Annotated in this window: 114 protein-coding genes and 3 pseudogenes (1 of these 117 running past the window's edge); 55 read left to right on the top strand and 62 right to left on the bottom strand. The window is 63.8% G+C overall.

The annotated features are described in order from the left end of the window. Position 1, bottom strand: a 1-nt sliver of a protein-coding gene (locus JQC81_RS06585; protein ID WP_203271015.1) for a cupin domain-containing protein. 380 nt of this gene lie to the left of the window's left edge; only 1 of the gene's 381 nt is visible here; its start codon straddles the left edge of the window (only 1 of its three bases is visible, at position 1); the stop codon falls past the left edge of the window. Between the two features lie 35 nt (positions 2-36). After that, positions 37-798, bottom strand: a complete 762-nt coding sequence (locus tag JQC81_RS06580) for a Crp/Fnr family transcriptional regulator (protein WP_203271014.1) — start codon at positions 796-798, stop codon at positions 37-39. 219 nt (positions 799-1,017) lie between these two features. Here JQC81_RS06580 and JQC81_RS06575 point away from each other — a divergent pair, with 219 nt between their 5' ends. Next, positions 1,018-1,737, top strand: coding sequence for a Crp/Fnr family transcriptional regulator (locus JQC81_RS06575; RefSeq protein ID WP_203271013.1), 720 nt, complete (start codon positions 1,018-1,020; stop codon positions 1,735-1,737). Positions 1,738-1,885: 148 nt separating this feature from the next. Here JQC81_RS06575 and JQC81_RS32980 read toward each other — a convergent pair whose 3' ends face one another. Next, complete coding sequence (locus JQC81_RS32980) at positions 1,886-2,314, bottom strand: NepR family anti-sigma factor (RefSeq protein WP_246520271.1); 429 nt, start codon at positions 2,312-2,314, stop codon at positions 1,886-1,888. Here JQC81_RS32980 and JQC81_RS06565 point away from each other — a divergent pair. Further along, on the top strand, positions 2,313-3,029 hold the full coding sequence (locus tag JQC81_RS06565) for a Crp/Fnr family transcriptional regulator (protein WP_203271012.1): 717 nt from the start codon (positions 2,313-2,315) through the stop codon (positions 3,027-3,029). The two genes, JQC81_RS32980 and JQC81_RS06565, sit on opposite strands and share 2 nt — an antisense overlap. Positions 3,030-3,337: 308 nt before the next feature. Here the strand turns inward: JQC81_RS06565 and JQC81_RS06560 are convergent, their stop codons facing one another. Together JQC81_RS06560 and JQC81_RS06555 are read right to left on the bottom strand one after the other, a co-directional pair. After that, positions 3,338-3,583: a hypothetical protein gene (locus tag JQC81_RS06560; protein WP_203271011.1), complete on the bottom strand. Its 246-nt coding sequence runs from the start codon at positions 3,581-3,583 to the stop codon at positions 3,338-3,340. Next, positions 3,580-4,326 (bottom strand): Crp/Fnr family transcriptional regulator, encoded by a 747-nt coding sequence (locus JQC81_RS06555; protein ID WP_312887482.1) that lies wholly within the window; start codon positions 4,324-4,326, stop codon positions 3,580-3,582. The genes JQC81_RS06560 and JQC81_RS06555 overlap by 4 nt, the downstream gene beginning before the upstream one ends. Positions 4,327-4,604: 278 nt before the next feature. Between JQC81_RS06555 and JQC81_RS06550 the strand changes: the two genes are divergently transcribed. Together JQC81_RS06550 and JQC81_RS06545 are read left to right on the top strand one after the other, a co-directional pair. After that, positions 4,605-4,904 (top strand): hypothetical protein, encoded by a 300-nt coding sequence (locus JQC81_RS06550; RefSeq protein ID WP_246520270.1) that lies wholly within the window; start codon positions 4,605-4,607, stop codon positions 4,902-4,904. 36 nt (positions 4,905-4,940) lie between these two features. Then, a complete protein-coding gene (locus JQC81_RS06545; protein ID WP_203271010.1) occupies positions 4,941-5,150 on the top strand; it encodes a hypothetical protein in 210 nt (69 codons plus the stop codon). Between the two features lie 15 nt (positions 5,151-5,165). On the opposite strand, the gene JQC81_RS06540 is transcribed toward JQC81_RS06545, so the two are convergent. Then, entirely contained in the window at positions 5,166-5,354 is a 189-nt protein-coding gene (locus tag JQC81_RS06540; RefSeq protein WP_203271009.1) for a hypothetical protein, read from the bottom strand. Between the two features lie 506 nt (positions 5,355-5,860). On the opposite strand from JQC81_RS06540, the gene JQC81_RS06535 reads away from it, so the two are divergent. Both JQC81_RS06535 and JQC81_RS06530 read left to right on the top strand, forming a co-directional pair. Further along, positions 5,861-7,039, top strand: coding sequence for a GAF domain-containing sensor histidine kinase (locus tag JQC81_RS06535; protein WP_203271008.1), 1,179 nt, complete (start codon positions 5,861-5,863; stop codon positions 7,037-7,039). 100 nt (positions 7,040-7,139) lie between these two features. Then, the gene (locus JQC81_RS06530) at positions 7,140-8,936 is read left to right on the top strand and encodes a sensor histidine kinase (protein ID WP_203271007.1); all 1,797 of its coding nucleotides are present in this window, start codon (positions 7,140-7,142) and stop codon (positions 8,934-8,936) included. A gap of 183 nt (positions 8,937-9,119) precedes the next feature. Here the strand turns inward: JQC81_RS06530 and JQC81_RS06525 are convergent, their stop codons facing one another. The 3 genes and pseudogenes from JQC81_RS06525 to JQC81_RS06515 form a co-directional block, all read right to left on the bottom strand. Next, complete coding sequence (locus JQC81_RS06525; protein ID WP_203271006.1) at positions 9,120-9,545, bottom strand: MAPEG family protein; 426 nt, start codon at positions 9,543-9,545, stop codon at positions 9,120-9,122. Positions 9,546-9,821: 276 nt separating this feature from the next. After that, positions 9,822-10,007 (bottom strand): annotated as a pseudogene (locus tag JQC81_RS34270) (UvrD-helicase domain-containing protein); the annotation flags it as partial. Between the two features lie 413 nt (positions 10,008-10,420). Further along, positions 10,421-10,786 carry a hypothetical protein gene (locus JQC81_RS06515; RefSeq protein WP_203271005.1) on the bottom strand — a complete coding sequence of 122 codons (366 nt, stop codon included), beginning with the start codon at positions 10,784-10,786 and terminating at the stop codon, positions 10,421-10,423. Positions 10,787-11,540: 754 nt separating this feature from the next. Between JQC81_RS06515 and JQC81_RS06510 the strand changes: the two genes are divergently transcribed. The 10 genes and pseudogenes from JQC81_RS06510 (at position 11,541) to JQC81_RS06470 (ending at position 25,189) form a co-directional block, all read left to right on the top strand. Next, on the top strand, positions 11,541-12,506 hold the full coding sequence (locus tag JQC81_RS06510; RefSeq protein WP_203271004.1) for a hypothetical protein: 966 nt from the start codon (positions 11,541-11,543) through the stop codon (positions 12,504-12,506). 6 nt (positions 12,507-12,512) lie between these two features. Further along, on the top strand, positions 12,513-14,684 hold the full coding sequence (locus tag JQC81_RS06505) for a TnsB C-terminal domain-containing protein (RefSeq protein ID WP_203271003.1): 2,172 nt from the start codon (positions 12,513-12,515) through the stop codon (positions 14,682-14,684). Between the two features lie 22 nt (positions 14,685-14,706). Further along, positions 14,707-15,786: a TniB family NTP-binding protein gene (locus JQC81_RS06500; RefSeq protein WP_203271002.1), complete on the top strand. Its 1,080-nt coding sequence runs from the start codon at positions 14,707-14,709 to the stop codon at positions 15,784-15,786. Between the two features lie 13 nt (positions 15,787-15,799). Further along, positions 15,800-16,177 (top strand): annotated as a pseudogene (locus tag JQC81_RS34265) (TniQ family protein); the annotation flags it as partial. Between the two features lie 300 nt (positions 16,178-16,477). Beyond that, the gene (locus JQC81_RS32975) at positions 16,478-17,647 is read left to right on the top strand and encodes a hypothetical protein (protein WP_246520269.1); all 1,170 of its coding nucleotides are present in this window, start codon (positions 16,478-16,480) and stop codon (positions 17,645-17,647) included. Positions 17,648-17,767: 120 nt separating this feature from the next. Continuing rightward, positions 17,768-18,901, top strand: coding sequence for a TniQ family protein (locus tag JQC81_RS34260; RefSeq protein WP_376772375.1), 1,134 nt, complete (start codon positions 17,768-17,770; stop codon positions 18,899-18,901). Positions 18,902-19,985: 1,084 nt separating this feature from the next. Continuing rightward, positions 19,986-21,986 carry a BCCT family transporter gene (locus JQC81_RS06485; protein ID WP_203270999.1) on the top strand — a complete coding sequence of 667 codons (2,001 nt, stop codon included), beginning with the start codon at positions 19,986-19,988 and terminating at the stop codon, positions 21,984-21,986. Positions 21,987-22,129: 143 nt separating this feature from the next. Beyond that, on the top strand, positions 22,130-22,747 hold the full coding sequence (locus tag JQC81_RS06480; RefSeq protein ID WP_203270998.1) for a hypothetical protein: 618 nt from the start codon (positions 22,130-22,132) through the stop codon (positions 22,745-22,747). Positions 22,748-22,950: 203 nt separating this feature from the next. After that, positions 22,951-24,636 (top strand): sensor domain-containing diguanylate cyclase, encoded by a 1,686-nt coding sequence (locus tag JQC81_RS06475; RefSeq protein WP_203270997.1) that lies wholly within the window; start codon positions 22,951-22,953, stop codon positions 24,634-24,636. Positions 24,637-24,721: 85 nt separating this feature from the next. After that, positions 24,722-25,189 carry a hypothetical protein gene (locus JQC81_RS06470; RefSeq protein ID WP_203270996.1) on the top strand — a complete coding sequence of 156 codons (468 nt, stop codon included), beginning with the start codon at positions 24,722-24,724 and terminating at the stop codon, positions 25,187-25,189. On the opposite strand, the gene JQC81_RS33775 is transcribed toward JQC81_RS06470, so the two are convergent. The 5 genes and pseudogenes from JQC81_RS33775 to JQC81_RS06450 form a co-directional block, all read right to left on the bottom strand. Then, positions 25,186-25,542: a VOC family protein gene (locus tag JQC81_RS33775; protein ID WP_281400232.1), complete on the bottom strand. Its 357-nt coding sequence runs from the start codon at positions 25,540-25,542 to the stop codon at positions 25,186-25,188. The genes JQC81_RS06470 and JQC81_RS33775 overlap by 4 nt on opposite strands. Before the next feature lie 88 nt (positions 25,543-25,630). After that, a pseudogene (locus JQC81_RS33770) lies at positions 25,631-25,792 on the bottom strand (hypothetical protein); the annotation flags it as partial. Continuing rightward, on the bottom strand, positions 25,725-26,144 hold the full coding sequence (locus tag JQC81_RS06460) for a DoxX family protein (protein WP_246520268.1): 420 nt from the start codon (positions 26,142-26,144) through the stop codon (positions 25,725-25,727). The pseudogene JQC81_RS33770 and the gene JQC81_RS06460, both read right to left, overlap by 68 nt. A 44-nt stretch (positions 26,145-26,188) precedes the next feature. Continuing rightward, the gene (locus JQC81_RS06455) at positions 26,189-26,611 is read right to left on the bottom strand and encodes a YciI family protein (RefSeq protein WP_203270995.1); all 423 of its coding nucleotides are present in this window, start codon (positions 26,609-26,611) and stop codon (positions 26,189-26,191) included. 67 nt (positions 26,612-26,678) lie between these two features. Further along, positions 26,679-27,110, bottom strand: a complete 432-nt coding sequence (locus JQC81_RS06450) for a VOC family protein (RefSeq protein ID WP_203270994.1) — start codon at positions 27,108-27,110, stop codon at positions 26,679-26,681. A 61-nt stretch (positions 27,111-27,171) separates the two neighbouring features. On the opposite strand from JQC81_RS06450, the gene JQC81_RS06445 reads away from it, so the two are divergent. Next, positions 27,172-27,873 carry a winged helix-turn-helix transcriptional regulator gene (locus tag JQC81_RS06445; RefSeq protein WP_203270993.1) on the top strand — a complete coding sequence of 234 codons (702 nt, stop codon included), beginning with the start codon at positions 27,172-27,174 and terminating at the stop codon, positions 27,871-27,873. Here the strand turns inward: JQC81_RS06445 and JQC81_RS06440 are convergent. After that, positions 27,870-28,610, bottom strand: a complete 741-nt coding sequence (locus JQC81_RS06440; protein ID WP_203270992.1) for a dienelactone hydrolase family protein — start codon at positions 28,608-28,610, stop codon at positions 27,870-27,872. The two genes, JQC81_RS06445 and JQC81_RS06440, sit on opposite strands and share 4 nt — an antisense overlap. A gap of 122 nt (positions 28,611-28,732) precedes the next feature. On the opposite strand from JQC81_RS06440, the gene JQC81_RS06435 reads away from it, so the two are divergent. Then, entirely contained in the window at positions 28,733-29,821 is a 1,089-nt protein-coding gene (locus JQC81_RS06435; protein WP_203270991.1) for a patatin-like phospholipase family protein, read from the top strand. 4 nt (positions 29,822-29,825) lie between these two features. Here JQC81_RS06435 and JQC81_RS06430 read toward each other — a convergent pair whose 3' ends face one another. Next, positions 29,826-30,005, bottom strand: a complete 180-nt coding sequence (locus JQC81_RS06430; RefSeq protein ID WP_203270990.1) for a hypothetical protein — start codon at positions 30,003-30,005, stop codon at positions 29,826-29,828. 78 nt (positions 30,006-30,083) lie between these two features. Then, positions 30,084-30,356 carry an HNH endonuclease gene (locus JQC81_RS06425; RefSeq protein WP_203270989.1) on the bottom strand — a complete coding sequence of 91 codons (273 nt, stop codon included), beginning with the start codon at positions 30,354-30,356 and terminating at the stop codon, positions 30,084-30,086. Positions 30,357-30,445: 89 nt separating this feature from the next. On the opposite strand from JQC81_RS06425, the gene JQC81_RS06420 reads away from it, so the two are divergent. Continuing rightward, positions 30,446-30,994, top strand: coding sequence for a BON domain-containing protein (locus JQC81_RS06420; RefSeq protein WP_203270988.1), 549 nt, complete (start codon positions 30,446-30,448; stop codon positions 30,992-30,994). A gap of 42 nt (positions 30,995-31,036) precedes the next feature. Here the strand turns inward: JQC81_RS06420 and JQC81_RS06415 are convergent, their stop codons facing one another. Both JQC81_RS06415 and JQC81_RS06410 read right to left on the bottom strand, forming a co-directional pair. Continuing rightward, positions 31,037-31,702 carry an HAD family hydrolase gene (locus tag JQC81_RS06415; RefSeq protein WP_203270987.1) on the bottom strand — a complete coding sequence of 222 codons (666 nt, stop codon included), beginning with the start codon at positions 31,700-31,702 and terminating at the stop codon, positions 31,037-31,039. A 26-nt stretch (positions 31,703-31,728) separates the two neighbouring features. Beyond that, positions 31,729-31,983, bottom strand: coding sequence for an SWEET family sugar transporter (locus tag JQC81_RS06410; RefSeq protein WP_376772374.1), 255 nt, complete (start codon positions 31,981-31,983; stop codon positions 31,729-31,731). A 143-nt stretch (positions 31,984-32,126) separates the two neighbouring features. On the opposite strand from JQC81_RS06410, the gene JQC81_RS06405 reads away from it, so the two are divergent. Further along, positions 32,127-32,813 (top strand): alpha/beta hydrolase, encoded by a 687-nt coding sequence (locus tag JQC81_RS06405; RefSeq protein ID WP_203270986.1) that lies wholly within the window; start codon positions 32,127-32,129, stop codon positions 32,811-32,813. Beyond that, entirely contained in the window at positions 32,806-33,645 is an 840-nt protein-coding gene (locus tag JQC81_RS06400; RefSeq protein ID WP_203270985.1) for a Clp1/GlmU family protein, read from the top strand. The genes JQC81_RS06405 and JQC81_RS06400 overlap by 8 nt, the downstream gene beginning before the upstream one ends. Here the strand turns inward: JQC81_RS06400 and JQC81_RS06395 are convergent. Continuing rightward, positions 33,627-33,833, bottom strand: a complete 207-nt coding sequence (locus tag JQC81_RS06395) for a hypothetical protein (RefSeq protein WP_203270984.1) — start codon at positions 33,831-33,833, stop codon at positions 33,627-33,629. The genes JQC81_RS06400 and JQC81_RS06395 overlap by 19 nt on opposite strands. Before the next feature lie 177 nt (positions 33,834-34,010). On the opposite strand from JQC81_RS06395, the gene JQC81_RS06390 reads away from it, so the two are divergent. After that, the gene (locus JQC81_RS06390; protein WP_203270983.1) at positions 34,011-34,829 is read left to right on the top strand and encodes a MipA/OmpV family protein; all 819 of its coding nucleotides are present in this window, start codon (positions 34,011-34,013) and stop codon (positions 34,827-34,829) included. Between the two features lie 75 nt (positions 34,830-34,904). Here JQC81_RS06390 and JQC81_RS06385 read toward each other — a convergent pair whose 3' ends face one another. The 8 genes from JQC81_RS06385 to JQC81_RS06350 all read right to left on the bottom strand — a co-directional run bounded on the left by JQC81_RS06385 (position 34,905) and on the right by JQC81_RS06350 (position 44,986). Continuing rightward, the gene (locus JQC81_RS06385; RefSeq protein WP_203270982.1) at positions 34,905-35,294 is read right to left on the bottom strand and encodes a 6-carboxytetrahydropterin synthase; all 390 of its coding nucleotides are present in this window, start codon (positions 35,292-35,294) and stop codon (positions 34,905-34,907) included. A gap of 162 nt (positions 35,295-35,456) precedes the next feature. Next, entirely contained in the window at positions 35,457-36,083 is a 627-nt protein-coding gene (gene catB, locus JQC81_RS06380; protein ID WP_203270981.1) for a type B chloramphenicol O-acetyltransferase, read from the bottom strand. Positions 36,084-36,141: 58 nt separating this feature from the next. After that, on the bottom strand, positions 36,142-38,073 hold the full coding sequence (locus JQC81_RS06375; protein WP_203270980.1) for a putative bifunctional diguanylate cyclase/phosphodiesterase: 1,932 nt from the start codon (positions 38,071-38,073) through the stop codon (positions 36,142-36,144). 30 nt (positions 38,074-38,103) lie between these two features. Further along, positions 38,104-38,622: a putative pterin-binding protein gene (locus JQC81_RS06370; protein ID WP_203270979.1), complete on the bottom strand. Its 519-nt coding sequence runs from the start codon at positions 38,620-38,622 to the stop codon at positions 38,104-38,106. Between the two features lie 273 nt (positions 38,623-38,895). Further along, a complete protein-coding gene (locus tag JQC81_RS06365; protein ID WP_203270978.1) occupies positions 38,896-39,834 on the bottom strand; it encodes a ring-cleaving dioxygenase in 939 nt (312 codons plus the stop codon). A 144-nt stretch (positions 39,835-39,978) separates the two neighbouring features. Further along, the gene (locus JQC81_RS06360) at positions 39,979-41,415 is read right to left on the bottom strand and encodes a M20 family metallopeptidase (RefSeq protein WP_203270977.1); all 1,437 of its coding nucleotides are present in this window, start codon (positions 41,413-41,415) and stop codon (positions 39,979-39,981) included. A 73-nt stretch (positions 41,416-41,488) separates the two neighbouring features. Further along, positions 41,489-43,342 (bottom strand): ABC transporter ATP-binding protein, encoded by a 1,854-nt coding sequence (locus JQC81_RS06355; protein ID WP_203270976.1) that lies wholly within the window; start codon positions 43,340-43,342, stop codon positions 41,489-41,491. Between the two features lie 99 nt (positions 43,343-43,441). Then, positions 43,442-44,986: a helicase HerA domain-containing protein gene (locus JQC81_RS06350; RefSeq protein WP_203270975.1), complete on the bottom strand. Its 1,545-nt coding sequence runs from the start codon at positions 44,984-44,986 to the stop codon at positions 43,442-43,444. Positions 44,987-45,176: 190 nt separating this feature from the next. Here JQC81_RS06350 and JQC81_RS06345 point away from each other — a divergent pair, with 190 nt between their 5' ends. Beyond that, entirely contained in the window at positions 45,177-45,389 is a 213-nt protein-coding gene (locus JQC81_RS06345) for a hypothetical protein (RefSeq protein ID WP_203270974.1), read from the top strand. Here JQC81_RS06345 and JQC81_RS06340 read toward each other — a convergent pair whose 3' ends face one another. After that, on the bottom strand, positions 45,390-46,901 hold the full coding sequence (locus JQC81_RS06340) for an MDR family MFS transporter (protein WP_376772373.1): 1,512 nt from the start codon (positions 46,899-46,901) through the stop codon (positions 45,390-45,392). A 189-nt stretch (positions 46,902-47,090) separates the two neighbouring features. Between JQC81_RS06340 and JQC81_RS06335 the strand changes: the two genes are divergently transcribed. After that, entirely contained in the window at positions 47,091-48,284 is a 1,194-nt protein-coding gene (locus tag JQC81_RS06335) for a winged helix-turn-helix domain-containing protein (RefSeq protein WP_203270972.1), read from the top strand. A 44-nt stretch (positions 48,285-48,328) separates the two neighbouring features. On the opposite strand, the gene JQC81_RS06330 is transcribed toward JQC81_RS06335, so the two are convergent. Then, entirely contained in the window at positions 48,329-49,066 is a 738-nt protein-coding gene (locus JQC81_RS06330) for a spondin domain-containing protein (RefSeq protein WP_203270971.1), read from the bottom strand. A gap of 214 nt (positions 49,067-49,280) precedes the next feature. On the opposite strand from JQC81_RS06330, the gene JQC81_RS06325 reads away from it, so the two are divergent. The 5 genes from JQC81_RS06325 (at position 49,281) to JQC81_RS06305 (ending at position 52,475) form a co-directional block, all read left to right on the top strand. Beyond that, positions 49,281-49,826 (top strand): sigma-70 family RNA polymerase sigma factor, encoded by a 546-nt coding sequence (locus JQC81_RS06325; protein WP_203270970.1) that lies wholly within the window; start codon positions 49,281-49,283, stop codon positions 49,824-49,826. Then, on the top strand, positions 49,823-50,464 hold the full coding sequence (locus tag JQC81_RS06320) for an NrsF family protein (RefSeq protein ID WP_203270969.1): 642 nt from the start codon (positions 49,823-49,825) through the stop codon (positions 50,462-50,464). Before JQC81_RS06325 ends, JQC81_RS06320 begins: the two co-directional genes overlap by 4 nt. A gap of 45 nt (positions 50,465-50,509) precedes the next feature. Then, a complete protein-coding gene (locus JQC81_RS06315; protein WP_203270968.1) occupies positions 50,510-51,262 on the top strand; it encodes a phosphatase PAP2 family protein in 753 nt (250 codons plus the stop codon). After that, entirely contained in the window at positions 51,259-51,810 is a 552-nt protein-coding gene (locus tag JQC81_RS06310; protein ID WP_203270967.1) for a regulatory protein RecX, read from the top strand. Before JQC81_RS06315 ends, JQC81_RS06310 begins: the two co-directional genes overlap by 4 nt. A gap of 80 nt (positions 51,811-51,890) precedes the next feature. After that, positions 51,891-52,475 (top strand): DUF2239 family protein, encoded by a 585-nt coding sequence (locus JQC81_RS06305; protein ID WP_203270966.1) that lies wholly within the window; start codon positions 51,891-51,893, stop codon positions 52,473-52,475. A gap of 25 nt (positions 52,476-52,500) precedes the next feature. Here the strand turns inward: JQC81_RS06305 and JQC81_RS06300 are convergent, their stop codons facing one another. Next, positions 52,501-53,037 carry a GNAT family N-acetyltransferase gene (locus JQC81_RS06300; RefSeq protein ID WP_203270965.1) on the bottom strand — a complete coding sequence of 179 codons (537 nt, stop codon included), beginning with the start codon at positions 53,035-53,037 and terminating at the stop codon, positions 52,501-52,503. A 150-nt stretch (positions 53,038-53,187) separates the two neighbouring features. On the opposite strand from JQC81_RS06300, the gene JQC81_RS06295 reads away from it, so the two are divergent. After that, positions 53,188-53,610: an OsmC family protein gene (locus JQC81_RS06295; RefSeq protein WP_199051573.1), complete on the top strand. Its 423-nt coding sequence runs from the start codon at positions 53,188-53,190 to the stop codon at positions 53,608-53,610. A 119-nt stretch (positions 53,611-53,729) separates the two neighbouring features. Here the strand turns inward: JQC81_RS06295 and JQC81_RS06290 are convergent, their stop codons facing one another. Genes JQC81_RS06290 through JQC81_RS06280 form a run of 3 tightly spaced genes read right to left on the bottom strand, consistent with a single transcriptional unit; the run spans position 53,730 to position 56,610 of the window. Beyond that, on the bottom strand, positions 53,730-54,713 hold the full coding sequence (locus JQC81_RS06290; RefSeq protein WP_203270964.1) for a TRAP transporter substrate-binding protein: 984 nt from the start codon (positions 54,711-54,713) through the stop codon (positions 53,730-53,732). 31 nt (positions 54,714-54,744) lie between these two features. Then, positions 54,745-56,061, bottom strand: coding sequence for a TRAP transporter large permease (locus JQC81_RS06285; protein WP_203270963.1), 1,317 nt, complete (start codon positions 56,059-56,061; stop codon positions 54,745-54,747). A 3-nt stretch (positions 56,062-56,064) separates the two neighbouring features. Beyond that, the gene (locus tag JQC81_RS06280; protein ID WP_203270962.1) at positions 56,065-56,610 is read right to left on the bottom strand and encodes a TRAP transporter small permease; all 546 of its coding nucleotides are present in this window, start codon (positions 56,608-56,610) and stop codon (positions 56,065-56,067) included. A gap of 338 nt (positions 56,611-56,948) precedes the next feature. On the opposite strand from JQC81_RS06280, the gene JQC81_RS06275 reads away from it, so the two are divergent. From JQC81_RS06275 to JQC81_RS06265, 3 genes are all read left to right on the top strand, one after another. After that, a complete protein-coding gene (locus tag JQC81_RS06275; RefSeq protein WP_203270961.1) occupies positions 56,949-58,163 on the top strand; it encodes a putative DNA modification/repair radical SAM protein in 1,215 nt (404 codons plus the stop codon). A 166-nt stretch (positions 58,164-58,329) separates the two neighbouring features. Then, a complete protein-coding gene (locus tag JQC81_RS06270) occupies positions 58,330-59,769 on the top strand; it encodes a UdgX family uracil-DNA binding protein (protein ID WP_203270960.1) in 1,440 nt (479 codons plus the stop codon). 133 nt (positions 59,770-59,902) lie between these two features. Then, the gene (locus tag JQC81_RS06265; protein ID WP_312887481.1) at positions 59,903-60,163 is read left to right on the top strand and encodes a DUF4242 domain-containing protein; all 261 of its coding nucleotides are present in this window, start codon (positions 59,903-59,905) and stop codon (positions 60,161-60,163) included. A gap of 35 nt (positions 60,164-60,198) precedes the next feature. On the opposite strand, the gene JQC81_RS06260 is transcribed toward JQC81_RS06265, so the two are convergent. Then, entirely contained in the window at positions 60,199-61,512 is a 1,314-nt protein-coding gene (locus JQC81_RS06260) for a cation:proton antiporter (protein WP_203270958.1), read from the bottom strand. Positions 61,513-61,659: 147 nt separating this feature from the next. Here JQC81_RS06260 and JQC81_RS06255 point away from each other — a divergent pair, with 147 nt between their 5' ends. After that, positions 61,660-63,777 carry a transglycosylase domain-containing protein gene (locus JQC81_RS06255; RefSeq protein WP_312887485.1) on the top strand — a complete coding sequence of 706 codons (2,118 nt, stop codon included), beginning with the start codon at positions 61,660-61,662 and terminating at the stop codon, positions 63,775-63,777. A gap of 257 nt (positions 63,778-64,034) precedes the next feature. After that, positions 64,035-64,382: a DUF1330 domain-containing protein gene (locus JQC81_RS06250; protein WP_203270956.1), complete on the top strand. Its 348-nt coding sequence runs from the start codon at positions 64,035-64,037 to the stop codon at positions 64,380-64,382. On the opposite strand, the gene JQC81_RS06245 is transcribed toward JQC81_RS06250, so the two are convergent. From JQC81_RS06245 to JQC81_RS06235, 3 genes are all read right to left on the bottom strand, one after another. Further along, entirely contained in the window at positions 64,367-65,566 is a 1,200-nt protein-coding gene (locus JQC81_RS06245) for a multidrug effflux MFS transporter (RefSeq protein WP_203270955.1), read from the bottom strand. The two genes, JQC81_RS06250 and JQC81_RS06245, sit on opposite strands and share 16 nt — an antisense overlap. A 282-nt stretch (positions 65,567-65,848) precedes the next feature. Continuing rightward, positions 65,849-66,592 carry a M48 family metallopeptidase gene (locus JQC81_RS06240; RefSeq protein WP_203270954.1) on the bottom strand — a complete coding sequence of 248 codons (744 nt, stop codon included), beginning with the start codon at positions 66,590-66,592 and terminating at the stop codon, positions 65,849-65,851. A 76-nt stretch (positions 66,593-66,668) separates the two neighbouring features. Next, positions 66,669-67,931, bottom strand: a complete 1,263-nt coding sequence (locus JQC81_RS06235) for a polyhydroxyalkanoate depolymerase (RefSeq protein WP_203270953.1) — start codon at positions 67,929-67,931, stop codon at positions 66,669-66,671. Between the two features lie 250 nt (positions 67,932-68,181). On the opposite strand from JQC81_RS06235, the gene JQC81_RS06230 reads away from it, so the two are divergent. Together JQC81_RS06230 and JQC81_RS06225 are read left to right on the top strand one after the other, a co-directional pair. After that, positions 68,182-69,537, top strand: coding sequence for an ActS/PrrB/RegB family redox-sensitive histidine kinase (locus JQC81_RS06230; protein WP_203270952.1), 1,356 nt, complete (start codon positions 68,182-68,184; stop codon positions 69,535-69,537). Positions 69,538-69,618: 81 nt separating this feature from the next. Then, positions 69,619-70,176: an ActR/PrrA/RegA family redox response regulator transcription factor gene (locus JQC81_RS06225; protein ID WP_152568916.1), complete on the top strand. Its 558-nt coding sequence runs from the start codon at positions 69,619-69,621 to the stop codon at positions 70,174-70,176. 164 nt (positions 70,177-70,340) lie between these two features. Here the strand turns inward: JQC81_RS06225 and JQC81_RS06220 are convergent, their stop codons facing one another. Next, positions 70,341-70,838 (bottom strand): MmcB family DNA repair protein, encoded by a 498-nt coding sequence (locus JQC81_RS06220; RefSeq protein ID WP_203270951.1) that lies wholly within the window; start codon positions 70,836-70,838, stop codon positions 70,341-70,343. 195 nt (positions 70,839-71,033) lie between these two features. On the opposite strand from JQC81_RS06220, the gene JQC81_RS06215 reads away from it, so the two are divergent. Then, on the top strand, positions 71,034-71,660 hold the full coding sequence (locus tag JQC81_RS06215; protein WP_203270950.1) for a gamma-glutamylcyclotransferase: 627 nt from the start codon (positions 71,034-71,036) through the stop codon (positions 71,658-71,660). A 10-nt stretch (positions 71,661-71,670) separates the two neighbouring features. Here the strand turns inward: JQC81_RS06215 and JQC81_RS06210 are convergent, their stop codons facing one another. After that, positions 71,671-72,573, bottom strand: coding sequence for a DMT family transporter (locus JQC81_RS06210; protein WP_203270949.1), 903 nt, complete (start codon positions 72,571-72,573; stop codon positions 71,671-71,673). A 181-nt stretch (positions 72,574-72,754) separates the two neighbouring features. Between JQC81_RS06210 and JQC81_RS06205 the strand changes: the two genes are divergently transcribed. Continuing rightward, the gene (locus tag JQC81_RS06205; protein WP_203270948.1) at positions 72,755-73,747 is read left to right on the top strand and encodes a mechanosensitive ion channel family protein; all 993 of its coding nucleotides are present in this window, start codon (positions 72,755-72,757) and stop codon (positions 73,745-73,747) included. On the opposite strand, the gene JQC81_RS06200 is transcribed toward JQC81_RS06205, so the two are convergent. Both JQC81_RS06200 and JQC81_RS06195 read right to left on the bottom strand, forming a co-directional pair. After that, entirely contained in the window at positions 73,748-74,563 is an 816-nt protein-coding gene (locus tag JQC81_RS06200; RefSeq protein WP_203270947.1) for a potassium channel family protein, read from the bottom strand. Between the two features lie 60 nt (positions 74,564-74,623). Continuing rightward, positions 74,624-75,190 (bottom strand): tetratricopeptide repeat protein, encoded by a 567-nt coding sequence (locus JQC81_RS06195; protein ID WP_203270946.1) that lies wholly within the window; start codon positions 75,188-75,190, stop codon positions 74,624-74,626. Positions 75,191-75,477: 287 nt separating this feature from the next. Between JQC81_RS06195 and JQC81_RS06190 the strand changes: the two genes are divergently transcribed. The 5 genes from JQC81_RS06190 to JQC81_RS06170 all read left to right on the top strand — a co-directional run bounded on the left by JQC81_RS06190 (position 75,478) and on the right by JQC81_RS06170 (position 82,028). Beyond that, positions 75,478-78,024: an ABC transporter ATP-binding protein gene (locus JQC81_RS06190; RefSeq protein WP_203270945.1), complete on the top strand. Its 2,547-nt coding sequence runs from the start codon at positions 75,478-75,480 to the stop codon at positions 78,022-78,024. Positions 78,025-78,124: 100 nt separating this feature from the next. Continuing rightward, positions 78,125-79,030, top strand: coding sequence for an MBL fold metallo-hydrolase (locus JQC81_RS06185; protein WP_203270944.1), 906 nt, complete (start codon positions 78,125-78,127; stop codon positions 79,028-79,030). Between the two features lie 13 nt (positions 79,031-79,043). Next, positions 79,044-80,051, top strand: coding sequence for an NAD-dependent epimerase/dehydratase family protein (locus tag JQC81_RS06180; RefSeq protein WP_203270943.1), 1,008 nt, complete (start codon positions 79,044-79,046; stop codon positions 80,049-80,051). Position 80,052: 1 nt separating this feature from the next. Further along, positions 80,053-81,090 (top strand): MraY family glycosyltransferase, encoded by a 1,038-nt coding sequence (locus JQC81_RS06175; RefSeq protein ID WP_203270942.1) that lies wholly within the window; start codon positions 80,053-80,055, stop codon positions 81,088-81,090. Continuing rightward, on the top strand, positions 81,087-82,028 hold the full coding sequence (locus JQC81_RS06170) for an NAD-dependent epimerase/dehydratase family protein (RefSeq protein WP_203270941.1): 942 nt from the start codon (positions 81,087-81,089) through the stop codon (positions 82,026-82,028). Before JQC81_RS06175 ends, JQC81_RS06170 begins: the two co-directional genes overlap by 4 nt. Here JQC81_RS06170 and JQC81_RS06165 read toward each other — a convergent pair. The 3 genes from JQC81_RS06165 to JQC81_RS06155 all read right to left on the bottom strand — a co-directional run bounded on the left by JQC81_RS06165 (position 81,961) and on the right by JQC81_RS06155 (position 85,802). Then, complete coding sequence (locus JQC81_RS06165) at positions 81,961-83,925, bottom strand: polysaccharide biosynthesis protein (protein ID WP_203270940.1); 1,965 nt, start codon at positions 83,923-83,925, stop codon at positions 81,961-81,963. The genes JQC81_RS06170 and JQC81_RS06165 overlap by 68 nt on opposite strands. A gap of 93 nt (positions 83,926-84,018) precedes the next feature. After that, entirely contained in the window at positions 84,019-84,801 is a 783-nt protein-coding gene (locus JQC81_RS06160) for an ABC transporter ATP-binding protein (protein ID WP_203270939.1), read from the bottom strand. Continuing rightward, positions 84,798-85,802, bottom strand: coding sequence for a FecCD family ABC transporter permease (locus JQC81_RS06155; RefSeq protein ID WP_203270938.1), 1,005 nt, complete (start codon positions 85,800-85,802; stop codon positions 84,798-84,800). Before JQC81_RS06155 ends, JQC81_RS06160 begins: the two co-directional genes overlap by 4 nt. Positions 85,803-86,740: 938 nt before the next feature. On the opposite strand from JQC81_RS06155, the gene JQC81_RS06150 reads away from it, so the two are divergent. From JQC81_RS06150 to JQC81_RS06135, 4 genes are all read left to right on the top strand, one after another. Next, positions 86,741-87,895, top strand: coding sequence for an aminotransferase (locus JQC81_RS06150; RefSeq protein ID WP_203270937.1), 1,155 nt, complete (start codon positions 86,741-86,743; stop codon positions 87,893-87,895). A gap of 27 nt (positions 87,896-87,922) precedes the next feature. Then, a complete protein-coding gene (locus tag JQC81_RS06145) occupies positions 87,923-88,474 on the top strand; it encodes a hypothetical protein (protein WP_203270936.1) in 552 nt (183 codons plus the stop codon). 77 nt (positions 88,475-88,551) lie between these two features. Then, positions 88,552-89,637, top strand: a complete 1,086-nt coding sequence (locus JQC81_RS06140) for a polyamine ABC transporter substrate-binding protein (protein ID WP_203270935.1) — start codon at positions 88,552-88,554, stop codon at positions 89,635-89,637. 92 nt (positions 89,638-89,729) lie between these two features. Next, positions 89,730-90,452, top strand: a complete 723-nt coding sequence (locus JQC81_RS06135) for an SIMPL domain-containing protein (protein ID WP_203270934.1) — start codon at positions 89,730-89,732, stop codon at positions 90,450-90,452. Between the two features lie 18 nt (positions 90,453-90,470). Here JQC81_RS06135 and JQC81_RS06130 read toward each other — a convergent pair whose 3' ends face one another. The 10 genes from JQC81_RS06130 to JQC81_RS06085 form a co-directional block, all read right to left on the bottom strand. Next, on the bottom strand, positions 90,471-92,462 hold the full coding sequence (locus JQC81_RS06130) for a methyl-accepting chemotaxis protein (RefSeq protein ID WP_203270933.1): 1,992 nt from the start codon (positions 92,460-92,462) through the stop codon (positions 90,471-90,473). Positions 92,463-92,555: 93 nt separating this feature from the next. Then, positions 92,556-93,014, bottom strand: coding sequence for a PTS IIA-like nitrogen regulatory protein PtsN (gene ptsN / locus JQC81_RS06125; protein ID WP_203270932.1), 459 nt, complete (start codon positions 93,012-93,014; stop codon positions 92,556-92,558). Between the two features lie 83 nt (positions 93,015-93,097). Beyond that, positions 93,098-93,670 (bottom strand): ribosome hibernation-promoting factor, HPF/YfiA family, encoded by a 573-nt coding sequence (gene hpf, locus JQC81_RS06120; protein ID WP_203270931.1) that lies wholly within the window; start codon positions 93,668-93,670, stop codon positions 93,098-93,100. Positions 93,671-93,796: 126 nt separating this feature from the next. Next, entirely contained in the window at positions 93,797-95,218 is a 1,422-nt protein-coding gene (rpoN, locus tag JQC81_RS06115) for an RNA polymerase factor sigma-54 (protein ID WP_203270930.1), read from the bottom strand. Positions 95,219-95,300: 82 nt separating this feature from the next. Further along, positions 95,301-96,146: an LPS export ABC transporter ATP-binding protein gene (gene lptB / locus JQC81_RS06110; protein ID WP_376772372.1), complete on the bottom strand. Its 846-nt coding sequence runs from the start codon at positions 96,144-96,146 to the stop codon at positions 95,301-95,303. Positions 96,147-96,197: 51 nt separating this feature from the next. Further along, on the bottom strand, positions 96,198-96,845 hold the full coding sequence (locus tag JQC81_RS06105) for an LptA/OstA family protein (RefSeq protein ID WP_246520266.1): 648 nt from the start codon (positions 96,843-96,845) through the stop codon (positions 96,198-96,200). Next, positions 96,842-97,594: an LPS export ABC transporter periplasmic protein LptC gene (gene lptC / locus JQC81_RS06100; protein ID WP_203270929.1), complete on the bottom strand. Its 753-nt coding sequence runs from the start codon at positions 97,592-97,594 to the stop codon at positions 96,842-96,844. The genes JQC81_RS06105 and lptC overlap by 4 nt, the downstream gene beginning before the upstream one ends. A 102-nt stretch (positions 97,595-97,696) precedes the next feature. Continuing rightward, positions 97,697-98,311 carry a ribonuclease D gene (locus tag JQC81_RS06095; protein WP_203270928.1) on the bottom strand — a complete coding sequence of 205 codons (615 nt, stop codon included), beginning with the start codon at positions 98,309-98,311 and terminating at the stop codon, positions 97,697-97,699. A gap of 113 nt (positions 98,312-98,424) precedes the next feature. Next, positions 98,425-98,853 (bottom strand): hypothetical protein, encoded by a 429-nt coding sequence (locus JQC81_RS06090; protein WP_203270927.1) that lies wholly within the window; start codon positions 98,851-98,853, stop codon positions 98,425-98,427. A 106-nt stretch (positions 98,854-98,959) separates the two neighbouring features. Then, positions 98,960-99,349 carry a response regulator gene (locus JQC81_RS06085; RefSeq protein ID WP_203270926.1) on the bottom strand — a complete coding sequence of 130 codons (390 nt, stop codon included), beginning with the start codon at positions 99,347-99,349 and terminating at the stop codon, positions 98,960-98,962. A 366-nt stretch (positions 99,350-99,715) separates the two neighbouring features. Here JQC81_RS06085 and JQC81_RS06080 point away from each other — a divergent pair, with 366 nt between their 5' ends. Then, positions 99,716-100,267 (top strand): sigma-70 family RNA polymerase sigma factor, encoded by a 552-nt coding sequence (locus JQC81_RS06080; RefSeq protein ID WP_203270925.1) that lies wholly within the window; start codon positions 99,716-99,718, stop codon positions 100,265-100,267. A gap of 63 nt (positions 100,268-100,330) precedes the next feature. On the opposite strand, the gene JQC81_RS06075 is transcribed toward JQC81_RS06080, so the two are convergent. Continuing rightward, positions 100,331-100,819 (bottom strand): Hsp20 family protein, encoded by a 489-nt coding sequence (locus JQC81_RS06075; protein ID WP_203270924.1) that lies wholly within the window; start codon positions 100,817-100,819, stop codon positions 100,331-100,333. A gap of 219 nt (positions 100,820-101,038) precedes the next feature. Between JQC81_RS06075 and JQC81_RS06070 the strand changes: the two genes are divergently transcribed. Further along, positions 101,039-101,200 (top strand): hypothetical protein, encoded by a 162-nt coding sequence (locus JQC81_RS06070; RefSeq protein ID WP_203270923.1) that lies wholly within the window; start codon positions 101,039-101,041, stop codon positions 101,198-101,200. On the opposite strand, the gene JQC81_RS06065 is transcribed toward JQC81_RS06070, so the two are convergent. From JQC81_RS06065 to JQC81_RS06045, 5 genes are all read right to left on the bottom strand, one after another. Next, entirely contained in the window at positions 101,197-102,102 is a 906-nt protein-coding gene (locus tag JQC81_RS06065; RefSeq protein WP_203270922.1) for a YihY/virulence factor BrkB family protein, read from the bottom strand. The genes JQC81_RS06070 and JQC81_RS06065 overlap by 4 nt on opposite strands. Positions 102,103-102,223: 121 nt before the next feature. Continuing rightward, a complete protein-coding gene (locus JQC81_RS06060; protein ID WP_203270921.1) occupies positions 102,224-102,979 on the bottom strand; it encodes a HugZ family pyridoxamine 5'-phosphate oxidase in 756 nt (251 codons plus the stop codon). Positions 102,980-103,005: 26 nt separating this feature from the next. Beyond that, complete coding sequence (gene hutX, locus JQC81_RS06055; protein WP_203270920.1) at positions 103,006-103,515, bottom strand: heme utilization cystosolic carrier protein HutX; 510 nt, start codon at positions 103,513-103,515, stop codon at positions 103,006-103,008. Positions 103,516-103,519: 4 nt separating this feature from the next. Next, on the bottom strand, positions 103,520-103,858 hold the full coding sequence (hmuQ, locus tag JQC81_RS06050; protein ID WP_203270919.1) for a heme-degrading protein HmuQ: 339 nt from the start codon (positions 103,856-103,858) through the stop codon (positions 103,520-103,522). 64 nt (positions 103,859-103,922) lie between these two features. Next, positions 103,923-106,196, bottom strand: a complete 2,274-nt coding sequence (locus tag JQC81_RS06045) for a TonB-dependent hemoglobin/transferrin/lactoferrin family receptor (RefSeq protein ID WP_203270918.1) — start codon at positions 106,194-106,196, stop codon at positions 103,923-103,925. Between the two features lie 309 nt (positions 106,197-106,505). Here JQC81_RS06045 and hemP point away from each other — a divergent pair, with 309 nt between their 5' ends. The 5 genes from hemP (at position 106,506) to JQC81_RS06020 (ending at position 109,584) form a co-directional block, all read left to right on the top strand. Then, a complete protein-coding gene (gene hemP, locus JQC81_RS32970; RefSeq protein WP_312887480.1) occupies positions 106,506-106,610 on the top strand; it encodes a hemin uptake protein HemP in 105 nt (34 codons plus the stop codon). A 13-nt stretch (positions 106,611-106,623) separates the two neighbouring features. Then, positions 106,624-107,478: a heme/hemin ABC transporter substrate-binding protein gene (locus JQC81_RS06035; RefSeq protein ID WP_203270917.1), complete on the top strand. Its 855-nt coding sequence runs from the start codon at positions 106,624-106,626 to the stop codon at positions 107,476-107,478. Beyond that, on the top strand, positions 107,475-108,557 hold the full coding sequence (locus JQC81_RS06030) for a FecCD family ABC transporter permease (RefSeq protein WP_203270916.1): 1,083 nt from the start codon (positions 107,475-107,477) through the stop codon (positions 108,555-108,557). The genes JQC81_RS06035 and JQC81_RS06030 overlap by 4 nt, the downstream gene beginning before the upstream one ends. Continuing rightward, positions 108,554-109,342, top strand: coding sequence for a heme ABC transporter ATP-binding protein (locus tag JQC81_RS06025; RefSeq protein ID WP_203270915.1), 789 nt, complete (start codon positions 108,554-108,556; stop codon positions 109,340-109,342). The genes JQC81_RS06030 and JQC81_RS06025 overlap by 4 nt, the downstream gene beginning before the upstream one ends. A gap of 83 nt (positions 109,343-109,425) precedes the next feature. Beyond that, on the top strand, positions 109,426-109,584 hold the full coding sequence (locus tag JQC81_RS06020; RefSeq protein ID WP_203270914.1) for a hypothetical protein: 159 nt from the start codon (positions 109,426-109,428) through the stop codon (positions 109,582-109,584). Positions 109,585-109,907: 323 nt separating this feature from the next. Here JQC81_RS06020 and JQC81_RS06015 read toward each other — a convergent pair. Further along, on the bottom strand, positions 109,908-110,447 hold a 540-nt coding region (locus JQC81_RS06015; RefSeq protein ID WP_281400231.1), incomplete at its 5' end, for an NAD(P)-dependent oxidoreductase.

The raw sequence follows: 110,447 nt of genomic DNA, 5'->3' as shown, positions 1-110,447 counted from the left end.
TCTGCCCTGATCTCACGCAGTCGGCACGGCAGACCGTCAGACCAGATCGCCTGCACGAGCAGCGACACCGTCCCGCTGGTCATGAGCCCGGTCGAGATGGAGGTAGTTCGGGTTGTAGCCTGCAATCTCCTTCAGGCGCTCGGGATCGAGGATCGTCAGGGTCTTGCTCTTGAGGCTGATCAGGTTCTCGTCCCTGAGCTTGTTGAGCATGCGGTTGACGTGCATGGGCGTGAGCCCCGTCGCATCGGCCAGGTCAACCTGGGTGAGTGGGAACTCCAGGGTCTCGCCCTTGGCCCTTTCCACTATTCGGTAGCGCACCAGCATCTCGTAGAGGAGATGCGCGATCTGCTCGTAGGCGTCCCGCCGGCCGTGGTTGACCACCCACTCGCGCAACACCGCCAGGTCGGTGAGCGTGCCCCACCAGAGCGCTTGGGCAATCCGGCCCCGGCCGCTGAGCAGATCCTTCATCTGGTCGCCCGAGATCAAGGCTACATTCGTGGGCATCATCGCCACAACCGAATGATCCATCTCCTTGAGGATGAAGATCTCCGCGTCGCACAGGTCGCCCGGCACCAGGAATGCCATGATCTGGCGCCCACCGTCCGGCAGAAGTTTGTAGCGGGAGGCAAAGCCCGACAGCACGACGTGGCAGTCGGGCGAGTGATCGCCTTCCCTGAGAATGTCCTCGCCGGGTGCGTATTGCCGCTGCCGCTCCGAGATCAGCCTGTCGAGCATCTTCCGCTCCTCCTCGGAGAAGCGGGTGAACTGCTCCATCTTCATGGTCCAGGGGTTCGCCACGATGTGCCTCTCACAATGCCGCACGGGAAGGCTGGCCTTGGACCAATGCGTCAGGCGAGGTTTCGGTCCGCTTTCTTGGTCGAATTCGTACAGAACCGATCCATGTTGTTGGCGGCGCCTCTGTTCGGCCTCATACCGGGTCGCATCACCGGCACAGTTTCCTCTGGGCACCGGTGACTGGGAGACCCTGTGTGCTCTTGCCCCAAATGGGAAAGAGCCATGACCATCGCCCAAGCCAATGTTCGCAATCGACTGCTCAAGGCCATGACACCGGGCGACTATGCGCGTCTGAAGTCGCATCTTGAGCCGGTCACCTTGAGCGTGAAGCAGGTGCTGGTCGAGGCAAACGAGCCCATTGAGTACGTCCACTTCCTGGAAGCAGGGCTGGCATCCGTAGTGGCGATCAGCCCGGACAACGAGCGCCTGGAGGTCGGGCACATTGGTCGCGAAGGAATGACAGGCGAGCCCATCCTCCTCACGGTTGATCACACTCCTCACCAGACCTTCATTCAGGTGGCTGGATCAGGCTTGCGGATGCGGGCCGAGGACCTCTCTGTCGCCCTGGAGGTCAGCCCCTCGCTCAAGGCTATCTTGCTGCACTGGGTGCAGGTGTTGATGATCCAGACCGCCCAATCAGCCCTGGCAAATGGCCGCTTCCCCATCCAGGAGCGCCTCGCACGATGGCTGCTCATGTGCCATGACCGCCTAGATGGCGACGACCTGCCCCTCACGCACGAGTTCCTCTCCCTGATGCTGGGGGTCAGGCGTTCAGGAGTGACGGAGGCCCTTCATGTTCTGGAGGGTGTGAAGATCGTCAAAACTAGCCGTGGCCGCATTCATATCCTTAACCGGGAGAAGCTCGAAGAAGTCGCAGGCGACTGCTATGGCCTCCCGGAGGCTGAATACGCGAGGCTTATTGGGTTGCCGTTGAAGAACTAGGCGGGATGGCTTTGCTGTGCTTCAGTGCGGACGCGCATTGACGGTCCCCGGCACGGGAGCGCCGGCCGTCAACAGAAGTCATCCATGAAATGCGATAGGTATGCTCCGGACGCTAGCGGCGCCCGCTCCCGGTGGGGAGGGTTGACCCTCATTCCCCCTTCGGGTGGCCCTGATCCAGTCGAGCGATGAGATCAAGGAACCGCTCCGGAAGCGGTTCCTGCACGAGATCATTATACATTGTTCGCAGATTGGAAGCGATGTGGCGCTGGGCCGTAGGACCGAGTACCGGGCTGGTCTCTTCACCGGGTCGGACGAACGGAAAGGGCTCCAAAGGGGGGCCGCGATCTTCAGTAATCGACATACGCTGCCCCATCATCAGCCGCTCTGCACCAACACCCAACGTCAGAGCTGAGCCGAAGTTGCGCAGGAAATGTACGGTACCGCACATTTGCCGCACGCCGCCTGCCGCCGACCTCCTCGCTTGAACTGGGGCAATCAGCCGGTATATCCGCTCCTGCTGGTCATCCTGGCAGCCCAACCCATAACTGTTATCTCGTTCTGATCTCTTCGCCGCCATGTCTGACCCGACCCAGTCCTCTGTTCGCAATCGGCTGCTGGCGAAGCTGTGTCCCGAGGACTTTAACCTTCTCAAGCCGCATCTTGAGCTTGTGCCCCTCAACCGAGGCGATGTGCTGATCACGCCCAACCAGCCGATTGAGTACGTCTACTTCCTCGAGGCAGGCATCACGTCAATCATCGCGAACACCGCAAGCGGACGGCGCATTGAGATCGGCCTCACCGGACGGGATGGTCTGGCGGGCACCCCTGTTCTTCTCGGGGTCGACAGCACCCCGCACGAGACGTTCATGCAGATCGGAGGGTCAGGCCTGAGGATCGAGACGGAGCGCCTGCGGCAGGCGCTCCGGCAGAGTTCCTCGCTGCATTCCCTGCTGCTTCGGTATGTTCAGGCCTTTACCATTCAGACGTCGCACACGGCTTTGTCCAACGGCAGCCACAGGATCGAGGAGCGTCTCGCCCGCTGGCTTCTGATGTGCCACGACCGCGTGGATGGGGATGACCTGGCCCTCACGCACGAGTTCATCGCGCTGATGCTGGGAGTGCGCCGGGCCAGTGTGACGGAGGCGCTCAAAATCCTCGAAGAGCGGGAGATCATCCAAACCAATCGGGGCAATATCGTCGTTCTGGATCGCCTTCGTTTGGAGGAAACAGCCGGGGACAGCTATGGCGTGCCAGAGGCGGAATATGAACGTCTGATCGGTTCGTTCCGCTAGGCTAGCCCAGGAGCGTCAAGCCTTAGCCTGTCCGTTGCCTGACCCGAGCGGCGGTACCCTCGTAGGTGGCTGAGCATAAGGGTGTTGGCACCAGGAAGCCGGAGCTTGGGTTCAAAAACCCTGACGGACAAGGTCATGTCAGTCGCTCTCCTCTTCCTGCGCGTGGTCCGCTAAGCTGAGGAGTATTGGCAACCGTCCTTCGCAGGAGCCCGTTCTGAGCGCAGCTTTTATCTGTAAGCTCGTCCTATACCCGTCAACGACTTACGGCAAAATTTCGCGGAAGGCCGTTTATGGAACTGCCAAGCCGCCTAGCGCCGTCTGGCAAGGTGCTGGGCGATTGCTTCTTTGGCGGCATCCAGATCAGGGTATGTGGGCTGGCCCAGGCCTTCCAGCACACCGAACTTGGCCTCCAGGTACCAATGCCCGGACAGGCCATCATACTGGTCCGAGAGATGGGTCAGCACCGCTAGCAGCCGCTGCTCCTCATCGAGGACCAGCATACCTTCCTCGTCAAAACCTGTCGCCACGCGGATGGGCTGAAGGGTGAGGCTCATGCGGCGGCCTGATCGCTCTTGAGATGAAGGTAGGTCGGATCGAACTCGCCCACCTGCTTCAGCCTATCCCAGTCGGGAATGGTCAGCCGTGTCCCTTGGGTCACGATCAGGCCCTCGGCCCGCATCTGCTGGAGCACCCGGTTGACGTGAACCGTCGTGAAGCCGAGCGCATCGGCGAACTCGCTCTGGGTGATTGGCAGGTCGCAGGCATGGTCCTCGACTAGGCCCACCGCTTTGAGGCGCACCAGCAGCTCGCACAGCACATGGGCCATGCGGCTCACGCCTTCCCGTCGGCCGACATTGGTCACCCACTCGCGGAAGATGGCCGCCTCGATCAGGGTCTCGCGCCAGAAGGCACTCGTGATCCGGGGATAGCGGTTGCAGAGGTCGCGTAGGTCGTCATGGGTGATGAACCCGACCCGGCACTGGCTGATGGTGGCCACGCTGTTGTCGAGCACCTTCAGGTGCAGGCTCTGGAGGTCGGGAATGTCACCGGGAATGTTGAAGGAGACGATCTGGCGCTTGCCGCCTGCCGTGATCTTGTAGACGCAGGTAAAGCCGCTAAGAAGCAGGCAGGACCGGGAGGGACGATCCCCCTCACGCACGATGTCCTGGTCGGCCTTGATGACCTGCACCTGCATCGGCAGCTTTTCAAGCGCCTGCCGCTCCTCGTCGGTCAGATCGAAGATGCTTTCCAGCTTAAGGATGAGCGGATTGTAGTCAGGATGAAAAGGTGCGGACACGATGGCGCTCCCTCGGTTGCAGGCGGGAGCACGTCGTATCTCTCAGGTATCAGCGCCCAAGATCAGTTGCTGACAATGAGCACACCATGGCACACAAGCGAATACCTGTCATTGATGTATGTTAATCTCTAAGATTAACATCATCGGCGAGACGCACAATTTTAGGATTCATTTGAGCTTTTTCATCAAAATACTTGTTTGACAGCTAGATAAAGCTATGTAAAGGGGCTGCAAGTAAGTTGCTTTATCAGAACGAATTTTTCAGGGTGTCCGGCCACTTGGCACTGACCTTTCGCCCCAACATGAAGGCGAAGGCTATGCCCCTCGACATCTCGTTTCAGCCTATCCGCGTACTCATCGACGGCCATGACACTGACGGCAGACTCGTCCTCGCCGACAACCAGCTTGCGGCCGTGTTCGTCCGCCTCGACGGCACGCACCATGACCCTGAGCACATAGGGTGGTGGTACCTGGAAGCCGGGTTCGGCAAGTGCAACAGCCAGAAGGCACCCTTGTTCAGGACGCCCGAAGAAGCCGGAGCCTGGGTTGAGCAAACCCTGATGCGCAAAGCCGCGTAACGCGTGCCTGGTAGACGAGTAGATCCATCAGAAGTCATGAGCGAACCTGTGTCCCATTCCAGCAAGGCAGCCGACTATCGTCGGCAGGCCCGAGAAATCCGCAACCTTGCCGTACAGATTTCCCTTATGGACGTACGCCATGAACTTCTCGAGACCGCCCGACGCCTGGAGGCGTTTGCAGCGGATGACGAGCACCAAGAGGCCGCTTCCGAGCCTCTCGCGCGCGACAAAAAACCCACCACTTAATTTCCGATAAGCCCCTTATGGAACAGGGCCAATCACGAGTTCCGGTGCGCTCCAGTCATAAGGGTAGATGCGTTGCGCCTTCAGCAACTGCCGAGATTGGAGAATTGCCTCCTGGCTGTTTTTGACCTGCTGGTGCGACTTGGAAGAAGATTGGCTGACGCGTCGGGTGATGGCGGCAACGGTCTGAAATAGCTGTTCACTCATCCGACAGCTTATAGCCGCTCTGGAGGAGCCCCGCCTTCACATGGGTCATGTTTTAGGACGATTTGGCGGCTCTCACGCGCGCACAAACGCCGTGCGAAGTTCCGATAAGCCCATTTATGGATCCGGATAGAGTTCCGTTTGAGAGTATTCGGAAGACGATTTCCTGGATGCGCACTTTGCACCGGCAGACATCCAGTCTAACCCGCCCTGACGGGAGCCTCGGCCAGTCGGTGATTACTTGCAGGTACATTCAAGCGATGCACCGTCCTGGTGAGGGAATTCAAGCCTAATGACATTCGGCTCTCGGCCCGCGCATGCTCAAGCCACGGGACGGTCCGCTGCGGGTCAACCTGAGCCATTGAGCCCTCGCCTACAATGGTCGGCTCACGCTGAGAACGCGGAACTTCGGCTAAGGTCCATCGGGTGCCAGTTCCAGGCCTTTCTGGGTTCGTGACACGACGGCTCAGGCTGGTTAAGGTACCTTGAGACCAGGGGACCATTCAGACGTGCCGACCGACTTTGAGGCGGATCTTGCCTCCATCGACCGCATCCAAGCCGTGCCGACCATTCTGGAAGTTGTCTGCCGCACCACCGGCATGGACTTTGCGGCTGTCGCCCGGGTGACAGAGGACCGCTGGATTGCCTGTGCGGTGCGCGACGACATCCAGTTCGGCCTCCGTCCCGGCGGCGAACTGAAGGTCGAGACCACGATCTGCCACGAGATCCGGCAGTCGGGAAAAGAGGTCGTCATCGACTATGTGTCCGAGGATGAGGCCTACTGCCAGCATCACACCCCGGCGATGTACGGGTTCCAGAGTTACATCTCGATGCCGATTGTCCTTAGCGACGGCTCCTTCTGGGGCACCCTCTGCGCCATCGACCCGCGCCCGGCACGGCTGAACAACCCTGAGACCATCGGCATGTTCAAGCTGTTTGCCGAGCTGATCGGCTTTCACCTGAGTGCCAGCGAACGATTGGCTACCAGCGAAGCGAACCTTCTGGACGAGCGCAAGACCTCTGAGCTGCGCGAGCAGTTCATCGCGGTGCTGGGCCATGACCTGCGCAACCCGCTCGCATCCATCGATGCCGGCGCCAGAATGCTGCTGAAGGAGCCGCTTACCGCGAAAGGCACCACCCTTGTCGGTCTGATCCAGAGCAGCGTCGGGCGCATGGCCGAGCTGATCGACAACGTGCTCGATTTTGCCCATGGCCGCCTGGGCAGCGGCCTGACCTTGGAGCGCGATGCGCACGTGCCCCTGGGAGAGGTGCTGGAGCAGGTTGTCGACGAGTTGCGCACGGCCTGGCCCGAGCGGCGGATCGAGACGCAATTGGCCGTGACGAAGACCGTGAGCTGTGACCGGGCCCGTGTTGCGCAATTGCTCTCGAACCTGGTGGCGAATGCCCTCACCCATGGCGCGAGCGAAGAGCCGATCCTGGTCCGTGCCGCAACCCTGGACGGGAGCTTCGAGCTTTCTGTCGCGAACAAGGGCGAGCCGATCCCGCCATCCACCTTGGAGCGCCTGTTCCAGCCGTTCTTTCGGGTGGCGGCTCGCCCGAGCCAGCAGGGGCTGGGGCTATACATCGCCTGCGAGATTGCCAAAGCCCATGGGGGCTCACTGGATGTGACCTCTGACCACGAAGAAACGCTCTTTATCTTCCGGATGCCGCTCGCCCAAGCATTCTGAGAAATTAGTCAACTCTACGGCGTGTTGGCCAGCCTCCGTGCACTCGCCACTATCGCAGAGCCCTGGGATGCCCTAGGTTGTGGTTCGCTAACAAAAGGGAATGCGGATGATTGCGGGCCACAGGCTGTCGCTGAGGCTGGTGTTCGCAGTCACCATTGCGGCCATCGCGCTTCTGGCCACGGCTTTCGTTACAGTCCTGGCGAGCCGGGAGACCAGCGAACGCCTGCGCCGCGACATCGGGGCCGACCTGGCGGAACTCGCTACCCACATGGCCGACAAGCTCGACCGGGGCATGTTCGAGCGCTGGCGCGACATCCAGGTTGCCGCCTCCCTCGATACCATGCGGAACCCGACCGGCATGGACGCAAAGAGCGTTGTGATCGAGCGCCTGCGCTCGACCTATCCTGAATATGCGGCTGTCGCCTTCATGAGCCCTGACGGGCAGGTCAAAGCGGCCACGGTCCCGCAGATGGTGGGCGCCAACATCGCCCAGCGCGACTTCTTTGTGGAAGGCAGCAAGGCTCCGTTCGTGGGCGACGTGCACGACGCTATCCTGCTGGCCAAGATCCTCGGCAACGATCCCGCCGACCCGCCGCGCTTCGTCGACCTTGCTGCACCGGTGCGCGCCGCCGACGGATCGCTCATAGGCGTCATCGGCGCCCATCTGTATTGGACCTGGGCTCAGGAACTGGAACAGGCGCTTCGGAGCGCCGCACGGGAACGCTACCCGGGCATCGAGGTCCTGGTCCTAGCCCGCGATGGCACGGTGCTGCTCGGCCCCAGGGATCTGCTCAAGACCTCACTCCAAACCGCTGGGGCAAAGAGTGCCGCGGGCGGGGCCCGCGGATCGAACGTCGAGACTTGGCCTGACGGACGCGAGTACCTGAGCGGCTTCACCAGGACGACGGGGCACCGGGACTACCCGGGATTGGGCTGGACCGTTCTTGTCCGGCAGGATGCCAACACCGCATTTGCACCCGTCAGTGCAATCCAGCGCAGGATCGCCGGATGGGGTGCGCTCGTGGCGCTTTTCATCGGTGTTCTCGCCTGGTTTGCTGCGGAGTTGGTCGCTCGCCCTCTGCGGGTCCTCGCCGGTTCGGCGCAAGCGCTCGGGCGGGGAGAACCGATCCGGGTGCCGCAGCGTGCCCCAAGTGAGGTCGGGCAAGTGGCCGACGCCATGGCGGCAGCATCGCGGAAGCTTGCCGAGAAGGACCGGCGACAGACCCTTCTGATCAACGAATTGAACCACCGGGTGAAGAACACACTGGCCACCGTGCAGACGATGGCGCGGCTGACGTCGCGGTCAGCACCGGATCATGAGGCGTACAAGGAGAGCCTTGAGGCCCGGATCCTCGCGCTGTCGAAGACCCACAACCTGCTCACCGAGGCAGCCTGGGAGACGGTGTCCCTGCGGGACGTTATGCGGGCCGAGCTGGAGCCTTACGATGACGGTTCAGGCAGTCGGGTTGTGCTGGACGGCCCACCGGTGCCGTTGGCGCCTCGGGTGGCGGTTGCGCTCGGGATGGCCGCGCACGAGCTGACGACGAATGCCGCCAAGCACGGCAGCCTCTCCGTACCGGAAGGCAGGGTTCGCGTATGCTGGGAGGTGACCACAAGCAGGGACGGCACCCATCTGCACCTGAGCTGGAAGGAGACAGGTGGCCCTACTGTGAGGCAACCGTCCCGCATGGGCTTCGGCTCGCGCCTGCTCCAGCAGGGAATTGCCCGCGATCTGGATGGTGAGACCCATCTCGACTTTGCCGTTGAAGGCTTGGGATGTCGGATGCTGGTGTCGCTCCACGAGCTTCAGGCGGTCTCAACCCCTGCTGATGTGGATCACCCGAAACCATCCACGCCGATTTACGCGAGTGCCGCCTCGGGTACCAGGATAGGATGAGGAAAGTCTGCTCAGGGTCAAAGTGTAACGTTGAGCAGGCTAAATGAACGTCCGCTCGTCGTGCCTTTGCAGAAGTTCGGCGTACTTCCGGAAGGTGCCAAGTATCGACGGTGCAGGACGTCGACGGATCGCCTGGGTCCGATCAAGCTGACCAACCACATCCGCGATGCTCGGAGGCCGCCTTTATCCTGCTGCCGAGACTGCAACGGATGCGGCCATTGCTAGCATGCAGATCGCCTGCACGAAGAAGAACGCGAACCGAACCGAGGCGGCGAGATCGGAGGGCGCAAAAGCGAGATGGACCGTCGTCTGACAGATGCGTGCGACCAGAATGGCTCCGGCAAGCAAGTCCAGGGGGCGGCTGTCCGCACCGGCCGCGGTGGCGCAGAGGACAATGGCGGCAAAGACTGGCAGGTTCTCGACGCAGTTCATGTGAGCCCTCATGGCGCGCTGGTACCAATCACTCCCTTGGGGCTGGTCAGCCTGCCATTCGGAAATCCTCACCCGTCCTGTGAGAATTCTCGACCATCGATAGACACCGACCGTTCCGAAGAGCACAAGCAGTGTCCAGACAGCAAAGCCGAGAAGCGCCCATTGCGGGACCGTCATTGAAGCCCTCCTCACTCATGTAGGCCGTGTCGTACGTCTTGGCGGATGTGCCTCCTGGCCGCCATCCGCGCAAGCAGAACCCCGGGGCTGCGGTGGAGCGTTCCCGTCGCCGCTTCGCACAAGGCAGTTATGGGGAGCTTGTCGAAGTTTATCGATTTTCGATAAACTGGGATAAACTCCTTATAAACTGCCCCGTGCAAGCCTTGCATGCGGGAACGGACTCACCGCCGGCGCATGGTGATCACCGACAACGTCACCGAGCAGAGCGCGATGAGCCTACGGCGTTTGTGCAGACGCGAAGTCTTGGCTAGAGAGCCGTGCGCGTAGTTCGTCCCGGGCCGCGCGGGTGAACGTCACGACCAGGAAGCGGCCTTTTCCATCAGCATGGCGGTAAAGCTCCGCGCATCTCCACAGGAGTGATTGGGTCTTTCCGCTCCCAGCGGGAGCCAGAAGGCGAAAATTCCCGCTTGGTGCCTGGCAGAATTACTGCTGATATTCGTCGAGCTGCTGCTGAGAAACCGCTATGGCCGTCGAGTTCTGTTCGATGTCTCCCATGATCACCCCGCTGGCAGATCACCATAGGCATACGTGACACGCATTGGCGGCATTGTTCTCCTGGAACAGTCGTGTCGGTGGCGTAGAGCTCCACTGGGTGGCTGAAGCACCGTCAAGGCTTCGCAACCATCCCACTCTGATCAACTGAGGCGATCGCGCCGGCCACCTGACAGCGGCAGAGCCCGGAACGAGTTCTTCGGTATTGAGGCTCTCAAGGCCGGTCATGATCTCTTCCTGGATGGAGGCCCAGTCGTTGTTGGCCCTCCCAGATCTAGCCATGGCAACGGCTCTGGGAAGCCAGGGGGGTTCTGACGCTCGTATCAGGCTGCGGCCCTTGCAACCTTGATCTCCTCCTCAATGACACTGGTGGCCTCGGACCATGCGGCAATTTCCCAACGGGCGAAGACGTTGCCTGCCGTGTTCGAGCTGCACTCGGGATGTGAGGCAAGCCGGACCAAGTTCCAGACGGCAAGTTCCGCGATCTGGATCATGGACTTCTCGGAGGTCCACTCATCGATGTTGGTCCAAACCTTCAGCATAGCGCCGTACTTAAGGGCCGCATCCGTGCTGCCGGATAGGGCGGAAACTGGATGGGCCAGAACATCCGCCGAAAATCGGTCGACGCGCTGGCGGGCTTCTTCTTTCCTACGGGCGACGAGGGCGGCGAAGGCTTCGTTGATCTGCATGGTTAAAGCTCCTTGGTTTAGACAGTCGTTCCCCGAACCAGCCCTCATGGATGGCTCGACGCTCGTGCGATGCATCTCCTGGCAATCACGAGTAATTCAGCATATCACTATAATATTAAAATGGTGCTACTGTCGCTGAAGGCCCGATTAGAAAGATCACCCCCGAGTACATTCCCATGTTAAAACGACAACCTCAAATTATTGGTGCCATTTGTAGTTTTATCAACTATATTTTTAGATGGTATTACAATATAACTATTCTCGATGGTCCTTTTATACTTACATCCGCGATGTCAGAGTAGTGGAGGTAAATACAACCTCTGCTCCTGTCCCTGCCTTGCCTTACTCCCGTACGGTCGTTCATGACATCGGCCTAGGATCTCTGGCCTGGAAGCCATGTCTGCCCACGAGCCATCCGAAACCATGTCAGGATTAGCGCCCTTCGAATCCTTGTTGGGAGCCACATTGACGACATCCCCCAGTACATTGCGACCAATTCTTTAGAGATCAACGAGGAAGGATTCGATCCTAAGGGGCAAGTCCACAGTATTAACTGAATCCTTCCGATTTATTGTAGAGTAGAAATCACCGAAGGATTCGTTCACTACTATTTTGATTGGCGATTCCTAAACATTTCATTCTGATCATACTACGTACTTTGGTATTATACTCACTTAATGCAATTGACATTTCTATCAAAGCGTTAAATTTATGTCTCGGCCGGGGTGCGTTCAGGCGCACCTCTCGGTCAAATATGAGCTACCTTGAAGGCCACATCTGGTCTTCAGCATCTACAGAGCTTTCGGAGCAGAGTACCGGGAACCTATTTCCAGAGATTGCTTGGAGGAAAATCCTCATGAGTGCACCGGACGTCGACTTCTTCGATACAGACGACTTAGGCGGCTGGATGCAAAGCCTGATCCAGCAGCGTCCTCCGGCCCCAGCGCCCACAGTATTTAAGGGGAATAAAAGAGAGCGCTTCTGGCCAGCGCCCGAGACTCCGGCTCCGCAACCAGGCGTCAAGATCATTTCACGCCATCCAGCCCTATACGAACCATTCCTAGACTATCCCGAAATGAAGATTGGGCGCTCACCACGAGGATGTCAGCGCGGACGTCAGAGCCGATTTCCGAGCATAAAAAGCAAGAGGGTCATGAGGGCAGCGTCGAGTCTGGAGTTTGACAATATGTTGGACTGCGAGCTCGACCCAGCTAGACACGGATTTGTCGAGCAACCGATTTGGCTGAGATACATCTTGGACGGCAAGGTTCAGCGACATCGACCGGACGCTTTTGTCATCTGGGAAGGGTACCCTGAGTTCCAAGAGGTAAAGTTCGAAATTGAAGCAAGCGAGCGGGAGAACGAACTCCGTTGGGAGGCCATTGCCTCCGCACTCAACGGCTTAGGTTTTGGCTACCGGGTTCGAACAGAAAACCAAGTTAGGTGCCTGCCTCGTTACGACACCGTCTGGCAGGTGTACGAGGACCGGATGACGCCTCTCCCTAACCGTGCGGCCTTGATCGCCCTTACCGAAAAGCTATCCAGGACCAAGCCTGTCACTCTAGGGATGATCGTCGCAGACCTGGGCGTGTCAACCGACCAGATTCACGCCCTGATCCGTCGAGGGTTCCTCGCAATCAATCTCAATCTACCACTTGGAACCAACATACCCGTTTCCCTCGGCTGGACGAATCTTGACGGCCTGACCCTACTTGGATGACCGAGCATGGAATCGTTCGCCTTTGAGGAAGGTGTGCGCATCCTTCTCGATAAGAAGCGCTACCGTCTACTTAACGAAATCGCTATCGAAGGCATCCCGCATTGGCAGATGGTTCCGGTAAATGCAGTCTCGCTTCATGGGCCGACTCGCGGGGCCGTCATTGAGCGCCAACGCACCTCTGATCTCGAGACATGGTTTGCAAACGGAACTGTCGAATTTGACCTAGAGCGCGATGAGGACACTCCTGAACAGACCGCGAAGCGAACCAAAAGGCGGTCGACGTTACTTTCTGACAAGCCCGATCATGTAAGAAAGCGAATTGAGTTTCGCAGAGATATCATCCGGGAAGTCGAAAGGAGACTTCCTCCTGGTCTCAAGACATCGAGAATGGTCGTCAATGGAGAGAAGACCAAGGAGACTATCCTAGCACGAACGCTTATGGAACTTGGGAAGGAGCTCGGCCAGAAACACTACGGTCAAGATAAGGAGGTCAGCACAGCAACTTATTATCGCTGGAAAGGCAAACTTGATGTAGCGAACGACGTGCGCGATCTCGAGGGGGACTTCGACAAGCGCGGGTATCGCCGGGTAGTATTCAAGAAAGTCAAGGCCATCATTCGAAAAGTGATGATGGAAAAGCTGGAGGCGGCCCGCGAGAAGTCCAAAGGCGACAAGCCAACCGTGACCATGACTGACATCATGATCGAGAGCCTGACTCGGCTGGATGCTCTCAAGGTCAGCGAGCCAGAATTAGCAGAGTATATAAAGCTGCCCTGTAAATCCACCTTTTATAATATCCTCGACGACATTCCAGCCTACCTTGCAAGTCTCGCTTTGAGAGGGCGAACCAAGACGCAGAAGGATTTTCGCGGTCCTCGCGGGCATGAGGAGCCTGCGGCATGCTTGAGCGATGTTCAATACGATGAAACGCTGTTGGACGTTTACAGCTTCGATGACCTGCTGGGGATCCCTCTTGGGCGTCCCTGGTTGGCTTGGCTGGTCGACGTGTACTCCAAGGCGATCATTGGCTTCTACTGCGGCTTCGAACCTCCTGGTGATCTGGTTTTCACAAGCGTTTTCCGTCATGCGTCGCTTCCGAAATCCTACGTCCGACAAGCGTATCCTGACATTGCAAGCGATTATATTATGGGTGGCCTCCCACGCTTCGTAACGTTCGACAATGAGTTGGCAGCTCACGGGCGAACGATCGAGCGCTTAATGAATGATCTCGACATTGCCTATGATTTCACTCCGCCCCGGATGCCTTGGGTAAAGGGGGTCGTTGAAAATACGTTTCGGGTGCTGAATCAGACTCTTCTGCGCGAAATGCCAGGCTTCGTATTGTCGAAGGAGATCGACCCCTGCGACTATAACCCCGCCGAGAACGGATGCATCGGATTTTCGCATCTTCTTTGGATCATACATAAGTGGATTGTAGAGGTTTACAATACTGGCGCGTTGCCTCGCCTTAACATGAGCCCGAACCAGCGCTGGATCGAAGGCACTCGGATAATCAAGCCGCGATTCCCGAGGGTCGGGACCGATTTGGATTTCCTCTGTGGTATTGACAGGGAAGGATCTCTCCTGGACTCGCGCGGAGTCCTCTACGCAAACCTCCGCTACTATAGTGATGGCGTGGACATTCTACGACGCAATCAGGGTGCTAGCCTCAAGGTTCGTGTGCGAGTCAATCCCCTCAACATCGGTAAAGTGCACGTCTATGACTCCAAGAGTGAGACTTGGATACCTTGCTACGCACTTGACCAGAAATATGCTTCTGGCCTCGATTTGCACCGCCACATACTCTACACCCGCCATGCCGAAAGAATTTCCGGCAGCACTGATCTTGAAGCGCGCCTCAGGGCAAAGATGGCACTTCATGACTTGATCAAGCAAGCTGTTCCCCAAGCGATGGGCATGCGCACCAACACCTTAATCGCCCGTGCCGCCGGGATAGGCACACATACCATCTTCAACCTCCTCAATCCGGAGGGGCATTTCGGAGCTCTCAATCCGCATTTTGCAGTCGGAACCCCTCCGTTGATAGACGCATCGAACGATCATGAGGCTCCATTGATTCAACACGAGATCCCCAGCAGCTCTGCCGTGGTGCCCATTCAAAGACGTCTCACACCTCCCCGCTTCACGGCGACGCGCTCACTTCGTCCCAGAGACTGAATCAAACCAGGGAGAAAGCTTGATGGCGACGAAAACTCCACCTTCTGAAGAAATCATAGGTGAACTTGACAGCATCTTCGTTGAACATCCAGCCTTCCAGGATGTCGTAGATGATGTCATCGCGACCATCGGCCTCCACGGTAAACTACGGGAGGCTCCAAACCTTTTCATTACCGGACCGTCTGGCATCGGAAAGACAACACTCGTCGAAAAAGTTGCAGAGAGCTTTCCGCGGGTAGTCAATGGCCGCCAAGTAAATCTTCTCTCTGGAATTGAGGCAGAATGTGACTCCGTTCCTCTGCTATGCGTCGACATGCCCTCGCAGCCAACTGCCAACTCCTTAGCCCGCGTGCTGCTGGAGCATCTTGGTGACGGGTTTTGGCGTCGGGGAGGCCGTGACGACCTCAATACACGACTGGTACTATATACGCGGGCGTGTGGTGTCAGAGGTATTATAATTGATGAGGCACAACGCGCCGTCGATCGGGATGGGGTAGTCCGGCGTGAAGACTTGGCCGAATGGTTAAAGGAAATTCATAGTCAGATCAATGTCTCATTCATCCTGCTTGGGATGGGACGTGTCCGTCACTTGTTTGATCACGATGACCAGATCGACAGGCGTTGGGACGAGGAGATTCAGATGCCGCCTTACCTGTGGGGCGAGGATCCAAAGGAGGATACTGACCCAGTTCCCGAGAGCCGCCTATTCTTCATTGCCCTCCTGGTTGCATTCAAGGAGCAGTCACCTCTCCCGTATGCACCTGAGATCGACGTCTTGAATGAAGACGAAGCCAAGAAATTTTACTATGCATCCAGGGGCGTTGTTGGCCTTCTTAAAAAGCTGCTCTTAAGAGCGATGTGGATCGCAACGAGGGATGGAGATGAAATTGTAAGTGCTGATCTCCTCAGACGAGCCTTCGATAAGGCATTTCGCAAGGAGAAGCTGCATGAAAAATTGATCAACCCGTGGGGTCTTGAATGGGATGGACGTATGCCGCCTCCGGTACGCGACCATACGCTCCTCAATCAGCCGAAGCGTAAGGGAAAAAAGAAAAAGTCCGAACGTCGCGCCGAGCTAACGACTGCATTGACCAAGGCATAACGGCGGATGAGTCATGCGACTGCCTGTTCGATTGAAACCAGACGCCGAGAGCAGTTTGCTCGGCTATGCCCTTGCCTTGACCGAGGCAAACGGGTTGAATGATCTGCGATGGCTCCTGACCGCGGCAGGGCTACCGAGATGCTTTGCTACCAAGGAATGCGACTTGGGTCCATTGGCTGCTGCCGTAGACCATTTGGCGAAGGTAGAAGATCTCGAGTTGATGTCAGCTTGGCCTGTGGCGACACGATCAAACATGGTTCATTTCGGTAGGCAAGAGATCGCTGCGTCAGGGCTCGACATGGTCCACGCCAAGGTTTGTGTGTCCTGCTTGCGCGAGGGAAAGTTCTGCAAGCGCATTTGGGATCTACGCTGTTACCTTGCCTGCTATGAACATAGCGAGGTCCTGACCGACATATGCCACGACTGCGGCAGCCGACTGTCATGGTTTCGGCGATCCTCTAAAATCTGCCGCTGTGGAAAGGAGATTGCAAGCTCGAACCTATCCGTCCCTCACGAGGTATTGAATGTAGCACACGCCCTGGAAAAATTTGCCGGTTCTACATTGGGCCCGTTCGATGGCATCGCTCCGGTAGTAAGTCTCGATGCCGCTGTCCGTCTTCTTTGGTTCGCTGGCACACACGCTCCAGGCTTGGCGAATTGGCGCTCCATATTCATAGCCAAGCCACCGCTCATGACGGCGTTGGATGTGGTGCAGAGAGGAGCGCCAGTTTTACTTGACTGGCCGCACGGGCTCCGAGATTGGTTGAAGGAACATCGTCGACCAAGCATAGGCGGGTTGGCGGCGACTTTCGGGCCCCTCATCGAACGGATGAGGGTCGCATTCGATCACCCAGGTCTTGAACGGATATTGGATGGGGTCCGAGCTATCTTGGCCAATGATGTAAGTGGATTGCCGGTCAAACACTGGTCGTTCTTCTATGCCGATCCGCCCCTGAGACAAAGATATGTTACTGCTGCCGTGGCAGCCCGCCAGCTTGGTGTTACGAATGCATCGATTGGTAAAATGATTTTGGATGGACGCCTCTCGGGAATAAGCCAAACGATAGTCACGCGCCACGTTCGGCTCATTGACTACCAGCATCTAGGTAAGGTTCTGGATCAGCGTGCAAGCAGCTTCGGATCGACTGAGGCCGGCCGATGGCTCGGTATCTCAGCATTCCAGGTCGAGACCTTCCGAAGGATCGGATTGCTGACGGCGGCCCGTTACGTTGGGAAGAGAAGGCACGAGTATCGTTTCCATATCGATGACCTCGACGCGTTCAGGAGGCGGCTCGAAGACGCGGCTATATCTACGCACTCAAACGTTGATCACATACCACTGGCAAACGTTCCAGAACTGCGCCGGGTCCGTCTCGCGGATCTTGTAACTGCGGTCTTTCAGGGCACTCTCAAACTGGCTGTAGATGCCTCATCCGATGGTTCATCGCCAGTTTTTCGGCGTTTATTGATTTCTAAGGATGCAATATTCGGGACTCGGTTTAGGTCGGAGGGCGCCGCATTGAGCGTAGCGGCTGCGGCCAAGCAATTGTCGGTCTCAATACGTATGATACCGCTTCTCATTGAATACGGATGCTTGGAGAGAATCGAGACGTACAATCAATCCAGCGATTCCAAGTGCAGTATCTCCGCTGTTTCTGTAACTGGTTTCCATAGCCGGTTCACTCTTTCGAGTCGGTTGGCACGCGAGTTCGGAACGAGCACGCGGGTCATCTGTGAAAGATTGAAGGTTGCTGGTGTTGAACCTTTAATACATTCGAACACCGCAAACGGGATTTCAGCCGTGTGGAAGTTGTCGGAACTCGATGCAATTGATTTCGGTAAGGGGCAGGAGATCTCTTAATAAGGTCGTGAGTACAAAGTCCTTAGGGATTGCTCATCCCTGGTCTAATTCGGTCAAGATCGATTGATTGAGGTTAGACCTACTTTCGACTGAGGTGCTGAAAGCTAGTCGAGGGTAAAGATGTCTGTTCAAAGAACATCAACGAGTGCGAAGACACGAGGCTACCTTCGGGATCATCCCGGTTCTTATCAATCGTACCGAATGCCTATCCGAACTCCACCAATCAGAGGTGAGGGGATATGGGGCTGGGCACTACGTATGGCCGAGCTGAATGGCCATCCAGATCCAAGCTGGATTCTCACGCAGGCTGGCATTCTGGGGAGGAGACACGTCGCACGCCGGGATGTGATGCACAGGCTCGCCGAGATGGTTGGGCGAAGTCCTGAGGATTTCGCGGAGCTGATTCCCCTCAAGCGTGGTACGGGATATTCTAGGAGCGTCGTACCGGGCCTGGAACTACCGCCTTGGATGGTAGCGTCTAAACACTTCAGTGTATGCCCACGCTGTCTAGCCGAGCGGCGAGTGGTGCCTGCAATCTGGGATCTCGGGTTTTGGACATGTTGTCCTTGGCACAATTGCCGCCTCGCAATATCTTGTCCAGCCTGTGGGGCTTTGATCACGTGGCGACGACCGGGAATTAATCGTTGTTCGGACCCACATTGTGATGGTTTGCTCTCGAATGCCAATCCGGAACCTGCACCTCAAGCCGAGATCGAAGTGATCTTACTGCTGGCGGAGAAATTGGCCTTCTCTGATCTTCCGCGACGTTCAACGCTTTGGCATGCGTTTGGACACTTAGATGCGACCGACATAATCCGCTTGATTGCGGGGATCGGCCTGCCTTTAACGTCGCTAGGAGGACACCGAAGGCAACGTATAACTCGTCCTGAGGATGTGATGAAAGCAACTTCGGACGTACTCATGGATTGGCCGCATCATTTTCATTTGCTGTTGGGGGAGTTTGCAAGCGATGCAGCGGGCAGACGCAGCCTCCGGCATCGGTTCGCGGGTTTCTACTATAGGCTGCTGGGGCAAGGGTCCCGTAGTTCGCTCCTGCCTTCTGCGGCTCGGTCGGTATTAATCGATGAACTTGTCGCTCATTTGGACGAGACAGCATCTTTGCAGCAACCGGCTGGTAGAAATAGCACGGGCCAATGGATCAACCGTCACCACGCGGCGCGCAAGCTTGGCATTAACGAAAACACGATCTTGCGAATGGTTAGATTGGCTGCTCGTGGGATCGTTCGTAACTGACGGCGAGATCACTCACCTCTTTGTTTGGCAAGACAGAAGTGGAGAGTCCGCGCCTAACATTATTTCGATGCACCAGAAATCCAACCAAGAACCGGATGCAACCATGTGTGACGGTGCCGACCAATTGTGTGGAGTGAGCTTTGACCATGTGAAGGCGCCAGTGCGTACGGGACTGTAAGTTCATCAGCCGACCACATGAGCATCACGTTCTATGTCGCTCGCGTCGGGGCAATTGATGGGATGGTGGCCACGCGCAAGCGGAAGTGAGACCGAATGCGGATTTCGTCGGCTTCTTCTGTGCTTCACGTTACTAAAAGTTTGGGTATCGAAGGCCTTCTGAAAAGTGTCCTTGATGGACATGTCAAAGTAGCATCCGTCACAGCGAGCGAGTTTGAATGTTACAAGTCGATACTATGCCGTGATGCAGTTGCAGAGCTCGCCCATGAGCCACGTGCTTCTCGGAAACAAAAATTGTGTTTCCGGCAGATGGCAGAAATAGCTTCTCATTCTGGCGAACGTAGCATGCTGAAAGTGTTCAACGATGATCATGGGGGTCACATTGTGATTTTCAATGTGAGAATTCATTTCTCATGTATCTATGGAAAGTCGTTCATAATTCTCACTAATTAATGGACAATTTTCTCGTTTTCCATGGAAATGCGCTGCTAAGTAATTGAAAATTCCGGGTTTGGTTTCGCTTTATTTCGTGGGCTGCGCACCTTCCTGTCTCCGGGGACAGAAGTCTGATCCTCCGGTCCCACAGCCTGCGGCTGCGAGAGGCGGCGCAGGGGCTGGGTTTCCCGTTGGGCCACGTATTCATGCGAGGTCACGCCCTCACCGAGTGGAGGCGTGACCTTTTCGCGTTCGTGGAGCGCTTCCCCTAGGCCGAGTCGCACGGCTTTCCCTTCCTGGCGATGTTCCAGGTCAAGCCGTCCTTACCGCCCGGCATGGAGCCTCATTGAGAAGGAACTCTTCCTCCCTCGCCGCTTTCTATCCTGAATCGGGAACGTGGGCGTTCCAGTAGCGGACGCTCACTGCTCCAGTACAGGCTGCGGCTGGCGACGGAGCATCCAAGGGATGCCGCATGTTCAAACGCTTCATCATCAACCCGCCGGTCTTCTTCGGCGCCGTCGCCGTCATCGGCATTTTCCTCGCGATCGGGGTTGTTCTCCCGGATCGGGCCGGCGAGGTCTTCAAGTCCCTGCAAGAGGCCATTCTCAACAGCTTCGGCTGGCTTTATCTCCTCGCCGTCGGCATCTTCCTTGTGACCGTGCTGCTCCTCTGCCTGGGCCGATACGGCCGGTTGAAACTCGGACCGGACGAGTCCACGCCCGATTTCAGGTTCACCTCCTGGATCGCCATGCTGTTCGCCGCCGGCATGGGCATCGGCCTGATGTTCTATGCGGTAGGCGAGCCGATGACTCACTTCATGGCTCCTCCGACGGCCGAGCCGCGCTCCATCGCGGCGATGCGCGAAGCGATGTCGGTCACCTTCTTTCACTGGGGCATTCATGCCTGGGCCATCTATGCCGTGGTCGGTCTGTCGCTGGCGTATTTCGGCTATCGCTATAACCTGCCGCTCACCATCCGTTCCGGTCTCTACCCGCTCCTCAAGGAGCGCATCGACGGTCCTATCGGTCATGCGGTCGACATCTTCGCCATTGTGGGAACGATCTTCGGCATCGCCACCTCGCTCGGTGTAGGGGTTTCCCAGATCAATGCCGGCCTCAACTATCTTCTGGGCATCCCTATGGGGATTGAAATTCAGCTGCCCCTGATTGCGGTCATCATTGCCCTCGCCACAGTTTCCGTCGTCACCGGTTTGGACAAGGGCGTGCGCATCCTGTCGGAAACCAATCTGATTGTCGCCATCCTGCTGATGATCTTCGTCCTGCTGGTGGGGCCGACGGCGCTGCTCTTTCGCGACTTCGTGCAGAATCTGGGCCTTTATCTCGACTCGCTCGTGCTGCGGACCTTCAACATCTATGCCTATCAGCCGACGCCATGGATCGATGCCTGGACGCTCTTCTACTGGGCCTGGTGGATTTCCTGGTCGCCGTTTGTCGGCATGTTCATCGCCCGCATCTCGCGCGGCCGCACGGTGCGCGAGTTCGTGACCGCCGTGCTGTTCATTCCGGCGGGCTTCACCTTCTTCTGGATGACCGTTTTCGGCAACACCGCGATCTTCGTGGATACCGGCGCGGCAGCTGGTGCGCTCGGTGCTGCCATCGCCAACGACGTCTCGGTCGGCCTCTTCAAGTTTTTCGAGTACTTGCCGTTTTCGGGCCTCACCTCCACCCTGGCCGTACTCCTGGTCACCATCTTCTTCATCACGTCAGCGGATTCCGGATCGCTGGTGATCGACGCCATCGCCGCAGGCGGCGAGACCCAGACCACGACCGGCCAGCGCATCTTCTGGTGCGTCCTCGAAGGTGTCGTAGCGGCCAGCCTGCTCCTTGCCGGCGGCCTTGGCGCGCTGCAATCGGCGACCGTGGCCAGCGCCCTGCCCTTCACCCTCGTCATGCTGGCGCTTGTCTGGTCCCTGCTGGTCGGCATGCGCGCGGACCTCGCCCAGCAGCAGGCTCACGCCACCAGATCGTATATTCCCACGGCCCATCCCGCCGCCGGCCTCACGTGGCAGCGCCGTCTCGCACTCATCCTTCATGCCCCGACCGAAGCCGAAGTGGGAGAGTTCATCACCACTCAGGTGCGTCCGGCACTCGAGCAGGTTGCGGGAGAGTTGAGCTCACGCGGACGCACCTCCCATGTCGTCGAGGAAGATGGCGGTGCCATCGCCCTGCGCTCGCCGGCCGATGGCGTCCGCGATTTCGTCTATGGCGTCAGCCGCAGCGCCCAGCCCGTGGCCACCTTCTCTCCGCTCGCCGGCAAACCTGACTACCGCTACGAGGCCCGCACCTACTTCTCCAGCGGCGGGCGCGGCTACGACATCATGGGCATGAACCGCGACCAGATCATCGCGGACGTCCTGGTCCAGTTCGAGCGTTATCTGCTGCTCGTCCAATCGCCAGCCACGCAACTCGTCCACGGCGCTCCGGAACATGAGCTTGATCCTCCTTCGCCGTGACAGGCACTTTTGTCGGCGCCTCCGAGAAAATGGAAAGGTGATGATGACGCAGATGAAGCTTCGTTCCCGAGCGCGCTGTACCGGAATGCGATCAGGGAAAATCATGACATGCGTCCGGGTAGGCTGACGGCAAGCAGGCAACCATGTGGAACTGGATTGCGAGCAACCATCAAGTCATCGGCGCGATGGCGAATATCGCCATGCTGTTTGTCTGGATCGCGTATCTGCAGGTGTTTGTCAGCAGCTATCGCCGGCAGAAGAGGTCGAAGATCCTGATCAACCGCGGGGCGGGGTCAGGGCTTGAGGCCCGGTGCCTGATCAGCAACATGAGCGCCGAGGCAATCTACATCGAGAGTCTCATCGTGAGTGTTGAGACGACCGACGGGCATTGGAGTTATCCGGTGACCGAGCTGCTGGAAGGCCGCTCGGACCTGGAGCTTGCGACCCGGCAGGGGCCTCTGCAGACGGGACAGCTCATCGACATAGGGTCGTTCCAAAGCCTTATCCAGCCTGTGCTTCGGAGAGGAATGGGGCTGGATGGCACTGTTGCCCCAAGCGACCTGGACAATCTCGTCGCCTTCGAGATCAAGGTGATCGCGGTGCACGGCTCCGAGGATCTTCTGAGCGGGGCCGTCCGCCGGTTCGACGTGATCAGACAGCAGAACCGGCTGCTCCTGAAGGGACATGCGGTCGCGACACATCAGATCCGATCCCGCCGCGAACGGAAGAGGCTCGAGGACGAGGTTAAGGCGGATCTGTAACACCCCCGGCTTGCGCCCGCACAGCTCACGGGCCGGGCACGAAAGGCGGTCGGATCGTGGGGCTACCGCTTGATTTTCAAAGCGAAATGCCGTTGCGGAAGGAATCCCTTAACCGATCTGTCGGAAATATGTCGTGACAAGGCAAGACAGGGTAAGGCTCGACGCCTATGATTGATCTTCGGCGGACAGCCGCGATGCTGGCCATGCGCCATCGATCGCTCCGGCAGCAGGTGACCCTGCTGGTCGGCCTCCTGTGCTTCGCGCTCGTCTGCATCGTTGCCGTGGGTGCGGCCTATATCGCCCAAAGCCGGGTTCGCGCCATCGTCATGGCCCATGAGGCGCAGCAGGCTGCCGTGATCGCGACCATCCTGGACCGCGGCATGTTCGAGCGTTACCGAGAGGCCCGCAATCTCGCCGCGATGCCGGCCTTGAAGTCCATCTGGACCGGAGAGCCCGCGGGCATCCGTCAGACGCTTGAGCGGATCCAGGCCTCCTACCCGGACTATGCCTGGATCGGATATGCCACGCCCGACGGGACGGTGCGCGCGGCAACGCAGGGCATGCTAGAAGGCCAGTCCGTGCAGGCACGGCCCTGGTTTCAGGACGGGCTGAAGGGCCCTGCCGTCGGTGACGTGCACGAGGCGAAGCTCCTGGCCAAGCTCCTCGGCCCGGCGCCGAACAATGAGCCTTTCCGTTTCGTCGATGTGGCCGCTCCAGTGCGCGACGAGGCCGGTCGCGTCATAGGCGTGGTTGGCGTTCATCTGAGCTGGACATGGGCCGACGAGACACGCCAGTCCATCCTCGGCAGCCGGTTCAATGCCGGCGGGAGATCACTCTGGATCCTGTCCGCCGACGGAACGATGCTCCTGGGGCCTCAGATCGGCAGCAAGCCCTTCCTGGACGAGCAGGTGCTGGCCATGCGTCAGGCGAAAGCCGGCGCCTTCGAGGATGAAGCGGGCTCAGAGCCCATGCTCACAGGCTTTGCCGCCGCCGAAGGCTACCGGGACTATCCAGGGCTCGGCTGGATCGTCGTCTCGCGCCAGCCGGACAGCATCGCGTTTGCGGCGACACGAGGCATCGTCTGGATGATCATGGGGCTGGGCTGCGCCATCGCGGTCATCGGGCTGATCTGTGCACTCTACATTGCAAAAGGCGTGGTTCGCCCCCTGCAGACCATCATTGCAGCCGCCAACCGCATCGGCCGCGACCCGGCCATCACCCAGCTGCCACGCGTCACCGGATCGCTGGAGATCGTGCAACTCTCCTCGGCCCTTCGCTCGCTCCTACGCAGAGCCGGCGCTGCGGAGCAGCAGGTGATCGCAACCTCGTCCCAGCATGCCAAGGATGTTTCCACGCTGCGCCATCTGGCTGAGACGGATGCGCTGTCCGGGCTGCTCAACCGCCGCGGCTTCAGCCTTCTCGCCGACGACGCGTTCGGTCTCTACCGGCGCTACGAGCGCTCTCTCGCCGTGCTGATCCTCGATATCGACCTGTTCAAGACCATCAACGACACCTATGGCCATGCTGCCGGAGATGCGGTGATCCGGTCGGTGGGAGCGGCTTTGACCAAGGCCTTGCGCACCTCCGACAAGGTGGCGCGGTTCGGCGGCGAGGAATTCGTGGTTCTCGTGCACGAGGTCGATGCAGCCGGAATCATCACCGTCGCCCAGAACCTGCGCCGGGCTGTCGAGGCGCTCACCATCGAGCATCAGGACCATCGGATCGCGGTGACGGTCAGCGTCGGAGGCGCCATGGCCCACCGCAGCGACGAGGACGTGCAGGAGGTGATCGAGAGGGCGGATTCAGCGCTCTACCGGGCCAAAGCGGCAGGCCGCAACCGGGTAGTCATCGACGGGATGCAGATCCAGCTCGCCACCGCGGTGGCCTGAGGAGCCTTTGACACGGCTCAATGACACCCCTGAAGGCCTCCTCTAATCCTGACCATCAATCAGGCAACGATCGGGGAAGCGGGACATGAGCAAGAACAATGAGCACCACCTGAAGCAGATCCTCTATCGCGAGGCTTTCGAGCGGCGCGGACCCAATGCCCAGGATGCCGTCGCCGAAGCAGATGCCAGAGCCTCGATGGTGCTGGACCCCGTGGCGAAGTGGCTGAACGTCCGCGGGCGGATCGAGCATCGTCTCGACACCCTCAGGAAACGGCTCGCACCAATTCATGTTGATGTGAGGATCGCGCAAGCCAAGCCGCATGCCTACACGCCGCACGAATACCCCTCGATCGGGCATTTGAGGCTCGTGATCTTCGAGAACGACATGCCCACGACGAAGAGCCTCGAATTCGACGTGTCTGAAAATGGCATCGCCCATCTCTACACCTATCTCGCGACGGGAACGCGGCGCGCTGATCTGGATCTGGACGAGTTCGACGACGAGTGCATCGAAGCAGTGCTGCTCGATTTCGTCGATTGGGCGACACGTTAGCTTCGTTCGCCGGATAGCGCTTTCAGGTCCCGGCGTAGGCTTTCTCCAGAAGGCTGGCATCGAGCTTTATCATCTGCAGCATCGCCTCGGTGACGGCGAACCTTCGCGGCGTCCTTGTCCTTTATCATGACGCCGAGCGCCGCCGGCACGATCTGCCAGGAGACGCCGTAGCGATCCGTGATCCAGCCGCATTGCACCGGCGTGCCGCCGTCCAGCAGAGCATTCCAGAGCCGGTCGACCTCCGCCTGATCGTTGCAGCTCACGAACAGCGACATGGCCGGCGTGAACTGGAGATTCGGGCCGCCGTTCAGAGCCATGTAGCCCTCGCCCGCCAGCGTGAACTCCACCAGCATCGTGTCCCCCGGTTGTCCGCCAGGGGCTCGACGGTGTAGGGCAGCACGGCATCGTGCGAGAATCCGGCAGCAGCGAGACGTAGAACCGTGCCGCCTCCTCGGCCTTTCCATCGAACCACAGGGAAGGGGCGATCTTGAACACCGAAAGATCCTTCCGCGTGATGTCGAGAGTCGCTTGGACGTCAGCGCAGCAGCGCCCGGATGCGCGGATCGCGCAACCAGAGCCCGACCCACAGGGCGACGCCCACATAGACGCCGAACAGGATGTGGCTGAACAGAGGACTGCCGACCCGCACATGGGCGGCAACGGCGCCGCCGAGATAGGCGGTGAGCAGGACCGCTCCGAGGAATGCGGTGCGCGGATAGGCATAGAGAAGGGTGGAGGCGATGAGCACGAGGCCGAGAGCGCGCCAGGTGACGGGATCCGCCGGCCAGCCAAGTGGGATCACGGTATCGATCACCACCTGAAGCGGCACCAGTTTGATGGCACCATCGAACAGGAGGAAGAGAACGATGAGGCCGCTCAAGACTCGTCCGGTCCAGACAAGTCCGCTGCTCGTGGGAGCGGCCTCTGCCGTTGCTGTGTTTAGCATCGTGGTCATTCGTTCCTTCCCTTCCCCTTTATTCGGCAGCAGCCGACGGAATGTCAGCGGCTCGCCAGCTTTTCGCTTGTCCGGTCGAACCGTTCGGAGACCTCGGGCGTCATGACCTCTCCAAAATCCGCCATTTCATAGAACGGGCGGATTTCGATCTCGCTTGGACCGGGCATGGGATTGGGGCAGCGCTTCACCCACTCCACCGCCTCGGCCATGTCCTTGACCTCCCAGAGCCAGTAGCCGGCAACCAGCTCATTGGTCTGAGCGAAGGGCCCGTCGATGACGGTGCGGTTCGGGCCGTCGAAGGCCACGCGCTTGCCATGAGACGAAGGCTTCAGCCCATCGCCGGCCCGCATGATGCCGGCATTGACCAACTCCTCGTTGAACTTGCCCATGGCCTCAAGGAGCTCGGCCGAGGGCATGATGCCCGCCTCGCTGTCCTTCGTCGCCTTCACCAGAACCATTACGCGCATCGTTTTCTCTCCTGGATTCCACGCAGATCCGATTGATCGGCCTGCTTTTGCCATGCTCGGTGGACCATCACGCCGGTGCCATCTCGCCCATGGCTTCCTTGGCCGCCTCAAGGTCCATCCACATCACTTCCCAGATATGACCGTCGAGGTCCTCGAAGCTGCGGCCGTACATGAAGCCGTAATCCTGCTTCGGGCCGACATCGACCGTGCCGCCGGCTGCTTCGGCTCTGGCGAGCGTCGCATCGACATCGTCGCGGCTGTCGGCGGACATGCAGATCAGCACCTCGGTGGTCTTCTTGGCATCAGCAATCGCTTTGGGCGTGAACTGGCGGAATTTGTCGTGTGTCAGGAGCATCACGTGGATGGTCTCGGAGAACACCATGCAGGCGGCGGTGTGGTCGGTGAACTGCTCGTTGTTGACGGCCCCGAGTGCCGCATAGAACGCCATCGACCGGGGCAGGTCGCTGACAGGCAGGTTCACGAAGATCAGCTTGGACATTGGGTCTCTCCCTCTGGCGTGGTTTTGACATTGATTCCACGTTCAGTTATAAATAGCAACTATGAAGTTAGAAAAAATAACTCAAAAGCCAGACACCCGCTCCAAGCGCCATTACGAGGATGCCTGCGCTGCGGCTCACGGCCTCGACCTCGTCGGCGAGCGCTGGGCTTTGCTGGTGATGCGCGAGCTCATGATGGGTCCGAAGCGCTTCGGCGACCTGCGCGAGAGCCTGCCAGGGATCAGCGCCAATGTGCTGACCCAGCGGCTCGAAGGCCTGGAGGCCGCCGGCGTTCTCGTGCGGCGCAAGCTGCCGCCGCCCGCTTCCGCCCAGGTCTACGAACTGACGGAATGGGGCTATGAGAGCGAGCCGATCTTCCAAGCCCTCGGCCGCTGGGCCGCGCGCTCGCCCCTGCACGATCCGACCCTGCCGTTCAGCACGGCGTCCTTCCTCCTGTCGTTGCGGACGATGCTCGATTCCGAGCGTGCGAAAGGCCTGGAGGCGCGAGTGGGTTTCCGCCTCGGCGAGGAGACGTTTCTCGCGCATCTGACGGAAGGCCGGATCGAGATCGGCCGCAGCCCGGTCGACAGCGCCGACCTGATCTTCACCGGCACGCCGCCGGTTCTCGCAGGTGCGATCTATGGCGGGCAGCCGCTGGAGGCGCTTGAGAAGGCAGGGGCCCTGCAGGTCGAGGGCGACCGCGCTCTTGCTCGGCGTTTCGTCAGCCTGTTTCCCCTGCCGCCGAAGGCCGCAAAGCCGGCCTAGCGCAGTGTCTCGTCGAACAGCGTGAGCAGGCGTTTCCAATGGCGCTCAGCGCCGCGCTCGTCATAAACCTTGTTGTCGGAAACCGCCCAGCCATGGGCCATGCCCACATAGTTCTCGATCACATGGTCGATCTCGGCCCGGCGCAGGGCCTCGGCCAGGCGCGCCGACTGCTCGGGCGGGAAGCTCTCGTCGACGCCGGCGCTGCCCACATAGACCCGGCCCTTGATCGTCGCCACATGGAGGTGCGGACTGTCGGGCGCATCGTTGGCCAGACGCCCGCCGTGGAAGCTGGCAGCCGCGGCGATGCGCTCCGGATAGGCCGCCGCCGCGGTGATGGCGCGGCTGCCGCCCATGCAATAGCCGACAACACCGATCCGGCCCGTCGCTCCCGCTCGGGTCAGCGTCTCCAGAAACGCCGCGCTGTCGCGCCGGGTCATGTCCTGGGTGGTGTCGCCGATCATGGCGCGCAACCGGGTGCGGGTGGGCTCCTCGCTGAAAGCCGTCCTGGCATCGAAGGGGCCGTAATCGCCGTAGCGATAGAAGAGGTCGGGCAGAAGCACGACGTAGCCCTCGCCTGCAAGGCGCTCGGCCATGGCATCGAGCGCGGGGCGGGGTCCGAAAGCATCCATGTAGAGGATCACACCAGGGGCCTCCGACGCTGGCGGTCGGCCCGACTGAAACAGGCCAGCCTTGGCGGTCCCGTCCTGGGTCCTGATCGCGATGTCCTGCTTGACCATGTCCGTCTCCCCTCATGCCTGCCCCGGAACCGCTGCCGCCTGCGTGCGTTCCCTGCCCTCTCCTATGACCGCATGGGAGCGCTAATTCAAATCCGGCAGGCTTTTCTTACCAAGGCAATCATATGACTGCGTCGTCGAAGCTGGGTCGGGACCAGCCGCTCGTTCTCGTGCTCGGCGGCGGCAACGCGCTGGGCTCCTATCTCGCGGGCGCCTACGAGCAGCTGCAGAAGCAGGAGATCGAGCCGCAATGGATCGTCGGCGGCTCCATCGGCGCGGTCACGGGAGCCATCATCGCCGGCAACGCGCCCGAGGATCGCCTGCCGCGGCTCAAGGCGTTCTGGGACGAGGCGATGATCAGCACGCCGGGCCTGCTCGGGCGCGGCACGAAGATCCGGCACACCTATAATGAGCTGCACACGATCACGGCGCTCCTGTTCGGCCGGCCCGGCCTGTTCGGGCACCGCTTTCCCGGCATGCTGTCCATGCTGCCATGGATGCCGAGCGACGTTTCGCTCTATGACCACAGCCCACTTCGGCAGACGCTGGAACGGCTTGTTGATTTCGACCGGCTGAACCGGGCCGACATTCGCCTGACGGTCGGCTGCGTCGATCTCGAAACCGGCGAGGATGTTCTCTTCGACAACACCCGCGACACGCTTGCCCCCGAGCACTTCCTGGCGAGCTCCGCCATCACGCCGATCTTCCCGCCGGTGGAAATCGACGGGCGTCTGCTCTGCGATCCGGGCTACACCAACAACCTGCCCCTCGAGGTGCCTTTCGCCGAGCCGCTGCAAGAGGATTTCACCTGCATCGCCGTCGAGCTGTTCAGCCTGCACGCCGCACGTCCCGCTTCGCTCGACTCGGCTGCGGAACGGGCCAACGACTTGATCTTTGCGAGCCCCACGCGACGGACCCTGAAGGGGCTCGAGCGCGAATATGCCCTTCGCGAACAGCTGGAACCCGATGGCCCCCTGGCCACCCTGCTGCACATGGCCTATTTCGCCGGAAGCGACGAGCGGGCAGGCAAGACCTTCGACTATTCGCCGTCCTCAGTCCGCGACCGCTGGGCGGCCGGGCAACGCGATATGAACAAGAGCCTCGCGCTTCTGAATTCCGCTCCCGCTGAGCGGCACCGCTTGCGCTATCTTGCTCTGAGTCCCAAGCAGGAAGCGGCTTCGGCAGAAGCCGGCGCCGGAGCGGGCCGCGGCTGAACGCTCAAGGCCCGCCGGCGAGCGATCCCACCACCGCCATGGTGAGTTCGTCGAGATTGACCTGGCCTTCGATGGTGATCGTCTCGGCCTCGCCCGTCCTGACGCGCAGGCCCTGCTCGCCGGCCTCGGACTGGCGCTTCAGTTCCGCGATGATGGCCTCGCGCACCTGATCCTCGATGTTCATCGCTGTCTCCGTTCGAAGAATGCACCCGGCTGTCGAACGTCGGCGCGAGCAGCCCTGTTCCACATCCGCCGCCGGTGCTCAGGCTGTGGGCTTGCCCGCCTTGGATGCCCTGAATGCTTCGGCCTCCATGGTGCCGCGCTCGTTGTTGCAGGCGGAACAGGCCAGAACCAAGTTGTCACGGGTGAGCGGGCCGCCGAAGGATCGCGGATGGACATGGTCCAGGGTCGCGAGATCTGGAGCGCGCTTCACCCCCGGACCGGGACGGCGCGCCGGGACTCCGCAATAGACGCAGCGCCCTCCGTCGCGGGCATAGACATCCTCGAAGAGCTTGATGCGTTGCGCGGCTTTCATGGGGCTGGGGCTCTTCGCTGCGGTGGGATCGTCGTGTGGAACCACGGGCAAGCCGGGTGGTTGCTCCTGCAATCACAGGAGCATACGCCATGGTAGACACCCGCCGCAGGAACCGGAACCCCTTCGACGATGACAACGGCTACGGTGACGTGCCCCAAGGCGCCGTGGGCTTTCGCGGCGAGGGTCGGGAATATCCCGGAGGCTACGGCAGCGACGCCGACCCGTTTTCCGGCGGGGTGGTCGACGACGGGCGGGGCGGCCCGCCGGACGACGAAGGCTTCGACCCGGGCTACAGCCGGCCCCGCTCCGGTTACGGCGCCTTCGGCGACCGCGACCCGAACGATGCCGATGTCCGCTCCGGTCGGGATGAGGGCCGGCCCAGTGCAGGCCAGCATCGGGGCCGTGGTCCCAAGGGCTACCGGCGATCGGACGAGCGCATCCATGAGGATGTGTGCGAGCGACTGACGGAGGATCCTTTGATCGATGCCTCGAACATCGAAGTCGTCGTCAAGGAGGGCGAGATCACCCTCAACGGCACCGTCACGAGCCGCGGGCTCAAGCGCCGCGCCGAGGATCTGGCGGAACTGGCTTCAGGCGTCTCGCACGTCCAAAACAATCTTCGCGTGCAGGGCGTCTGAACCTGGGGCAGCCCTGCTTCGGACAGGGCTGCCTTTCGTATGTCACGACGCGAGAGGTGAGCTGTCGTAGTGGCGCAGCAGATCCTCGACGTCGCGATAGACCGCGATGCAGCCGGCGTCCTTCAGGGCCTGCTCGGTGAAGCCGCCGGACAGGACCCCGATGGATTTCATCTGCGCCTTGCGGGCTGCTTCCGCATCATAGGGCGTATCGCCGATCACCACCGCTTCGTCCGACGTCAGCGGCGCAAGCTTCCCGAGAGCCGCCTCGAAGATGTCTGGGAATGGCTTCGAGCGCTCCGCATCGTCCGACGATGTGGCCGAGTCGATGAGGTCCGCGATGCCTGCGATCTCCTTGTACTGCTCGACCTCGTCCGCGTTGCCGGAGGACGCCAGCACCGCTTTCTGCCCTGCCGCGCGGATGCGCTCGAAGAGATCGCGCACAGCGGGAAAGGCGCGCGCCCGGTGCAGGTAATCGCGCTTGAAGAGATCGGACCGAAAATCCTTAATGGCGTCGCCCTGCGTCTCGATCACCTCAGGGGGCAGAAGCCCGTGCAGGATCTGGTCGCCGCCCTTGCCGATCTGCGAGCGCATATCCCGAAAGGCGATCTCGAATCCGAAATGCTGGAGGGCCTTCACCCAGGCGTCCGCATGGAGATCCACGGTATCGATGAGGGTGCCATCGACGTCGAATACAACGGCTTTGATCATGTGCTGAGGATCTCCGTGTCCGGGCGCTACCCGTGCCTGAGCTTGAAAAAGAGGATAATGCCCGCGAGCATGAGCGTGACGCCGTTCGCCGCGATGATGGGAATTTCACCTTTCAGGAATCCATAGGTCAGCCACAGGGCAAGACCGGTGACCAGCACCAGGAACATCTTGAGCGAAATGTCCTTCGTCGAGCGCGTGCGCCAGACCCTGACCACCTGCGGGATATAGGCCGAGGTGGTGCAGATCGCGGCCGCGTAGCCGGTGTAGTCCATGAGGGACATCGAGAGGCGCCTTTGCGTTGAGAGGCCACTAACGTCATGCCTCCCGCGATGTTCCTGCGCCATTCCGGCATGGCTCGCGTGGTGGAGGAACAGCGGGGCACGTTCCGGCGTTGGCGCGCAACCTGAAACGAGGTGCGATCTTCATGGCCGGCAGCGCAGATCACGGATCGGGACGAATCGGGTCGCGCCCTGAGCAGATTGCAGCGCCTCCCTCTGTAGCGCCCGGCCACCATCCCCTGGGCCTGGATGGCCAGCGCGATGGCGCCTTCCTGGTGCCAGGCGGACTCGATCCGGCAAAGCCCGCTCCGCTGATCGTGGCGCTTCATGGCGCCGGCGGCATCGCCACGCATATCCTCGACCTCGTGGCCACGCAGGCGGAGCGGCATGGCGTTATCGTTCTGGCGCCGGAGTCGCGCGGCCCCACTTGGGATGTGATCAGGGGCGGTTACGGCCCCGACGTTGCTTTCATCGACCGGGCGTTGACGAAGGTGTTCGGGCTTCATCCCGTCGACCCCGCGCGCATCGCGGTGTCCGGGTTCTCGGATGGCGCCTCCTATGCCTTGTCGCTCGGCGTCATCAACGGCGATCTGTTCGATCATATCCTCGCCTTCTCACCGGGCTTCCTGGTGCCGACAACGACGGCCGATACGCCGCGGATCTTCATCTCTCACGGCGTCCACGACGAGGTGCTGCCCATCGACCCCTGCAGCCGCAGGATCGTCCCGGCACTTCGCCGGGCCGGCTACGACGTGGACTACCATGAGTTCGACGGCGGCCATGTGGTTCCGCCCGACATGGTCGAGCGTGGGGTGGCGCGCTTTCTTGGCTGACACTCACCTGCACATTCCGCCCGAATGGGCTGCTGCGGCAGAGCATGTGCGCCGCCACGAGGTCCACCGGATCGTCGTGCTCGGCGCCCGGGACACGGGCAAGAGCACGCTCTGCCGCTTCCTCACGATGATATCGGTGCAGTCCGGCCGAAGCACGGCCCTGCTCGATACGGATGTCGGCCAGAAAGCCATCGGCCCGCCGGCCTGCGTCACCATGAGCGATGCACAGGGCCTGTTCCTGGCCTTCGTCGGCACCACCAATCCCGCTCTCGGCTGGCAGAACCTCATCCGGGGCACGCGCCGCCTGATGGAACGGACTAACGCGGATCTCCTGGTCGTCAACACCAGCGGGCTGCTGGCGGGACCGGGCCTACGCCTCAAGGCGGCGAAGATCGATGAAGTGCAGCCCGACGTGCTGATCGCCCTCGGGGAAGATCCGGCTCTCGCGGCCATTGCCGACGGGAGGGCGTCGCTGCCGGTGCTCCGCCTGCCGTCCTCACCCATGGCCCGGCGCAAGACCGATGGGGAGCGCCGCGCCGTGCGGCGGGAGGCATTCCGACATTATTTTGCGGGCGCCGCCATCCATCGTCTTGCACCCGGATTGGTCGAGGGGATGGGCGCGGGTGCGCCCCTTCCGGTCGATCTCCTGGTGGGATTGGCTGACCCTGACGGCAATGACATCGGCATGGGCCTGATGAAGAACGCCGCGGCCGCTACGATCGAGGTGCTGTCGCCGGTTGCCGCAGGAAGCATTGCCCGGATCGTTCCAGGCTTGCTGCGCCTGGACGACAATTTCACTGAGAGATGCGCTCCTCACGGCACCTCTGGCTGAGGCGTCGGATGAAGCACCGGCTTGTCCGGCTCCGGCGGCTGCTCCGGCAGGGAAGACGGAACGCCGGGCGGCATGGATGGCGCAGGCGTGTCGGGGGGCATCGGTATGGCCGGAATAGGCTCGGTCGGAGGCGGCTTGGGATAGAACTCGTCCGGCTGCGGACGGCTGCTGGCGCGGTGCGGGGACAAGACACTCTCCCTGGATCTGTCCGTGACAACCGTTCAGCTCTGACAAAGGTTCTCCTGCAGCCCTGCTTCAAATCGGCATGACCGGTCAGACTTACGAAACCATAGGCAAGCTCTCGGCTTGACCTTACGTCCGTTTGGGGTCACGACGACAGGGTGGAACCACGAGCCGGAAGAATCATGCGCGCAGCCCGATCCCTTGCCTTCCTCGCCTTCCTCGTCAGCGGGTGGACCCTGGCCCAGGCGGCCGACCCCGTGTTCTCGCCCGAGCCCATCCAGAGCGCCTCGGGCTGGATCGTCACCGTGAAGGGCAACCTGCGGGCAGGGCCGTCCTATCCCGGCTCCGACGATTTCAGCTTTATCGGCTATCCCTCGCTCAGCTTCCGCCGCGCGGGGACGGTGGAGCGCTTCAGCGCTCCCGACGACGGCCTGAGCTTCTCGTTCCTGGACGAATCCGTGTTCCGCGTCGGCGTGGTCGGCCGCTTCGTGGGCGGGCGCTACTACGAGGACAACCGGGAGCTCGTCGGCCTCGACAAGATCGACTGGGCGGTGGAGCCCGGCGTGTTCGTGGAATACTGGCCCCTGGAGTTTCTGCGCGCCCGCGCCGAGATCCGGCGCGGCTTTGGCGGGCATGAGGGCTTCGTGGCTGATTTCGGTCTCGACGCGGTGCATCGCTTCGGCGCCGTCACCTTGTCGCTGGGCCCGAGGCTGTCCCTTGGCGACAGCGAATTCACCCGCACCTATTTCGGCGTGACCCCCGAGGAGGCGGCGCTCAACGGTCAGGTGACGGCTTATCGTCCCTCCGGCGGCATCACGTCCGTGGGCGCCACGGGCGCCGTCAGCTATGACTGGTCGCCGCAATGGTCGACCACCGCCTTCGTCACCTACAAGCATCTCGTGAGCGACGCGGCCGACAGCCCCATCGTCGAGCGCTTCGGCTCCGAGCACCAGGTCGGCCTGGGGCTCACCGTGTCCTATTCCTTCGGCTACACGCCCTGACGGGAGCCGCATCTCCAAAACGCGAAGAGCCGCCTCACAGGGCGGCTCTTTTCGTTTCAGGATTGTGACGGACCCTCAGGCTGCGAGGCTCTTGCCCGCGGCAGCATCCTCGCCGCGATAGATGCAGCCTTCCTGCGAGCCGGACATGCCGCGCTTGAGCTCCACTTCCTCGAGGCCGGGGAAGCGTTCCTTCACCAGCTTCCAGACGTATTTGGTGACGTTCTCGAGCGAGGCCACGCCGATGGCCGGGTTGAGGTCGAGATTGCCGTGATCGAGGCCCGACCCATGCTCGCCCTTGATCTCCTTGATGTAGTTCTCGACGTCATAGAGGTTGACCGGCCAGCCATAGACCTCGTCGACGGGCCCGCCGAAGGTGAGCTTGACGATGAAGGTATGCCCATGCAGCCCGGAATAGGGAGCCACCGAGTGAGCGGCATCGAACGTGAACTCGCAATAGGTCTTCATTGCCCCTGCTCCCAAACAATCGTCAAAATCGCCCTGCCGGCTGACGCTTCGGCAGGTGATCCTGGGTAACATAGGTGGCAGGGATCGGCAAAGAGCGTGGAGGTATTTTCTCTTAGGGCCACACCGCGATGCGGCATTTCGCGCTGCATCCCATCTTGGGCTTTATCTCTCACGCCAGAAGCGGTGGAGCCCTGCGATGTCCGAGCCGCACATGAGCGGCATCGCTTCCCTGATGCGCTCGAGCGGCCAGTCCCACCAGGCCATCTCCAGCAGCATGGCGATCTCCTCCTCGGAGAAGCGCTTGCGGACAGGGCGCGCGGGATTGCCGGCCACGATGGTGTAGGGCTCCACGTCGCGGGTCACGACGGCTCGGCTCGCGACCACGGCCCCATGGCCGATCCGGACCCCCGGCATGATCATCGCTTCCGTGCCGATCCAGACATCGTTGCCCACCACCGTATCGCCTGCGGGCAGGAAAGGATCCTGCGGCTCGCCGAAGGCACCATCCTTGTTCATGTAGAAGAACGGAAAGGTCGAGATCCAATCCCGGCGATGGCCCTGATTGCCATGCATCATGAATGTCGCGCCGGTGGCGATGGAGCAGAAGCTGCCGATGATGAGCTTGTCGGCCTCGGGCTCGTCGGGCAGCAGGTAGCGCGCGCAGTCGTCGAAGGAATGCCCATGATAGTATCCGGAGTAGTAGCTGTACCGCCCGACGACGATGTGCGGGTTGGTGACCTGCTCCGACAACGGTATGCCCTGCAGGGCGCTCTCGAAGATGGTTTTCATGAGGCTCTTCTCAACAGAAGGGTGCAGGCAACGCGTAGATCGATCGATGTGTTGACCCTCAGGCCACGCGGGCCTTCTGCCTGAGGTCTGCCAGCGTGTGCACCAGGTCCCGTGCCGGCCTCGGACGGCCGAAATAATAGCCTTGCGCATCGGTGCATCCCGCTGCTTGAATCTGGCGCAGATGCTCCTCCGTCTCCACACCTTCAGCCACAGTCGGCATGCCGAGGCTGCTGCCCAGATTGGCCACGGATTGCACGATGGCGAGACAATCCGACCGCTGGGACATTTCACGCACGAAGGACTGGTCGATCTTGATCTTGTCGAACGGGAAGCTGCGCAGGTAGCTCAGCGACGAATACCCGGTGCCGAAATCGTCCATGGCGATGCGCACGCCGAGACGGCGCAGATCGTGCAGCATCGAAACGGTCGCCTCGTTGTCCTGCAGAAGCACCGATTCGGTGATCTCCAGCTCCAGCCGGCTCGGGGCGAGACCCGATGCAGCCAGGGCCCGGCTGACGCTCTGCACCAATCCCCGGCTGCGGAACTGCACGGGCGAGAGGTTGACGGCCACATGGATGTTGCGAGGCCATCTTGCCGCTTCCCTGCAGGCCTGCTCGAGGATCCAATCGCCCAGGGACACGATGAGGCCCGTGTCCTCGATGACCGGGATGAACTCGGCGGGCGGAACAAGTCCGCGCTCCGGATGATGCCAGCGCAGGAGAGCCTCGTAGCCGCCGATCTCATTGTCGTTGATGTTGATCTGCGGCTGGTAGAACAGTTCGAACTCACCGTTGGTCGCGGCCTTGCGCAGATCGACTTCGAGCGCCCGGCGCGCCTGCAGCTGAACGTCCATGTGCGTTTCGAAGAAGCGGAACGTGCCCCGTCCATCGGCCTTGGCGTGGTAGAGGGCCATGTCGGCATGCTTCAGGATCTGGCTCGGGGTGACGTGTCCCTGAGGCAGCGCAATGCCGATGCTGGTGCCGATAAAGATTTCCTGGCCGTTCACGGTAAAAGGCGCTCGCATCGCCTCGACGATTTTCGACGCAAGGGCAGCGCTTTCGCTGGGCTTGCGGATTCCGGTCTGGAGGATTGCGAACTCGTCGCCGCCGAACCGGGAAATCAGGTTACGAACCTGTCCCTCGCTCGCGGGAATGCAGTTCCGGAGACGCTCGGCCACAGCCTTGAGCAACTCGTCGCCCGTCTCGTGACCGAAGGAATCGTTGACGTCCTTGAAGTGGTCGAGATCAAGATAGGACACGGCGATCGTGCGGCCGTTCGGCTTGGGGCCGGCCAGCGCATGCTCCAGCTGGTTGCGGAGCACGACGCGATTGGGCAGGCCTGTCAAGGCATCCTGATGCGCCAGGACGTGCAGCTCCTGGTGAGCCCGCCCCAGCAGCCGATTGTGCCTGTCGAGAAGGACGATGAGTGCAATCCCGATCAGAACGAGGCTGGCCGCGATGCCGGAGAAGAGCCAATGCAGGCGGATCAGCTCCTGCTGATCCTTCTGGACGGTTTCAGACCCGTAGATGAGCACGGTCGATGCGATCTGGGCCAGAGCGCCGTCGAACGGCTTCAAGCGGTCGATCACCTTCTGGACATTGCCCGGCTGCTCCAGGTTCTGGATGAGCGGATCCATGTCCTCGAGCGCCAGCTCGAGCCGCCGCAGCATGGCCTGATGATCCGGATCCCGCTGGAGCAGGGCATGGAAATCGCCCTCGTTCAGCTGCTTCACACGGCCGGCGAGAATGTCGTAGCGAAGCGCCACCTCATCCTTGTCGACGCCGCTTCCCGGTCGCTCGAATTCAGACAGCCGGTGCTCCAGCCGGATGAACTCGGACGAGGCCTGACTGGCCTCCCAGGCCGGATTGTAGACAGCGATCTGCCGCAGCGCACCCTGGCGCTGGACGACCAGCACCGAGATGTAGATGGCGGCGATCAGGAACCCACCGATCACGAGGGCGATCACCGTTTTGAATGTGCGCAGCGACAATGGGAGGCCTCCGCCCCTGACTGGCCTCGGCTAGCGGACGTCGATCTTGGCAACCTGCCAAGCCGAACGTGCGTAATAGGTCTGGCTCTTCAGGTCCGGGTTGCTGTCATAAGGGTAGATCACGAACAGAGGACCCTTGTCGCGAACGGACATGTATTCGCCGTTGCGCTTGATGGCGAGGATCACATTGAACTTCGCAAAGTCTTCTATCGGAATTTCGGTGGTATAGTCGTTCAGCGCAACCACGATGACCCGCTGACCGGAAGCACCAACCTGCTTCATCAGCTTGTCGAGCGGAACGCCCTCGAACTTTACCCTCCCCTCATGCCAGGGCGTCGTGGTCTCGACCGTCACCAGGCCCATGGATTCCAGCATTTTCCGATCGAACTGCGCCGTGTTGTCCTTATTGGTCTCGGAGATCTTGCCCGAGATGGTCAGGATAGGCCTCTCGGTCGGCGTGGCCAGCGAAGCCGCGTATGCGGCGCCCACGAAAGCGGTCAGCGCAAGCAGCGCTCCCACCAAGCCGGTCTTCACCTTGGCGCGAAACATGGGGAACCCCTACACAAAAAGTAATGAAGCACATGAAACCGATTAACTTAAGCAAAGTCTTACACAACTCTGCAATGGAAGCAAAAAAACAAATACAACAATGTTACGATTGATGAATTCTTACTTCCGGAGGTCCGACCTTCTACACGGATCCGCGGCCAATCGCTTGAGGCGCAATGCCGCAAAAGGCGATGTCCTCCGGCAAAAAAGTAAGCCGCCCTGTGATAGGCAGGGCGGCTCGCGGCAGTCGATGGATCCGACGTGATTCAGTCTCTAGAGCGGCTTGAGCCCCGCCTCGATCTCGGCCCGGCGCGGCTCCAGGAACGGCGGCAGGGCGAGGCGCTCGCCGAGCTTGTCCATGGGCTCGTCGGTGGCAAAGCCCGGACCGTCGGTGGCGATCTCGAACAGGATGCCGTTCGGCTCGCGGAAATAGAGGCTCTGGAAGTAATAGCGGTCGACCGGACCGCTCGACGGCGCCCTCAAGGATTGCAGGCGCTCCCAGCATTCCTGGTAGGTTTGCTCGTCGGGCGTGCGGAAGGCCACGTGGTGCACGCCGCCCGCCCCCGGACGGGCAGGCGCGAGGCCCGGCTCAACAGCCACATGCAGTTCCGCGGCAGGGCCGCCCAGGCCCATCTCGAACACGTGCACCGGCGTGTCGCCGACGCGATACTCCCGGACTGCCCGCATATCCATGGCCTCGGTCAGGACGCGGGCCGTGCGCTCCAGCTTCGGCACGCTGATCCGGATCGGACCGAGGCCCCGGATCTGGTGCTCGGCCGGCACGGGGCTGCGCTCCCACGGATGGGCCTCGCCCTGCCCGCCATCGTCGACGAGGCTCAGGCGCTGGCCTTCGAAATCCTCGAAGTCGAGGGTGAGCCGGCCGTCACGCTCGACGATCTCGTCGCTGCGCACATTGAGGCTGCCGAAGCGGTCCTTCCACCATGAAAGAGCCCTCTCGCCGTTCACCCGCAGGGCCGTCTGCGCGATGCTGTGGGTGCCGCGCCGCTCGCGGTCTACCGGCCAGTCGAAGAAGGTGATGTCCGTGCCGGGCGACGCCTTCGCGTCCGCGTAGAACAGGTGATAGGCGCTCACATCGTCCTGGTTGACCGTTTTCTTCACGAGCCGCAGGCCGAGGATCTGGGTGTAGAAGGCGTGATTGCCGCGCGCATCCGCCGTGACGGCGGTGAGATGATGAATTCCGGTCAGCTTCATGGCGCTCTCCATTCTTGAGAGGCGTAAATAAGCCCGCATTCCCGCCGCGGCGAGTCCTCGGACAGCCAAGCCGACTTTGCTTGAATGCAAAGCGCCCCAGCGTCGAGCAGGGGCGTCTGCAAACAAATCAGACGCCTCTGACGTTCAGGCCGCCTTTGCGCGCAGATCGTCCGGCGTGACATCATCCGGGATCGGGCAGCGATAGGCGCGGCCGCCGGTGCGCTCGCGCAGCTCCGCCTTGGCGCGGGCGACGAGGTCGGGGTTGCGCAGGCAATCGGCGGCGGTGGCCGCCATGGCTTTCGCAGCGAGCACCATGCCCTTGTGCGCGGCGGGCAGGTTGCCCTGCGTGACGAGCTGCCAGGTGTGAAACGGCGTGCCGATGGCAAAGCACGCGGTGTGGCACTGCACGGTCGGCACGATCCAGCTCACATCGCCCACATCGGTGGTGCCCATCATCACCTCCTCGCGGGCCGGCATGGCAAGCACGCCGTCGTGCAGCACTTTTGTTTTCAGGGACATGTCATACGGCTTCACGCTCGCAAGGATCTCCTCCTCCGTCAGCGCCGACTTCTGGAGCTTTTCCGCAAAGGCGACATCGGACTCATCGAAAGCCGGCGGGCCGAGACGGCGCATGTTCTCGTACATGGCCTCCTGCAGCGCCTTGTTGGGCACGACGTTGGAGGTCGCGTCCGTGATCTGCACCGACACGCTGGTCTCGGTCATCAGCGCCGCGCCCTCGGCGATCTTCTTCACGCGCTCGAACAGTCGTTCCGCATCGGGCAGGTGCGGCGAGCGCACGAGGTAGAGCGATTCTGCGTAAGCCTGCACCACGTTGGGGGCGTCGCCGCCGGTGTTCGTGATGGCGTAATGCACGCGTGCATCGGAGGGCATGTGCTCGCGCATGTAGTTCACGCCCACATTCATGAGCTCCACCGCATCGAGCGCCGAGCGGCCCACATGCGGCGCGGCGGCCGCATGCGCCGCCCGGCCCCGGAAGCGAAAGTAAGCCTGGATGCAGGCAAGCGACGAGGTGGTCGAGACCTCGTTGATCACGTTCGGGTGCCAGCAGAAGGCGGCATCGAGATCGTCGAACAGGCCGGCGCGGGCCATGAAGGTCTTGCCGGATCCGCTCTCCTCGGCCGGGCAGCCGTAATAGCGCACGGTGCCGGCAATGCCCTCAGCCTCCAGCGCATCTTTCAGCGCGACGGCGGCGAGCGCGGATCCTGCTCCGAGCAGGTTATGGCCGCAGCCATGGCCCGGCGCGCCCGTCACCGTCGGCTTGTGCTCGGCAAGGCCGGAGACCTGCGCCAGATCCGGAAGGGCGTCGAACTCGCCGAGGATCCCGACCACGGGACCGCCCGAGCCCCATTCGGCCACGAAGGCGGTGGCCATGCCGCCTACATGCGGCGTGATGCGAAAACCCTCGCGCTCCAGCATGGCGATCTGCTCCGCCACCGAGCGATGCTCTTCGAAGGCGAGCTCGGGCGTGGCCCAGATGCGGTCGCTCAAGGCACAGTAATCCTCAGCCTTGGCGTCGACGTAGCGGGCGATGACATCAAGGCTCAGGCGGTCGTTATGCATGGTGAATCAAAACTCAGGATCGTGGGAATGGCGCGACCATAGTCCATGATCGCGCCGTGATGAAAGAGGCGGCCTAGACCGTCTCGCCCTTGCTCTCCCGGCGCGGCGCGAGAAACCCGCCGGACTGGCGCGACCAGAGGCCGGCATAGAGGCCGCCGTTCTCCAGCAGCTCCGCGTGCGTGCCCTCCTCGACGATCCGGGCCTCATCCATGACGATGAGACGGTCCATGAGCTGCAGGGTCGAGAGGCGGTGCGCGATGGCGATCACCGTCTTGCCCTCCATGAGGGTCGCGAGCGATTCCTGGATTGCCGCCTCGACCTCGGAGTCGAGCGCCGATGTCGCCTCGTCCAGGATCAGGATCGGCGCATCCTTCAGGATCACGCGGGCAATTGCGATGCGCTGACGCTGGCCGCCGGAGAGCTTTACGCCGCGCTCGCCCACATGGGCGTCGAAGCCGCGCCGCCCTCTGCCGTCGACGAGGCGCTCGATGAAGTCGGTGGCGTGAGCCTGACGCGCGGCCTCGCGCATGGCTTCCTCGCTGGCGTCGGGCCGCCCGTAGAGGATGTTCTCGCGGATGGAGCGGTGCAGCAGCGACGTGTCCTGCGTCACCACGGAGATTTTTCCGCGCAGGCTTTCCTCCTGCACGTCGGCGATGTCCTGCCCGTCGATGAGGATGCGGCCTTCCTGCGGCTCGAAGAAGCGCAGGAGCAGGTTGACCAGCGTGGTCTTGCCGACGCCGGAGCGGCCCACGAGGCCGATCTTCTCGCCGGGCTTCAAGGTGAGATCGAGCCGCTCGATCACCGTATCGCCCTCGCCGTAGGAGAAGGTGACATCCTCGAAGCGGATTTCTCCGCGCGGCACGGTCAGAGGCTTGGCCGTCGGCTTGTCCTGCATGGTGAGCGGGCGCGAGATCGTCTTCATGCCCTCCTGCACCGTGCCGACATTCTCGAAGATGCCCATGACCTCGAAGGCCACCCAGCCCGACATGGAGACGATCTGCGTGGAGAGCAGCAGCGCCGTGGTCATGGTGCCGGCATCGACCCGATTGGCGCTGAAGAGCCACACGGCCACGGCGCCGGTGGCCACCAGGAAGATCGCGTTGAGAAGGGTCAGGCCCGCCACATAGAGCGTGTTGATGCGCTGCTGGCTCATGAAGGCATCGTTGAGCCGGCTGTAGCCCTCGCTGATGTATTCGTCCTCATCCTTGCGGCGCCCGAACAGCTTCACCGTCATGATGTTGGTGAAGCTGTCCACCACCTTGCCGGTGACGGCGGAGCGCGCCTCGCTGGAGAGCCGCGAGCGCGTCTGGATGCGTGGCACGGAAACGCCGAGCAGCGTGGCATAGAGCACGAACCATCCGGCCATGGGGATGGCAAGCCGCCAATCCTGCGTGCCGAGGAGACCGATGGAGGCCGCACCGAAGATCAGGATCTGCCAGACCGCGCGGGCGACGGAGAGAACCGTCTCGCGTAAAGGGCGTCCCGTCTGTAGCACCCGGTTGGCGATGCGCCCGGCAAAATCCTCTTGGAAGAAGCCCAGGGGCTGGCGCACCACGTGCCAGTAGTTCTGCCAATGCACCATGGTGGTGAAGGAGACCGCGAGCGAATGGTTGACGAGGAGCCGGAACAGAATCGTGCCGACGGGCCGCACCACCAGGATGATCGCCGCCATGGCGATCAGCAGCGGCCCGGCCTCGTCGAAGATGCCTTCCGGCGAGGTGGTCGAGAGAGCGTTTACCAGACGGCCGATGAGCCAGGGGATCAGCGCCTCGAAGACCGCGAGCACGAAGCCGAGCGCGAAAAGGGCGATAAACAGGCCCTTCGCCTGCCGGATGAAGTGCCAGTAGAAGCCCCAGAGCGTATCCGGAGGCGATTCCTCCGGCGGCTTCTTCCTGAAATCGATGCGGGTTTCGAAAAAGCGGAACATCAGGGCCTGCGTTCATTGGAGTCCGAATCAAACGGACCGCAGGCCGGAATAATGCAACATTCTTTGTCTTGAGGGTGGCAATCGCGGTGAAGTGAAGACTTACCCCACCGCAAACAGATCCCGCGTCTCGGGGCCTTGCGGCTCCTCGAAGGCATTCGGGTCGCCGGGGGCGGTTTCCCAGCCGAGGTCGGGGAGCGCGATGATGCGCAGGCCCCGTGGGTCGTTGCGGGTCACGACGATGTTGCGGCTTTCCATATAGGCGATGAGGCGCCGCGCCCGGCCGGGCGAGCGGCTGCCGCAGGCCCGCGCGATCTCGCCGTCCGGCGGGCAGGGCGAGGCCTCCATGGCAGCGCGGGCGATGAGCAGGTAGATGCCCTGAATGTCTTCCGCCAGATCGGCCGCGAAGGCGACCGCGCGGTCCCACTCGGTGCCCTCGGCGGTGGCGGTGTCGACGCCGGCGCGGGCGACCGCGAGGCGGCGGCGGAAGGCGTTGAGGTTCAACGGTTCGCCTGCCACGCGGCGGATGCGGCAGCGGACCAGAAAATCCTGATACAGCACGGCCACGGAGCGGAAGGCGGCCTCGGGATCGTCGAGGATCTCGCGCAGGATCACGTCGAGGGCGGCCTCGCGCTCCGCCTTGGACTGCGCGGTCTCCTCCGCTTGCGGCTCGGGTGCTGCGGCAGGCCGGGTACGGGCGAGCTGGGCTAGGAGGTCGTTGGTGGAGGGTGCCGGCGGTGGCGGAGGCGCGCGTCGCGGCATGACCGGGCGGGCCGCCACCTCGTCCTCGCCGGCCTTGAAGATGAGGTCGCGGGCATCTTCCTTGGGCTGCTCGGGGAGCGGCATGAGCTTGAAAGTGCCCGTGCGGGTGGAGGTTTCGACTGCGCCGATGCGGATCGGCAGCGGGCGGCGCGACAGAGCCGGGCCGAGGGCCACGAAATGACCGCGCTCGAGATCGCGGAACATCTCGGCTTGGCGGCGCTCCATGCCCAAGAGGTCGGCGGCGCGGGCCATGTCGATGTCGAGGAAGGTGCGGCCCATGAGGAAGTTGGAGGCTTCCGCCGCCACGTTCTTGGCGAGCTTGGCGAGGCGCTGCGTCGCGATGATGCCGGCCAATCCCCTCTTGCGGCCGCGGCACATGAGGTTGGTCATGGCCCCGAGCGAGACTTTCCTCGCCTCGTCCGACACCTCGCCGGCGGCGGCGGGCGCGAAGAGCTGCGCCTCGTCCACCACCACGAGCATCGGGTACCAGTAGTCGCGCTCCGCATCGAAGAGGCCGCCCAGGAAGGCCGCCGCGCAGCGCATCTGCGCCTCGGCGTCGAGTCCTTCCAGGCTCAAGACTACGGAGACCCGGTGCTGGCGCACGCGGGCGGCGATGCGCTGCAGGTCGCCCTCGGACCGGGAGGCATCCACCACCACATGGCCGAATTTGTCGGCGAGGGTGACGAAATCGCCCTCGGGGTCGATGATGGCCTGCTGGACGAGGTTGGCGCTCTGCTCGAGAAGGCGGCGCAGGAGATGCGACTTGCCGGAGCCCGAATTGCCCTGGACGAGCAGACGCGTCGCCAGAAGCTCTTCGAGATCGAGCAAGGCCGATTGCCCTCCGGGGGCGGAGGACGCCACTCCCATATCAATGCCAGCCTTCATCAGCCTCCCTCTTGCCGTTGCCGTCATAACCCGGCACGGTCCTAACACGGCAAGGCTTAAGGAAGTGCCGGTCGCAGGCACGCTCTCCACAGGCGAGATCGGCTATCCCCAGCCACGACGCCGCAGGATCAAGGAAACCCTTGGGCTTGAGGATCATTAATCCGGGCCACAGCTCCGCCTAGGATGGACGATGCCGATCCCTGCCTACCGAATCACCGACAACCCCATGATTGTCCGAGCCCAGAGCACGACCCCCGGCACGGAGACGCCAGGGTCACAGACCACCCCGCCCGGCGCGGCGGAGACGGAAGGGGCGTTCGGCATTCTCGGGATGATGATCTCGGGCCTGATCATCATCTTCGCCATCGTGCTGCTCTACCTGCGCTCGCGTAACCAGCGCTGATCAGTCGGCTATCGCAACGTCGGCGGCCTTGGCGGCGCTGCCGCGCAGGGGCCTCTCCTCCAGGGCGAGCAGGAAGGCGAGCGCCAGCCCGAAGCCCGCCATGGCGGCCAGGAACACGTAGCTGAACACGTCGGCGAGATTAACGCCGCTCCGGGCTGCGGCTTCGCCCAGGGCCTCGAAGCTCGCAGCCCCCGTGATTCCCGAGCCGCTCAGCACGATGGCGCCGAAGATCGCCACGATGAAGGCGCCGCCGAGCGAGCGGAAGAAATTGGCCGTACCCGTGGCGGTTCCCATCTGGTGCGGCGCCACCGCATTCTGAGTCGTCACCATGGTGACGGGGAGCAGCGTGCCCAGCCCGATGCTGATGATGCCGAGCAGGATCTCGACCATCGTGACGGACAGGGCTTCACCGTAGAGCACGAGCACCCCGGTCGCCGCGATGGCCACCAGGAGGCCGATCGTGGGCAGCCGCTTGTAGTGCTTGACCCGCGCCATGGTGCGCCCTGAGAGCGTGGCGCCAATCACGGTGCCGGCCATGAGGGGGATGAGGGCCAGCCCCGACAGGCTCGCCGAGAGGCCGCGCACGGATTCGAAATAGATCGGAAGATAGATGGTCAGCCCGATATAGGTGCCCATGCCGAAGCAGGCGGCGAGCACGCCCATGCGCACCACGGGGTTGTGCAGCACCCCGGAGGGGATCAGCGGCTCGGGCGCCAGGCGCATGCGCAGGGCGAACAGGATCCAGAGGGCAACCGAACCGGCGAAGAGCCCGAGGATCGGCAGGGAGCTCCAGGGAAAGTGGATTCCGCCCCAGCTCAGGGCCAGAAGCAGCGCGACCGTGGCGGTGATCAGAAGGGTGGCGCCTAACAGGTCCAGCCGGTGCGGGCGCTCGAACCGGGGCAGCTTCTTCAGGCTCTGGAACGCGATGGCGAAGGCGATCAGGCCCAGCGGCAGGTTGATCCAGAAGATCACCGACCAGTGCAAATGCTCGGCGAAGAACCCACCCAGCACGGGACCGAGCAGACTTGAGGTCATGAACACGCTGGCGAAATAGACCTGATAGCGCCCGCGCTCCTTCGGCGGCACGAGATCGGCGATGATGGTCTGGGCCAGCGCGATCAGCCCGCCGCCGCCGATGCCCTGCAGACCGCGGGCGAGAATGAGCACGAACATGCTGGGAGCGAGCGCACAGGCGATGGAGCCGGCGATGAAGACCACGATGCCCACCAGCATGATGCTGCGCCGGCCATACGAGTCGCTGAGCTTGCCGTAGAGCGGCGTCACGGCCGTGGATGTCAGGAGATAGACGGTCACGATCCAGGACAGGTGCTCAAGGTCGCCGAGCTCGCGGCCGATGGTGGGCAGCGCCGTTGCGATGATGGTCTGGTCGAGGGCCGCCAGGAACATGGCGAGCAGGACGCCGATGATGATGGTGCGGATCTCGGTCTGGCTGAGAGCCTTGCTCTGGCCGGGGTGAGGCTGTGCGGGAGGAGATTGGTCCATCGTGTCCATCGGGTTCGGGCAGGCTCATCTAGGAGACAAATCGAGGCCGTGTCGAACCCTTGCCTGCAGGGCTGGTATGCGTCCGGGCTCAAGACTGGGCTAAGTGGCAGCTCCGTCCACAGGTTCCACCTTCGGGCCCGACGGTTTCGCCGCCCTGCCTCTGGCAATGAACGATGATGTTCCTCTATTGTTCGCGCCATGCCGTCCCGCACCCACATCACGCTCGCCCAAGCCCGACGGATTGCGCTCGCCGCCCAGGGTTTTCATGAGGGCCGCCCAGCGGCAGCGACGAAGCGCCATGTCAGCCGTGTGCTGCAGCGCTCGCATCTGCTGCAGATCGATTCGGTCAACGTGCTGGTGCGCGCCCATTACATGCCGCTGTTCTCGCGGCTCGGTTCTTACGATCGGGGATTGCTCGAAAAGATCGCCTATCACCCGAAGAAGCGGGAAGCGTTCGAATATTGGGGCCATGAAGCCTCCCTGATCCGGCTGGACCTGCAGCCCCTGTTCCGCTGGCGCATGGAGCGCGCCGCGCGCGGTGACGGCACCTATGGGGGTCTCGCCCGCTTCGGGCGCGAGAAGCGCGCCTTCATCGAGGAGGTGCGCCGCGAGATCGAGACGCGCGGACCGATCGGCGCGGGCGAGCTCTCGATCGGCGGCAAGGGGCAGGGATCCTGGTGGGGCTGGAGCGACGGCAAGCGGGCGCTCGAATGGCTGTTCTGGGCAGGCCAAGTCACCACGGCGACGCGGCGCGGTTTCGAGCGTCTCTACGACCTGCCGGAACGGGTGCTGCCCTCAGACATCTTGGCCATGCCGACACCCTCGGCCGAGGAGGCGCAGCGGGAACTCCTGCGGTTGTCCATCCGGGCGCTCGGCATCGCCTCGGAGCGCTGCCTGCGCGACTATTTCCGCCTGGAGCCCAAGGATGCGAAGGCGCGCATTCCCGAATTGGTGGAGGCGGGCGACCTCATGCCCGTCACCGTCAAGGGCTGGGATGGCCCAGTCTATCTCGATCCGCAGGCCAAAGTCCCGCGCCGTGTGGAGGCGCGGGCGCTCGTGTCGCCCTTCGACCCCATCGTCTGGGAGCGCACGCGCACGGAGCGCCTGTTCGATTTCCGCTACCGCATCGAGATCTACACCCCGGCCGAGAAGCGGGAATTCGGCTATTACTGCCTGCCCTTCGTGCTGGGCGAGCGGATCGTCGCCCGCGTCGACCTGAAGGCCGACCGGGCCGCGGGCGATCTCATCGTCCACTCCGTCCACCCGGAGGCCTCGGTTGCCCCGGAGGAGATTGCCCCAGCTCTGGGAGACGAGCTGCGCCTGATGGCCGAGTGGCTTAATCTCGGCAGCATCACTGCGCCGAAGGAGTGGCGGAAGCGCCTTGCTGTCTAAGGACAATCCGGCCCCCTGCCGAAGCAAGGGGCCGAAATCATGCATCAGCGCTTCATCATGCCGTCGCTGTTCACGGAGCCGGTTGCCTCCATGCCAACCGGGGTCACGGTGATGCGCGCCACCGACTTCGACGGATCGAACTTCCAGTCGTCCGGCGCATCGGCATTGCCGCGGATGCCCGCATGCATCTGGACCTTGCCGTTCTCCGGATCGCGGTCGGTGCCCATCATGGCGATCAGCGCCGACTTGCGCTCGTTGTTCTTCTCGGTGCCCGCATCGTAGGCCATCGCCTCGATGCGGCGAGGCGAGGACAGCTCATAGGCATTCAGGCCATTGATGCCGGTAAAGCCGTCATTGGTCATGACGAGCATGGCTGCGCCGGACACCATCGGGAACTCGCGGGTGACCTCCAATTCCACCACGCGGCTCTGGCCTGGCAGGATCGGGGTGCCTGATCCGACGGCGCCGAACTCCTCGCCGATGTTCTTCGTCACCACGGACGAGAGCAGCGGCCCCGCATTACCTTCCTCGGCGATGCGCATCAGGCCGAAGGAGGCCTCCTCGCCCTCCTTGAACAGCATCGGCGCCTTGGAGTTGTGGCTGACGAAAACCGGCGGCGACAGGGTCTGGCCGGTGGTCAGGTTCTCGATGGTGATGCGGATGCGCTTGCCTTCGCCCTGGGCATTCATGGAATCCGATGTGGGCCGCGACTGCGCAAAAGCTGCCGATGAGGAGACGAGACCGAGGGCAAGAGCGGTCACGAGAGTACGAGAGCGATACATGCTGAGATCCTTATCCTTGAGGTGAAGGTCCAGCCCCGCGTTGTTGTGGATCTTTTCGCCGTCCGAGGCGCCGCCCCGAACCGCCGTCCAGCCTCTTATTCGGCTGCCACTCACTTATGTTACTTCGTTCACAATTTTGTGAAGTGAAATGTTATAGATATCCGTCACGTAACATTGGGGCCATTCACCGCGAATAGGCTTTGAAGGGGATCGTGTGACGGAACACGAGGAAGCCTGGGCAAGCGCCATGCGGTCGGCGAACCGCGGCGACGCAGATGCTTATGCGCGTCTGCTGAGCGATGTCGCGCGCGCGCTTCGTCGTGTCATCGCCTACGATTCCATCCGGCTGGGTTTGGGCGGCACCGACGTGGAGGATGTCTTGCAGGATGCGTTGCTGGCCATTCACCTGAAGCGGCATACCTGGGACGAGACCCGTCCCATCGTGCCCTGGCTGCGGGCGATTGCCCATTACAAGGCTCTCGATCATGCACGCAGGAGCGGGCGTCGGGTCAGTGTTCCGATCGAGAGCGTGGCCGAGATCATTCCGGCTCCGGAGCCGGAGCCGGAACTTCCGGCATCGACAGGCCGCTTTCTCGAAATGCTCCCGCGCCGGCAGCGGGAGGTGCTGGAGGCGCTGGCCCTCGACGGTGCGAGTATCCGCGAGGCCGCCGAGCGGCTTAAGATGAGCGAAGGCGCCGTGCGCGTCGCCTTGCATCGCGGTCTTGCGGCCCTGGCCGCAAAACTAGGAGGATCGGAGTGAAGACGGATCATCTCATTCACGCCCTTGCAAGGGATCTGCCGGACAGGCCGCAGAACGGAGGCCGGTTGGCGGCTGCACGGCTTATGGCAGCGCTCCTGGTGTCGGGCCTGTTCGTGGCTGCGGTGATTCTCCTGTTCCTCGCTCCGAGTCCGCACCTCGCCCATGGCCCCAACCTCACCACGGCCGTGACCTTGATGGCGGCTCTGGCCCTGACGATCTGCGCGTTCCGCCTCTCACTTCTGATGCAGCGGCCTGACGCTCGGATCGGCTTCGGCACCCTTGCATGGCCCATTCTGCTGCTCCTTGTGGGAGTCGCCATCGAACTGATCCTGCACCCTTCATCGACCTGGACAAGACGCCTGATCGGCGAGGATCCCTTGAACTGCTTCCTGCTGGTTTCGGGCCTGTCCCTCCCCGTTCTGATCGCGGCTCTCGGCGTGCTGAAACAGGGTGCGCCGATTGAGCCCGGCCTTCAGGGCGCCATGGCAGGGCTGCTCTCGGTCGGCGTCACCTCCATGCTGTACGTGCTGCACTGTCCGGAGCCTTCGCTTCTCTACATTGCAGCATGGCACGTGCCGGCGGCTCTGGCGGTCAGCTTCATCGGGGCCAAACTCGGCAGACGCTGGTTGCGCTGGTAGACGCCTCTCGCCAGACGCCTCAGACTTTCCTATGTCCAGGGGATCATGAACACGCTTCTTGCCCCCGCCACCCGCCTCTGGCTGCGCCTGCGTCTCAACGAGGTCGGCCCGCTGCTCTCCGTGTCCGCCTCCGGCTTCTTCGCCTGGGCCTTCATCACGCTTGCCGATGAGGTGCAGGAGGGCGAGACCCATGCGCTCGACAGCGAGCTTCTGCTGGCGCTCCGGGATCCGCAGAATCCGGCCAATCCCCTCGGCCCCTCCTGGGTGGAGGAAGCGGCCAGAGACATCACCGGCCTTGGCGGTTACGCCATTCTGTCGATCATCACCCTGGCCACATGGGTCTATCTGATGATGACCCGCAGGCAGGGCGCAGCGCTTCTGGTGATTGTCGCCATCGTCGGTGGCACGCTGATCTCCACCGGCCTCAAGATGGGCTTCGAGCGGCCGCGCCCGGATCTGGTGCCCCACGCCACCCGGATCTACACCGCGAGCTTTCCCAGCGGCCATGCCATGATGTCGGCCATCACCTACCTGACCCTCGGGGCCCTGCTCGCCCGCGTGGAGAAGAGCCGGCGCGCCAGCGCCTTCATCATGGGGCTGGCCATCATCATGACCCTGCTCGTCGGCGTCAGCCGCGTCTATCTCGGCGTTCACTGGCCGAGCGACGTGGTGGCCGGCTGGTCGGTGGGCGCGGCTTGGGCAGCCTTGTGCTGGTTCGTGGCACTTCAGCTGCAGCGCCGCGGCCAGGTGGAGAAACCCGGCGAAACCTCGCGCTCATCCGACGACAAGCCGGAATGACGGACGAGACCGGCAAACCCGTCCGCAAGCCGCCGCGCAAGGTGTCGGAGGCTTATCTGCAGCGAGCCGCCATGTCCTACCTCGAGCGCTATGCCTCCTCGGCCGAGAACCTGCGCCGGGTGCTGCGGCGCAAGGTCGACAAGCGCTGCCGCCTGCGCGGCGAGGATCCGGCCGAGTTCCACGACATGATCGACGAGGTGGTGGCAAAGAGCCTGAAGATCGGCCTCATCGACGACACCCGCTATGCGGAAGCGCGCGTCGCATCCTTACGCCGCCGGGGCGGATCGGCGCGCGCCATCCAGGCGAAACTCTCCGCCAAGGGCGTCGACCGGAGCACCATCGCGGCAGCCTTGGAGGGAGAAGAAGGCGACGAAGAGCAGGCAGCCCGCGCCTTTGCCCGCCGCCGCAAGCTGGGCCCCTTCCGTCCCGGCGAGCGGGCGCCCTATCGCGACAAGGACCTGGCCGCCATGGCCCGCGCGGGTTTCCGCTTCGATGTGGCGCGGCGGATTGTCGAGGGCGAGCGCGATGAGGACCAGGACGGGCCCTAGCCCCAGCCTATTTCACCCGGGTATTATTGACATGGGTTTTTAACCCGGGTAAAACCCTGCCTCGCTTATTGCTGCAGGGGATGATCATGGCTGACGAAAACCAAACCTACACGGCCTTCGCGGGTATGCGCCGGATCGCGTCAGGCGATCTCGCGACGGTCGCGGCAAAGGCCAAGGCCTCCCTCGATCAGGACCAAGGGACCCCCATCCTGATCCTCGAAGACGAGACCTGCCGGGTCGTCGACATCGATTTCCGCGGAACGGCGGACGATGTGGTGAAACGGCTGGAGCAGACCTCCGGCAAGCCGGAGCCGCGGGGACCGGGCCGGCCCAAGCTCGGTGTCGTGGCTCGCGAAGTCACGCTGCTCCCGCGGCACTGGGAATGGCTCAACGCCCAGCCGGGTGGCGCCTCCGTGGCCCTGCGCAAGCTGGTCGAGGAGGCACGGCGCAGCAACGAGGCGAAGGACCGGGTGCGGCAGTCGCGGGAGGCGCTCTATCGGTTCATGTCGACGCTCGCCGGAGACGAAGCGGGCTTCGAAGAGGCCTCGCGCGCCCTCTTTGCCGGGGATCAGAAGCTTTTCGAGGCCTTGATCCGCCTATGGCCCAAGGATCTTCGCGACCATGCCGAGCGGCTGGCCGGCTCCGCCTTCGTAAGCGAGGCATGAACCCCTTCCAGCGAACGGAGCGCCTCTACCGCACGAACATGATCGTCGGCTTGTCCTTGTAGGTGGTGCGGCAGAACTCCCGGTAGCCGCATTTTTCCGCCACCCGGATGGACGGCTCGTTCTCGGGCGCGATGATGCAGGCCGTGCGCCGGGAGCCGAAATGCGCGTCGCCCCACGCGATGGCGGCGCGCGTGGCTTCCGTCGCATAGCCTTTGCCATGGGCATTGGGCGCGAGCGCCCAGCCGATTTCCGGCATACCGTCGAGGGACGGCTCGATCTCGCGTCGGAAATCCGCGAACCCGACCTCGCCGATGAAGCGCTCGGTCCCTTTCTCGACGATGACCCAGTAGCCGAAACCGAGGGACGCCCAATGTCCGACATTGCGCAGCAGCCGCCCCCATACCTCTTCACGCATCGAAGGCCGGCCGCCGATGAAGCGCGTCACCTCCGGATCGGTCCAGAGCGCGAGGTAGTCGTCGAAGTCGTCGAGCCTGTGCCCCCGCAGGGTGAGGCGGTCCGTTTCGATGGCCGGAACGGTTTCGGCGGAGAGGGGATTCGACATGCGTTTCTCGTCTCTATGCAGGACACCGCATACAAGGCAGCCGGGCAAGGCTCAAGACGGCAGCGCCACAAGCCGGCTTTGCAGAACAAGGCCTGGAGGCTGACGCGACCTGTCCTAGATCACCAACCTCACCGCACAAGGAGATCAGGAATGAACCGCAAGGCAAGAGCCGTCTGGCAGGGCACAGGCAAGGAGGGCACCGGCCATCTCACCTCGGATTCCGGCGTCCTGTCCTCGACGCCCTATTCCTTTAAGACCCGCTTCGAGAACGAGAAGGGCACGAACCCGGAAGAGCTGATCGCCGCCGCGCACGCAGGCTGCTTCACCATGGCGCTCGCCTTCCAGCTCCAGGGCGCGGGCTTCACGCCCAACGAGCTCGCGACGGAAGCGGTGGTCTCCCTCGAACAGGAAGGCAGCGGATTTGCGATCAAGAAATCGGCCCTGACGCTGAACGCCAACGTGCCGGGCATCGACCGGGCCAAATTCGAGGAACTCGCGCGCGCGGCCGAGAAGAACTGCCCGGTGTCGAAGGTGCTCAACGCCGAGATCACGATGGATTTCACGCTGGCGTAAGGCTTCTCAAACTCCCCTCGTCATGGCCGGGCTTGTCCCGGCCATCCACGTTTTAAGAGGTTTGAATACGTGGATGCCCGCAACAAGTGCGGGCATGACGGGTGAGTGAATGAGCAGGATTACGACCCGGCCTTCTTGTAGGCATCCACAATGGCCTGCCCGTCGTTGCCGGCCTTCTTCAGCCAGTCGGCCGTCAGCTGCTCGCCCACCTTCTGCAGGCCCGTCTTCAGCTCGGGGCCGGGAGGCTGCACCTTCATGCCGTTCTTGGCCAACTGCTCGAGATACCACTTGGTCTTTTCCTGAGCCGTCTGCCAGCCACGCTCCTCGGCCGTCTTGGCGGCTTTGAGGATGGCCTCCTGGGTGGGCTTGTCGAGAGCATCGAACGCCGCCTTGTTGACGAAGGTCATGTTCTTCGGAATCCAAGCCTGCGTGTCGTAGAAGTGCGACAGCGACTCCCACACCTTCGCGTCGTAGCCGGTTGCGCCGGAGGTCATGAAGGTGGTGACCACTCCGGTGGCGAGCGCCTGCGGCAGCTCTGCCGCCTGCACGGTCACGGGCTGCGCGCCGACGATCTCGGCGATGCGCGAGGTGCCCACGTTGTAGGCGCGCCACTTCACGCCCTTCAGGTCCTCGACCTTGTTGATGTCCTGCTTAGCGAAGATACCTTGCGGCGGCCACGGCACGGCGAAGAGCAGCATCAGGCCCTGGCCGGCGAGCTTCTTCTCGATGGCCGGGCGCTGCACGTCCCACAGCTTCTTCGACTGGTCGAAGGAGGTGGCGAGGAACGGCACCACGTCGAGGCCGTAGAGCGGATCCTCGTTCTCGTGCAGCGACATCAGCACCTCGCCGGCCTGGGCCTGGCCGGTCTGCACCGCGCGCTTGATCTCCGGCGCCTTGAAGAGCGAGGCGTTGGGATGAACGGTGATCTGCAGCTTGCCGCCGGTCGCGTCCGCCACGTCCTTGGAGAACTGGGTGAGGTTCTCGGTGTGGAAGTTGTCGGCCGGATAGGCGGCCGGCAGGTTCCATTTGGTCTGCGCCATGGCGGGGGCTGCCAGCAGCAGCGCGCCGGCGAGGCTGAGGCCCAGTCGTGTCATATGCTTCATGTGATCCTTCTCCCTCTGGTTATGGTGGATCCTATCCCGGAAAGGCGAGCCGTGGCAGCCACAATGCGATGTCCGGAAAAGCCGTGATGATGGCGACCGCCGCCACGAGCAGGAAAAAGAACGGCAGCGCCGCCCTGGCGACGGTGAAGCTGTCGCGCCCGCTCATGTTCTGCAGCACGAAGAGGTTGAACCCGACCGGCGGCGTGATCTGCGCCATCTCGACCAGGATGATGAGGAAGACGCCGAACCAGATCAGGTCGAAGCCCGCCTGCTTGATCATCGGCAGCACCACCACGGTGGTGAGCACGATCATCGAGATGCCGTCGATGAGGCAGCCGAGCAGGATGTACATGACCGTGAGCGCCGCGATCAGCACGTAGGGCGACAGCTCAAGCGACTCCACCCAGGCGGCGAGCGCCGCGGGAATGCCCGTATAGGCCATGGCGGCCGTGGTGAAGGCCGCGCCCGCCAGGATCAGCATGATCGTGACGGTGAGGCGCGTGGCGCTCAACAGAGAGTCGCGGAACGTCGCCCAGGTGAGCGTGCCCGACCACCAGGCCAGGATGAGAGCGCCCGTCACACCCCAGGCGGCGCATTCGGTGGCCGTCGCCCAGCCGAAGATAAGCGCGCAGAAGATGAGGGCGATCAGCAGCAGGACCGGCAGGAGCTTGGCCGAACTCCGCAGCTTGTAGCCGAGGCTCGTGCGCGGCTCGGGCGGCGGGGATTTCTTCGGATTGAGGGCCGACCACAGGGTGATGTAGCCGGAATAGAGCGCCATCACGAGAAGGCCCGGCAGGAAGCCCGCAAGAAAGACCTGGATCACCGAGACATTCGCCGCGATGGCGTAGACCACCATGGGAATGGACGGCGGGATGAGAAGCCCGAGGGTGCCGGAGCCGGCAAGGCTGCCGAGGCTCATCAGGTCGTCGTAGCCGCGCTTCTTTAATTCTGGCAGCGCGATCTTTCCGATGGTCGCGCAGGTGGCGGCGGACGAGCCCGACACCGCCGCGAACACGCCGCAGCCGACCACGTTCACGTGCAGCAGGCGCCCGGGCAGCCAGTTGAGCCAGGGCGCGAGGCCGAGGAACATCTGCTCGGACAGGCGCGTGCGAAAGAGGATCTCGCCCATCCAGATGAAGAGCGGCAGGGCCGCGAGAGACCAGGAGGCGGAGCTCGACCACACGGTGGTGGCGAGCACCGGCCCGATGGGAACCGACGTGACCATCAGGATGGCCGCAAACCCCACGATCAGCAGCGCGATTCCGATCCAGACCCCTAGGGCCAGGAGGCCCATGAGCAGGCCGAGGAGAATGGTGGCGGTGGTGACGAGGCCGAGATCTGCAAACATCGTTTAGAGCCCGCTCTCGGCTGCGCGGTTGACGATCTCCTCCGGCGTTTCGGCCGGCGGTTTTTCGTATCGCGGCCCATGGCCTCTGAGAACGTGCACGAGTTCGTCGATGAACGCGATCGCGAGGATCGTCAGGCCGATCGAATAACCGAGCTGGGGAAACCAGAGCGGCACCGCGACCGCTCCCTGGGACATGTCGTTGAAGCGCCAGCTGTCATAGGTCATGTGCACCGCGTACCAGGCGAAGAACCCGATCACCGCCGTGCCGATGAGAAGGCACAGGATCTCGATGCCGCGCCGCGCGCCGGCAGGAAGCCGTTCGAGCACCAGCCCGATGCGGATCAGCTCGCCCGACCTGAAGGTGTGGGCGAGACCTAAGAACGCCATCGCGGCCATGGACCAGGCGGCGTAATCGTCACCCGCCGGGACGTTGATCCCGAACTCGCGTCCGAGCGAGAGAGTCATCATCAGGAGGAAGATCGTGATCAGGAAGACGCCTGCCAGATATCCGGCGAAGAGATAGAGACCGTCGAGCAGGGTTCTGATCATGCGAAGCGTTCTCTCCCGGTCGTGACGCGCAGGCTGAGCTTACCGTCACGGTGGGTAAGGGCAAGGGCCTGTCTGGGATTGAATGCATAAGCTTGCGCCGCTTTGTGCCGGAGGAGTGGGCAATGCTCTCGAACCTTGGTGTCATTCCCGCCCAAAGCGCAGCGGAGGGGAAGGGAATCCACTCAGCCGCTCAGCGCCATGGGTCCCCTTCCCGGCCTTACGGCCACCGAGGATGACACCACCGCCTCCCTATGCGACCTCCCGCCCCTCTCCTGAAGCCCTCGCCAGCACCCTATCTTCATGCTAGAACAAAACACGAACAATTCTGCGGAAGACCGATGGACGAGAAGCTTTCGAAGAAGCTGCGCATTCTGGCGGACGCGGCGAAGTATGACGCCTCCTGCTCCTCCTCGGGGGCGCCCAAGCGCAAGTCGGATCCCGATGGTCTCGGCTCCACGGTTGGGACCGGGATCTGTCACGCCTACACGCCGGACGGGCGTTGCGTGTCCCTGCTCAAGATCCTGCTCACCAATTACTGCCTGTTCGACTGCGCCTATTGCGTGAACCGGCGCTCGTCCAATGTGAAGCGGGCGAAGTTCTCCGTGGACGAGGTGGTGACGCTCACGGTGGAGTTCTACAAGCGCAACTACATCGAGGGCCTGTTCCTGTCCTCCGGCATCATCCGCTCGCCCGACTACACCATGGAGCAGATGATCCTGGTGGCGAAGAAGCTGCGGCGCGACCATGGCTTTCGCGGCTATATCCACCTGAAGACGATTCCCGAGGCGAGCCCCTGGCTCATCGAGGAGGCGGGCCTGTGGGCCGACCGCCTGTCGATCAACCTCGAACTGCCGACGGAGAAGAGCCTGGAGCAGTTGGCGCCGGAAAAGGACGGCGCATCGATCGAGACCGCCATGGAGCAGATGTCCGAGCGCATCGAAGAGGCGCGCGAGGAGCGGCGCCATTTCTCGCCCGCCGGCCAGACCACGCAGATGATCGTGGGCGCGGACGAGACGACGGATGCGGATGTGCTGCGCAAGTCGGCCACGCTCTACGGCCATTACGCCATGAAGCGCGTCTATTACTCCGCCTTCAGCCCGATTCCGGATTCGAGCGCGATCCTGCCCCTGAAATCGCCGCCGCTCATGCGCGAGAACAGGCTCTACCAGGCCGATTGGCTGCTGCGCTATTACGGCTTCGACGTGGACGAGATCGCTTCAAGCACCGAACAAGGCATGCTCGACCTCGATGTCGACCCGAAGCTCGCCTGGGCCCTCAAGAACCGCCACCGCTTTCCGGTGGATGTGAACCGGGCCGATCGCGAGATGCTGCTGCGCGTGCCGGGCCTCGGCGCCCGCGCCGTCGACAAGATCGTGGTGGCGCGCAAGCACACGACCCTGCGCCTGGAGGATGTCGCCCGCCTCACCTCCGGGCTGAAACGCGCCAAGCCCTTCCTCATCACGGCCGATCATCATCCGAAAGCGCGGCTCGACAAGCTCGACCTGCGCGAGCGGCTGATCGAGAAGCCGGAACAGCTGAGTCTGTTCGTATGATCCAAACAACGAGCTATCATTCCGAAGCCGCGCCGAAGGTGTGGAAATCCATAAACACGACGGATCAAGAAGGGATGATCCGTGTTGCGCCTCTTCCTGCGCCGTCAGCGGTTATGGATTCCGGGCTCTCGTTTCACTCGCCCCGGAATGACACGGGAGAGCAGTCATGACCCTCCACCGCATCACCCTCAAAACCGGCGCGGATCTGCAAACCTTCCGCAAGGCGGTGCGCTGGCTGATTGCCGAGGAACTCGCGCCGCAGCATGTGATGTTCGCCGTCGACGATGCGCCGGGACTCTTCGGCAACGAGACGGTCGCTGAGGCGCCGCCGGTCACCATCCCGAAAGGCGTGTCGCGGCTGATCGAGCAGGTGGTCTGCCACAGCGATCCCGAGCGCTACGCTCTGCTTTACAGCCTCGTCTGGCGCGTCCTGAACGGCGAACGCGATCTGTTGGAGGTCGCAAGCGATCCGCTGGTGCACCGCATCGACCTGATGGCCCGCTCCGTGCGGCGCGACCTGCACAAGATGCACGCCTTCGTGCGCTTCCGCCGGATGCAGGGAGAGCTTGAACGCTTCGCCGCCTGGTTCGAGCCGGAGCATTTCATTTTGGAGGCGGCAGCGCCCTTCTTCGTCGACCGTTTCCGGTCGATGGACTGGACGATCCTCACGCCCATCGGCTCCGCGCGCTGGGATCGGCATGAGCTCGCCTTCGGCCCGCCCGCGCAACGGGAAGATGCGCCCGTGGAGGACAGCTTCGAGGAGGGCTGGCGCGGCTATTACGAGAGCGTGTTCAACCCGGCGCGTGTCAATCCCACGGCCATGCGGGCCGAGATGCCCAAGAAGTACTGGCGCAACATGCCCGAGACCGCCGCCATTCCCGGCCTGATCCAAACCGCCGCTCAGCGCGTTGAACGGATGATCGAACAGGAGGCGACGATGCCCACCAAACGCACGCCGGAACGCGCCCTCGAGGCCATGTGGGATCAGGAACCGAAGACGCTTGAAGAGCTCAACGCCATCATCGCGAAAGCTGGCCCGCTGGTGCCCGGCGCCACGCAGGCCGTCTTCGGCGAAGGCCCGCACCATGCCGAGATCGTCTTCGTCGGCGAGCAGCCGGGCGACCAGGAGGACCTGCAGGGGCGGCCCTTCGTTGGCCCCGCCGGCAAGCTTCTCACCAAAGCCATGAGGGAAACCGGGATTGGGCGTAGCCAAGCCTATCTCACCAATGCGGTGAAGCACTTCAAGTTCGAGCAGCGCGGCCACCGGCGCATCCATTCCAAGCCCACGGCCGGCGAGGTGAAGCACTACCGGCCCTGGCTGATGAAGGAGCTGGAGCTGGTGCGGCCCAAGCTCGTGGTGGCGCTCGGCGCGACCGCCGTTCTCGCGCTCTCCGGCAAGGCGACGCCGATCACGCGCTCGCGGGGACGCGCCAAGTTCGGCGCCTATGAGGGCTACATCACTGTGCATCCGAGCTACCTGCTGCGCCTGCCCGACGAGGCGACGAAGCGGGAGGCCTACGAGGCATTTCTGGGTGATCTGCGCCGCATCCACGATCTGGCCCAGGCCAACCTGGAAACCGGCGAGCTGCCGCTCGCAGCGGAGTAGCAGGGGCGCTGGCCTACCCCTCTGGGGGAGTTGCCAGGCTTGCGATATGAGCAGACCCTGACCGACGCCGGAGCCGCTTTGGTTCGGCAGAGGGAGGCGCCGGAAAACCGGCGAATGAGCCATGCCGCAATTCGTGATCGAACGAAATATGCCGAACGTGGGCAATCTGTCTGCCGCGGACCTGCAGCAGGCCTCCAGAACCTCGTGCGATACCCTTCGCGAGCTGGGCCCCGAGATCCAGTGGGTTCACAGCTATGTCACGGACAACAAGATCTACTGCGTCTACCGGGCACCGGACGAGGGGATGATCCGCGAGCATGCCCAGAAGGCAGGATTCCCGGCCGACAGCATCTCGCAGGTCCGCTCAGTCATCGATCCGACAACGGCCGATTAAAGCGATCGCCTCCTGAAGCCGGGTGCGTGAAGGATCTATCCTGTACGGTGACTCGATAGTGCGGAAGCAGGAGCCGGTTCCACATGGGTCGGACCGGCAGCATCCGCCGCATCGCCGCCTTTCTGTCGCTGTCGGTCAAGATAGCGCATGATGGGCGTGACGGTCGTTCCGTGCAGCACGATGGAGATCAGCACGATCAGCCCCATGGTGCCCCACAGCAGATGCGGCTCCTCGAACGACGCGTGATTGAGCCCATAGGCGAGATAATAGGCCGAGCCGAGGCCCCGGATGCCGAAGAAGCTGATCACGGCTTTCTCGTCCCATTTCTGGTCCCGCCCGAGAAGGCTGATCCATCCGATCAGGGGCCGCACCAGGAAGATCGCCAGAATGGCATAAAGAACAACCTGCCAGTTCAGGATGAGGAGCCCCCCTTCCGCCAGGGCGCCACCGAAGATGACGAGAAGCACCATCATGAGCAGCCGCTCGAGCTGCTCCACAAAGTCGTGCAGCTTCTCGTGGTATTCATGATTCCGCTCCACCGACCTCAGGCCGAGCGCCGCCACGAACACGGCGAGAAAGCCATAGCCATGGACCATTTCGGTCAGGCCATAAGCTAGGCAGGTGATGCCCAGGGCTACGAAGCCGTCTCCGGTGCGGGAGAGCTTGGCGCGGTTGGGGAGCCGGAAGGTCAGCCATCCAAGGCTTCGCCCGACCACCCAGCCCATGGCAACCCCCGCCCCCAGCTTCCAGATCACATCCACGCTCAGCCAGTGGAGGAGCCAGGGCTCGCCGGACTGGCTGGCAAGCGCGAGGGCAACGGCAAGGTTGACGAAGGGAAAGGCCAGCCCGTCATTGAGGCCTGCCTCCGACGTCAAGGTGAAGCGGACCTCGTCCTCCATGCCCTCCCCTGGCGGCCCGACCTGCACATCGCTCGCCAGAACCGGATCGGTAGGGGCAAGAGAGGCCGCCAGCAGGATCGCCGTGGCAGCACCAAGCCCGAGCAGGGTGTGGCCCAGAATCGCCAGAGCCGCGATGGTGAGCGGCATGGCGATGCCGAGCAGGCGCCAGGTGAGCATGCAGCTCGCCCAGGCGAGGGGCCGGTCGAGCTTCAGGCCTGCGCCCATCAGCGCGATGATTACGATGAACTCCGTCAGCCGTTCCGTGATCGCCAGATGCTCCTGCGGGTGGGGAGCGATGCCGGGCACAGGCGGAAGGGAAAAGATCACTGCTCCGAGGCCGACGCAGAAGATCGGCAGGGACAACGGCAGCTCCTTCAGGAGCATCGGGAGCCACGCGGTCAGCAGCACAAGGGCTCCGAACCCGGCCAGGACGAGGATGTAAGCATTCATAAGGCAGCGAACGCGGGCCAGACTCGGCAGTTCCGAGCGTGAAGCCGTTAATCCCCATTAACTGCCCCTTAAACCGCCACAATTAGGGTGCCTCAGAGCATGAAAGGCCGGACCTACCGGTCGCGTGAATGCGGGGTCATAAAAGACGTGGCGAACGGACGTGATCGGCGCGAGCCGGTGTTCGATGCGCCCGCTGAGCAAGCGGGGGAGCTGGAATTTCGCCTCTCGCCCGAGGACCGGGCAGGGGGAACGATGGCGCGCAGGCGAGCTTCTGGACCAGGCGGCGGCAGGCCTTCACGGCCTAAGAAAGCCAAGCGCCGCGGCGGCCGCTCGCTCTTCAGCAAGCTGATCTATGCCGGTCTCGTGCTCTGCCTCTGGGGCGTGATCGGCGTCGGCGGCATCGTGGCCTATTATGCCTCGCAGCTCCCGCCCATCGACCAGCTTGCGGTGCCCAAGCGCCCGCCGAACATCGCCATCCTGGCGAGCGACGGCTCGTTCCTCGCCAATCGCGGCGAGACGGGCGGCCGCACGGTCACGCTCAAGGAATTGCCGCCCTATCTTCCAAGAGCCTTCGTGGCCATCGAGGACCGGCGCTTCTACGACCATTACGGCATCGACCCGATCGGCATCGCCCGCGCGGTCTACCGCAACCTGAGCAACAGCGGCGGTCTGCAGGGCGGCTCGACACTTACCCAACAGCTTGCCAAGAACCTGTTCCTCACCCAGGAGCGCACCGCCTCGCGCAAGATCCAGGAGGCGATCCTGGCGCTCTGGCTCGAGCGCAACTACTCGAAGGACCAGCTCCTCGAACTCTATCTCAACCGGGTCTATTTCGGCGCCGGCGCCTATGGCGTCGAGGCGGCCGCCCAGCGCTATTACGGCAAGTCCGCGCGCAGCGTGTCGCTGTCGGAAGCCGCCGTGCTGGCGGGCCTCGTCCAGTCGCCGTCGCGGCTCGCTCCCAACCGCTATCCGGAGCGGGCGCAGGCGCGCGCTGAGCTCGTGATCGCGGCCATGAACGACCTCGGCTTCATCACGCCGGGGATGACCAAGACGGCCCTCAGCGCGCCCGCCGAGCCTGTTCGCCCGAACGGCGCGGGATCGGCCAATTACGCGGCCGATTACGTGATGGACGTGCTCGACGATTTCGTCGGCACCGTCGAGTCCGACATCGTGGTCTCGACCACCGTCGAGCCTGCGCTGCAATCCGCAGCCGAACGCGTGCTGGTGGACGAGCTCAACGCCAAGGGCCAGAAGTTCAACGTGAGCCAGGGCGCGGTCGTCGCCATGCAGCCGGACGGGGCCGTCAAAGCCCTGGTCGGCGGGCGCAATTACGAGACGAGCCAGTTCAACCGGGCCATCGCGGCCCGCCGCCAGCCGGGCTCGTCCTTCAAGCCCTTCGTCTATCTCGCCGCCATGGAGCGAGGCTACACCCCCGACATGGTGATGGAGGATGCGCCCGTCGCCTACAAGGGCTGGGCGCCCAAGAACTACGACCGCAAGTATCGCGGGCCGATCACGATCCGCGATGCGCTGGCGCTCTCGCTCAACACCGTCGCGGTGAAGCTCAACATGGAGGTGGGTCCCAAGACGGTGGCGCAGACCGCGCAGCGTCTCGGCATCTCGTCTCCGCTGCAGGCCAACGGCTCGCTCGCGCTCGGCACCTCCGAGGTGACGCCGCTGGAGCTGGTCTCCGCCTACGCGGCCTTCGCCAATGGCGGCATCGGCGTGACGCCCTACGTGATCACCCAGGTGAAGACCACCGACGGCAAGCTCATCTACAAGCGCCCGAGCTCGGGCGGCCTCGGGCGCGTCATCGATCCCGGCGTCGTGGCCCAGATGAACGACATGATGCACAACGTCTTCGTCATCGGCACTGCCCAGAAGGCACAGATCCCCGGCTGGACTCTCGCCGGCAAGACCGGCACCACCGACGACTACAAGGATGCCTGGTTCGTGGGCTTTTCCGGCAATCTCGTGGCCGGCGTGTGGCTCGGCAACGACGACGGCGCGCTCACGAAGCGCGTGACCGGCGGTAACCTGCCCACGGAAGTCTGGCACAACTTCATGACGGCTGCCCTCAAGGACAAGCAGCCCGTCCCCCTGCCCGGCCTCGAGCGCATGCGCACCCCGTCGGACATTCCCGGCGCAGGCGCAGGCGGACCGCGCTACGCCAATGCGGACGGCGAAGGCAGCTGGGTCGCGCCCGCGCCCCAGCGACGCGCGAGCCGCGAGAAGAACTTCTTTGAGAAGCTGTTCGGACTTTAAGGCTCGCCTTTACCTCTGACGCTGTCATTCCGGGGCGCCGCAGGCGAGCCCGGAATGACAGCGTCAGGAAAGAACATCTCGGCTCACCCGGCTCCTAATTCTGCAGCGTTAGCGGTTATGGATTCCGGGCTCTCGCTACCGCTCGCCCCGGAATGACAGTGGCGGGCTTGAACAAGCTCGGTAGAGATTACCCCGCACGTAATCGCCAGCCCTCTCTCCACACGACATGCTCCCTTCATCAAACGAAGGAGCCTGCCATGCCTGCCTATGCCGTCGGTCATCTGCACGATGTGAATGTCGGTCCCGACATCGTCGCGTATCTCAAGCACATCGACGCAACGCTCGAGCCCTTCGGCGGCCGTTTCATCATTCACGGGGGAAAGGTGACAATGATGGAAGGCTCCTGGTCGGGAGACCTGATCGTGATCGCGTTTCCGGACCGGGACAGCGCCCACGCGTGGTATGACTCTCCCGCGTATCGGCAGATCCTGCCCCTGCGCACCCGAAACTCGCGCGGCGATGTCTTTTTCATCGAGGGCGTCGATGCCGATCACAAGGCAACGGATGTGCTCGCCGGAGTCCCGGCGGATCAGCCCCTGGGCTGATGCCCTCGTGCACGGCTCGTTGCCAGGAACAGGATCAGCGCCAGCACACCGGTTGTCGCGATCGTCGCGGGCAGCGGAATCGCCGAGGCATCGAGGTTGCGCCCGAGGGCGATGCCCACGATGGCGGCAAACGTCATCTGGCAGATGCCGAGCAGCGACGACGCCGCGCCGGCCCGCTCCGGGAAGGGCATCAGGGCCGAGGCCATGGATTGCGGCATGGTGAGGCCGACGCCGATGCCATAGATCGCCATGGGGGCGCTGATGCTGAGCGAGGACGGCACGCCTGCAAGAACCAGGGCCAGCATGATGGCGCCGCCGATGGCGAGGCACGCAACGCCGAGCCGGATCGTGCCGTCGAGCCCGCGCCGTCCCACGAGATGCTGCGCGAGGTATGTGCCGCCGATGAAGCCCACCACCACGAAGGTGAAGGAGAAGGCAAAAGCCAGTTCATCCAGCCCGTAGATCTGCTGCAGCACGAAGGACGAGCCCGAGATGAAGGCGAAGAGCCCGCCATAGGTGAGCATGGAGAGGCCCACATAGGTGCGGTAGCCCGGGTGGCCAAGCAGCACTTGGAAGCCGCGCAGGATCGTCCCGAAGGAGATCGGCATCTCAGACTTCTTCCGGATGGTCTCCGGCATGCGCAGGCTGATGACGGCCGCCATGGCGATGCCGAACAGGATCATGACCGCGAAGGTCACGCGCCACCCCGAGACGCGCTCGATCACGCCGCCGAGGATAGGGGCGGCAGCCGGAACCACGCCCATGATCGTGCCCATGCGCGACAATTCCCGCCCGGCCCGCGGCCCCTCGTAGAAATCGCGCACGATGGCGCGCCCGAGCACGATGGGGCCGGAGGCGCCCAGCGCCTGCAGGAAGCGCGCGCCGATCAGGGTCTCAATGTTGGGTGCGAACGCGCAGATGAGGCTCGCCAGGGTGAAGAGCCCGAGCCCGAACAGCAGCACGGGCTTCCTCCCGATCCGGTCGGAGATCGGCCCATAGAAGAACTGCCCGGCGGCAAAGCCGAGGAGAAAGGCCGAGAGCGTGAGCTGCGTCTGGCCCGTGGTCGCCCCAAGGCCCGCCGCGATCGCCGGCAGCGAGGGCAGGTACATGTCCGTTGACAGGGGCCCCAAAGCGGTGAGCAGCGCCAGGACGACGGTGAGGGCCAGGGTGTCGGGCTTGAGCATTTCTTTGGGACAGCAGCAATGACGGAGGGTTTCGACTAAGCCGAAACGAAGGACCTGTCACTCACTAAGAGGCCTCTCACGTCATCACCGCCCTCGCCCCTTCACTCCGTGTCGTTTCCCTCCGACCTCATCCTGAGGAGGCGCGTCAGCGCCGTCTCGAAGGAGGCTCCAGAAGGCACTGGATGATCCTTCGAGACGCAGATTGCGTCTGCTTCTCAGAATGAGGCTGTGGTTCAAAAAGGGGCGGCCGACACAGGACCTGCCACGATGATGCGGTGCCCCTCACCCGATCCGGTGCAGGGCGCTGCCGTAGGCTTTGAGCCAGGCCTCCGCCTCGTCGGTGCGGGGGCAGAGCTGGTGGGTGATCTTCCAGAAGCGGTGGGAATGGTTGAGTTCGCGCAGGTGCGCCACCTCGTGGGCCGCGAGGTAGTCGAGCACGAAGGGCGGGGCCATGATCAGGCGCCAGGAGAAGTTGAGCGCCCCATTGGCCGAGCACGACCCCCAGCGGCTCTTGGTGTCGCGCACGGTGATGCGCTTGGCCGAGACGCCCAGCTGGGCCGTATGCTTCTTCACCGCAGCGGCGAAATCCTTCTTGGCCTCCACCTCGAGGAAGTCCCGTACCCGGCGAGCCACATGGGCGGCCTCGCCCGCCACCGCGATGATCGGCTCACCGGCGCCGCCCTTTGCGACCTGGGTCACGCCGCGGATCGACGACCAGTGGACGATCCGGTGGAGGACGCCGCGAACGGGCACCACCGCGCCCGGCTCGAAAACCACCCGCTCGGGCACCCTGGCGAGCCGGGTGGCGATCCACTGGCTGTGGCTGTCGGCGAATTTCTGGGCCAGGCCCACATCGGTGCGCTCGGGGATCGACAGCACGACCTCGCCGGTCGCGTTGGAGACGCGCAGCGTGATCCGTTTGGCCGTGGGACGGCGTTTGAGGGCCACCTTAAAGGCTTGGCCCTCATGCAGAACCTTGAGATGAGGCGGGTCCGCAGGGACGCGGCGGAACAGGGCGGATTTCATGTCCGCAATCTGCCCTGTCACGCTGATTCTGTCAGCGCAGCCGTTTGCCGCTCCTAAGAACGTATCAGGAACAGGCTCAGGCTCTTGACGCCTTCTTCCGGGCTGGTTCTCGATCGTGAGTCTCAATGAATTCAGCGATTCGAGGAGCGATCTGAGACCGGAACCGAGAACCGTTGAAGACGCCATAGTGACCGACCTTGGCCTGCAGATGATAGAGCTTCTTGTCGGAGGACAGGTTGGGGGTCAGCTCGAGGGCAGCGAGGGTCTGGCCCACGCCCGAAATGTCGTCCCGCTCGCCTTCGACCGCCATGATGGCGCAGCGCCGGATGGCCATGAGGTCCACCGGCTGGTCCCGGTGCATCATCTCGCCCTTGGGCAGTTCGTGGTTCACGAACACCTTCTCGACCGTCTGGAGGTAGAACTCGGCGGTCAGGTCCATGACGGCGAGATACTCGTCGTAGAACTCCCGGTGCTTCTCGGCTGAATCGCCGTCGCCCTCCACCAGGTGGTTGAACATGTCGTAATGGGCGGTCAGGTGCCGGTCGATGTTCATGGCCATGAAGCCGGAGAGCTGCTGGAAGCCCGGATAGACATCGCGCCAGAAGCCCGGATGGGACGGCGGCACCTTGGTGATGCAGTGGCGCTCGAACCACTCAATGCCGCGCTCCTCGGCCAGCCGGTTCACGGCCGTGGGGGAGCGGCGGGTGTCGATGGGGCCGCCCATGAGGGTCATGGAGCGCGGAATGCACGGGTCGTTCTCGGCCTCGAGGCGGGCGACGGCCGCGATGACCGGAACTGCCGGCTGGCACACGGCCATCAGGTGCAGGTCGGGGCCGAACGCGCGGCACAGGTCTTTGACGTAGTCGATGTAGTCGTCGAGATCGAAGCGTCCCTCGGCCAGGGGCACCATACGGGCATCGGTCCAGTCGGTGATCATCACCTGATGGGTGGGCAGGAAGGTCTCCACCGTGCCGCGCAGGAGCGTGGCGTAGTGGCCTGACATGGGCGCCACGATCAGCAGCTTCGGCTGGCTTTTGGCCACGGGATGATCCCGCTCGAAGGAGATGATTCGGCAGAACGGGCGCTCCCACACGATCCGCTCCATGACCGCCACCTCGGCACCGTCGATCACGGTGGTAGGCAGGTCGAAGGCGGGCTTGCCGTAGCGGCGGGTGGTGCGTTCGAACAACTCGCAGGCGGCGGAAACGGTGCGGCCGTAAGGGGTGTTGGTGAGCGGATTGCCGGGATTATCGAAAAAATGCTTCGTCAAATCGGAGGCCGCGCGGGCGGGGCTTAAGAGCCAATGCGCGGTATCGTACCAAACATAAGAAAAGTTCATAGAGTGTCCCCAAAGGCCGGGCGCCTGGTTCTTGCACAATGCAGTAGGCTTTATCCTCAACCGTAATATTAAGATTAAAGTTCCTTCAGCCTATTGCAACAACCTTGTCTGTCCACTGCGAAAACGGGCACCATACTTTGGTTTCGATGCATTGCCTGAGGCTTGCCGGTCGGAGCCCAAGTCGTGGGTAGGAAAATAGGCTGAGACCTCCTGCTTGGCGAACAGGGGGCCGGCCCTATTCTGTTCGATGATGTCCCGAATCGAGCCGAAGACCCTGACGCACCACGCCCGGCACCTGCGCCTGGACACTCTCGTCCGCCTGCGCTGGCTGGCCATCGCCGGTCAGGCCGCAGCCGTCATCGGGGTCCGCTTCGGCCTCGGATTCCCCCTGCCCTTCGCCCTGTGCCTTCTGGTGATCGTCGCCTCGGTCTGGGTCAACCTGCTGCTGCGCATCCAGTATCCGGCCAGCCACCGGCTCAGCGACAACGTGGCCACGGCGCTGCTCGCCTTCGACATCCTGCAGCTCGCCGGCCTCCTCTATCTGACCGGCGGGCTGGAAAACCCCTTCGCCATGCTGTTTCTGGCGCCCGTGCTCATCTCGGCCACGGCGCTCACGCCGGAGCGGACCCTGGGGCTCGGGCTGCTGGCCGTGGGCTGCGCGACCTTTCTCGTGCTCGCCCACCGGCCCTTGCCCTGGTTTCCGGGGCAGGCCTTCTCCCTGCCGTTCCTTTATGTGAGCGGGATCTGGACCGCGATCCTGCTCGGCACGGCCTTTACCGGCATCTATGCCTGGCGCGTGGCTGAAGAAGCCCGCCAGCTCGCCCAGGCGCTTGCCGCCACCGAGCTGGTGCTCGCCCGCGAGCAGCACCTGTCCCAGCTCGACGGCTTGGCGGCGGCGGCGGCCCATGAGCTCGGAACGCCGCTGGCCACCATCGCGCTGGTCACCAAGGAGCTGAGCCATGCCATGCCTAAGGACGGCCCCGTGGGCGAGGACCTGCGCCTCCTGCAGGAGCAGGTGGAGCGCTGCCGCACCATCCTGACGAAGCTCACCTCCATGGACGAGGACGACGGGGGAGAGTTCCTGGAGACGGTATCGCTGAGCCATCTGGTGGAGGACATTGTTGAGCCGCAGCGGGCGGTCGGCTTCGACGTGAAGGTGATCACGAAGGGCGACGGACCCGAACCCCTGTGCCGCCGCAATCCGGGGGTGGTCTACGGACTGTCCAACATCCTCGACAACGCCACGGACTTTGCCGAGAGCCAAGTGACGATCGAGGCCTGCTGGTCTCCTCACGAGGTTTTCATCGAGATCCGGGATGACGGCCCCGGTTACGCGCCCGATATCCTGCTCAGGGTCGGCGAGCCCTATGTCACCACGCGCAGCGCCGCCGAGCGGACGGAGGACAGCGAGGAGGGCGGAGGGCTTGGCTTGGGCCTGTTCATCGCCAAGACCCTGGTCGAGCGATCGGGGGCCGAACTGACCCTGACGAATGCCGCCCCGCCGGCCTCGGGCGCCATCGCGCGGATCGTTTGGCCGCGTCAGGCGTTTGAACGAAGTGCGGCAATTTCGCCGCAGGGAGGTTCGCTGGAGCCTCTCAAAGATTAGGGGATGAATTCCCATATGAGAAAGGAGCTGATCGGGCTCGCCTCATGAAGGAATGTCCTTAGGATGCAAGGAGATAGTCTGATGGCCGATGCGCCTGCCGCATTCGAAGATCGCGCCGACAAGAGTCTCTTGATCGTCGACGACGACCGGCCGTTCTCGACCCGTCTGGCCCGCGCCATGGAAGGCCGCGGCTACCAAGTTCGCGTGGCCGAGAGCGTGGCGGACGGCATTGCGGCCGTTGAAAACGAACCGCCGGCCTTTGCGGTGATCGACATGCGCCTCGGCGACGGCAATGGTCTCGACGTGATCGAGCGCCTGAAGCACCGCCGCCCGGATGCCCGCGGCGTCGTCCTCACCGGCTACGGCAACATCGCCACGGCCGTGACGGCCGTGAAGATGGGGGCTTTCGACTATCTCGCGAAGCCTGCCGATGCGGACGAGATTCATGCCGCCCTCATGGCCCAGCCGGGCGAACGGGCGCTTCCGCCGGAAAACCCCATGTCGGCCGACCGGGTGCGCTGGGAGCATATCCAGCGGGTCTACGAGCTCTGCGGCCGCAACGTGTCGGAGACGGCGCGGCGCCTCAACATGCACCGCCGGACCCTGCAGCGCATCCTCGCCAAACGCGCGCCTCGGTAACTCCCCTGCCTGTCATTCCGGGGCCGCCAAAGGCGGAGCCCGGAATCCATAAACACGACCTCTATCGACCAAGCGCATCGGGTGCCGCTCTACCTTACGCTGCTCCGTTAGCGTTCATGGATTCCGGGCTCTCGCTTCGCTCGCCCCGGAATGACAAGGTCGCGTTACAATCGTCCGTCCGCGACCCTGTCAGGATCGGCCAGCGCATGCAGCAGGGATGCGGCCGCATGCGCGAAGCGCAGGGTCACGGCCTTGCGGCGCGCGCCCGCCAGCGGGTGATGGGACGCCTCGCGCAGGATCGCCGCGCCGAAGCTGTCGGCGATGATCAGGCCGCGATCTTCCGGCAGGATATCGAACGGCACGGTTTCCGGCACGGCAAAATAGAACCGGTCGCAGAAATCCTCGTAGTCGGGCCATTTCCGGTCGGCCCGGAAATCCGCCACGCTCGACTTGATCTCGACGATGGTGAGCGCCCCGTCGGGCGCGAGCGCGATGAGATCGGCGCGCCGGCCGTTGGCAAGGGTGAACTCAGGCAGGGTCACGTGACCAAGCTGCGAGAACAGGCGACGCACGCCGCGCTGAACGCCGGCCGCCACCGGCGACTGGCGCCCGTCGACGGGCAGGATGATGGGGCGGGAAAGGGCTGCAGGCGAATCGGACATGGATCCAGGGTAGCCGCTCGTTGGCGTCCCGCAACGGCTCCGTTGTCGCGTTTGCCGCTGCTCCCTGCCCTCGCAAACGTGAACGGGGCACTGGAACGGTGGAGACAAGGTTGCGTTTCCAGACCCTCGGCTGAAGCCGCCACGCGTTGGCCGATCCGATGCGCAATCCCCCACAGGTGTTTTTCCAGGTTCCTCATGACATCCTCAGGTCAGGCCCGCGATGAAGCGGCTCTGCAAGCTTCCATCGATGCGGCTTTGAACTTGCGGCCCGACCGTGAGGGCGACGTCTGGCTGTTCGTCTACGGGGTTCTCGCGGCTGATCCTCCTTTCGCCTATCAGGATCGTGCCAAGGCGACCCTGCCCGGTTTTCGGCGCTCGTTCTGCCTCCACGATCCCTTCAACCGCGGCACGGAACAAGCGCCCGGCCTGGTGCTCGGGCTGGAGCCGGGAGAGGGTTGCGACGGGCTGGCCTATCGGATCGCCGCCAAGGATCTGCGCGAGGGTCTGAGCGCCGTCTGGCGGCAGGAAATGCGCTTTCCCTGCTACGAGCCGATCTGGAGGCAGGCTTCGCTTCCGGACGGCAGCCGCACAATCCTGACCTTCGACGCGAACCGGAACGGACCGTTCTATCGCCCCGAACCCGATGAGGCACAAGCAGCCGCCATCATTGCCGCCCGTGCCGGACCGGCGGGCACCAACCGGGCCTATCTGGATGAAACCATCCGGGCCTTCCGCGCCGCAGGTGTTGTCGATCCCTACCTGGACGGCGTGCAGATGCGCACGAGCAAGGCGAGGCCCACGGCACGCTCGACGGCCATCTGAGGGCCGCTCGTTAAGATGATCGAAAGCGGCTCCTCAGCACCGAGGTCAGCGGCATGACGTGGTTGCGCCGGAGCGCGATGACCATGACGCCGCAAAGCGCCAGCCCCGTCCCAACCGCCATGCGTGCGTCGAAGCGGTCGCCCGTCACGAGAATGCCCAGCGTCACCGTCAGCAGCGGGTTCATGATCAGCAGAGGGGCGATCATGTTGGCGGGATATCTCCTGATCAGGCCGTAATAGATCGTGTGAGCGATCAGCGACACGATGAGGGCGGAAAACAAGAGCGCTGCCACGAAGCTCCAGCCGGCTGCGAGCGCCTTGTCCGCCTGACCGGTCTCGAGCGTCGTTGTCAGGAGGATCATGGGCATCACCGAGGACAGCCCGATCCAAGCCTGAAACTGCAGCGGCTTCACGCCCTCGATCTGCTTCATCATTACGGCGGCGAGCGACCCCACGGCCGTGGAGGCCAGAACCAGGAGCAGGCCCGCGGAAAGCGGAAAGCCGCCGTTCGGGTCCCACATCACGAGCACGCCGCCGGCGAAGGTGAGCACGATGCCGAGGGCCCGCTTGGCATCAATCCGCTCGCCCAACATCAGAAGGGAGAGAAGCGCCGTGATCGGGATGCCGAGCTGGCTGACCACCGCGGCGCTGGACGGGCTCGCGGTCTTGATGCCGAGGAAGAACAGCGCGAAGCCGCCGCCGCCCATTAGGAACCCGACCAGGAGGATGCGCCATCGCGGCCGCGGGGCCGGCAGGAGCCAGGGCAGGGCGAGCACCGCCACGATGCCGAAGCGCACGGCCGCATAGAACAGGGGCGGGATTTCCATGTCTGAGACGACGATCTTGCTGACGATGGTATGGGCCGCCCACAGGAAGCAGACGAGGAACATCAGAAAGAGGTCGCGCAAGGCCATGATGTTGCATAGCTCGGCTACAGGGAGGGTTGCAAATGCCGGAAACGGGGGGCTGGCATGCCCCGGGACGATGGAACCGGATCCCCGCCCGTGCGGCGCATCGACCGGCCGGTGACGCGGCCAGGAACCGATTGCGCGGCTGTCACGTTCGACCCGATTGCCCACCGCCGCGGAGGTCCGTTTGCAGCCCGATACCAGAATCACCCTGGAGCGCATTGAAGGCTACATCGAGGGCTTTTGGTGGATCCTGCCCAACCTCGGCATCGCCCTTGTCGTCTCCGGGGTCTTCCTGGTGGCCGCCGGCATCGCGCGCCGGGCCGTATTGCGGGTGTTCAAGCGGCGGAGCCGGCCTGACCTCGCCACCATGCTGGCCGGTGCCGCGCGCTGGGCTGTCATCGGGCTCGGCTTCCTGGTGGTGGCCACCATCATTTTTCCGTCGATCAGCCCGGCGAATCTTCTCTCGACCCTCGGCATCGGGTCGATTGCTATCGGCTTCGCCTTCAAGGACATCCTGCAGAACTGGCTCGCCGGCCTGCTCATCCTCCTGCGCCAGCCGTTCCGGCAAGGCGACCAGATCGTCGTCGGCAAGCACGAGGGCACGGTTGAGCACATCGAAGCGCGGGCGACCCTGATCAAAACCTATGACGGGCGCCGGGTGATCATTCCGAACAGCGCCGTCTATACGGATGCGGTGACGGTCAACACCGCCTTCCCGCTGCGCCGCAGCCAGTACGATGTGGGCATCGGGTACAGCGACGACATCGACCACGCCTGCGACGTCATCCTCGCGGCGATCCGCAACGTCGAGGGCGTGGCGGAGGACCCGGCGCCGGAGGCCTTCGCCTGGGAGATCGCCAGCTCGTCCATCAATATCCGCGTCCGGTGGTGGACCCATTCCAAGCGCTCCGAGGTAGTGCGCACCCAGGGCCGCGTGGTCCGGGCGATGAAGAAGGCCCTCACCGAGGCCGAGATCGATCTGCCCTTCTCCACCAGCGTGGTTCTCCTGCACGACCAGACCGAGGAGGCGGACGGCGACCGTCGCCGCCAGCGGGAGGGCTGGCCGGCGGGAGACGCACCGCCCGCGCCCCGCCACCTCAACGAGGTGGTGGTCGAGGGCGGGTCCGACCGCTCACGCCCCGAGGAGGGCAGGCCGCCTTCGCGGCGCCGGTCCTGATCATGGCTGCGGGGCGCCGGAGACCTCCCGTTCCGGCCGCAGGTCCCGGCGCAGGGCCGCAATCTCGCCCCGCAGCGCGGCGATCTCCTTCGCGCCCGCCACCTCGCCCTGATCCGACGCTGCATCGCGCCCGACGAAGAAGGACGCGAAGCTCGCCGTGATGTAGCCGAACACGGCAAAGCCGTAGAGAGCGAGCAGGAAGCACAGGATGCGCCCCTCCGGGGTCTTCGGCCAGAACTCCGACCCCATGGTGGCGAGCAGCATCCCGGTCCACCATAGGGCATCGGGATAGCTCTCGAACCCGCCCTCCACCTGCGATGCCGGCTCGAAGGCAAGCATTCCGCCGGCGCCCAGGAGCGCGACCAGCACGGTGAGGCCCGTGACGTAGCCCAGCCCGCGCCGGCTCAGGCTCGCCCGCAGGGCGTTCATGCCCCTGTTGGCGGTGCCGACGATGCGCACCAGCCGAAGGCTGCGGGCGGCGCGCGCCGCCCGCAGGACGCGGAAGGCGCGAAAGAGCCGGAAGGCGGGAACGGCCAGGGCGATGATCGTGAGCCAGTTCCGGCTGAGGAAGGCGGTCTTTTCAGGCGCGAGCGCGAAGCGAACGACGAACTCGACGATGAAGGCGATCCAGATCGCGGTGCCGAAGGTCTCCAGCGCGTCGGAGGTCCCCCAGATCAGCTCGACCACCACCAGCAGGAGCCACAGAAAGCTGAGCACCAGCATCGGGGTCCGCAGCCATTCGTCGAGTTCGGCCAGGGCGTTCCAGCGCTCGTCCTCGCTCGGTGCCGGTGCTTGATGTTGAGGATCGTCTGCCATCGAAGGTCTCCTGAACGCTTCCGGAGACAACCACGCCCAATGACGGACGGGTCCGAGGCTCTAATGCAGCATCAGGTGGTGCGGCGACAGGTTCTCCAGCATGTCGCGCAGGTCCTCCATGTGCGGATTGATCCCGAGCGCGATCTGGAAGGCGGCGCGCGCCTCGTTGAGGTGGCCGTGGCGCAGGCAGATGTTGCCGAACCCGGCGACGGCGCCGAAATGGCGCGGTTCGAGGCGCAGGGTCTGGGCGATGTCGAGCAGGCTGTCCGCATCGCGCTTCTCGATGGAGGCGAGCGTCGCTCGCTTGTTCCAGGCCTCGGGCCAGCCCGGATATAGGGCGACCAGATGGTCGAGCAGCGGCCGGGCCTTCTTGAGCGAGCCGGACCCCAAGGCCTCCACGGCCGCCGCCATGGTCTCCTCGGCGATCCGGTCCTCGTGCGAGCTCCACAAGGCCCAGATCTGGTCTTCGATCTCCTCCACGGGCCGGGGCGGCTCGTCCATCGCGAGCTCCTGGAAGAGAGCGGTCAGGCGGCGCGGCAGATCCGGGTGTGGGGTGTGGGTCGGAACCTCGAGAACGAGCTGGAAAACCGGATCGAGCGGCAAGGGGGACGGCAGGGGGGACGTCATGGGCGGGCTTACCGATCCTCCATGGCAGGCAGCCAAGGCAGGGGACATAGAGTCGAAGCGCGGCCCGGCGAGAGGGCAAATCGGCGCCCGTGCAGAAAGGCGCTCCGATGCGGCCTGCGCAGCCGAAGGGCCGCGCCGGTGACAAGCACCCCCGGTTTTCCCGTCGGCGCGATGCGCTACTTACATGATGAAGCATCGGGTGAGTTCCAAAAGTGGTTTCCACTTTTCGGTCCGATGCTCTAGGTTCCGCTAACGTCATCGAAGCCGAACGATCATTGGAGCTGCTCTTGGGAGCCGTCATCGAGCGCGACCCGCTGCGCCTGGCCTGGAAAACCTCGCCCGTCCGCCATGTTGCGGGCTTCGGCCTCCTGATGCTGGCGGGCTTCCTGATCCTGATCGGCCTCGATCTGGTCCGGCAGATCGTCGATCGGGCGACCGGCGGGCCTGACGCCTGGAACGCGCCAGCCAGCTTTCTGCGGATCGCCCTCACCCCGCCGGCCGACCTGTGGCCGGAATCCGTGGTTCTGTTCCCCGGCTTTGCCCTCGATCCCGAGAGCTTCGCCATCGCGGCCGTTGCCGGCGTGCTGCTCGTCCCCCTGGCCCTCGGCCTGATCCTGGTGGCGCTCGAATGGGTGGCGGTCGGCATCGGCCTGCGCATGCTGACCAGGGCCCAGTCGGCGGCCCTCGACATCATCCTGAAAGTGCCCTCAGCGTCGCACGACGAGATCGCCATGATCGCGACGCTCGCCTCCCGGGGGCTCGCCCGCGAAAACGGCGTGCTGGGGTCGAGCCTTCTGGTTCCGGTGAAGCTCGGAGGCATGATCGGGCTCGCCTGCGCCTATGTGTTCGTCATGGACTGGCATCTGGGTGCGGTTCTGGCCGTGGCGCTTGCCCTTGCGGCCGTCGTGAGCGCGCGCCGGGCGCTCCTGCGCTTCGACGCCGCTGCCGCCCGCAGCCGGGAGGGCGACGAGGCCGAAGGCGTGTTCGCGGGTCTCGAGCAGCGCCTGCCGGCCCTGCGCGCCCACGGCACCGCGCCTTTCGAGCGCGACCGGGTGCGCCAGGCCCTGGTCGGCGGCCATCGTCCGGTGATGCGGCAGGAGTACCGCCTGGCCATCACGGAGGCAGCCTCGGCGGCCATGCTGATGATGGCCCCCCTGGCGGTTCTGGCCCTCGGCGCCTGGTTCTCGCAGTCCCGCCCCCTGACGGCCGGAACGGTCGCGGCCAGTGTGCTCGCGGCGGCGCTCGCCGCCTACGGCACCCGCGAGGTGGTGCAGTGGCACCGGCTGATCATGCGGGCCAGGGCATTGCTCATCGATCTCGGCAAGGGCCTGGCACCGCTGAAGCTGCGCGCCGCCCTCAAGGGCAAGGCGAGCCTGCCAGAGAACGGTGCGCTCGTGGCCCAAGGAGTCTCCGCCTACGATCCGGCCAGCGGCGCACGCGTTGCCTCCGTCAATCTCACCCTCGCCTTCCCGTCCCACGTGGCCCTGGTGGGCGACGGGGATGCGGGCCCGCGGCTTCTCGCGGCGCTCATGAGCGGCCAGCTGCCGCCCTCCATGGGCCGCCTGACCTATGGCGGCGTCGATCTTTCCGCTGCCAGCCCCGTGGAGCGCAGCCAGCGCATCGCCTTCACGGGGCAGACGGTGCTGATCGAGGGCAGCCTGAAGGACAACCTGCTTTATGGCTGCTCCGCACCGGCGGGCGAACGGGACCACCGCCTCTCCGAGGCCATCGCCATCGCCGGGCTCGACCGCCTGACCCATGCCCGCGGCCTCTCCGGCACCATCGATCCCGCCCGGGAGCCGAAATTCGCCGAGGCCGTGGTGGCCGCGCGCCGCTTCGTCGAGGCGGCGCTCGCGGCCGAGAACCTCGACCGCTTCGTCGATCCCTTCAACGCGGCCCGCTACAACCGCTATGCCACGATCGGTGAGAACCTGCTCTTCGGCAAACCCATCGGCGATGCCTTCCACGAGGATCGCCTGTCGAGCCACCCCTTCGTGCGCGCCGTCCTGGAGGCCAACGAGCTCACCAAGCCGCTCGCCCGCATGGGCCTGTCCATCGCCACCAGCATGATCGAGATCTTCGCGGAGATCCCGGACGGGTCCCCGCTCTTCGACCGCTTCTCCTTCTTCTCGTCCGCGGACCGGCCCTATTTCCAGGATCTCGTCGACCGGAAGAACGAGCAGCGCCGCAGCGACAAGACATCCCGCGATCAGGAGCGCCTGATCGGCCTGGCGCTGCGCTACAACGAGAGCCGGCACCGCCTGGGGTTGCTCGAACCGACCCTGGAGGAGCGCATCCTCGTGGCCCGGGCCGATTTCGCCCGCATGCTGCCGGTGAGCCTGAAATCCTCCATCGAGTTCTACGACGAAGCGCGGTTCTGCGCGGCGGCGAGCATTCAGGACAACCTGCTCTTCGGCCGCATCGCGGCCGACCAGGCCGGCGCCCTCGACGCCGTGCAGGAGGTGACCCGCCGGGTGCTGACCCAGCGCGGCCTCGACGGCGAGGTCTCGCGCATCGGCCTCGACACGCCGATCGATCCGCAAGGGGACGACCTGACCCTCACCGAGCTGGCGGCCGTCGATCTCGTGCGCGGCCTCGTGCGCCGGCCGAGCATCCTGGTGGTTCAGCGGGCCCTCGACGGCCTGCCGGGACCGGCCGCCGACCGGCTTGTGATGAACCTGCGCCGGGCGCTCGTGGGCCGCGGCCTGATCCTGGTGACGCCCGAGATCTCGCCCGCCATGGATCAACCGCCCTTCGATGCTGTTATCCATTTCGAGCGGGGCGAACCCGTGATGGAGCGTCGCACCCGGCGTCTGGAGGCGTTAAGTGCGTGACATCTTTGGTCTTGACCGGTCATCCTTGTCGTGGGCAGCTTACCGCGGCCATGTGCGCCAGCGCACATAAGAGGGGTTTTCGTTACATCATGATCCTGCCATGGTAAGGCGTGTTGCATCCTCTGACGCATTGCAGGTCCGGTTCTGGGGCACACGCGGCTCCACCTGCGCATCCGGCCCTCAATTCGTCGAATTCGGATCGCACACGCCCTGCGTCGAGGTCCGATGCGGCGAGCGTCTCTTCATTCTCGACGCGGGCACCGGCCTGTCATCCCTCGGGATGGATCTCGGCCCGAACGCTCCCGAAAAGATCGACATCCTCCTCAGCCACCTCCACCTCGACCACATCAGCGGCCTGCCCTTCTTCAAGCCGGCCCTGCTCTCCACCGAACGCGTGATCCGCACCTATTGCGGGCATCTGGAGGGCGAGAGCGCCATGGAGCCTCTCGGCCGCCTCTTCGCCCCGCCGTTGTTTCCGGTGCGCCTCGGCCAGCTTCCGGCCCGTTTCGAGTACCACGGCTTCAGGGCCGGCGAGCCGATCACCTTCGATGACGGAACCCGGATCGAAACCCATCTCCTCAACCACCCCGGCGGCGCCACCGGCTACCGCCTCAGCCACAGTGGCCGCAGCGTCTGCTACATCAGCGACGTGGAGCACAGCGATCCCTGGCCTGACCCGGATCTCGCCGCCTTCGTGCGCGACACCGACCTGATGATCTTCGACGGCATGTTCTCCGATGCCGAGTATTCCTATTGCCGCGGCTGGGGCCATTCCACCTGGCAGAAGGGCGTGGAGCTCTCGAAGGCCGCCGGCGTGAAGGCGCTCGCCATCTTCCACCTCTATCCCGGCCACGACGACGCCTACCTGAAAGCCGCCGAAGCCGAGATGCAGGCCGTGATGCCCACCGCCTTCATGGCCCGCGAGCGCCAGTTCATCGCCTTCGAGCCCGCCGACGACGAGACGGTTGCGGATCGGGGAGAGACCGCTAAGGTGCCGGCGATCTGATCGCGGGCCCATCATGACCTCTCCCATTCTCGTGACCGGCGCGGCCGGGTTCATCGGCTTTCATGTGGTGCAGAGACTTCTGGCCGACGGGCACCAGGTGGTGGGCGTCGACAGCTTCACGCCCTATTACGACATCGGCCTGAAAGAGGCCCGCTTCGCTAGGCTTTCCCCGCACAACACCTTTCTGGGCGAACGCCTCGATCTGGCGGACCAGCAGGCGACGCGCGACCTGTTCCAGCATCATCGCTTCGAACGGGTCATCCACCTCGCCGCCCAGCCGGGCGTGCGCTTCGTCGATCCCCAGCCCTATGCGGCCTCCAACCTCATGGGATTCATGAGCATGCTGGAGGCCTGTCGGCACGGCGGGATTCAGCACCTTGTCTATGCCTCGTCGAGCTCGGTCTACGGCGCCAACCGCAAGCTGCCGTTTTCCGAGCACGACACCACGGATCATCCCATAAGCCTCTATGCCGCCACCAAGAAGGCCAATGAGATGATGGCGCATTCCTACGCGTCGCTGTTCGGCTTAGCCTCCACGGGCCTGCGCTTCTTCACGGTCTACGGGCCCTGGGGCCGGCCCGACATGGCGGTGTACAAGTTCACCCACGCCATCGCGGAAGGGCGCGAGATCCAGGTGGCCAATGCCGGACAGGTCTGGCGCGACTTCACCTATATCGACGACATCGTGGAGGGCATCGTGCGGCTGGTCGAGCGCGCGCCCTCGGGCGATCCGGCCTGGAACGCGGAAAGCCCCGACCCGGCCACGAGCGCGGCGCCGCACCGGGTCTACAACATCGGCAACGATTCACCCGAAGAGGTGAACCGGCTGATCGCCCTGATCGAGCAGGCGCTGGGCAAACAAGCCAACCGCGTCGACGTGCCCCTGCCGCCCGGCGACGTGCTGGAGACCCGCGCGGATGTGACGGATCTGCGCCGCGACGTGGGCTTTGCGCCATCGACGTCGCTGGAGGAAGGCATCCGGCGCTTCGTCGCGTGGTATCGCGAGTATCACGGGGCTTGAAATGGCAGAGGATTCAATCCTGTTGCTCATCGGCCTGTCGGTCGCCCTGGTGGGAGGAGCAGTTGCCTCGGCTCTTCTCATCCTTCTTCTGAAGCCGCTGCTCATTCGGTATGCACTGGCGCGTCCGAATGCGCGCTCGAGTCATAAGATCCCTACGCCACAAGGCGGCGGGATCGCCGTAATCGGCGCATGCCTCCTGCCAGGAATTCTGTTTTTTCTCCCGATCAGCGAATCCATCCAATTGCAGGTGCTGAGCCTATCCGTTGCCGGTCTTGCGCTCATTGGAGCGCTGGACGACATCAGGCCCCTGCCTGCGATATTGCGCCTTGTTCTCCAGATCGCTGCCGTCGCAGCTGTGATTCTGGTCAATGAAGCACGCATTTTTCCGGATTGGCTCCCCCTTGGAGTGGAGCGGATCCTTCTGATCCTTGGTGGCGTATGGTTCGTGAACCTCGTTAACTTCATGGACGGGCTTGATTGGATCACAGTCGCCGAGATGGTGCCTGTCACGGCGTTCATCGCTCTGATCCCATTTCTGGGATTCTATCCTACGAATACAGCGGTTGTTGCGGCTCTTCTCTGCGGCGCCCTCCTCGGCTTCGCGCCTTTCAACAAGCCCGTCGCCCGGCTCTTCCTCGGCGACGTCGGTTCCCTCCCCATCGGCCTGCTCGTCGGCTGGATGTTGCTGGAGCTCGCTGGAACCGGCGCCATCACCGCCGCCCTCCTGCTGCCGCTCTACTACCTGATGGACGCCACCATCACCCTGCTGCGCCGCTTACGCCGGGGCGAAAAAGTGTGGGAGGCGCATCGCAGCCATTTCTACCAGAAGGCCACCGACAACGGCTTCTCGGCGCTCGACGTCAGCGCCCATGTGTTCGGGCTCAACCTTGTCCTGGCCGGTCTCGCCGCTATGACATTGGTCTGGCCCTCGGGCGCCGTGCAGGCTGCGGCTCTCGTCTTAGGCATCGTCCTCGTCGGCCTGGTCCTCAGGCGCTTTTCCACACCCCGTCAGACAATTCCCTTGGAGGTTTCCCGATGAACGCACCCCTGATTGCCCTGACCGGCGCAACGGGTTTCATCGGACATCACCTTCTCAGCGAATTGCCCAAGCGCGGCTACCGGGTCCGGGTGCTGCTGCGCCGCCCCTCCGAGGTGCCGGCGGGGGCCGCGAGCGCCGTGATCGGCGACATCGCCTCGCCGCACAACATGGCGGCGGCCCTGCGCGATGTGGACATGGTGATCCACTCGGCGGGCCTGGCGCATGCCATGTCGGGCCGCCCGGAGGACGATTACCGCAGCATCAACACGCAGGCGACCGTGAAGCTCGCGCAGGCCGCCGAGCGGGCCGGCGTGAAGCGGTTCGTGTTCCTCTCCTCGATCCGCGCCCAGACGGGCCCCTCGGCCGATGGCGTCCTGACGGAGAAGATGGAGCCCAACCCCACGGATGCCTATGGCCGCTCCAAGCTGGAGGCTGAGCGGGGTCTGGCCGAACTCGGCCTCGACTGGGTGGCCCTGCGCCCGGTTCTCGTCTACGGCTCCGGCGTGAAGGGCAACATGGCGGCCCTGCTCGGTCTCGCGCAGTCCCCCTGGCCGTTGCCGCTTGGCGGCCTGACGGCCAAGCGTTCGCTTCTCTCCCTCGACAATCTGGCAGCGGCGGTGGACACGGTCCTGAAGGCCGAGGGGCCTTTGAAGCGCCCGCTCATCGTGGCCGATCCCGAGCCGGTGACGATCCCCGAAATGGTGAGCGCCCTGCGCGAGGGCCTGGGCCGCGGTCCGGGGCTGATCCCGGTTCCGTCCTTCGTGCTCAGAGGAGCGGCGGCTCTTACGGGCAAAGCCGAGGCCTACGAGCGGCTGGCGGGCTCGCTGGTGGCGAGCCCGGAGGCCCTGAGAAATCTGGGCTGGCAGCCGGTCAGTTCGACGCGCGACGCGCTTGCGGAACTGGCGCGGCAAGCTGGGGGGCCGGCGTCCGGCGCTTGAATTCCGGGATCGCCTCCTCGAACACCCGCTCGGCCAGGGCCCGGTCGCCCTCCGCGAGGGCGCGGTTCAGGATCCTGAGCCATTGCTCGACCCGCTCGCGGTCGGCGAAGATGGGTTTCGCCGCCATGACGCCGTCGATGCCGATCTCCGTGCGCGGCTCCTCGCGGGCGAACAGGATCTCGTGCAGGCGCTCGCCGGCGCGGGCTCCGGTGACGGCGATCTCGATGTCCTCGCCGGGCTCGTAGCCGGCAAGCCGGATCATGCGCTCGGCCAACTCGTAGATGCGCACCGGCTGGCCCATCTTCAGCACATAGACCGAGGCGCGCTCGTCGCCGTTGGAGCGTTCCGTGAGCGAGCGGCTTTCCTCCGCATGGGACGCGGAGGTGAGCACCAGGTCCGCCGCCTCACGGGTGGTCATGAAGTAGCGCACCATGTCCGGGTGGGTGACCGTGACGGGCCCGCCACGGGCGATCTGCGCCTTGAACTTCGGCACCACGGAGCCCACCGAGCCCAGCACGTTGCCGAAGCGCACCGCGATGGTGCGGGTGGCGCCGTTGCGGCCCATGAACTCGGCATCGAGCGCCTGCCCGTACATCTCGGCGAAGCGCTTGGTGGCGCCCAGCATGGAGACTGGGTCGATGGCCTTGTCGGTGGAGATCATCACGATGGTGTCGGCGCCCGCCTCGACCGCCGCATCGGCCACGTTCACCGAGCCGAACACGTTGGTCTTGATGCCCTCGGTCCAGTTCTTCTCGAGATAGGGCACGTGCTTGAGGGCGGCCGCGTGGAACACCACCTCCGGCCTGAACGCGTTCATGACCTCGCGCACCCGCTCCCGGTCGCGCACATCAGCAATCACCCCGTCCACGTTGGTGTCGCTGGACAGGAGCGTGGGGTTTTCGAGAATGTGGTGCAGGGACGGTTCGGAGCTTTCCAGGATCAGAAGATCGCTCGCCCCGAAGGCCACCACGCGGGTGCAGATCTCGGCCCCGATGGAGCCGCCGCCGCCCGTGACCAGAACGCGCTTGCCGCGGATGAAGGTCTCAAGCCGCTGCCGGTCGATCTGCACGGTGGGGCGCAGGAGCAGGTCCTCGATCTCGAGCGGCGCGAGCTCGGCGTTGCGCATGCCCTCGCCGAGGCTCGTGACCCGCACCAGCGGCAGGCCGAGGCGGCGCGCGCGGGCGAGCAGCATGTCCGGGTTCGCCTCCGGGGTCAGCGCGCTCGGGGTCGCCACCAGCCGGCGGATCGGCACGCCCCGCTCCTGGAAGTCCTGCACCACCTGATCGAGATCGTCGAAGGTGCCAAGCACCGGAACGCCGCGCATGGACTGGCCGAGATCGTCGCCGCGGTAGGAGAGAATGCCCCTGGGCTGGATCTTCTTGACGGTGCCCGCCTCGATGGCCCGCAGGATCACCTCCACGTCGGCGACCCGCCCGAGCAGCAGGGTCGGCGTGCTGGAGTCGCGCTGCAGGCTGTTCCGGGACCGGGCGTATTTCAGGTAGCGGAAGGCAAGACGCGGGCCGCCCAAAAGGAACATCTGGATCAGCCAGTACAGGGCGATCGAGATCTTGCCGAAGAAGAAGGTGCCCAGGAATTGCGGCGACAGGAGAATGTAGTCCACCACCAGCAGGGTCAGGGCCAGGATGCTGGAGGCCCGGAAGATGTTGAACAGGTCCGGCAGGGAGGCGAAGCGCCACTTGGAGCGGTAGAGCTGCGAGAACCAGTACACCACGCCGGCGAAGGCGATGAAGGGCGGCAGGAACAGCGGCAGGTGAACCAGCCGCTCGCTGAGCAGCGTCCCCTCGAAGCGCACGAAGAACGTCGCGAGGACGGCCACGCCCGTCATCACGAGATCATGCACAACGATGAGAGTTTTCTTGAAGTCCTGCCGATTCATGGCCCTGCCGCCTGCTGCCCCGGGGTATCGGATGGGCTCACCTCTTTGTCAATGTAACCTTGTCCCATGATCGATGACCTCGGTGCAACTCCCTCACGCGTCGGGCAAGGGGCTGTGCGGCACGACCAGGAGGCGGCCTTCCTCGGTTGCGACGCTTGCCCGGATGCCGAAGCTGGAGGCGAGCCGGGCCTCGGTCAGGACCGCCTCGGGAGGGCCCGAGGCTTCGTGTTTTCCCTGATCCAGCAGGACGATACGGTCGGCGAACCGGGCCGCCAGGTTCAGGTCGTGCAGGATCGCCACGACGGTGGCGCCGGCCCGGGCATGGGCCTTGAGCCCATCGAGCACGATGAGCTGATGGCGCGGATCGAGCGCCGCGACGGGCTCGTCGGCCAGGAGCACCGGTGCCTGCGTCGCGAAAGCGCGGGCCAGCAGCATGCGGGCGCGCTCGCCGCCGGACAGGGCGGTGGCGGGCCGGGTCTCGAAGCCCCGCAATCCAACGGACAGGAGCGCCGCCGCCACCGCCTCCCGGCCGTGCGCCGGCAGACGGTCCGGCTCCTCCCTATGCGGCAAACGGCCGAGCGCCACGACGCTTGCGACCGGCAGGGGCCAGGCCACCCCGCCGCCCTGCGGCAGATAGGCGATGGACCGCGCCCGCTCGGAGGCTCCCATCCGGGCGACGGCAATTCCGTTCAGGGCAACTTCGCCGGCCGATGGCCGCACCAGCCCGGCCATGGCGCGCAGCAGGGTCGTCTTTCCGGCGCCGTTGGGGCCGATCAGCGCCGTCAGGCGGCCGGGTTCCAGGGACAGGTCGATGCCCTGGAGCACACGGCGGATCCCGAGATCGACCGATAGGGAGCTGATCTCCAGGCGCATCATGCGGGCGCCTCCACCAGCTCGGCCTTGCGGCGGGCGATCACCCAAAGGAAGAACGGCACGCCGATGAGCGCCGTCAGCACCCCGACCTTGACCTCGGCTCCGGAGGGAATGAGGCGCACAGCGCAATCCGCCGCGAGCAGCAGGGCTGCGCCCGCAAGGCCCGCGGGCACGAGGGTGCGGGCCGGATCGTAGCCGGTGAGTGGCCGCACCAGATGGGGCGCCACGAGGCCGACGAAGCCGATGGACCCGGCCACCGCCACCGAGGCGCCGGTGCCGATGGCGGCTCCGGCGACGATGAGGCCCCGGAGCCGGGCCACATCGGTTCCGAGGCTGCGCGCCGTCTCCTCCCCGAGGCTTAAGGCCCGCAGGCCCGAGGCGGCCCTCAGGATCAGGAGCGAGGCGACGAGAATGAACGGGGCGGCAAGGAGCACATGGACCATGGACCGGTCCTCGAAGGAGCCCAGCAGCCAGAACACGATCTCCGTGACCGCAAAAGGGTTGGGCGAGAGGCTGATGGCGAGCGAGGTGCCGGCACCCGCGAGGCTCCCGACCGCGAGACCCGCGAGAACCAGCACCACAATGGTGGCGCTGCGCCCCGCCACCGCCACCACGAGGCCGATCGACAGGAGGGCCCCGGCGATGGCCGCGAAAGGCAGCGCCCAGGACAGGGTGCCGACGAGGCCGGAATAGATCACGAGCACCGCCCCGAAGGCCGCCGCCTGCGGAGCGCCGAACACCGCCGCGTCGGCGAGCGGATTGCGCAGCAGCCCTTGAAGCGCCGCGCCGGACAGGCCAAAGATCCATCCGATCATGAGAGCGAGCAGAGTGCGCGGCAGGCGGATCTCCCGGACGACGATGCTGGCGGCGCCCTGGTCCGACGCGAGGGCCTTGAGCGCCGTAGGGATCGAGACCGACGCCGGGCCGATCACCAGCGAGGCGAGGCTCAACGCGCCGAGGAGGGCGATCAGGCTGGGGATGAGAGGTGAGCGGGGGAGGAGCATGGCTGGCAGGTTCGTTGCTCCCGTCGATAGAGCATGAAACGCCGTGGGGACAAAGCGCCTCGGTCTCCCGCTTCATCATCTTCGGACTTGTCACAGGAAGCCGCATCGGCGTGTCATCCCCGGCGCACGAAGTGCGGGAAGGGAATCCACCTGCACGCGCAGTGCCATAGATTCCCCTCCCCTCCGCTGCGCGTCCTTCCGGGAATGACACCCACTTGTACCGGCACCCTGTTCGTCATCCCCGGACTTGGTCCGGGGATCCAAGTTTTCCCTTTCCGCTTCTCCAGCCTCATCCTGAGGAGGTCGCGTCAGCGACCGTCTCGAAGGAGGCACCAGCGGGCACTGGACGATCCTTCGAGACGCAGACTGCGTCTGCTCCTCAGGATGAGAGCAGAGGGAGACGCAAGGGTGAAGACGTGGATGGCCGCAACAAGTGCGGCCATGACGAGCAGGGGGCGCGTGCATGTTCTCACTTTGTTCTTGACTGTTGCTGCAAGCTCGGCTATACAGTTGCCTTAGACCTGCCTCTCTCGAGGGGCGCGCTCGCGAGGCGTCGCAGTGTGGAGGCAGGCACAGTCTCGCAGGCTTGCCTCGCAAGCGGGTCTGGCGGGAGGCCCAGGCTGTGGGCCGGTGGTCGGAATCGGTCTCAGGCCCCCGTCGAGCAGACGGACCCCGCCTGAGGCGGTCACCGGGCCGGCACCGCTTGTCCGCCTAAACAAGCCGTGCGCGAAGAGGCATCTCGGCTCTTCCATTCTCACCACACCACATCGAGCCGGGCTGCCCAACACGCCACCCTCGATCTCACCCACAGGCTCGCAGCCCACCGGCTGCGGGCCACACGGTGCTGGTTTTTTTAGAACGATTGCCGGTTCGATCTCCCGCCGCTCCATGATACGAAGCACATCAACGCCTCAGAACCCCATCCGAGAGAAAGCGGCATGAATCGTCTGTTCGCCAACCTGCCCACCACCGTCTTCGAAGTGATGTCGAGCTTGGCCCGGGAGACCGGCGCCATCAATCTCGGCCAGGGCTTTCCGGACGATCCGGGGCCGGAGGACGTGCGGCGGGCGGCGGCCGATGCGGTGCTGAACGGCTACAACCAGTATCCCTCGATGATGGGCATTCCGGAGCTGCGCTCCGCCATCGCCACGCACTACAAGCACTGGCAGGGCGTCGATCTCGATGCGAACACCGAGGTGATGGTGACCTCAGGCGCCACGGAGGCGCTCGCGGGCGCGATCCTCGGCATCGTGGAGCCGGGCGACGAGGTGGTGCTGTTCGAGCCCATGTACGATGCCTACCTGCCCCTCGTGCGGCTTGCCGGCGGCGTGCCGAAATTCGTCACCCTGCAGCCCCCGCATTTCCGCCTGACCGAGGAAGCGCTGGCCCAGGCCTTCTCGCCTAAGACTAAGGCGGTTGTGTTCAACAACCCGCTCAACCCGACCGCCACGACCTTCTCGGACGAGAACCTGAAGCTGCTGGCCGATTTCTGTCGCCGGTTTGACGCCATCGCGATCTCCGACGAGGTCTGGGAGCACGTGGTGTTCGACGGCCGGCAGCACCGGCCGATCCTCGCGCTCGACGGGTTGCGCGAGCGCTCGGTGAAGATCGGGTCGGCCGGAAAAATCTTCAGCCTCACGGGCTGGAAGGTCGGCTTCGTCTGCGCCGCACCCCAAATCATGAAGGTGCTGGCGAAATCCCACCAGTTCCTCACCTTTACAACAGCGCCAAACCTGCAAGCCGCGGTGGCCTACGGGCTTGCCAAGGACGATGCTTACTTCAACGACATGCGCAAAAACTTTGCCCGCAGCCGCGACCGCTTCACGGACGGCCTGAGGACGCTGGGCTTCGACGTGATCCCGAGCCAAGGCACCTATTTCGTCAACATCGACATCGCGCCCCTCGGCGAGACCGACGACGTCGCCTTCTGCCGCCGCCTCGTCATGGAGCACGGGGTCGCGGCGATCCCGGTCTCGGCCTTCTATGCGGAGGGTGCGGTCAAGAACGTGGTGCGCTTCTGCTTCGCCAAGAAGGATTCGACGCTGGATGCCGGGCTGGAGCGGTTGGCGAGAGCGGTAAGGCAGACACGGTAAGAAGCACTAGATAGCAGAGAATGGTCGATGCGCATCTTGGCACCTCTCTGGGCTGTCCTCTGCCTTGGCCAGTCAGCCGCTTCGGCTGAGCCTTCCAGGTTTGACGCTCTGACCGGCGTTTACCGGGTCCCCGTCACGGTAAACTTTCCCGATCCCAAGCGCCCCTTCAGAACCCAACACCTTCTTGAGATCATTCCTTACCGACAGGGCAGCTTCTATATCAACACCGAGATCAACGGCCATCATGCCTGCTATCTCTCCGGCATTGCGGAGGTCGAAGGTTCAGAGCTGGTCTACCGCAGCGTTCCGGGCGAGGACGATCCCTGGCCGGCTTGTACGTTCTCCGTGCGGCTTCAGGCCAACAGGATCGTTTTCGACGATGCAGAGGGAGCCTGTCGAAGGCTGTATTGCGGCGTGAGTGCGGGCTTTGGCGACGTGAGCTTCGATGCAAAACTGCGCCGCCGTATCGGCAATCTGAGCAAGATCTGCAGCTCCGCCGGCTACGAGGAAGCCGTTTCGATCTACGAGCGTCTCCTTCAATGGCGGGCTGCCCAACCGACCCCGATCAAACGGCCTTGACGTGCGGGGCAATAGGATTTCAATTGAGCGCCTGGCCGATCAAGGCTTTCTCTTATCTTGAGGAGTTCCCACCCCTGATGATCCGTCTTCTCGCTTCGGTTGCTCTGGGCCTCGGCCTTGTCACCGCCGCCGCCGCCCAGGAGCGTGTGGTCAACGTCTACAACTGGTCCGACTACGTGGACCCGAAGGCGCTGGACGAGTTCACGAAACAGACCGGCATCAAGGTGGTCTACGACACCTACGACAACAACGAGATTGTCGAGACCAAGCTTCTGGCCGGCAAATCGGGCTACGACATCGTGGTGCCGTCGGGCCCATTCGTGCAGCGCCTGATCGGCGCCAAGGTGTTCCAGAAGCTCGACAAGGCAAAGCTGCCGAACCTCGCCAACCAATGGCCGGAGGTGACGCAGCGCCTGGCGGTGTTCGATCCCGGCAATCAGTTTGCCGTCAACTACATGTGGGGCACCACCGGCATCGGCGTGAACGTCAAGAAGGTGAAAGAGATCCTGGGCGACATGCCGCTCAACACCTGGGACCTGGTGCTGAAGCCGGAGATCTCCTCAAAGCTTAAAAGCTGCGGCATCTACATGCTCGATAGCCCTGAGGACCTCTTCCCCGGCGTGCTCGCCTATCTCGGCCTCAACCCGGATTCCAAGCGCGTCGAGGACCTGAACAAGGCAGGCGATGCCCTGTTCCGCGTGCGCGGCAACATCCAGAAGTTCCACTCCTCCGAGTACATCAACGCGCTCGCCAACGGCGATATCTGCGTGGCGGTGGGCTATTCGGGCGACATGATCCAGGCCAAGAGCCGCGCCGAGGAAGCCAAGAACAACGTCGAGGTCGGCTATGTCATCCCGCGTGAAGGCGCGCTGATGTGGTTCGACAGCTTCGTGATCCCGGCGGACGCGAAGAACGTCACGGAAGCGCATGAGTTCATCAACTTCATGCTCCGCCCCGAGATCGCCGCCATGAACACGAACTTCGTGTCCTATGCCTCCGGCAACCTTGCCGCGAAGCAGCACATCGACAAGGCGATCCTCGACAATCCCGGCATCTATCCGGACGAGGCCACCATGAAGCGGCTCTTCACCAACACGGCCTATGACGAGCGCTCCCAGCGCACCGTCACCCGGCTCTGGACCCGCGTGAAGACCGGCCGTTAATCCGGCGCTCAGACTCGGTCGCGCACATTCGGCGCGCCCGCCAAGCCTCGCCTTCGGGCGAGGCTTTTCTTTTCGAAGAAGGACATCTCGTCATGCGTTCCGCAGCCGTCGCACTCCTTGCAATGAGCCTCGTCTCTCCCGTCTTCGCGCAGGCTCCCACCTCTCCGCGCCAGCCGACGATCAGCGTGATGGGCACCGGCGAGGCGGAGCTGAAGCCCGATTTCGCGCGCATCCATGTGACGGTGGCAACGCAGGCCGAGACGGTGGCGCAGGCGAGCGCTGCCAACACCACGGCCACGGAGCGGGTGCTCGCCCGCATCCAGGGCCTCGGCGTCAAGCGGGAGGACATCAGGACGGCGAATTTCCAAGTCTTCCAGACGCCCCAGCAGGTCGGCCCCGACGGCAAGGAGGTGAAGACCCCGAAGTTCTCCGCCCATCATCAGTTGCGGATCACCACCCGTGATCTCGACGGCGTCGGGCGCCTCGCGGGCGAGATCCTGGCAAGCGGCGACATGACCTTCCAGGCGGTGACCTTCGGTCTCGACCGGCAGGAGGAGGGCGCGGACAAGGCGCGCGAAGCCGCCGTGCGGGATGCCAGACGCCAAGCCGACGTCTATGCCGCTGCGGCCGGCGTGTCGCTCGGCCGGCTCCTGGAGATCCGCGACGGCTCGGCTCAGCCCTTCGAGCCGCAGCCTGATATGCGCATGTCGATGGCGATGGCCAAGGGCGCCGAGTCGGTGCCGATCGTCCCGCCGGCAACGATCCGCTACACGGCCAATGTCCAGCTCGTCTGGGAAATGGCCGGGCAGCCCTAAGCCCCGGCCATTCGATTTCTATGCCGCTCTGACGCTGTTGAGGAAGTGGCCGATCTCCGCGCCGAGCCGCTTCGCCTGGTGCTCCAGGGCCACCGAGAGATCCGCGACTGCCCGGGCGGCATCGAGAGACTGCACGGCAACGCCCTGCGTGGTCTCGATCGCCGAGGTGCCGGCCTGCGCTTCCGTGGAGACCTGAGCCACCGACTGGGCGATCTCCGATACCGCCGCCGTCTGCTGGCTCACGGTTCCGGCCACCGTGGACACGACCCCGGCCAGATCCTCCACGGAGGCCTGCACGGTGCCGAGCGCCACCAGGGTTTCCCGTGAGGCCGCCTGCACCGCTTCGATCTGCCGGGCGATCTCCTCGGTGGCCTTGGCGGTCTGGCCGGCCAGGTCCTTCACCTCATTGGCCACGACGGCAAAGCCCTTGCCAGCCTCGCCGGCCCGGGCCGCCTCGATGGTGGCGTTGAGCGCCAGCAGGTTGGTTTGCGCCGCAATGGTGCGGATGAGGCCCGCCACTTCGCCGATCTGGGACGTCGCGGCCGACAGCGTCGTCATGCTGCTCGAGGCGCCCCGGGCCTCCGCTACGGCGCGCTCGGAGGCTTTTGCCGAAGCATTCGTCTGGGCGGCCACTTCGGACAGGGACGCGTCGAGCTCCTCGGCGGCGCTCGCCACCGCCGCCATGTTGTGCGCCGTCCGCATGGAGGCGCTGCCTGCGATCTGTGCCTGCTGGGTCACGTGGTTCGCCGAGCCTTCCAGCTGTCCGGAGGCCCTGGCGAGATCGCCCGTCACCTCGCGGACCTCCGCCAGGATCTGCTCGACCGTGGCGTCGAACGCCATGATCGCGTTGGAGATCGCATGGGCGCGCTCTGCATCGAGCGCCGCCATGCCCTCGCGCTCCTGGGTGAGCCGCTCGCGCTCGCGGGCATTGTCGCGGAAGACCAGCACGGTGCGGGCCATGGCGCCGATCTCGTCGGTTCCCTTGGTGGAGGGGATTTCGACGGAGGCATCGCCGTCGGCGAGCCGGCGCATGGCCTGCTGCAGGCGGGTAAGTGGGAGGGAGATTGAACGTCCCACGATGAAGTTCAGGACAAGGCCGAACAGGAGCGTCGCGCCCATGGCCCACAGGATCAGGGTGAAGGTGCGCTGCTGCGAGGCGGTGAGCTGCTCATCGGTCTTGTGCGCCTCGGCGCGCACCTTGGCGAGCAGCTGATCGAGCACCGGAACGAGCAGGTCGAACTGGCCTATCAGCTTCTCGCTCTGGCCCGCCACCTCCCGCTCGAGCTCGCCCCAGGCGTGAAAGGCCTCCTGGAACGACACGCTGGCGCTCTCGACAGCGGCCTTCTCCTTGGCGAGGTCGCCGGAGAGCTGGGACAGGGCACGGGTAAACCGCCCCTGCTCGACTTCGAACGCCCCGAGGATGCTCTCCTCGAGCAGGATCCGGGCGCGGGCCTCCTGGTTGAACATGCCGAGCATGGCGGCCCAAAGGCGCCAGGCGATGGTCTCGCCGCTGCCCGTCAGCGGCCGCACCAGCTTCTCGAGATTCGCCTCGGCCTTGAGCAGGCGCCCCTGCGCGCCCTCGTCGGGCTTGGTGCCGATGCCGGTATAGAGCTTGTCGAGGGATCTGCCCTGGCCCAGCAGGGCGGAAGCATGCTGCTTCAAGGCGGCGATCTCGGGCTCGATCAGAGCGGCGCCCGGTGCTGCGCTCATCTCGTCGAGCTGGGCCGTCAAAGCCTTGTGCTGGTCCATGAAGGCTTGGCCGTGATGGCTGAGGCGGCTCGTGGTCCATTCGCCCGCCACCACCTTTAGTCCGTCGGCCCGGCCGCGGAACCCGTTGGCCTTCTCGGCGAGCGCCGAATAGGTCTGCTGTGCCGCCAAAGCCTGCTCCACCTCGGAGCGTCCGGTCTGGAACACCGCACCGATCACCGCAAAGCCAAGCACCATCACGCCGCTCAACGTCGCGACGCGCATCCGCACCGACGGTTGCTTCAACCGAGCCAGAAACGCCATTGCCCCCGAATCCCTCTTGTCACGCTGCGGCAAGATTGCGGGGGACGCGTTAAAGAGATGTTTACGTTAGGTAAGAAATCCGGCCGTAGCGACTCAGGCAGCCTTCGGCAGCTCGGTCATGATGGCGTAGAGGGCTTCAGCGTCCCGGGTGGCGCGCACCCGCTCGATGAGGCCGGGCTCACGCAGCACACGGGCGACCCGCGCCAGGGCCTTCAGGTGATCCGCGCCGGCGCCTTCCGGGGCCAGAAGCAGGAACAGCACATCGACCGGCTGGCTGTCGAGAGCCTCGAAGTTCACGGGCTTGTCGAGCCGCGCCACGAGACCGAAGATCCGGGTTAGGCCCGCCAGCTTGCCGTGGGGAATGGCAATGCCCTCGCCGATCCCGGTCGAGCCGAGGCGCTCGCGCTGGAGGAGAGCCTCATAGATGGCGCTGTCGGGAAGGCCCGTGAGCCGGGCCGCCTGGGAAGCCAGTTCCTGAAGAGCCTGCTTCTTGCCGTTGACGCGCAAGGCGGGCAGGACGGCCTGGGGGTCTAAAAAGTCCAGCAAGGGCATCGATCACGCTGCATTCTTGATGTGAAGCCTGGAAGGCCTCTCACCGTTCCACGCAAGAACTGGGCCAAAAGAGGTAGATCCCCTCAAGCCTGTGCAAGCGGCGGATCAACCCACCCGATTGCTCCGTCGCCGCGGCGATATACGACGTTCACGCGTCCGGTGCTAGCGTGGATGAACACCAGAGCGGCCGCTCCCGTAAAGTCGAGCTGCATCACGGCGTCGCTGACGGAGAGCGTGTGAAGCGGCTTCGTGGTCTCGGCTACGACGATAGGATGAAAGCCTTCTTCCTCGACGGCCTCATCGCCCGGCGCCTCGAACACCGCATAGGGCACCTCGATGCCGCCGGTGCGCGCACCCGCGCCTGACTTGCCCTTGAGCCGCTGCTTGTAGCGGCGCAGGCGATTCTCGATGCGGGCTGCGGTCTGGTCGAAGCTGGCATAGGCATCGCCGGCGGCCCCGGAGGCTTCCAAGGTCATGCCGGAGGTGAGATGCAGCACGCAGTCGGTGCGAAATCCGCCGCCGTCGCGGGTGACGGTCACATGGCCGGAATAGCCGCCGTCGAAATACTTCGCCAGCGCGCCGGCCATCCGGGCCTGGACCTGAGACCTGAGAGCTTCGCCGATATCGAGATTCTTCCCCGACACTCTCAATGTCATCGTATCCTCCTCATCTTGGCGCTCTCATGGGCGCCCTCGCTTGGCTGCACCCCTTCAGGGATGACGCTTGGTGATGATGAGCCGAATGGGGACCAATGCAAGTCTTGAAATCTTGAGCCTAAGCGGTCAAGCTTCACGACTGTGCCGGCGGCGACGATCCGCCGATGACGGGATGCGGAGCGCCTCCCGGTATTTCGCCACCGTGCGGCGGGCGACCTGAATGCCTTCCTGCTTCAATTTCTGGGCAATTGCCTCATCGGAGAGCACATTCCCGGGCTTCTCGGCACCGATCAGCTGACCGATGCGATGCTGCACGGCCTTGGCGGCATGTTCGCCCTCACCCGTAGCGGCGCCGAAGAAGAACTTCATCGGGTAGGTGCCGCGCCCCGATCCTATAGCCTTGTTTGCCGCAACCCGAGACACGGTGGATTCGTGCATGGCGATGGCTTCCGCCACGCTTTTCAGCGTGAGCGGACGCAACCCTGAGACTCCGTCGCGAAAGAACGCCTCCTGCTGGCGGGCGATCTCGGCCGCGACCTTCAGGATGGTCCTGGCGCGCTGCTCCAGGCTGCGGGTGAGCCAGCTCGCGGTCTGAACGCACTCGGACAGGAAACTCTTGTCCTCCTCCTTGCGCAGAACTTTGGCCACCTCGGCATAATAGGCGCGGTTGAGCAGGATGCGGGGCAGGGTCTCGGGATTGAGCTCGACAGACAGGCTGCCATCCGGTGCGGGACGGACCAGCACGTCCGGCACGAGCACGTCGACCCTGACAGGCGTGAAGGCAAGGCCTGGCTTCGGCTCCAGGCGGCGGATCTCGGCCAGCATGCCGGCGAGATCTTGCCCGTCGACACCACACACCTTTTGCAGGGCAGAAAAATCTTGCCGTGCGACGAGATGAAGATGCTGAAGCAGCGCCTGCATGGCCGGATCGAGCCGACTACGCTCCCTCAGCTGAATCGCGAGACATTCGGCGAGGTCGCGCGCTCCTACGCCGGACGGCTCGAAGGTTTGAATCAGCCGCAGGGCCGCTTCTACATCGGCGGGCTCCACCTCCAGATATGCGGCGATCTCCGCCGGATCGTCCCTGAGGTAGCCGGCCTCGTCGAGGCTGTGGATCAGGTGCTCACCGATCGCGCGGAGACGAGGATCGGAGGTGACAAGATCGAGCTGCGCCTCCAGGTGCTCGGTCAGGCTGGTGGTGCGGGCCAGCGTCTCCTCCAGCTCCGGCCCAATCTCGCCGTGAGTCGCGCCGGGCGAGCCGGACGATCCCGGAGCGACCGGGCTCCGCAAGGGTGGAGGACCGGGCACGATCCGGGGCCCCAGGGCCTGTGCCTTCTGCTTGGCGCGCAGGAAATCGGCGAGGCTCAGGCTCGGAGCATCGGCCCGGATCTCGCCTTCCTGCAGGAGGGGGTTGCGCTCAAGCTCGGCCGCCACATAGGCCGCGAGCTCCGCATGGGAGAGCTGCAAAAGCTTGATGGATTGGACGAGCTGGGGCGTCATGGTCAGGGACTGGCCCTGGCGCAGCTCCAGCTGTTGCATCGCACTCATGAACGCACCCGAAACGGCATGCTTCTTGCATGCCGTTCATTTTTAACGGGATCGGGAGCGATCCGTCAAAAGGCGGGTGATCCTAGAGCCGGAAATCCTCACCCAGATACAGGCGGCGCACTTCCTCGTTCGCCACGATGGCGTCCGGCGTGCCCTCGGTGAGCACGCGGCCGGAATGGATGATGTAGGCGCGGTCGATGAGGCCTAAGGTCTCGCGGACGTTGTGGTCCGTGATGAGCACGCCGATGCCCCGGCGCGTCAGGTGCCGCACGAGGTTCTGGATGTCGCCGACAGCAATGGGGTCGATGCCCGCGAAGGGCTCGTCGAGGAGCATGAAGGTCGGCTCGCCCGCGAGCGCCCGGGCGATTTCGCAGCGCCGCCGCTCACCGCCCGAGAGCGCGATCGAAGGCGATTTGCGCAAGCGCGTGATGTTGAACTCCTCGAGGAGCGCGTCGAGCTTGCGCTCACGCTCCTTGCGGCTGGGCTCCACGATTTCGAGCACGGCACGGATGTTGTCCTCCACGTTGAGGCCGCGAAAAATCGAGGCCTCCTGCGGGAGATAGCCGATGCCCAGCCGGGCGCGGCGGTACATGGGCAGGCCCGTCACGTCATGGCCGTCGAGGCTGATGACGCCGCGATCCGCCGCGACGAGGCCCGTGATCATGTAGAAGATCGTGGTCTTGCCCGCGCCGTTCGGCCCGAGCAGGCCGACGGCCTCGCCGGCCCGCACCTGCAGGCCTGCATCCTGCACCACCGTGCGGCCGCGATAGCTCTTCTGCAGGCCTTTCACGGCCAGGATGCCTGCGCCTCCGAATACGGCCTCGCCCTCGCTCCGGGAAGAGCCATGCGGAACCGGCCCGGCCGCATAGGGCTCCAGGAGGCTCACGTCCGAAGGGCCGGGTTGAGAACGGTTGAAAAGCGGTTTCACAGGATCATCGCTGGTGATGGAAGGGATGGGTCGGGAAGGTTTCTTCCCACCTTAGTTCGTCGCTGGCCTTTGCTGGGGCTTCGGCTTGGCAGCGTTGGCCGGCGCGTTCGCTCCGCCGGCGCCGGTCGGGGCCGGGCCGCCGTTGCCGGGCACGAACAGCGCCCTCACGCGGCCGCCGGGGGTTGTTTCGATATTGGCCACGCCGGTGTTGATGTCGTAGAGCACCCGCTCGCCCTTGGTGACATTGGGCCCGTCGCTCAACGTGGCATTGCCGGTGAGCAGGATCTTGTTAGAGCCACGGTCGAAGGTGGCGTTTTCGCCGGTGGCAACCTGGGTGCGGGACACGATGGTGACCGGGCCCTTGCAGTCGATCTTCTTGATCGCGCTGTCATCGGCCCCCTGTGCGGCAGGCGCTGCCGCCTGTCCACCATTCTGGTCCCGCTGCTCATAGAACACGGTCATGACCGTGCACTTCATGGTGCTTTCGCCCTGAACCGCCACCACGTCTCCGGTGAAGACGGCGCGCCCTTCCTTGTCGAAGACATCGAGCTTGTTGGCATCGATCTTGATCGGCTCCTTGCTGGAGCCGAAATTGCCGAAGCCGACCGCGCGCTCCTTGCCGGCCTGGGCCCAGGCGGCCTGAATCGGGACGGAGGCGAGAAGCGCGATGGCAAGAGCGGCGCGTGGAAAACTCATCATGGACGGGTACTTGTCTGTTGGGGCGCTGTGACCGATGCGGGCATTGTGGAGCCCGTGCCGGCGGCGTCCTTGGACGATGGGGCGGAGCGGGACGGTTCCAGAACGGTGCGCACGCGGCCCTCGAAGCTCATGACCTTGCCGTTGTCCGTTACTTTCAGCTTGTCGGCCTCGATGGAGCCGTTGCCGAACAAGACCTCGACGGGTTCATTGGACGTCACGTTGCCGGACTTGAACTGGACGAAGGCCGACCGGAGCTTGACCTCGTGGCCTGCATCCGTGGTGACCACGATGTTGTCGCGCAACCGCATCTGCTCCCGCTTGGTGTCCAGGGTACCATTCGCGGCCTGGAGCCATGCGACGCTGCCGCGATCATCCGTGACGATGCGTGCCTTAAGGCCCTTGAGCTGCACCAGGTCGGGCTTGCGCACATCCTGCGTGGCCTCGGTGGCGGTCACCTCGTAGGGGCGGTTGTCGTTCTTGAAGCCGGTCAGCTTCGGGCTCGCCATGGTGACGTTGGTGCCGCTCACCCCTATGGAGCCGAAGCTTACGTTCTCGATGTGCCGGAACGGATCGTAATAGGCCACGAAGCCCACGGCGCCCATGCCGATCAGGGCGCCGAGGGGAATGGCGATCTTGGCAAAGCGCACCCAGCGGGAATGGCGGCGGGCCTTGGTATAGGCGCGCGTCGACCGGCCGGCCGGCCTCAAGGCCGGGCCGTCACGCATCGTGGTGCCCTGGATTACCGCCACTTCTGAACCCCTTCCGCCTCACAATCGGCCCTGCGCCATGCCGGAAGGACATGGCGATGTTATGACGGATCTGGGTTTTATGCGGGAAAGTTTAAGCGCCCGTCAAGAATGGGCGAAAATATCGGTCTCGGACCAGCCGAGAAGATCGAGCTGCGCCCGAGTCGGCAGGAAGCTGAAGCATTGGTGGGCAATGCCAAGACGGTTCTCCCGCTCCAGCATGCGGTCGAGCTTCTCCTTTAGGGCATGAAGGTGCAGCACGTCGGAGGCCGCATAGTCCAGTTGGGCTGGGGTGAGCGTGTCGGCGCCCCAGTCGGAGGATTGCTGCTGCTTCGACAGCTCCACGCCGAGCTGCTCCCGCGCCAAGTCCTTCAGGCCGTGACGGTCCGTATAGGTGCGCACGAGCCGCGAGGCCACCTTGGTGCAGTAGACCGGGCGCGGCATGACCCCGAATGTATGGAAGAGCACGGCGAGATCGAAGCGGGCATAATGGAAGATCTTGAGCACGCTCTCGTCGGACAAGACGCGGATCAGGTTCTCCGGCAGGGGGCCATCCTTGAGGATCTGCACCACGTCCGCGCTGCCGTCGCCGGTGGAGATCTGCACCACGCAGAGCCTGTCCCGGTGCGGGTTGAGCCCCAACGTCTCGGTATCGATGGCGATGGCGGAGCCGGGCTGGTAATTCGCGGGCAGATCGCCGCGATGAAAGCGTACGGTCATGGGGTATCCAAAAAATCTGACAGAACAGGCTGTAACGCGTCTGGTCCCCGGCTTCAACGGATGAGAAAAGCCCCGCGGAGGCGGGGCTTTCTTGGTTTCGATGGCGCCAGCCTTCAGTAGCAGGTCTGGACTCGGCGAACGATGACCCGCCCATAGGGGGTGACGATCCGACGGCGCTCAATGAAGCAGCGGGGCGGAGCGTAATAGGCCGGGGCATAATAGGGGTTGGCCGCCGCGCTTGCGATGGCTCCCAGGGCCAAGCCTCCGATCAGACCAGCCGCGATGGCGCCCCCGTTCGAGCGCCGGTACGTGCGATAGGGATAGCCGTAATAGCGACGCGGACCGTAATAGGCGGACCGATAGCCGCCGTAGTAACGCGGCCCATAATAGGCGCGGGGAGCATAGGCGTAGGGGCGATAGCCCCAGCCGGCTCTGTAATTGGGTCCCCAATAGGGCTGGGCTTCGGCGGGAGCGGGCTGAACGATCATGGAACCGGCGAGAGCAAGGCTCGCCGTCATCAGGGTATTGAACGACACACGCATGGTGCCCTCCAAGAATCAGGAGCCTTCAGAATAACGGTTAGCCGCGCTTCCATGTTCCGGTTTGGTCCGCTGTCATCAAGGCCGCGGATCCTTAAAAACCCTCGTTTCAAAACGACTGGAGGGCATCGAGCTGGCCTTCCTTGGGATCGGTCAACCCGTCGAGAACACCCACTAGGGTTTCGCGACTCACGGGCTTTTCAAGCCAGGGAACGTCCTGCAGTTCGACCGGGCACTCGGTTCTGGACGGCAGACCAGAGTAAACGATGAAGGGTACACCCAGCCTCTTGAGCACCTGCGCCACCGCCACGGAGGTGCCGTCCTTGATCATCACGTCCAGCACCGCGATGTCGGGCAGGTCGCCTTCGAGCCATTGCAGGGCCTGAGCATTGCTCATGAAGACCCCGGCCACCTCAAAACCGGCATCCTCCAGGAAGGCTTCGAGGGACATGCCGATCAAGGCCTGATCTTCCACGATCATGCAGCGGGTTTGAGTCATAATGTCCTCTATCGATTACCGTTGTCAGAACGTGGATCCGCCACCGGACGGCGGCTGCTGGCGCAGCATGAAAGGCGGAGCGCAAACATGTCCGCCTCAAGGGACAGATGTACCCTCAGCTGACATTCGTTTCATTGCTGCATGTAAATCTTGACCGCACATTGTCTTGTGATGGGGCGCTTCGATCATTCCCATTCAGGCGCGGCTGACGCAGCCAACAGCAGCGAGAAACAATCTATTTTGTTCGATTTCTGAAGATGAAACCCCAAACTTCATCGCGGAATATTGTCAGGCTTCGCATAGGTTAATGCGGGATTGCGCCGAGCAGGGCTTGCTGAAAGGCTCGAATCGGAAGGGATCGGTAGAGTGTCAATCGAAAACTCCCTGAAGGAGCAGATGCTTGCAGCCATCCCGCATCTGCGCGCCTTCGCCATCTCCCTCTCCGGCAGTGTCGACAGGGCGGATGATCTGGTGCAGAGCGCCCTGCTCAAGGGCTTGAGCAATTTCGACAAATTCCAGCCCGGCACCAGCATGCAGGCCTGGCTCTTCACCATTCTGCGCAATGACTTCCTGACCCAGATACGCAGGAAAAAGCGTGAGGTTGAGGATCCGGAAGGCTCCTGGGCCGAGAAGGTGGCGATCATGCCCGACCAGGGCTCACGGCTTGACTTCACCGACATGCTGAAGGCGCTTGGCAAGCTTCCCGTCGACCAGCGCGAGGCGCTGCTCCTGGTGAGCGCGGAAGGCCTGTCCTATGAGGACGCTGCGCGGATCTGCGGCACCAATATCGGCACAATCAAAAGCCGGATCAACCGTGCGCGGAACCGCTTGGCGGAACTGATGAAGTTCGATGCGGACGATGATCTCGGCCCAGATCGCTTGGTCAAGGCAGCCCTGTTCATGCACGCCTCGCCTTAGGTGACGTCTGTCAAGGGCTTGGCGCCGGCAATCCGCCGGCGCCGTTGACAGGGTACATTTCAGTTACGCAGCCTTGCCGTGCTCGATCCGCGCAGGCTGATTATCATGCCCCACGCTCTTCATGCCGTTGCCGGAGCTGATCTCGATGCGGCGCGGCTTCAGAGCCTCCGGCACCTCTCGCTTGAGCTCGACCGTCAGCAGGCCGTTCTCGAGGCTTGCACCCGTCACCTTCACGTGGTCGGCGAGATTGAAGATCTGCTTGAAGGCGCGCGTCGCGATGCCGCGGTGCAGATACTGCCTGCCGTCATCGGAGCCCTTCTTCTGACCCGTGACGAGAAGCTGGCCTTCCTTCTGCGTGAGCTCGATCTCCTCGGGAGAGAAGCCTGCAACCGCCATGGTGATGAGGTACTGGTCCTCACCCATCTTCTCGATGTTGTAGGGCGGCCAGTTGGCCATGGACTCGAGCTGGGTCGACTGGTCGAGCATGTCGAACAGACGGTCGAAGCCGACCGTGGAGCGGTACAGGGGAGAGAAGTCGAAAGCAGTTCTCATAGCCATATCCTCCATTGAGCAACATGGGTCCGAGAGCGCCGGACACCCGCCGGCGCCCGTATAGCCAAGCCATTGAAAGGCCTTGGCAATCATGATTTTAGGAAGCGTTTTCCCAGTTTTCAAGAGGGTATGAACGCCTGCCGAAATCGTTCGAAACCGGCTGGCCATCATGCCTCTGTGGGCCTAGCATCAGCCTGCCTCGATCAGGGAACGACCGACATGCTGCGCATCCTCTCCCTCGCCTTGTTGACGATCTTCGCCGCTCCATCCTTCGCGACGGAAGCGCCCACCGAGAATACTGTCATCGCGCAGGAGCAGCGCCCTTCGCAGCAGAGTCCGAAACGCGATTGCGAGAGAAAGCAGGACGAGGGCGTCAGTTAAGCCTGCGCCGCACCAGCAGGCTCGACTTCCACGATGGCTGAGGCTCGATCGTGGGCCAACTTCGCGCGCCGCCGCAGGGCGGCGTTGAGTTCGGCCCCGAAGATGAAGATCGCCGCAGAGATCTGCAGAAAGATCAGCGCCGTCAGGATGCCGGCAAGGCCCGCATAGGTGGCCTTCAGGTGGGTCATGTTGGCCAGGAACTCGCCGTAGAGGCTGGCTCCCGCAAGCCACAGGACCAGGGTCGCGGCGATGCCGGGCAGCACATGCGCTGCGCGGGGCCGGGCATCCGGCAGCCAGAGATGGGTGGCGGCGAGGCCCGCCACCAGGACGACGGAGGCCAGCCCATAGCGAACGGCGTCGTAGGTCAGGCCCAGAGCCTTCAAGTCCGGCATCGACAGCACCGCGGCACGCCACAACGACGGCCACAGCACCACGAGGACCGCTGAGGCCACCAGCGCTCCCGCGCCGATCAGCACGAAGCCCACGCCGATCAGCCGGGCCTGCCACCAGGGCCGGAACCGGTCGACCCCATAGGCCCGGCACAGGGCGATCCGCAAGCTTTCCACGCCATTGGTGGCGACCAGCAGGGTCAGCACGACGCTGATCGTCAGCACGTTCCGGCGGGGGATGAGAACCTTGTCGGCCTCCCGCGCCAGCGGACCTGCGACTCCCTCGGGCCAGAAGTCGAAGAGCAGGTGAATGATATGGGTGGAGATCCGCCCGGCGCCGAGAAGGGCCGCCAGGGCCGCAACGCAGATCAGGAAGGGAAAGAGCGCGATCACCAGCGAGAGCGCCACATGGCTTGCCATGGCAAGGCCGTCGTTGCGCGAGAATCGCACGCCCGCGTCAGTGATGGCCGCGAGGATCGAGCGGGCCTGGGGAGGAACAGAGGGAAGGCGCATCGTCGACGGAGGAATCCTGGACCGGCAGATCGGGCGATGATGGTGCGCGACCCGGCCTCTTGATGCGATCCTTAAGTGCTCAAGGCAAGAACCATTCTGCCACAGGCCTGCCGGGCTTACCTTATGAAATCCGGCCCCGCGCCTCGTTCGCCAGCCGGATCAGCATCGGCCGCACCTCATGCGGACCGGTGAGCGCCCTTGGAAAGGGCAGCCGCAGGATCTCGTCGCCGAGCGCCATCTGAACGCCTTCCGGGTCGATGCCGATCAGGCGCCATGCCCCCTCGCGGGCGCCGCAGAGCTGCGTGGCATAAAGCGCCACCGCATCGGCATGATCCTCGTTCATGTGCTCCACGGCCTGCGCCTCGAAATCGTAGAAGTCGAAGAACCCGGACAGATCCGCCAGCAGATCCTCCCTGGCCATGCGATAGGCGCGGCCGAAGCCGCCGTTGAGGCTGCCCGACACGACCGCCAGGCGCCAGAAGGCGAAATCGGGAAAGTCCACATAGAGTTCGGCCTTGGGATGCTGCAGCAGGTAGCGGCGGCGGATCCGCTGCGTCTCGGGGCTTTCCCGGTCGAGCCTGTGAGCCGTCGCCAGGAGGGTCAGGCGCGGATGGGCCAGCGGATCGCCTTTGCCCACGGATGACAGGAGCAGCGAGCAGCGCGGATCGGCTTCCAGCAGTTGCGTATGAGCCGAGAGCTGCGAGGTGAGGATGACGGGCGCGCCGTCGAGATCCGTTCCCACCTGCACGAGGCTTGCAAACGGCATGCCGCTCTGCGCATCGTTGGTGGCGAGCGCGCCCGACCGCACCGTGCGCATGAGCTTCTTGGCAAGCCCGCGGGCATCGTCGTCGACGGGCAGGAACGGATCCTTTGCCATTGGCCTTGTTGCTCCCTGGATGCCGCTCACGAGGTCTTTTGATATTGCGCGCGCAGGGCCTCGAACCGGGCAACCTGGTCCGGCCTGAGCGCGCGGTCCTCGTGGCGGCCCACGAAGATCTTGAACATCACGCCGCCCTCCTGGTTGACGAACTGCACCGAGCAGGACCTCTTGCCGAAGAAAGGGCGATCGATGAAATAGATGGACCGGCAGCGCTCCATCCTCAAGTGCCCGCCGATGGGCGTCTCCCCGTGGATGTTGAAATAGCCATGGCCCAAGGTTCCGGCCGGAATGCTCCCCTCGCATTCGAACACGCCATCGCGGGTATGCACCACGAGGGTGATTACGCCCCACTCGGTCAGGTCCTGCCAGATCTCCTGGTAGAGGTCGCCGGGCACCCGCAGGGCGGCCTCGGGCGGAAGGCAATCGAGCACGGCCTGCATCGGCACGCCGCGGCTTTCCGCAACCTGCTCGAGGATGCCGTCCGGCTTTGCCGCGAGATCCTGGCGGATCAGTTCGTTCACGGGAAGGGTCATTCTCTTACTCCGCCGCTTTCGCCGTCAGGCCGATGGTTTGGATCACTTCGAAACCTTCGAATTCCGGATGGCCCAGGGTCAGAGGCTTGTTGGAGCCCGTGCTGGCGCGCGTATGCGAGGCACGGAACTGCTCGGAGCGCGTCCAGGCTTCGAACTGCGCCTTCGAGGCCCAGACGGTGTGCGAGGAATAGAGCACATGATCCTCGCGTTCGGGGCCGCGCAGCATGTGGAATTCGATGAAGCCGTCGAGCTCGTGCAGGTAGCTCTCCCGCGTGAGCCAGCGCTGCTCGAATTCCTGCATGGCGTCCTTCAAAACCTTGAAGCGGTTCATGGCGATGAACATGGGTGTCTCCGTTGTCTGCAAAGCGGACGCGCGGGAGACAAGCGACCCCCGCGCGTCCAAAAGATCACCAGCGGATCGTCGCGTTGAGCGCGAAGGTGCGGCCCGATGCGCGCAACAGATCGAGGTTGCGGTTGGTGGCCAGCACGCCGGCCACATCCTGGGCGTTGTGGTACTCGGCATCCAGAAGGTTGTAGGCGCTCAGATTGAGCGAGAGGTTCGGCGTCGGGTCGTAGAAGACCAGTGCATCCATCGTCACATAGGAATCGGGCCGGAAATAGGTCGCATCGCTGACCCGGTTCTTACCCGCAGCACCCCGCGCCCGAACCTCGGCGCCCCAGCCGGCCTCGTGCTGGTAGCGGATGCCCGCATGGGCCGTGAACGGATCGACGGAGTCGATGGGGAGCCCCGTCTCCTCATCCTCGCCCTGCGCATAGGCGAGCGCTCCGAAGATCGACCAGTTCGGGGTGAGGCGCCAGTCGCCCTTGGCCTCGACGCCCCAGATCCGCACATTCGACAGGTTCTGGTACTGGAACTGGGTGAGGCCCGCCGGCGACGTGCCGACGGTCACCGTCTCGATGAAGTCGTTATACAGATTGTAGAAGCCCGACACCTGGAAGCTGGAGCCGTTGTCGAAGCGCCCGCGCAGGCCCACCTCGAAGCCGTCGCTGGTCTCCGGCTTGAGATTGCCGTTCGGCAGGATCTCATAGAAGAAGACCGGATTCGAGAAGCCGAAATTCGCCGTGTCGTAGGGTGGTGCGCGGAAACCCCGGGCATATTGACTAAACACGCGCAGCTGATCCGTCAGGTCATAGGTGATGCCGAATTTGGGCGAGACGGCGAGCTCGTTCTGCTCCTCGACACCAAAGTCGCGCTGGTTCGAGCGGTCGAAATCCGCATCCGGGTTCGGATCGAGATGGTAGGTGTCGAAGCGGATGGCGGGAATGATCCGGAGCCTTCCGTAGCGCGCGGTATCCTGCACGTAGAGGCCGGCCTGCACCGTCTCCGTGTCGGGGAAATTCTTGTTGGGGAAGTTCTCGCCGGAGATCGTGGGCGTCTCGACGCCCGTGTCGAGATTTCGCTCGATCCTGTTGCGCGGACGCGACGTGGTGGTCGAGTCGACGGAGGCGCCGTAAATGAAGCTGTGCTCCCACTCGCCCCATTGGCGGGTGCCCGAGAACTGGACCTCGGCGCCGTAGATCTCCTGGTTGAAACCGAAATCCGAGAAGCGGATCCGGTTGGGCTCGGCCGGCGGGCCTGTGAAGGATGTGCCGCGCTGCTGCAGGGTCTTCTCCTCGCGGTCCACCTTCGTCCAGTACACGCTGGTGCGCACCGTATCGGCAACGGACCAGGTCACGGGCAGCGTCCAGTCGAAGCTCAGGCGCGGACGGGTCGTGGTGTCGTCCGCGTCAGAGTCGAACACGCGGCTGAAAGGCATGCCACCGCCGCCGGGGGTGTTCGAGCGGTCGCTGAGAAGCTCCGTGCCGACCTCCTTGCGCAGGAACTCGCCGGTAAGCTTGAACTGCCCCCAATCGCCTGCATTGTAGAGCAGCTTGGCGAGCACGTTGTCGGCGGAAAAGTCCTGCGGGTTGGGCCGCAGCGTCGAATCGTCGTCGAGGTTCGGCCTCACCTCATGGCCTTGGCGATGGGTGTAGAGGATGAGCGACTCCCACGGCCCGAAGCGCCAGGCTCCGGTGTAGGTCTGCAGGAAGCTTCTGTCCTCGGTGTCGTAACCCGTCTTGGCCGAGAGATACCAATCCTTGCCGACGAGGTTGAGGTAGTCGGACGGATCCTTGGTGACGTAGGAGACCACGCCGCCGATGGCGTCGCTGCCATAGAGAGCCGAGGACGGACCGCGGATGATCTCGACCTGCTTCAGGCTATCGAAATCGACGAAGTCGCGGGTATAGGTGCCAGCCCCGATATTGGTCTCGGGAAAGTCCGGAATCTTGACGCCATCCACCTGCACGCGCACGCGGTTCTCGCCGATGCCGCGGATCACGTAATTGGTGGCGCCGCCGCGCGGGGGCTGGTTGCCCACGGAGACGCCGGGCTCCTCGCGGGCGAGATCGCGCGGAGAGTTGATGTTCCTCTGGTCGATCTCCTGCTGCGCCGTGACGCTCACCGTCGCGGGGCTGTCATAGACGGATGTCGGCGCACGCTCGGCCGTGACCGTGATGGCGTCGAGCGTGGTGAACAGAGGCGCTTCCGGCGTCGGGGCCTGCCCCTGAGCTTGCGCCTGGGCGCCGGTAATCAGCGTCGTGCCCGCAAGTGGGGCGAGAACGAGAAGGGCGAGGGGTGAAGTGGACGCGCGAAGGCCTTCGCGCAGGAAGGTAATCATCCTGACGATCCCAGTCTTTCATAGTGCTTTTCTTGAGGACTGGCTGGCTCGCGCAGAAATCGAATTCACGCTGGCTGGCTACTTGCCCATCTCCTGCGGGAGAAGGGTTTACATCCGATAGCCAAATCAAGTAACTGCGTCAACATGGAGTCTGATATTCGTAGTTTTACATTCTTCTAAACTACGAATACATGAGTGAAATTCCTATGTGTAGTTTAGAGCAAGTAAAATCTGAGGGTCATCGTGCACAACCCGCCTTCATCGTCGGCTATCAAACCTGACAGGACACCTCCGGCGAAAGAGATCGATGTGGCAAGCCTGATCGGGGCAAGTCGTGAGGTGGTGCTCCTCCACCGGGGCGAACGCTACCGCCTGCGCGTCACCGCCAGCGGCAAGCTGATCCTCACCAAGTAGGAGGCTGTCCCCGATGCTGTCACGCCGCGCGCTGCTCCTCGCCTCGCCGCTCCTGCTCTGCGCCACGCATCTGCGTGCTACCCCCGCCCGTCGGATCGTCAGCGTCGGCGGCGCGGTGACGGAGATTCTCTACCGGCTCGGTCGCGACGAGGAGATCGTCGGCGTGGATACCACGAGCCTGTACCCCGCCGACGCGCTCAAGACGAAAGCCAATGTGGGCTATGTCCGCGCCCTTGGTGCGGAGGGCGTGCTCTCGCTCAACCCGAGCCTCCTGGTCGCCTCGGAGGGGGCCGGTCCACCCGATGCCTTGAAGCTGATCGAGCAGGCTGGCGTCACGATTGTCCGTGTGCCGGATGAGCCGAGCCCGGCCGGCATCGTGAAGCGTGTCGAGGTGATCGCGCAGGCTCTTGGTGCCTCCGAGCAGGGCTTGGCGCTCGTGAAGGAGATCGAGGCAGGCTTTGCAGGGCTTGCCGAGGCCAGAGCCGAGGTCAAGCGCCCGACCCGCACGCTCTTCGTCCTGTCGCTCCAGAACGGACGACCGCTCGTCGGCGGTCAGGGAACCACGGCCGACGCCATGCTCGCCCTGGCCGGAGCCACCAATGCGGCCTCGTCTCTCACCGGCTGGAAGCCCCTGTCCGACGAAGGCCTGATCGCGGCCGCGCCCGAGGCCATCGTCATGATGAACCACGGCCCCGGCGGCGCAGCCTCCAACCCCTTCGCTTATCCGGCCTTCGCCGCGACGCCCGCGGCCGAGGGCCGGCGCCTCGTGGTGATGGATTCGCTCTACCTCCTCGGCTTCGGTCCGCGCACCCCCGACGCGGCGCACGACCTCATGGCGGCGCTCCATCCCGATCAGGCGAAGCGATGACATCGGTTGCGCTTCAACAGGGTCGCGTCCGGGCGGGGTTTCGCGAGTCCAGGGCTTTGCTGCTGAGCGCGCTTGCCGTGCTGGTGCTGCTGGTAAGCCTCGTGGCGCTCGGCCTCGGGGCCACGGGCGTTCCGCTGTCGCGCACGCTGTCCATCGTCACGGATGCCGTCATGGGCCGCACGTCGGCACTCGGAGGCGACGGTCTCATCATCCTGCAGGTGCGTCTGCCGCGTCTGCTGCTCGGTCTCCTCATCGGCGCGGCGCTCGCCTCGTCCGGTGCCCTGATGCAGGGTCTTTTCCGCAATCCGCTCGCCGATCCGGGGCTCATCGGCGTCTCGGCAGGCGCGGCCCTGGCGGCCGCCACGACGATCGTTCTCGGAGACGCGCTGCTGGCGCCCCTGATCGGGCCCCTGCCCTTCACCATTCTGCCTATCGGCGCCTTTACCGGCGGATTACTGACGACGCTGGCGCTCTATCTCGTGGCGACGCGCAACGGCCGCACCTCGATCGCCACCATGCTGCTCGCCGGCGTCGCCTTCGGGGCGCTATCCGGCGCGGTCATGGGCCTGTTCTCTTACCTGAGCGACGACCGGCAGCTGCGCGATCTGTCCTTTTGGTCCCTCGGGTCCTTGAGCGGCGCCACCTGGGCAAAGACCATGACGGTCTTGCCCTTCATCCTGCCCACGCTTCTTGCCACGCCCTTTCTCGCGCGCGGCTTGAACGCCCTCGCGCTCGGCGAGGCGGAGGCCTTTCATCTCGGGGTGCCGGTGCAGCGGGTCAAAGCGCTGGCGATCCTGCTCGTGGCGGTTGCCGTCGGGGCTTCGGTCGCTGCCGCCGGCATGATCGTCTTCGTCGGGATCGTCGTGCCGCATGTGCTGCGCCTGATGGCGGGCGCCGACCACCGGATGCTGCTGCCTGCATCGGCGCTGCTGGGCGCGGCCCTGCTTGTGGCCGCCGACACCGTGGCGCGCACCATTGTGGCGCCGGCGGAGCTGCCGATCGGCATCCTCACCGCGGCCATCGGCGCGCCGTTCTTCCTGTGGCTCCTGCTGCGCCGCCCGGGAGGCATGGCCCTATGAGCGCGCTCCTGGAGGCCACGGATCTCGTCTATCACAGCGGAGGCAAGGCGCTGGTCGACGGCATCGACCTCACGCTTGCCGGCGGCTCCTTCACAATCATCATCGGCCCCAACGGCGCCGGCAAGTCGACGCTGCTGCGCCTCCTGTGCGGCGAGCTTGCGCCTGCGCGCGGCGCAGTGCGCTGGAACGGGGAAAAGTTGCAGGCGATTCCGGCCTGGCGTCTCGCCCATCGCAGGGCCGTGATGCCTCAGGCCTCCGATCTCAATTTCCCCTTCACGGTCTTTGAGGTGGCAAGCCTGGGCACGCAAGGCATCGGGCGCGGCCTGTCGCGGAGCGACCGGCAGCGGCTGGCTCTTGAGGCCTTGGAACAGGCGGACGTCGCCCATCTCGCGCCACGCAACTACCAGACCCTCTCGGGCGGAGAGCGGCAGCGGGTTCATTTCGCCCGGGTGCTGGCACAGCTCGCGGCGGGCCGAACGCTCGAGGCGCAGCAGGCTCTGTTCCTCGACGAGCCGATCGCGAGTCTCGACCTGAAGCACCAGCTCGCTCTGCTCGGAACCGCGAGAGATTTCGCACGGCAGGGGCTCGCCGTTATCGCCGTGCTGCACGACCTGCAGCTGGCAGCCGATCTCGCCGACGAACTGATTCTCCTCCACGAGGGCTGCCTCGTGACCCGCGGAACGCCCGATTCCGTGCTCACGCCCCCGACCCTGGCCAGGGTTTTCGGCGTGACCCTGCATGCGAGTGCGCTTCCGACAAGTCCCTGGATGCTGGTCCCGGCCTAGAGCGACTTGCGTTGAGGCGGGGATATCGCACTCAGATTGAGTTCAGCCGCTCAGCTCAGACCGCTTCAATTTTGGGAGTTGAGATGAGCTTCTTCTTACCTGAACCAGAGAGTAGGAGAGCGGTAGCATCATTCCCTGATGGCGTTGAGCTGCTCGCTTCATTTGAGAAGATCCCAAGTAAGGCGATGAAGCGCGCCATCATCGGCATTGCCCAAGCTGCTTCTGAGAATACTCCTGCTTAGTTTTTTGACGCTCGCAGGCTCAGGCGAGCACATGAGTTCGAACAAAACTTAGCACGCTTGACCCTTGGATTACTACAGGGGGAGGGAAGCTCGTGCCCAGAGGAGGGTTGTGACAATTCTCTCCAAGCTATAGTAAAAAACATTGGAGCTGATGATGAGGATTTGGAGAAAGCTATAGGACGGATCTACGAAACGAACTCATTTGTAATAGGGCGGTCCTTCAAGAAATCCCTCCGTCCCGCGATCTGCGTGAGCCGCAGGCCAGCGCCGGGTGACCATCGGCAAGCACGAAAGCCAAAGGAGGCCACCAGACTGCCTCTATGTCACGACTTCCCCTGACCCCTAGCGGCAATCTTCTCCACGGAGACTTCGTGCACTGCGTGCCCCGTCCGCTCGAAGGACGTGATATTGCTGATGGTCGCCTCGGCAATATTGGTCAACGCCTCCCGGGTGAAGAAGGCTTGGTGCCCTGTGATCAGCACGTTCGGAAAGGTCAGCAGCCGGGCGAACACATCGTCGCCGATGAAGCGCTGCGATAGATCCTCGAAGAAGAGGTCCGCCTCTTCCTCGTAGACGTCAAGACCGAGGTGCCCGATGGTGCCGTCCTTCAGTCCCCGCAGAGCCGCTCTGGTGTCGATCACCGCTCCGCGGCTGGTGTTGACGAGTATAACGCCGCGCTTCATCCGCCCGAGAGCCTGCGCGTCGATAAGGTGATGTGTGGCGGGCGTCAGCGGACAATGAAGAGAAACGATGTCGGACAGCGCGAGCAACTCCTCCAACGGTACATAGAGCATCGGACTGAAAGGCAGATTCAAGAGGTTTCGGTCTGGGCTGAAATGTGATTCCCTTCTGCGAACAGGAGG

It is taken from the genome of Microvirga arabica, assembly GCF_016811235.1.
GTDB classification, from domain to species: domain Bacteria; phylum Pseudomonadota; class Alphaproteobacteria; order Rhizobiales; family Beijerinckiaceae; genus Microvirga; species Microvirga arabica.
The sequence above is the reverse complement of the archived record's forward strand: the minus strand, read 5'-3'. Positions and strand labels throughout refer to the sequence as shown.

Excerpts from the sequence above, each read along its gene's own strand:
- JQC81_RS06245 (WP_203270955.1), bottom strand. The coding sequence starts at position 65,566 with ATGCTCAAGCCCGACACCCTGGCCCTCACCGTCGTCCTGGCGCTGCTC.
- JQC81_RS06135 (WP_203270934.1), top strand. The coding sequence starts at position 89,730 with ATGCGTTCCGCAGCCGTCGCACTCCTTGCAATGAGCCTCGTCTCTCCC.
- hutX (WP_203270920.1), bottom strand. The coding sequence starts at position 103,515 with ATGACCCTTCCCGTGAACGAACTGATCCGCCAGGATCTCGCGGCAAAG.
- JQC81_RS06450 (WP_203270994.1), bottom strand. The coding sequence starts at position 27,110 with ATGTCCAAGCTGATCTTCGTGAACCTGCCTGTCAGCGACCTGCCCCGG.
- JQC81_RS06415 (WP_203270987.1), bottom strand. The coding sequence starts at position 31,702 with ATGATCAAAGCCGTTGTATTCGACGTCGATGGCACCCTCATCGATACC.
- JQC81_RS06030 (WP_203270916.1), top strand. The coding sequence starts at position 107,475 with ATGACATCGGTTGCGCTTCAACAGGGTCGCGTCCGGGCGGGGTTTCGC.
- JQC81_RS06305 (WP_203270966.1), top strand. The coding sequence starts at position 51,891 with ATGATCATGGCTGACGAAAACCAAACCTACACGGCCTTCGCGGGTATG.
- JQC81_RS06220 (WP_203270951.1), bottom strand. The coding sequence starts at position 70,838 with ATGTCCGATTCGCCTGCAGCCCTTTCCCGCCCCATCATCCTGCCCGTC.
- ptsN (WP_203270932.1), bottom strand. The coding sequence starts at position 93,014 with ATGCCCTTGCTGGACTTTTTAGACCCCCAGGCCGTCCTGCCCGCCTTG.
- JQC81_RS06140 (WP_203270935.1), top strand. The coding sequence starts at position 88,552 with ATGATCCGTCTTCTCGCTTCGGTTGCTCTGGGCCTCGGCCTTGTCACC.
- JQC81_RS32975 (WP_246520269.1), top strand. The coding sequence starts at position 16,478 with ATGACGGCGTTGGATGTGGTGCAGAGAGGAGCGCCAGTTTTACTTGAC.
- JQC81_RS32980 (WP_246520271.1), bottom strand. The coding sequence starts at position 2,314 with ATGGCGGCGAAGAGATCAGAACGAGATAACAGTTATGGGTTGGGCTGC.
- JQC81_RS06575 (WP_203271013.1), top strand. The coding sequence starts at position 1,018 with ATGACCATCGCCCAAGCCAATGTTCGCAATCGACTGCTCAAGGCCATG.
- JQC81_RS06250 (WP_203270956.1), top strand. The coding sequence starts at position 64,035 with ATGCCTGCCTATGCCGTCGGTCATCTGCACGATGTGAATGTCGGTCCC.
- JQC81_RS06020 (WP_203270914.1), top strand. The coding sequence starts at position 109,426 with ATGAGCTTCTTCTTACCTGAACCAGAGAGTAGGAGAGCGGTAGCATCA.
- JQC81_RS06170 (WP_203270941.1), top strand. The coding sequence starts at position 81,087 with ATGAACGCACCCCTGATTGCCCTGACCGGCGCAACGGGTTTCATCGGA.
- JQC81_RS06275 (WP_203270961.1), top strand. The coding sequence starts at position 56,949 with ATGGACGAGAAGCTTTCGAAGAAGCTGCGCATTCTGGCGGACGCGGCG.
- JQC81_RS06240 (WP_203270954.1), bottom strand. The coding sequence starts at position 66,592 with ATGAAATCCGCCCTGTTCCGCCGCGTCCCTGCGGACCCGCCTCATCTC.
- JQC81_RS06270 (WP_203270960.1), top strand. The coding sequence starts at position 58,330 with ATGACCCTCCACCGCATCACCCTCAAAACCGGCGCGGATCTGCAAACC.
- JQC81_RS06295 (WP_199051573.1), top strand. The coding sequence starts at position 53,188 with ATGAACCGCAAGGCAAGAGCCGTCTGGCAGGGCACAGGCAAGGAGGGC.
- JQC81_RS06085 (WP_203270926.1), bottom strand. The coding sequence starts at position 99,349 with ATGACTCAAACCCGCTGCATGATCGTGGAAGATCAGGCCTTGATCGGC.
- JQC81_RS06365 (WP_203270978.1), bottom strand. The coding sequence starts at position 39,834 with ATGAAGCTGACCGGAATTCATCATCTCACCGCCGTCACGGCGGATGCG.
- JQC81_RS06360 (WP_203270977.1), bottom strand. The coding sequence starts at position 41,415 with ATGCATAACGACCGCCTGAGCCTTGATGTCATCGCCCGCTACGTCGAC.
- JQC81_RS06440 (WP_203270992.1), bottom strand. The coding sequence starts at position 28,610 with ATGGTCAAGCAGGACATCGCGATCAGGACCCAGGACGGGACCGCCAAG.
- JQC81_RS06165 (WP_203270940.1), bottom strand. The coding sequence starts at position 83,925 with ATGAATCGGCAGGACTTCAAGAAAACTCTCATCGTTGTGCATGATCTC.
- JQC81_RS06185 (WP_203270944.1), top strand. The coding sequence starts at position 78,125 with ATGGTAAGGCGTGTTGCATCCTCTGACGCATTGCAGGTCCGGTTCTGG.
- JQC81_RS06130 (WP_203270933.1), bottom strand. The coding sequence starts at position 92,462 with ATGGCGTTTCTGGCTCGGTTGAAGCAACCGTCGGTGCGGATGCGCGTC.
- JQC81_RS06470 (WP_203270996.1), top strand. The coding sequence starts at position 24,722 with ATGAGCAAGAACAATGAGCACCACCTGAAGCAGATCCTCTATCGCGAG.
- JQC81_RS06145 (WP_203270936.1), top strand. The coding sequence starts at position 87,923 with ATGCGCATCTTGGCACCTCTCTGGGCTGTCCTCTGCCTTGGCCAGTCA.
- JQC81_RS06540 (WP_203271009.1), bottom strand. The coding sequence starts at position 5,354 with ATGAGTGAACAGCTATTTCAGACCGTTGCCGCCATCACCCGACGCGTC.
- JQC81_RS06515 (WP_203271005.1), bottom strand. The coding sequence starts at position 10,786 with ATGCAGATCAACGAAGCCTTCGCCGCCCTCGTCGCCCGTAGGAAAGAA.
- hpf (WP_203270931.1), bottom strand. The coding sequence starts at position 93,670 with ATGACATTGAGAGTGTCGGGGAAGAATCTCGATATCGGCGAAGCTCTC.
- JQC81_RS06505 (WP_203271003.1), top strand. The coding sequence starts at position 12,513 with ATGGAATCGTTCGCCTTTGAGGAAGGTGTGCGCATCCTTCTCGATAAG.
- rpoN (WP_203270930.1), bottom strand. The coding sequence starts at position 95,218 with ATGAGTGCGATGCAACAGCTGGAGCTGCGCCAGGGCCAGTCCCTGACC.
- hmuQ (WP_203270919.1), bottom strand. The coding sequence starts at position 103,858 with ATGTTCATCGCCATGAACCGCTTCAAGGTTTTGAAGGACGCCATGCAG.
- JQC81_RS06345 (WP_203270974.1), top strand. The coding sequence starts at position 45,177 with ATGCCGATCCCTGCCTACCGAATCACCGACAACCCCATGATTGTCCGA.
- JQC81_RS06485 (WP_203270999.1), top strand. The coding sequence starts at position 19,986 with ATGTTCAAACGCTTCATCATCAACCCGCCGGTCTTCTTCGGCGCCGTC.
- JQC81_RS06045 (WP_203270918.1), bottom strand. The coding sequence starts at position 106,196 with ATGATTACCTTCCTGCGCGAAGGCCTTCGCGCGTCCACTTCACCCCTC.
- JQC81_RS06560 (WP_203271011.1), bottom strand. The coding sequence starts at position 3,583 with ATGAGCCTCACCCTTCAGCCCATCCGCGTGGCGACAGGTTTTGACGAG.
- JQC81_RS06070 (WP_203270923.1), top strand. The coding sequence starts at position 101,039 with ATGCTGCGCATCCTCTCCCTCGCCTTGTTGACGATCTTCGCCGCTCCA.
- JQC81_RS06280 (WP_203270962.1), bottom strand. The coding sequence starts at position 56,610 with ATGATCAGAACCCTGCTCGACGGTCTCTATCTCTTCGCCGGATATCTG.
- JQC81_RS06105 (WP_246520266.1), bottom strand. The coding sequence starts at position 96,845 with ATGATGAGTTTTCCACGCGCCGCTCTTGCCATCGCGCTTCTCGCCTCC.
- JQC81_RS06355 (WP_203270976.1), bottom strand. The coding sequence starts at position 43,342 with ATGTTCCGCTTTTTCGAAACCCGCATCGATTTCAGGAAGAAGCCGCCG.
- JQC81_RS06310 (WP_203270967.1), top strand. The coding sequence starts at position 51,259 with ATGACGGACGAGACCGGCAAACCCGTCCGCAAGCCGCCGCGCAAGGTG.
- JQC81_RS06330 (WP_203270971.1), bottom strand. The coding sequence starts at position 49,066 with ATGTATCGCTCTCGTACTCTCGTGACCGCTCTTGCCCTCGGTCTCGTC.
- JQC81_RS06180 (WP_203270943.1), top strand. The coding sequence starts at position 79,044 with ATGACCTCTCCCATTCTCGTGACCGGCGCGGCCGGGTTCATCGGCTTT.
- JQC81_RS06420 (WP_203270988.1), top strand. The coding sequence starts at position 30,446 with ATGGTAGACACCCGCCGCAGGAACCGGAACCCCTTCGACGATGACAAC.
- JQC81_RS06095 (WP_203270928.1), bottom strand. The coding sequence starts at position 98,311 with ATGACCGTACGCTTTCATCGCGGCGATCTGCCCGCGAATTACCAGCCC.
- JQC81_RS06200 (WP_203270947.1), bottom strand. The coding sequence starts at position 74,563 with ATGGCAGACGATCCTCAACATCAAGCACCGGCACCGAGCGAGGACGAG.
- JQC81_RS06035 (WP_203270917.1), top strand. The coding sequence starts at position 106,624 with ATGCTGTCACGCCGCGCGCTGCTCCTCGCCTCGCCGCTCCTGCTCTGC.
- JQC81_RS06300 (WP_203270965.1), bottom strand. The coding sequence starts at position 53,037 with ATGTCGAATCCCCTCTCCGCCGAAACCGTTCCGGCCATCGAAACGGAC.
- JQC81_RS06480 (WP_203270998.1), top strand. The coding sequence starts at position 22,130 with ATGTGGAACTGGATTGCGAGCAACCATCAAGTCATCGGCGCGATGGCG.
- JQC81_RS06445 (WP_203270993.1), top strand. The coding sequence starts at position 27,172 with ATGAAGTTAGAAAAAATAACTCAAAAGCCAGACACCCGCTCCAAGCGC.
- JQC81_RS06215 (WP_203270950.1), top strand. The coding sequence starts at position 71,034 with ATGACATCCTCAGGTCAGGCCCGCGATGAAGCGGCTCTGCAAGCTTCC.
- catB (WP_203270981.1), bottom strand. The coding sequence starts at position 36,083 with ATGAAAACCATCTTCGAGAGCGCCCTGCAGGGCATACCGTTGTCGGAG.
- JQC81_RS06025 (WP_203270915.1), top strand. The coding sequence starts at position 108,554 with ATGAGCGCGCTCCTGGAGGCCACGGATCTCGTCTATCACAGCGGAGGC.
- JQC81_RS06210 (WP_203270949.1), bottom strand. The coding sequence starts at position 72,573 with ATGGCCTTGCGCGACCTCTTTCTGATGTTCCTCGTCTGCTTCCTGTGG.
- JQC81_RS06230 (WP_203270952.1), top strand. The coding sequence starts at position 68,182 with ATGTCCCGAATCGAGCCGAAGACCCTGACGCACCACGCCCGGCACCTG.
- JQC81_RS06390 (WP_203270983.1), top strand. The coding sequence starts at position 34,011 with ATGCGCGCAGCCCGATCCCTTGCCTTCCTCGCCTTCCTCGTCAGCGGG.
- JQC81_RS06335 (WP_203270972.1), top strand. The coding sequence starts at position 47,091 with ATGCCGTCCCGCACCCACATCACGCTCGCCCAAGCCCGACGGATTGCG.
- JQC81_RS06195 (WP_203270946.1), bottom strand. The coding sequence starts at position 75,190 with ATGACGTCCCCCCTGCCGTCCCCCTTGCCGCTCGATCCGGTTTTCCAG.
- JQC81_RS06455 (WP_203270995.1), bottom strand. The coding sequence starts at position 26,611 with ATGCGCGTAATGGTTCTGGTGAAGGCGACGAAGGACAGCGAGGCGGGC.
- JQC81_RS06425 (WP_203270989.1), bottom strand. The coding sequence starts at position 30,356 with ATGAAAGCCGCGCAACGCATCAAGCTCTTCGAGGATGTCTATGCCCGC.
- JQC81_RS06060 (WP_203270921.1), bottom strand. The coding sequence starts at position 102,979 with ATGGCAAAGGATCCGTTCCTGCCCGTCGACGACGATGCCCGCGGGCTT.
- JQC81_RS06525 (WP_203271006.1), bottom strand. The coding sequence starts at position 9,545 with ATGACGGTCCCGCAATGGGCGCTTCTCGGCTTTGCTGTCTGGACACTG.
- JQC81_RS06340 (WP_376772373.1), bottom strand. The coding sequence starts at position 46,901 with ATGGACACGATGGACCAATCTCCTCCCGCACAGCCTCACCCCGGCCAG.
- JQC81_RS06290 (WP_203270964.1), bottom strand. The coding sequence starts at position 54,713 with ATGAAGCATATGACACGACTGGGCCTCAGCCTCGCCGGCGCGCTGCTG.
- JQC81_RS06175 (WP_203270942.1), top strand. The coding sequence starts at position 80,053 with ATGGCAGAGGATTCAATCCTGTTGCTCATCGGCCTGTCGGTCGCCCTG.
- JQC81_RS06405 (WP_203270986.1), top strand. The coding sequence starts at position 32,127 with ATGGCCGGCAGCGCAGATCACGGATCGGGACGAATCGGGTCGCGCCCT.
- JQC81_RS34260 (WP_376772375.1), top strand. The coding sequence starts at position 17,768 with ATGTCTGTTCAAAGAACATCAACGAGTGCGAAGACACGAGGCTACCTT.
- JQC81_RS06155 (WP_203270938.1), bottom strand. The coding sequence starts at position 85,802 with ATGCTCCTCCCCCGCTCACCTCTCATCCCCAGCCTGATCGCCCTCCTC.
- JQC81_RS06475 (WP_203270997.1), top strand. The coding sequence starts at position 22,951 with ATGCGCCATCGATCGCTCCGGCAGCAGGTGACCCTGCTGGTCGGCCTC.
- JQC81_RS06350 (WP_203270975.1), bottom strand. The coding sequence starts at position 44,986 with ATGAAGGCTGGCATTGATATGGGAGTGGCGTCCTCCGCCCCCGGAGGG.
- JQC81_RS06235 (WP_203270953.1), bottom strand. The coding sequence starts at position 67,931 with ATGAACTTTTCTTATGTTTGGTACGATACCGCGCATTGGCTCTTAAGC.
- JQC81_RS06065 (WP_203270922.1), bottom strand. The coding sequence starts at position 102,102 with ATGCGCCTTCCCTCTGTTCCTCCCCAGGCCCGCTCGATCCTCGCGGCC.
- JQC81_RS06430 (WP_203270990.1), bottom strand. The coding sequence starts at position 30,005 with ATGAACATCGAGGATCAGGTGCGCGAGGCCATCATCGCGGAACTGAAG.
- JQC81_RS06545 (WP_203271010.1), top strand. The coding sequence starts at position 4,941 with ATGAGCGAACCTGTGTCCCATTCCAGCAAGGCAGCCGACTATCGTCGG.
- JQC81_RS06565 (WP_203271012.1), top strand. The coding sequence starts at position 2,313 with ATGTCTGACCCGACCCAGTCCTCTGTTCGCAATCGGCTGCTGGCGAAG.
- JQC81_RS06530 (WP_203271007.1), top strand. The coding sequence starts at position 7,140 with ATGCGGATGATTGCGGGCCACAGGCTGTCGCTGAGGCTGGTGTTCGCA.
- JQC81_RS06075 (WP_203270924.1), bottom strand. The coding sequence starts at position 100,819 with ATGAGAACTGCTTTCGACTTCTCTCCCCTGTACCGCTCCACGGTCGGC.
- JQC81_RS06385 (WP_203270982.1), bottom strand. The coding sequence starts at position 35,294 with ATGAAGACCTATTGCGAGTTCACGTTCGATGCCGCTCACTCGGTGGCT.
- JQC81_RS06285 (WP_203270963.1), bottom strand. The coding sequence starts at position 56,061 with ATGTTTGCAGATCTCGGCCTCGTCACCACCGCCACCATTCTCCTCGGC.
- JQC81_RS06510 (WP_203271004.1), top strand. The coding sequence starts at position 11,541 with ATGAGCTACCTTGAAGGCCACATCTGGTCTTCAGCATCTACAGAGCTT.
- JQC81_RS33775 (WP_281400232.1), bottom strand. The coding sequence starts at position 25,542 with ATGCTGGTGGAGTTCACGCTGGCGGGCGAGGGCTACATGGCTCTGAAC.
- JQC81_RS06150 (WP_203270937.1), top strand. The coding sequence starts at position 86,741 with ATGAATCGTCTGTTCGCCAACCTGCCCACCACCGTCTTCGAAGTGATG.
- JQC81_RS06315 (WP_203270968.1), top strand. The coding sequence starts at position 50,510 with ATGAACACGCTTCTTGCCCCCGCCACCCGCCTCTGGCTGCGCCTGCGT.
- JQC81_RS06225 (WP_152568916.1), top strand. The coding sequence starts at position 69,619 with ATGGCCGATGCGCCTGCCGCATTCGAAGATCGCGCCGACAAGAGTCTC.
- JQC81_RS06160 (WP_203270939.1), bottom strand. The coding sequence starts at position 84,801 with ATGATGCGCCTGGAGATCAGCTCCCTATCGGTCGATCTCGGGATCCGC.
- JQC81_RS06500 (WP_203271002.1), top strand. The coding sequence starts at position 14,707 with ATGGCGACGAAAACTCCACCTTCTGAAGAAATCATAGGTGAACTTGAC.
- JQC81_RS06260 (WP_203270958.1), bottom strand. The coding sequence starts at position 61,512 with ATGAATGCTTACATCCTCGTCCTGGCCGGGTTCGGAGCCCTTGTGCTG.
- JQC81_RS06090 (WP_203270927.1), bottom strand. The coding sequence starts at position 98,853 with ATGCGTGTGTCGTTCAATACCCTGATGACGGCGAGCCTTGCTCTCGCC.
- JQC81_RS06460 (WP_246520268.1), bottom strand. The coding sequence starts at position 26,144 with ATGACCACGATGCTAAACACAGCAACGGCAGAGGCCGCTCCCACGAGC.
- JQC81_RS06410 (WP_376772374.1), bottom strand. The coding sequence starts at position 31,983 with ATGTCCCTCATGGACTACACCGGCTACGCGGCCGCGATCTGCACCACC.
- JQC81_RS06435 (WP_203270991.1), top strand. The coding sequence starts at position 28,733 with ATGACTGCGTCGTCGAAGCTGGGTCGGGACCAGCCGCTCGTTCTCGTG.
- JQC81_RS06370 (WP_203270979.1), bottom strand. The coding sequence starts at position 38,622 with ATGTTTCGCGCCAAGGTGAAGACCGGCTTGGTGGGAGCGCTGCTTGCG.